119 protein-coding genes and 2 tRNA genes (1 of these 121 running past the window's edge) are annotated in these 111,715 nt (G+C 55.6%); 82 read left to right on the forward strand and 39 right to left on the reverse strand.

Translation table 11 applies throughout. The features are described 5' to 3' along the window. Together RCCS2_RS12340 and RCCS2_RS12345 are read right to left on the reverse strand one after the other, a co-directional pair. On the reverse strand, positions 1-511 hold the 5' portion of the coding sequence (locus tag RCCS2_RS12340) for a PhzF family phenazine biosynthesis protein (RefSeq protein WP_037294089.1). It extends 341 nt beyond the left edge of the window; 511 of the gene's 852 nt are visible here — the first part of the coding sequence; it begins with the start codon at positions 509-511; its stop codon lies beyond the left edge, outside the window. Between the two features lie 75 nt (positions 512-586). Then, positions 587-1,408: a GNAT family N-acetyltransferase gene (locus RCCS2_RS12345; protein WP_008234688.1), complete on the reverse strand. Its 822-nt coding sequence runs from the start codon at positions 1,406-1,408 to the stop codon at positions 587-589. A 45-nt stretch (positions 1,409-1,453) separates the two neighbouring features. Here RCCS2_RS12345 and RCCS2_RS18580 point away from each other — a divergent pair, with 45 nt between their 5' ends. Further along, on the forward strand, positions 1,454-1,594 hold the full coding sequence (locus tag RCCS2_RS18580; RefSeq protein ID WP_008234690.1) for a hypothetical protein: 141 nt from the start codon (positions 1,454-1,456) through the stop codon (positions 1,592-1,594). Here RCCS2_RS18580 and tyrS read toward each other — a convergent pair. Beyond that, positions 1,591-2,841, reverse strand: a complete 1,251-nt coding sequence (tyrS, locus tag RCCS2_RS12350; RefSeq protein WP_008234692.1) for a tyrosine--tRNA ligase — start codon at positions 2,839-2,841, stop codon at positions 1,591-1,593. The two genes, RCCS2_RS18580 and tyrS, sit on opposite strands and share 4 nt — an antisense overlap. A 63-nt stretch (positions 2,842-2,904) precedes the next feature. On the opposite strand from tyrS, the gene RCCS2_RS12355 reads away from it, so the two are divergent. Continuing rightward, the gene (locus RCCS2_RS12355; protein ID WP_008234695.1) at positions 2,905-4,011 is read left to right on the forward strand and encodes an anhydro-N-acetylmuramic acid kinase; all 1,107 of its coding nucleotides are present in this window, start codon (positions 2,905-2,907) and stop codon (positions 4,009-4,011) included. A 214-nt stretch (positions 4,012-4,225) separates the two neighbouring features. Beyond that, positions 4,226-4,843: an outer membrane protein gene (locus tag RCCS2_RS12360; RefSeq protein ID WP_008234696.1), complete on the forward strand. Its 618-nt coding sequence runs from the start codon at positions 4,226-4,228 to the stop codon at positions 4,841-4,843. 102 nt (positions 4,844-4,945) lie between these two features. Here RCCS2_RS12360 and RCCS2_RS12365 read toward each other — a convergent pair whose 3' ends face one another. From RCCS2_RS12365 to soxR, 3 genes are read right to left on the reverse strand one after another with little or no spacing between them, the layout of a single operon-like run. Continuing rightward, the gene (locus RCCS2_RS12365; protein ID WP_008234699.1) at positions 4,946-5,755 is read right to left on the reverse strand and encodes an isocitrate lyase/PEP mutase family protein; all 810 of its coding nucleotides are present in this window, start codon (positions 5,753-5,755) and stop codon (positions 4,946-4,948) included. A gap of 18 nt (positions 5,756-5,773) precedes the next feature. After that, entirely contained in the window at positions 5,774-6,958 is a 1,185-nt protein-coding gene (locus tag RCCS2_RS12370) for a pyridoxal phosphate-dependent aminotransferase (RefSeq protein WP_008234701.1), read from the reverse strand. Positions 6,959-6,991: 33 nt separating this feature from the next. Beyond that, positions 6,992-7,435, reverse strand: coding sequence for a redox-sensitive transcriptional activator SoxR (gene soxR / locus RCCS2_RS12375; protein WP_008234704.1), 444 nt, complete (start codon positions 7,433-7,435; stop codon positions 6,992-6,994). Positions 7,436-7,512: 77 nt separating this feature from the next. On the opposite strand from soxR, the gene RCCS2_RS18410 reads away from it, so the two are divergent. Further along, positions 7,513-7,689: a hypothetical protein gene (locus RCCS2_RS18410; protein WP_008234711.1), complete on the forward strand. Its 177-nt coding sequence runs from the start codon at positions 7,513-7,515 to the stop codon at positions 7,687-7,689. Between the two features lie 3 nt (positions 7,690-7,692). Further along, positions 7,693-8,088: a VOC family protein gene (locus tag RCCS2_RS12380; protein ID WP_008234712.1), complete on the forward strand. Its 396-nt coding sequence runs from the start codon at positions 7,693-7,695 to the stop codon at positions 8,086-8,088. Here the strand turns inward: RCCS2_RS12380 and RCCS2_RS12385 are convergent. Next, complete coding sequence (locus tag RCCS2_RS12385; RefSeq protein WP_037294090.1) at positions 8,070-8,408, reverse strand: MmcQ/YjbR family DNA-binding protein; 339 nt, start codon at positions 8,406-8,408, stop codon at positions 8,070-8,072. The genes RCCS2_RS12380 and RCCS2_RS12385 overlap by 19 nt on opposite strands. A gap of 419 nt (positions 8,409-8,827) precedes the next feature. Between RCCS2_RS12385 and RCCS2_RS12390 the strand changes: the two genes are divergently transcribed. Further along, positions 8,828-9,916 (forward strand): Hint domain-containing protein, encoded by a 1,089-nt coding sequence (locus tag RCCS2_RS12390; RefSeq protein WP_008234718.1) that lies wholly within the window; start codon positions 8,828-8,830, stop codon positions 9,914-9,916. Positions 9,917-9,974: 58 nt separating this feature from the next. On the opposite strand, the gene RCCS2_RS12395 is transcribed toward RCCS2_RS12390, so the two are convergent. Further along, positions 9,975-10,298 carry a hypothetical protein gene (locus tag RCCS2_RS12395; protein ID WP_008234733.1) on the reverse strand — a complete coding sequence of 108 codons (324 nt, stop codon included), beginning with the start codon at positions 10,296-10,298 and terminating at the stop codon, positions 9,975-9,977. A gap of 345 nt (positions 10,299-10,643) precedes the next feature. Between RCCS2_RS12395 and cysS the strand changes: the two genes are divergently transcribed. From cysS to RCCS2_RS12410, 3 genes are read left to right on the forward strand one after another with little or no spacing between them, the layout of a single operon-like run. Continuing rightward, positions 10,644-12,077, forward strand: a complete 1,434-nt coding sequence (gene cysS, locus RCCS2_RS12400) for a cysteine--tRNA ligase (protein WP_008234735.1) — start codon at positions 10,644-10,646, stop codon at positions 12,075-12,077. A 1-nt stretch (position 12,078) separates the two neighbouring features. Then, complete coding sequence (cimA, locus tag RCCS2_RS12405) at positions 12,079-13,704, forward strand: citramalate synthase (protein ID WP_008234736.1); 1,626 nt, start codon at positions 12,079-12,081, stop codon at positions 13,702-13,704. Then, complete coding sequence (locus tag RCCS2_RS12410) at positions 13,701-14,468, forward strand: squalene/phytoene synthase family protein (RefSeq protein ID WP_008234737.1); 768 nt, start codon at positions 13,701-13,703, stop codon at positions 14,466-14,468. Before cimA ends, RCCS2_RS12410 begins: the two co-directional genes overlap by 4 nt. On the opposite strand, the gene RCCS2_RS12415 is transcribed toward RCCS2_RS12410, so the two are convergent. The 3 genes from RCCS2_RS12415 to cobA form a co-directional block, all read right to left on the reverse strand. Further along, positions 14,465-15,682 carry an MFS transporter gene (locus RCCS2_RS12415; protein ID WP_008234738.1) on the reverse strand — a complete coding sequence of 406 codons (1,218 nt, stop codon included), beginning with the start codon at positions 15,680-15,682 and terminating at the stop codon, positions 14,465-14,467. The two genes, RCCS2_RS12410 and RCCS2_RS12415, sit on opposite strands and share 4 nt — an antisense overlap. A gap of 43 nt (positions 15,683-15,725) precedes the next feature. Continuing rightward, a complete protein-coding gene (locus RCCS2_RS12420; protein ID WP_008234739.1) occupies positions 15,726-16,976 on the reverse strand; it encodes a cobyrinate a,c-diamide synthase in 1,251 nt (416 codons plus the stop codon). A gap of 74 nt (positions 16,977-17,050) precedes the next feature. Continuing rightward, the gene (cobA, locus tag RCCS2_RS12425) at positions 17,051-17,902 is read right to left on the reverse strand and encodes a uroporphyrinogen-III C-methyltransferase (protein ID WP_008234740.1); all 852 of its coding nucleotides are present in this window, start codon (positions 17,900-17,902) and stop codon (positions 17,051-17,053) included. Positions 17,903-18,000: 98 nt separating this feature from the next. Here cobA and RCCS2_RS12430 point away from each other — a divergent pair, with 98 nt between their 5' ends. The 10 genes from RCCS2_RS12430 (at position 18,001) to RCCS2_RS12475 (ending at position 26,970) form a co-directional block, all read left to right on the forward strand. Continuing rightward, a complete protein-coding gene (locus tag RCCS2_RS12430; RefSeq protein ID WP_008234744.1) occupies positions 18,001-19,050 on the forward strand; it encodes a cobalt-precorrin-5B (C(1))-methyltransferase in 1,050 nt (349 codons plus the stop codon). After that, on the forward strand, positions 19,047-19,769 hold the full coding sequence (locus tag RCCS2_RS12435; RefSeq protein ID WP_008234748.1) for a cobalt-precorrin-6A reductase: 723 nt from the start codon (positions 19,047-19,049) through the stop codon (positions 19,767-19,769). Before RCCS2_RS12430 ends, RCCS2_RS12435 begins: the two co-directional genes overlap by 4 nt. Beyond that, positions 19,763-20,395 carry a DNA-3-methyladenine glycosylase family protein gene (locus tag RCCS2_RS12440; RefSeq protein ID WP_050770824.1) on the forward strand — a complete coding sequence of 211 codons (633 nt, stop codon included), beginning with the start codon at positions 19,763-19,765 and terminating at the stop codon, positions 20,393-20,395. Before RCCS2_RS12435 ends, RCCS2_RS12440 begins: the two co-directional genes overlap by 7 nt. After that, positions 20,392-21,060 (forward strand): alpha/beta hydrolase, encoded by a 669-nt coding sequence (locus RCCS2_RS12445; RefSeq protein WP_008234750.1) that lies wholly within the window; start codon positions 20,392-20,394, stop codon positions 21,058-21,060. The genes RCCS2_RS12440 and RCCS2_RS12445 overlap by 4 nt, the downstream gene beginning before the upstream one ends. Positions 21,061-21,161: 101 nt before the next feature. Further along, positions 21,162-21,884 carry a GGDEF domain-containing protein gene (locus RCCS2_RS12450; protein ID WP_008234751.1) on the forward strand — a complete coding sequence of 241 codons (723 nt, stop codon included), beginning with the start codon at positions 21,162-21,164 and terminating at the stop codon, positions 21,882-21,884. Positions 21,885-22,019: 135 nt separating this feature from the next. Further along, positions 22,020-22,607 carry an HNH endonuclease gene (locus RCCS2_RS12455; RefSeq protein ID WP_008234752.1) on the forward strand — a complete coding sequence of 196 codons (588 nt, stop codon included), beginning with the start codon at positions 22,020-22,022 and terminating at the stop codon, positions 22,605-22,607. Between the two features lie 83 nt (positions 22,608-22,690). Continuing rightward, on the forward strand, positions 22,691-24,145 hold the full coding sequence (gene zwf / locus RCCS2_RS12460) for a glucose-6-phosphate dehydrogenase (RefSeq protein WP_008234754.1): 1,455 nt from the start codon (positions 22,691-22,693) through the stop codon (positions 24,143-24,145). Positions 24,146-24,186: 41 nt separating this feature from the next. After that, positions 24,187-24,858, forward strand: a complete 672-nt coding sequence (gene pgl / locus RCCS2_RS12465) for a 6-phosphogluconolactonase (protein WP_008234755.1) — start codon at positions 24,187-24,189, stop codon at positions 24,856-24,858. A gap of 3 nt (positions 24,859-24,861) precedes the next feature. Beyond that, a complete protein-coding gene (gene pgi, locus RCCS2_RS12470) occupies positions 24,862-26,463 on the forward strand; it encodes a glucose-6-phosphate isomerase (protein WP_008234756.1) in 1,602 nt (533 codons plus the stop codon). Between the two features lie 48 nt (positions 26,464-26,511). Then, positions 26,512-26,970, forward strand: a complete 459-nt coding sequence (locus RCCS2_RS12475) for a prepilin peptidase (RefSeq protein WP_008234757.1) — start codon at positions 26,512-26,514, stop codon at positions 26,968-26,970. A gap of 146 nt (positions 26,971-27,116) precedes the next feature. On the opposite strand, the gene RCCS2_RS12480 is transcribed toward RCCS2_RS12475, so the two are convergent. From RCCS2_RS12480 to RCCS2_RS12495, 4 genes are all read right to left on the reverse strand, one after another. After that, positions 27,117-28,169 (reverse strand): tyrosine-type recombinase/integrase, encoded by a 1,053-nt coding sequence (locus RCCS2_RS12480; RefSeq protein WP_037294093.1) that lies wholly within the window; start codon positions 28,167-28,169, stop codon positions 27,117-27,119. Beyond that, positions 28,058-28,333: a helix-turn-helix domain-containing protein gene (locus RCCS2_RS18845; RefSeq protein ID WP_198007045.1), complete on the reverse strand. Its 276-nt coding sequence runs from the start codon at positions 28,331-28,333 to the stop codon at positions 28,058-28,060. The genes RCCS2_RS12480 and RCCS2_RS18845 overlap by 112 nt, the downstream gene beginning before the upstream one ends. 323 nt (positions 28,334-28,656) lie before the next feature. Next, entirely contained in the window at positions 28,657-29,034 is a 378-nt protein-coding gene (locus RCCS2_RS12485) for a hypothetical protein (protein ID WP_008234759.1), read from the reverse strand. 657 nt (positions 29,035-29,691) lie between these two features. Beyond that, the gene (locus RCCS2_RS12495; RefSeq protein WP_008234770.1) at positions 29,692-30,021 is read right to left on the reverse strand and encodes a hypothetical protein; all 330 of its coding nucleotides are present in this window, start codon (positions 30,019-30,021) and stop codon (positions 29,692-29,694) included. Positions 30,022-30,363: 342 nt separating this feature from the next. Between RCCS2_RS12495 and RCCS2_RS12500 the strand changes: the two genes are divergently transcribed. The 9 genes from RCCS2_RS12500 (at position 30,364) to RCCS2_RS12545 (ending at position 35,698) form a co-directional block, all read left to right on the forward strand. Further along, positions 30,364-30,750: a hypothetical protein gene (locus RCCS2_RS12500; RefSeq protein ID WP_008234771.1), complete on the forward strand. Its 387-nt coding sequence runs from the start codon at positions 30,364-30,366 to the stop codon at positions 30,748-30,750. Positions 30,751-30,945: 195 nt separating this feature from the next. Continuing rightward, positions 30,946-31,647, forward strand: a complete 702-nt coding sequence (locus RCCS2_RS12510) for a hypothetical protein (protein WP_008234772.1) — start codon at positions 30,946-30,948, stop codon at positions 31,645-31,647. Beyond that, positions 31,644-32,108 (forward strand): hypothetical protein, encoded by a 465-nt coding sequence (locus tag RCCS2_RS12515; RefSeq protein ID WP_008234773.1) that lies wholly within the window; start codon positions 31,644-31,646, stop codon positions 32,106-32,108. Before RCCS2_RS12510 ends, RCCS2_RS12515 begins: the two co-directional genes overlap by 4 nt. A 205-nt stretch (positions 32,109-32,313) precedes the next feature. Beyond that, on the forward strand, positions 32,314-32,721 hold the full coding sequence (locus RCCS2_RS12520; protein WP_008234774.1) for a hypothetical protein: 408 nt from the start codon (positions 32,314-32,316) through the stop codon (positions 32,719-32,721). Positions 32,722-32,779: 58 nt separating this feature from the next. After that, the gene (locus RCCS2_RS12525; RefSeq protein ID WP_156788536.1) at positions 32,780-33,265 is read left to right on the forward strand and encodes a hypothetical protein; all 486 of its coding nucleotides are present in this window, start codon (positions 32,780-32,782) and stop codon (positions 33,263-33,265) included. A gap of 53 nt (positions 33,266-33,318) precedes the next feature. Further along, the gene (locus RCCS2_RS12530; protein WP_156788537.1) at positions 33,319-33,537 is read left to right on the forward strand and encodes a hypothetical protein; all 219 of its coding nucleotides are present in this window, start codon (positions 33,319-33,321) and stop codon (positions 33,535-33,537) included. Further along, positions 33,534-34,154, forward strand: a complete 621-nt coding sequence (locus RCCS2_RS12535; RefSeq protein WP_008234777.1) for a hypothetical protein — start codon at positions 33,534-33,536, stop codon at positions 34,152-34,154. The genes RCCS2_RS12530 and RCCS2_RS12535 overlap by 4 nt, the downstream gene beginning before the upstream one ends. A gap of 198 nt (positions 34,155-34,352) precedes the next feature. Continuing rightward, positions 34,353-34,928: a hypothetical protein gene (locus tag RCCS2_RS12540; RefSeq protein WP_008234779.1), complete on the forward strand. Its 576-nt coding sequence runs from the start codon at positions 34,353-34,355 to the stop codon at positions 34,926-34,928. Further along, complete coding sequence (locus RCCS2_RS12545) at positions 34,925-35,698, forward strand: hypothetical protein (protein ID WP_008234781.1); 774 nt, start codon at positions 34,925-34,927, stop codon at positions 35,696-35,698. The genes RCCS2_RS12540 and RCCS2_RS12545 overlap by 4 nt, the downstream gene beginning before the upstream one ends. Positions 35,699-35,947: 249 nt before the next feature. Here RCCS2_RS12545 and RCCS2_RS18175 read toward each other — a convergent pair whose 3' ends face one another. Beyond that, complete coding sequence (locus RCCS2_RS18175; protein ID WP_156788538.1) at positions 35,948-36,277, reverse strand: excalibur calcium-binding domain-containing protein; 330 nt, start codon at positions 36,275-36,277, stop codon at positions 35,948-35,950. A gap of 113 nt (positions 36,278-36,390) precedes the next feature. Here RCCS2_RS18175 and RCCS2_RS12550 point away from each other — a divergent pair, with 113 nt between their 5' ends. From RCCS2_RS12550 to RCCS2_RS12560, 3 genes are all read left to right on the forward strand, one after another. After that, complete coding sequence (locus RCCS2_RS12550) at positions 36,391-36,789, forward strand: HNH endonuclease (protein WP_008234786.1); 399 nt, start codon at positions 36,391-36,393, stop codon at positions 36,787-36,789. 101 nt (positions 36,790-36,890) lie between these two features. Further along, positions 36,891-37,331, forward strand: coding sequence for a P27 family phage terminase small subunit (locus RCCS2_RS12555; protein ID WP_008234788.1), 441 nt, complete (start codon positions 36,891-36,893; stop codon positions 37,329-37,331). Continuing rightward, positions 37,318-38,985, forward strand: coding sequence for a terminase large subunit (locus RCCS2_RS12560; protein WP_008234790.1), 1,668 nt, complete (start codon positions 37,318-37,320; stop codon positions 38,983-38,985). The genes RCCS2_RS12555 and RCCS2_RS12560 overlap by 14 nt, the downstream gene beginning before the upstream one ends. A gap of 128 nt (positions 38,986-39,113) precedes the next feature. On the opposite strand, the gene RCCS2_RS12565 is transcribed toward RCCS2_RS12560, so the two are convergent. Further along, positions 39,114-39,635 (reverse strand): hypothetical protein, encoded by a 522-nt coding sequence (locus RCCS2_RS12565; RefSeq protein ID WP_008234793.1) that lies wholly within the window; start codon positions 39,633-39,635, stop codon positions 39,114-39,116. A gap of 251 nt (positions 39,636-39,886) precedes the next feature. On the opposite strand from RCCS2_RS12565, the gene RCCS2_RS12570 reads away from it, so the two are divergent. The 18 genes from RCCS2_RS12570 to RCCS2_RS12655 all read left to right on the forward strand — a co-directional run bounded on the left by RCCS2_RS12570 (position 39,887) and on the right by RCCS2_RS12655 (position 53,097). Beyond that, positions 39,887-41,155: a phage portal protein gene (locus RCCS2_RS12570; RefSeq protein ID WP_008234794.1), complete on the forward strand. Its 1,269-nt coding sequence runs from the start codon at positions 39,887-39,889 to the stop codon at positions 41,153-41,155. Next, positions 41,152-42,057: a S49 family peptidase gene (locus tag RCCS2_RS12575; protein ID WP_008234795.1), complete on the forward strand. Its 906-nt coding sequence runs from the start codon at positions 41,152-41,154 to the stop codon at positions 42,055-42,057. The genes RCCS2_RS12570 and RCCS2_RS12575 overlap by 4 nt, the downstream gene beginning before the upstream one ends. A gap of 110 nt (positions 42,058-42,167) precedes the next feature. Continuing rightward, a complete protein-coding gene (locus RCCS2_RS12580) occupies positions 42,168-43,478 on the forward strand; it encodes a phage major capsid protein (RefSeq protein WP_037294183.1) in 1,311 nt (436 codons plus the stop codon). Positions 43,479-43,567: 89 nt separating this feature from the next. Then, positions 43,568-43,888 carry a hypothetical protein gene (locus tag RCCS2_RS12585; protein ID WP_156788539.1) on the forward strand — a complete coding sequence of 107 codons (321 nt, stop codon included), beginning with the start codon at positions 43,568-43,570 and terminating at the stop codon, positions 43,886-43,888. A 27-nt stretch (positions 43,889-43,915) separates the two neighbouring features. Then, positions 43,916-44,491, forward strand: a complete 576-nt coding sequence (locus RCCS2_RS12590) for a hypothetical protein (RefSeq protein ID WP_008234798.1) — start codon at positions 43,916-43,918, stop codon at positions 44,489-44,491. Positions 44,492-44,493: 2 nt separating this feature from the next. Beyond that, positions 44,494-44,853 carry a phage head completion protein gene (locus RCCS2_RS12595; RefSeq protein WP_008234801.1) on the forward strand — a complete coding sequence of 120 codons (360 nt, stop codon included), beginning with the start codon at positions 44,494-44,496 and terminating at the stop codon, positions 44,851-44,853. Next, positions 44,853-45,260: a tail completion protein gp17 gene (gp17, locus tag RCCS2_RS12600; RefSeq protein WP_008234802.1), complete on the forward strand. Its 408-nt coding sequence runs from the start codon at positions 44,853-44,855 to the stop codon at positions 45,258-45,260. Before RCCS2_RS12595 ends, gp17 begins: the two co-directional genes overlap by 1 nt. Next, positions 45,226-45,702, forward strand: a complete 477-nt coding sequence (locus RCCS2_RS12605; protein ID WP_083791189.1) for an HK97-gp10 family putative phage morphogenesis protein — start codon at positions 45,226-45,228, stop codon at positions 45,700-45,702. Before gp17 ends, RCCS2_RS12605 begins: the two co-directional genes overlap by 35 nt. Before the next feature lie 62 nt (positions 45,703-45,764). Further along, the gene (locus tag RCCS2_RS12610) at positions 45,765-46,187 is read left to right on the forward strand and encodes a phage tail tube protein (protein WP_008234804.1); all 423 of its coding nucleotides are present in this window, start codon (positions 45,765-45,767) and stop codon (positions 46,185-46,187) included. Positions 46,188-46,189: 2 nt separating this feature from the next. Next, complete coding sequence (locus tag RCCS2_RS12615) at positions 46,190-46,570, forward strand: hypothetical protein (protein WP_008234805.1); 381 nt, start codon at positions 46,190-46,192, stop codon at positions 46,568-46,570. Positions 46,571-46,620: 50 nt separating this feature from the next. After that, a complete protein-coding gene (locus RCCS2_RS12620) occupies positions 46,621-46,899 on the forward strand; it encodes a hypothetical protein (RefSeq protein WP_156788540.1) in 279 nt (92 codons plus the stop codon). Then, entirely contained in the window at positions 46,896-49,985 is a 3,090-nt protein-coding gene (locus RCCS2_RS12625) for a hypothetical protein (protein ID WP_008234813.1), read from the forward strand. Before RCCS2_RS12620 ends, RCCS2_RS12625 begins: the two co-directional genes overlap by 4 nt. Then, on the forward strand, positions 49,985-50,266 hold the full coding sequence (locus tag RCCS2_RS12630; RefSeq protein ID WP_008234815.1) for a hypothetical protein: 282 nt from the start codon (positions 49,985-49,987) through the stop codon (positions 50,264-50,266). The genes RCCS2_RS12625 and RCCS2_RS12630 overlap by 1 nt, the downstream gene beginning before the upstream one ends. 48 nt (positions 50,267-50,314) lie before the next feature. Further along, a complete protein-coding gene (locus RCCS2_RS12635) occupies positions 50,315-50,878 on the forward strand; it encodes a hypothetical protein (protein WP_008234816.1) in 564 nt (187 codons plus the stop codon). Beyond that, positions 50,878-51,579, forward strand: a complete 702-nt coding sequence (locus RCCS2_RS12640; RefSeq protein ID WP_008234818.1) for a hypothetical protein — start codon at positions 50,878-50,880, stop codon at positions 51,577-51,579. Before RCCS2_RS12635 ends, RCCS2_RS12640 begins: the two co-directional genes overlap by 1 nt. 167 nt (positions 51,580-51,746) lie before the next feature. Continuing rightward, positions 51,747-51,977 (forward strand): hypothetical protein, encoded by a 231-nt coding sequence (locus tag RCCS2_RS12645; RefSeq protein WP_008234820.1) that lies wholly within the window; start codon positions 51,747-51,749, stop codon positions 51,975-51,977. A 113-nt stretch (positions 51,978-52,090) separates the two neighbouring features. Further along, a complete protein-coding gene (locus RCCS2_RS12650; protein ID WP_232204269.1) occupies positions 52,091-52,654 on the forward strand; it encodes a peptidoglycan-binding protein in 564 nt (187 codons plus the stop codon). A 77-nt stretch (positions 52,655-52,731) separates the two neighbouring features. Next, positions 52,732-53,097, forward strand: coding sequence for a hypothetical protein (locus RCCS2_RS12655; RefSeq protein ID WP_156788542.1), 366 nt, complete (start codon positions 52,732-52,734; stop codon positions 53,095-53,097). A gap of 172 nt (positions 53,098-53,269) precedes the next feature. On the opposite strand, the gene RCCS2_RS17955 is transcribed toward RCCS2_RS12655, so the two are convergent. Then, entirely contained in the window at positions 53,270-54,613 is a 1,344-nt protein-coding gene (locus RCCS2_RS17955) for an ATP-binding protein (protein ID WP_008234823.1), read from the reverse strand. Between the two features lie 1,144 nt (positions 54,614-55,757). Between RCCS2_RS17955 and RCCS2_RS12670 the strand changes: the two genes are divergently transcribed. The 4 genes from RCCS2_RS12670 to RCCS2_RS12685 all read left to right on the forward strand — a co-directional run bounded on the left by RCCS2_RS12670 (position 55,758) and on the right by RCCS2_RS12685 (position 59,675). Further along, a complete protein-coding gene (locus RCCS2_RS12670) occupies positions 55,758-56,294 on the forward strand; it encodes a hypothetical protein (protein ID WP_037294103.1) in 537 nt (178 codons plus the stop codon). 6 nt (positions 56,295-56,300) lie between these two features. Continuing rightward, positions 56,301-56,891 carry a hypothetical protein gene (locus tag RCCS2_RS12675; RefSeq protein ID WP_008234826.1) on the forward strand — a complete coding sequence of 197 codons (591 nt, stop codon included), beginning with the start codon at positions 56,301-56,303 and terminating at the stop codon, positions 56,889-56,891. A 140-nt stretch (positions 56,892-57,031) separates the two neighbouring features. Then, positions 57,032-59,227 (forward strand): calcium-binding protein, encoded by a 2,196-nt coding sequence (locus RCCS2_RS17960; RefSeq protein WP_008234827.1) that lies wholly within the window; start codon positions 57,032-57,034, stop codon positions 59,225-59,227. Positions 59,228-59,432: 205 nt separating this feature from the next. Further along, the gene (locus tag RCCS2_RS12685; RefSeq protein ID WP_037294104.1) at positions 59,433-59,675 is read left to right on the forward strand and encodes a hypothetical protein; all 243 of its coding nucleotides are present in this window, start codon (positions 59,433-59,435) and stop codon (positions 59,673-59,675) included. Here RCCS2_RS12685 and RCCS2_RS12690 read toward each other — a convergent pair. The 4 genes from RCCS2_RS12690 to RCCS2_RS18695 form a co-directional block, all read right to left on the reverse strand. Further along, positions 59,667-60,317: a transferrin-binding protein-like solute binding protein gene (locus RCCS2_RS12690; protein ID WP_037294105.1), complete on the reverse strand. Its 651-nt coding sequence runs from the start codon at positions 60,315-60,317 to the stop codon at positions 59,667-59,669. The genes RCCS2_RS12685 and RCCS2_RS12690 overlap by 9 nt on opposite strands. 789 nt (positions 60,318-61,106) lie before the next feature. Further along, positions 61,107-61,180 (reverse strand) — tRNA-Gly (locus tag RCCS2_RS12695). Positions 61,181-61,271: 91 nt separating this feature from the next. Then, positions 61,272-63,308: an ASKHA domain-containing protein gene (locus RCCS2_RS12700; RefSeq protein ID WP_008234831.1), complete on the reverse strand. Its 2,037-nt coding sequence runs from the start codon at positions 63,306-63,308 to the stop codon at positions 61,272-61,274. A 95-nt stretch (positions 63,309-63,403) separates the two neighbouring features. After that, positions 63,404-63,706 (reverse strand): DUF6525 family protein, encoded by a 303-nt coding sequence (locus RCCS2_RS18695; RefSeq protein ID WP_037294107.1) that lies wholly within the window; start codon positions 63,704-63,706, stop codon positions 63,404-63,406. A 184-nt stretch (positions 63,707-63,890) separates the two neighbouring features. On the opposite strand from RCCS2_RS18695, the gene guaB reads away from it, so the two are divergent. The 4 genes from guaB to RCCS2_RS12720 all read left to right on the forward strand — a co-directional run bounded on the left by guaB (position 63,891) and on the right by RCCS2_RS12720 (position 68,941). Further along, a complete protein-coding gene (gene guaB, locus RCCS2_RS12710) occupies positions 63,891-65,339 on the forward strand; it encodes an IMP dehydrogenase (RefSeq protein WP_008234833.1) in 1,449 nt (482 codons plus the stop codon). A 3-nt stretch (positions 65,340-65,342) separates the two neighbouring features. Beyond that, positions 65,343-66,152: a hypothetical protein gene (locus RCCS2_RS12715; RefSeq protein WP_008234835.1), complete on the forward strand. Its 810-nt coding sequence runs from the start codon at positions 65,343-65,345 to the stop codon at positions 66,150-66,152. Continuing rightward, complete coding sequence (locus RCCS2_RS18815; protein ID WP_332249353.1) at positions 66,107-66,502, forward strand: hypothetical protein; 396 nt, start codon at positions 66,107-66,109, stop codon at positions 66,500-66,502. The genes RCCS2_RS12715 and RCCS2_RS18815 overlap by 46 nt, the downstream gene beginning before the upstream one ends. Before the next feature lie 339 nt (positions 66,503-66,841). Further along, the gene (locus RCCS2_RS12720; RefSeq protein ID WP_232204271.1) at positions 66,842-68,941 is read left to right on the forward strand and encodes an ATP-binding protein; all 2,100 of its coding nucleotides are present in this window, start codon (positions 66,842-66,844) and stop codon (positions 68,939-68,941) included. Here RCCS2_RS12720 and RCCS2_RS12725 read toward each other — a convergent pair. The 3 genes from RCCS2_RS12725 to RCCS2_RS12735 are packed head-to-tail and all read right to left on the reverse strand — an operon-like array spanning position 68,938 to position 72,270. Beyond that, on the reverse strand, positions 68,938-69,906 hold the full coding sequence (locus RCCS2_RS12725) for a glucokinase (RefSeq protein WP_008234841.1): 969 nt from the start codon (positions 69,904-69,906) through the stop codon (positions 68,938-68,940). The two genes, RCCS2_RS12720 and RCCS2_RS12725, sit on opposite strands and share 4 nt — an antisense overlap. 8 nt (positions 69,907-69,914) lie before the next feature. Then, the gene (locus tag RCCS2_RS12730) at positions 69,915-71,237 is read right to left on the reverse strand and encodes a GH1 family beta-glucosidase (protein WP_008234843.1); all 1,323 of its coding nucleotides are present in this window, start codon (positions 71,235-71,237) and stop codon (positions 69,915-69,917) included. 1 nt (position 71,238) lies between these two features. After that, a complete protein-coding gene (locus tag RCCS2_RS12735; protein ID WP_008234844.1) occupies positions 71,239-72,270 on the reverse strand; it encodes a substrate-binding domain-containing protein in 1,032 nt (343 codons plus the stop codon). A 276-nt stretch (positions 72,271-72,546) separates the two neighbouring features. Between RCCS2_RS12735 and RCCS2_RS12740 the strand changes: the two genes are divergently transcribed. The 6 genes from RCCS2_RS12740 (at position 72,547) to RCCS2_RS12765 (ending at position 79,837) form a co-directional block, all read left to right on the forward strand. Then, positions 72,547-73,905, forward strand: coding sequence for an ABC transporter substrate-binding protein (locus tag RCCS2_RS12740; RefSeq protein ID WP_008234847.1), 1,359 nt, complete (start codon positions 72,547-72,549; stop codon positions 73,903-73,905). A gap of 102 nt (positions 73,906-74,007) precedes the next feature. Then, entirely contained in the window at positions 74,008-75,015 is a 1,008-nt protein-coding gene (locus RCCS2_RS12745; protein ID WP_008234849.1) for a carbohydrate ABC transporter permease, read from the forward strand. Beyond that, complete coding sequence (locus RCCS2_RS12750; RefSeq protein WP_008234850.1) at positions 75,015-76,172, forward strand: carbohydrate ABC transporter permease; 1,158 nt, start codon at positions 75,015-75,017, stop codon at positions 76,170-76,172. The genes RCCS2_RS12745 and RCCS2_RS12750 overlap by 1 nt, the downstream gene beginning before the upstream one ends. Positions 76,173-76,259: 87 nt before the next feature. Further along, complete coding sequence (locus RCCS2_RS12755) at positions 76,260-77,876, forward strand: alpha-amylase family glycosyl hydrolase (protein WP_037294189.1); 1,617 nt, start codon at positions 76,260-76,262, stop codon at positions 77,874-77,876. A gap of 18 nt (positions 77,877-77,894) precedes the next feature. Further along, positions 77,895-78,986, forward strand: coding sequence for an ABC transporter ATP-binding protein (locus RCCS2_RS12760; RefSeq protein WP_008234854.1), 1,092 nt, complete (start codon positions 77,895-77,897; stop codon positions 78,984-78,986). Between the two features lie 83 nt (positions 78,987-79,069). Then, positions 79,070-79,837: an HpcH/HpaI aldolase family protein gene (locus tag RCCS2_RS12765; RefSeq protein ID WP_037294191.1), complete on the forward strand. Its 768-nt coding sequence runs from the start codon at positions 79,070-79,072 to the stop codon at positions 79,835-79,837. Here the strand turns inward: RCCS2_RS12765 and RCCS2_RS12770 are convergent. From RCCS2_RS12770 to RCCS2_RS12780, 3 genes are read right to left on the reverse strand one after another with little or no spacing between them, the layout of a single operon-like run. Then, positions 79,834-80,901, reverse strand: a complete 1,068-nt coding sequence (locus tag RCCS2_RS12770; RefSeq protein ID WP_008234857.1) for a methyltetrahydrofolate cobalamin methyltransferase — start codon at positions 80,899-80,901, stop codon at positions 79,834-79,836. The two genes, RCCS2_RS12765 and RCCS2_RS12770, sit on opposite strands and share 4 nt — an antisense overlap. Positions 80,902-80,913: 12 nt before the next feature. Further along, positions 80,914-81,843: a methylenetetrahydrofolate reductase gene (locus RCCS2_RS12775; RefSeq protein WP_008234858.1), complete on the reverse strand. Its 930-nt coding sequence runs from the start codon at positions 81,841-81,843 to the stop codon at positions 80,914-80,916. Between the two features lie 41 nt (positions 81,844-81,884). Further along, positions 81,885-82,181, reverse strand: a complete 297-nt coding sequence (locus RCCS2_RS12780; protein ID WP_008234859.1) for a virulence factor — start codon at positions 82,179-82,181, stop codon at positions 81,885-81,887. Positions 82,182-82,424: 243 nt separating this feature from the next. Here RCCS2_RS12780 and RCCS2_RS12785 point away from each other — a divergent pair, with 243 nt between their 5' ends. The 3 genes from RCCS2_RS12785 (at position 82,425) to RCCS2_RS18180 (ending at position 84,895) form a co-directional block, all read left to right on the forward strand. Next, positions 82,425-83,537, forward strand: a complete 1,113-nt coding sequence (locus tag RCCS2_RS12785; RefSeq protein ID WP_008234860.1) for a Ppx/GppA phosphatase family protein — start codon at positions 82,425-82,427, stop codon at positions 83,535-83,537. Between the two features lie 15 nt (positions 83,538-83,552). Then, the gene (locus RCCS2_RS12790) at positions 83,553-84,278 is read left to right on the forward strand and encodes an RlmE family RNA methyltransferase (RefSeq protein WP_008234861.1); all 726 of its coding nucleotides are present in this window, start codon (positions 83,553-83,555) and stop codon (positions 84,276-84,278) included. A 92-nt stretch (positions 84,279-84,370) separates the two neighbouring features. Next, positions 84,371-84,895, forward strand: a complete 525-nt coding sequence (locus RCCS2_RS18180; protein ID WP_008234862.1) for a DNA topology modulation protein FlaR — start codon at positions 84,371-84,373, stop codon at positions 84,893-84,895. A gap of 38 nt (positions 84,896-84,933) precedes the next feature. On the opposite strand, the gene RCCS2_RS12800 is transcribed toward RCCS2_RS18180, so the two are convergent. Beyond that, complete coding sequence (locus tag RCCS2_RS12800; protein ID WP_008234869.1) at positions 84,934-85,692, reverse strand: DeoR/GlpR family DNA-binding transcription regulator; 759 nt, start codon at positions 85,690-85,692, stop codon at positions 84,934-84,936. Positions 85,693-85,861: 169 nt separating this feature from the next. On the opposite strand from RCCS2_RS12800, the gene glpD reads away from it, so the two are divergent. Beyond that, positions 85,862-87,403, forward strand: a complete 1,542-nt coding sequence (gene glpD, locus RCCS2_RS12805) for a glycerol-3-phosphate dehydrogenase (protein WP_008234870.1) — start codon at positions 85,862-85,864, stop codon at positions 87,401-87,403. 28 nt (positions 87,404-87,431) lie between these two features. After that, positions 87,432-88,922 (forward strand): glycerol kinase GlpK, encoded by a 1,491-nt coding sequence (gene glpK, locus RCCS2_RS12810; RefSeq protein WP_008234871.1) that lies wholly within the window; start codon positions 87,432-87,434, stop codon positions 88,920-88,922. Here the strand turns inward: glpK and RCCS2_RS12815 are convergent. Further along, positions 88,919-89,521: a gamma-glutamyl kinase gene (locus RCCS2_RS12815; protein ID WP_008234872.1), complete on the reverse strand. Its 603-nt coding sequence runs from the start codon at positions 89,519-89,521 to the stop codon at positions 88,919-88,921. The two genes, glpK and RCCS2_RS12815, sit on opposite strands and share 4 nt — an antisense overlap. Positions 89,522-89,715: 194 nt before the next feature. Between RCCS2_RS12815 and recA the strand changes: the two genes are divergently transcribed. The 4 genes from recA (at position 89,716) to RCCS2_RS12835 (ending at position 94,450) form a co-directional block, all read left to right on the forward strand. Next, the gene (gene recA / locus RCCS2_RS12820; protein WP_008234873.1) at positions 89,716-90,798 is read left to right on the forward strand and encodes a recombinase RecA; all 1,083 of its coding nucleotides are present in this window, start codon (positions 89,716-89,718) and stop codon (positions 90,796-90,798) included. 243 nt (positions 90,799-91,041) lie between these two features. After that, a complete protein-coding gene (alaS, locus tag RCCS2_RS12825; protein WP_008234874.1) occupies positions 91,042-93,699 on the forward strand; it encodes an alanine--tRNA ligase in 2,658 nt (885 codons plus the stop codon). Further along, on the forward strand, positions 93,696-93,983 hold the full coding sequence (locus RCCS2_RS12830) for a DUF1330 domain-containing protein (protein WP_008234875.1): 288 nt from the start codon (positions 93,696-93,698) through the stop codon (positions 93,981-93,983). The genes alaS and RCCS2_RS12830 overlap by 4 nt, the downstream gene beginning before the upstream one ends. Further along, positions 93,980-94,450, forward strand: coding sequence for an MOSC domain-containing protein (locus RCCS2_RS12835; protein WP_008234876.1), 471 nt, complete (start codon positions 93,980-93,982; stop codon positions 94,448-94,450). The genes RCCS2_RS12830 and RCCS2_RS12835 overlap by 4 nt, the downstream gene beginning before the upstream one ends. Here the strand turns inward: RCCS2_RS12835 and typA are convergent. From typA to RCCS2_RS12855, 4 genes are all read right to left on the reverse strand, one after another. Then, positions 94,447-96,264 carry a translational GTPase TypA gene (gene typA, locus RCCS2_RS12840; RefSeq protein WP_008234877.1) on the reverse strand — a complete coding sequence of 606 codons (1,818 nt, stop codon included), beginning with the start codon at positions 96,262-96,264 and terminating at the stop codon, positions 94,447-94,449. The two genes, RCCS2_RS12835 and typA, sit on opposite strands and share 4 nt — an antisense overlap. A 108-nt stretch (positions 96,265-96,372) precedes the next feature. After that, complete coding sequence (locus RCCS2_RS17965) at positions 96,373-97,005, reverse strand: DUF4328 domain-containing protein (protein ID WP_156788544.1); 633 nt, start codon at positions 97,003-97,005, stop codon at positions 96,373-96,375. 101 nt (positions 97,006-97,106) lie between these two features. Beyond that, entirely contained in the window at positions 97,107-98,315 is a 1,209-nt protein-coding gene (locus RCCS2_RS12850; RefSeq protein ID WP_008234879.1) for an NADP-dependent isocitrate dehydrogenase, read from the reverse strand. A gap of 139 nt (positions 98,316-98,454) precedes the next feature. Then, positions 98,455-98,531: transfer RNA gene (locus RCCS2_RS12855), tRNA-Ile, on the reverse strand. A 125-nt stretch (positions 98,532-98,656) separates the two neighbouring features. Here RCCS2_RS12855 and purM point away from each other — a divergent pair. The 4 genes from purM to RCCS2_RS12875 all read left to right on the forward strand — a co-directional run bounded on the left by purM (position 98,657) and on the right by RCCS2_RS12875 (position 101,990). Next, complete coding sequence (gene purM, locus RCCS2_RS12860; protein WP_008234886.1) at positions 98,657-99,700, forward strand: phosphoribosylformylglycinamidine cyclo-ligase; 1,044 nt, start codon at positions 98,657-98,659, stop codon at positions 99,698-99,700. Further along, positions 99,697-100,293 carry a phosphoribosylglycinamide formyltransferase gene (gene purN / locus RCCS2_RS12865; RefSeq protein ID WP_008234888.1) on the forward strand — a complete coding sequence of 199 codons (597 nt, stop codon included), beginning with the start codon at positions 99,697-99,699 and terminating at the stop codon, positions 100,291-100,293. The genes purM and purN overlap by 4 nt, the downstream gene beginning before the upstream one ends. 67 nt (positions 100,294-100,360) lie before the next feature. After that, the gene (gene rnd / locus RCCS2_RS12870; protein ID WP_008234890.1) at positions 100,361-101,518 is read left to right on the forward strand and encodes a ribonuclease D; all 1,158 of its coding nucleotides are present in this window, start codon (positions 100,361-100,363) and stop codon (positions 101,516-101,518) included. A gap of 61 nt (positions 101,519-101,579) precedes the next feature. After that, positions 101,580-101,990, forward strand: coding sequence for a SufE family protein (locus RCCS2_RS12875; RefSeq protein ID WP_008234892.1), 411 nt, complete (start codon positions 101,580-101,582; stop codon positions 101,988-101,990). Here RCCS2_RS12875 and RCCS2_RS12880 read toward each other — a convergent pair. The 3 genes from RCCS2_RS12880 to RCCS2_RS12890 are packed head-to-tail and all read right to left on the reverse strand — an operon-like array spanning position 101,987 to position 103,571. Next, positions 101,987-102,613, reverse strand: a complete 627-nt coding sequence (locus tag RCCS2_RS12880; protein ID WP_008234896.1) for a DUF1638 domain-containing protein — start codon at positions 102,611-102,613, stop codon at positions 101,987-101,989. The two genes, RCCS2_RS12875 and RCCS2_RS12880, sit on opposite strands and share 4 nt — an antisense overlap. Next, on the reverse strand, positions 102,610-102,813 hold the full coding sequence (locus tag RCCS2_RS12885) for a hypothetical protein (protein ID WP_008234897.1): 204 nt from the start codon (positions 102,811-102,813) through the stop codon (positions 102,610-102,612). The genes RCCS2_RS12880 and RCCS2_RS12885 overlap by 4 nt, the downstream gene beginning before the upstream one ends. A gap of 50 nt (positions 102,814-102,863) precedes the next feature. Beyond that, on the reverse strand, positions 102,864-103,571 hold the full coding sequence (locus tag RCCS2_RS12890; protein ID WP_008234899.1) for a corrinoid protein: 708 nt from the start codon (positions 103,569-103,571) through the stop codon (positions 102,864-102,866). A 135-nt stretch (positions 103,572-103,706) separates the two neighbouring features. Between RCCS2_RS12890 and RCCS2_RS12895 the strand changes: the two genes are divergently transcribed. Next, entirely contained in the window at positions 103,707-104,789 is a 1,083-nt protein-coding gene (locus RCCS2_RS12895; RefSeq protein WP_037294114.1) for a PA0069 family radical SAM protein, read from the forward strand. 256 nt (positions 104,790-105,045) lie between these two features. On the opposite strand, the gene bmt is transcribed toward RCCS2_RS12895, so the two are convergent. Together bmt and RCCS2_RS12905 are read right to left on the reverse strand one after the other, a co-directional pair. Then, a complete protein-coding gene (gene bmt / locus RCCS2_RS12900) occupies positions 105,046-106,062 on the reverse strand; it encodes a betaine--homocysteine S-methyltransferase (protein WP_037294194.1) in 1,017 nt (338 codons plus the stop codon). A gap of 151 nt (positions 106,063-106,213) precedes the next feature. Beyond that, complete coding sequence (locus RCCS2_RS12905; RefSeq protein ID WP_037294116.1) at positions 106,214-106,528, reverse strand: DUF1476 domain-containing protein; 315 nt, start codon at positions 106,526-106,528, stop codon at positions 106,214-106,216. A gap of 136 nt (positions 106,529-106,664) precedes the next feature. Here RCCS2_RS12905 and purC point away from each other — a divergent pair, with 136 nt between their 5' ends. From purC to RCCS2_RS12930, 5 genes are read left to right on the forward strand one after another with little or no spacing between them, the layout of a single operon-like run. Continuing rightward, the gene (gene purC, locus RCCS2_RS12910) at positions 106,665-107,429 is read left to right on the forward strand and encodes a phosphoribosylaminoimidazolesuccinocarboxamide synthase (RefSeq protein ID WP_008234905.1); all 765 of its coding nucleotides are present in this window, start codon (positions 106,665-106,667) and stop codon (positions 107,427-107,429) included. Between the two features lie 15 nt (positions 107,430-107,444). After that, a complete protein-coding gene (gene purS / locus RCCS2_RS12915; RefSeq protein ID WP_008234906.1) occupies positions 107,445-107,675 on the forward strand; it encodes a phosphoribosylformylglycinamidine synthase subunit PurS in 231 nt (76 codons plus the stop codon). Beyond that, positions 107,675-108,343 carry a phosphoribosylformylglycinamidine synthase subunit PurQ gene (gene purQ / locus RCCS2_RS12920; RefSeq protein ID WP_008234907.1) on the forward strand — a complete coding sequence of 223 codons (669 nt, stop codon included), beginning with the start codon at positions 107,675-107,677 and terminating at the stop codon, positions 108,341-108,343. The genes purS and purQ overlap by 1 nt, the downstream gene beginning before the upstream one ends. A gap of 45 nt (positions 108,344-108,388) precedes the next feature. After that, positions 108,389-110,143, forward strand: coding sequence for a sensor histidine kinase (locus RCCS2_RS12925; protein ID WP_050770818.1), 1,755 nt, complete (start codon positions 108,389-108,391; stop codon positions 110,141-110,143). Between the two features lie 10 nt (positions 110,144-110,153). Beyond that, positions 110,154-111,485 carry a sigma-54-dependent transcriptional regulator gene (locus tag RCCS2_RS12930; RefSeq protein WP_037294117.1) on the forward strand — a complete coding sequence of 444 codons (1,332 nt, stop codon included), beginning with the start codon at positions 110,154-110,156 and terminating at the stop codon, positions 111,483-111,485. Positions 111,486-111,715: the final 230 nt, after the last annotated feature.

Consider the following 111,715-nt stretch of genomic DNA (forward strand, 5'->3'; position numbering starts at 1 on the left):
AGGCGGTCAGATCATCTTTGTGCCGCAGTTCGACCAATACGAAGGGAAGCCCGACACTGGCCTGCACAGGTGCATGCGTCGTTGTGACAATCGCGTCATCAGGCACACCCAATGCCGCCGCGATCAACTGTGTGTCTGGTTGCGCCAGTCGTTCAAGCGGTGCAGCGATGGTAAATGCCGCTTTGCCGTCTTCAAAAACGCATGGCACAGACCCGACGCCAAGTTCAAGGATCATCGCGCCGTTATGGCCTTCATCGCGCAGGGCGGTGGCTGTGCCGATGGTGGGGTGCCCTGCAAAAGGGATTTCCATGGTCGGTGTAAAAATACGAACCTTGGCGGTATGGTCCGGGTTATGTGGCGGATAGACAAAGGTCACTTCCGACAAGTTGAATTCGCGCGCAATGCTTTGCAGTTTGTCTTCTGCGATGCTTGTTGCATCAGGAAAGACCGCCAGTGGATTGCCGCCAAAGGCCGTTTCGGTAAAGACGTCATAGACAAAATAGGTCGACATTGCTGGGCCTGTGTTCTTGGGCGCTTTCCTTGCAACTTCAGGCATGGGCGCGGTTAGCGCAACCGTATTTGTGCGTCACCTCGCACACCCGGGAAGACGCAACCATGTCCCACCCAACGGGCGGACCCGTGCGCCTGTGCCGATCTTGAACCGGGCAAGGCCTGGGGCGGTGTCCGTGTCCACCAGACCAAGGTCCAACCTTTCAAAACCACGATCTGCAAAGTGATCTGCGGCATGGGTGATCATCCTGTGATGCGCCGAAAGCGCCCGCCCACGCGCGTTGGTCCATCCAATGTGATAGGTCGCAACGGGTGCATGCAACAAAAACAACATGCCCGCGATTGGCGTATCGGCCTCATAGGCGATCAGCACGCGGACATCCTTTAGTGCAACCGTTGCATAGGCATTGATCAGGTCATGGGGCAGCCCGCGAAACCGCTTGATGCGTTGTTGCGCAAGGTCCGCAAGCAAAAGCCACGCATGTGTATTGAGGTTGTAGCGCTGTTCCGCCAGAAAAAGCGGCGCTAACTGCGCCTTTCGCAAAGCATGACGCCACTTGGGTTTCATCGCAGCGATGCGATCATCAGCGCTTGTTGTCAGGTCAAGTTCGGCAACATAGGCATTGGTCATCAGCCGGCGAAACCCGGCCGCGCGCAAGGCCGCGTCTTGTGGCGCATCCGCGTTGATCATCCGCAGATTTGCGCCTTTCAACGCGTCCCAATGCTGGTCGCCGTGCCAGACCGGCCCGCGCGACGCCATACGCTGCCCGAATTGCCGCACAGTCAAAACTGGCGCAGCACCCGCCACATCGACAAACGCCACCGACCGGCCCAACCGCCGCAGCGCTGCGGCAAAATAAGGGTGTTGTTGCAAGGGCAGGGACACTTCAGATTTCATTGCCCCGTTAAGCCATTTGAAACCTAAACGCGGGTTAATGAAGCTATGAAAAAGCGAAACAACTCTGTCTCTGGCGTTCAGGCGCCAGCCCCCCGACCAACACCCCTTGGGGCCGCGCTTGTTGCGGTGATCATGACATTTCCGGTCGCTGTGACGATCCTGTTTGTAGACTTGCTGTTGCTTTAGCCCAATTGCACCAGCGCATGTCGTTTTTTGCCCGCGCTAAGTTTAATCGGCGTGGACAAAGCGTCAGCGTCGATCATCATCCCGGCTTCGTGCAGCGGCGCGTCGTTCAGTTTGGCCCCATTTTCGGCAATCAGGCGTTTGGCCTCTTTGCCGCTTTTGGCAAGGCCAGATTTGACGATCAATTGAACAATGGAAATACCGTCGCCCAGATCATCGGCGCTAAGGGTCAGGGTTGGCAGGTCATCGCCAACGCCGCCTTTCTCAAAGACTTCGCGCGCCGTCGCCTCAGCCGCTTGCGCAGCCGCCGCACCATGCAGCAGGGTTGTGACCTCATTGGCCAGAATGATCTTGGCTGCGTTGATGTCAGACCCTTCCAGCGCGCCAAGGCGCTCGCATTCTTCGATCGGCAGCTCTGTATAAAGCTTAAGGAAACGGCCCGTGTCGGCATCGGTTGTGTTCCGCCAGAACTGCCAGAATTCATAAGGCGCGCACATATCAGCGTTCAGCCAGACAGCACCTGACTGTGACTTGCCCATCTTCTTGCCGTCGCTTGTGGTCAGCAAAGGTGAGGTCAATCCATAAATCTCTTGATCCAGCACACGACGGGTCAGGTCGATCCCGTTGACGATGTTACCCCACTGATCAGACCCGCCCATTTGCAGCAAACAGCCATAGCGGCGGTTCAGCTCTAAAAAGTCATAAGCCTGCAAAATCATGTAGTTGAATTCAAGAAATGACAGCGACTGTTCGCGGTCCAGCCGGGACTTCACGCTTTCAAACGACAGCATCCTGTTGATCGAAAAATGCCGCCCGATGTCGCGCAGGAAATCAAGATAGTTCAGACCATCCAGCCATTCTGCATTGTTGATCATCAGCGCGTCGGTTGGCGCGTCGCCATAGGTCAGATATGCCGAAAACACCTGTTTGATGCCGGCGATATTGTCATCAATCTGATCTGGCCCCAGCAAAGGGCGTTCGTCCGCGCGGAAAGACGGATCGCCAACTTTGGTCGTCCCGCCACCCATCAGCGTGATCGGCTTGTGGCCTGTCTTTTGCAGCCAGCGCATCATCATAATCTGGATCAGCGATCCGACGTGCAGTGATTTGGCTGTTGCATCGAACCCGATGTAAGCGGGCACAACGCCTTTGCTCAACGCCTCGTCCAGCCCTTGGTAATCCGTACAGTCGGCCAAAAAGCCGCGTGTCATCATGACATTCATGAAATCGGATTTGGGGTGGTAGGTCATTGGCTTGTTCCCGGCGTTATCTTGCTGCACTCTATAGTCAGGACAAAGCCTTAGGGAAAGCGGATGTTGCAGACAGGTGTAGTGACAGCTTTGGGAACGATGTCCGGCACGTCGCTTGATGGCGTGGATGCGGCAGTTTTGCAGACGGATGGTGTAATCATTCACGGTTTTGGTCCGTCAGATTACCGCGCCTATACGCAAGAAGAGCAGCAAGCGTTGAAAGCGCATTTGGGCCGTTGGCAGGATGAGGATATCGCGAAAGCCGCACATATCGTCGAAGCCGCGCATATTGCGGTGATGCAGCGGTTCGAAGGCATCGACGTCGCTGGATTTCATGGGCAGACACTCGCACATGATCCCGGCGGGCGCGGAACGCATCAATGCGGCGATGGTCATCGGGTGGCCGAAATGCTGGGTTATCCGGTCGCTTGGGATTTTCGCACTGCTGATGTGGCCGCTGGCGGGCAGGGCGCGCCGTTGGCGCCGTTTTATCATTTTGCCCTTGCGAAATGGATCAAGGCCGATGCGCCTATTGCATTTCTTAATCTTGGCGGGGTTGGCAACATCACCTGGGTTGACCCGGCTTGCGATGATCCGGCTGATCCTGCTGCATTGTTGGCTTTTGATACCGGGCCCGCAAATGCGCCTATGAACGACCTGATGCTCGCAAGGCGGGGGGCGAGCCATGACGCAGGGGGCGTGCTGGCGGCGCAGGGGCGCGCTGATGCCGATATTCTGGCTGCTTTCATGGACCACCCTTATTTCGCCCGACCAGTGCCAAAGTCGCTTGATCGTGATGCTTTTAAGGGCCTGTCACACGCCGTAAAGGATTTAACCGATGCAGATGCGCTGGCGACGCTGGCACAAGCGGTTGTACAAAGTGTGGCGGCTGCCTGTCAGCGCTGCCCGACGATGCCGCAAAGGCTGCTGGTTACAGGCGGCGGGCGTCACAATACAACGCTGATGTCGGCTTTGGCTGACGCGCTATCATGCGATGTCGCCCCTGTTGAAGCCGTCGGTTTGGACGGTGACATGATTGAGGCGCAGGCCTTTGCATTTCTGGCTGTCAGAGTGGCGCGCGGCCTAGCTGTTTCAAGCCCACAAACCACCGGCGTTCCCCGGCCTATGACCGGTGGGCACGTTGCGCCCGGTTTCAAGACCGCCAGCTAAATTCCCCAAATTGGGCGCTAAAACCTGCCTATTCGTGCACAATCACGCCGATTTGATGTAATTGTATCAATTGTAAGCGATGATTAGCCTACGTTTCACGATGCGCTCCGCTCGTTCCCGCCGATGAAATTCACACCAGCGTGATACCTATGGAACCTTTCAAAAGAGTTGTCAGTTATGCCTTACACGACAACCCGAATTAACGGAGATAAAAATGAATACGACATTAAAATTCGCCCGCACGAGCATGTTGGCCGCACCCGTAGCTTTGGCTGCAGGTATGGTATCAGCTGGCGGTATGTCAGAACCTGTCGCAGCACCTGCGCCAGTTGTAGTTGCGCCAGCACCAGTTGCCGTCGGCAGTGATTGGACCGGCTTTTATGCTGGTGCGCAGTTGGGATATGGCGTTGTCGAAGCTGATGCTTTGAGTGATGACGGCGAAGACCTGACTTATGGCGCACACGCCGGTTACCTTTATGACTTCGGTTCTTGGGTTCTGGGCGGTGAGCTTGACCTTGATGGCACCGAGATTTCACAAGACGGTATCGACGTTGACACGGTAACACGTGCCAAGCTGCGCTTGGGCTATGACGCAGGTGATTTCCTGCCTTACATCACTGGTGGTGTGGCGCAACTGCGTACCTCTTCCGATGACGACACCTTTGACGGCGACGATACAGGTGGTTTCGCCGGTCTTGGTCTTGAGTACCGTGTCAGCCCGACCATTCGTGTCGGCGGCGAAGTGCTACAGCACCAGTTTGAGGACTATAACGGTTCCGGTGAAGACATCGACGCACGTACAATCGCTGCGCGCGTTTCGTTCCAGTTCTAAACCGACGAATATATAAGCATCCCGCCGCACTGTCCCTTCCCCAAAAAATCAATGCAAGGGATGCTTATTTGGGGCCTGTCACCGCACTGACAGGCCCCTCTTTTATGTCAGCAGGTCATCTATAATATCGCCACTGATGCCATTCTTAAGTGTGGAAAAATCGCCGGATTCTATCATCGCCTGTGCCGCATCATGAATTGCGCGATGCGTGATCCGCGCCAAAGCACCCCCGACCGAAAGCCGGGCCACACCGGCAGCCGCAAAAGCGGCCTGCGTTTGTGTGGTGTAAGGTCCTGCGACCAAAGCGTTTACCGGTGCCGTTGTACTTGCACAGATCCGCGCCAAGGCGTCCATATCGGGTGGTAGCGGGGCATAAAGACAATCGGCCCCAGCGGCCTCGAACGCCTGCAAGCGGCGGATCGCTTCTTCGGTATCGTAGGCTTTGGTCATGATGCCATCGGCGCGGGCCGTTAGCATAAAATCATGTGGCAAGGCGCGTGCTGTCGCAGCGGCTGCACGGATGCGTTCGACAGAGAGATCAAAGTCATAGGCCTGCGGCGATGGCAAGGCGATGTCTTCGATGCAAATGCCCGCAAGCCCGACCTCAGCCGCCAAACGCACTGTTTCTGCGCAGGTGTCGGGATCATCCCCAAACCCATTTTCAAAATCACCTTGTACGGGGACCGACACAACCGACACAATTTCAGCGGCATGTGTCAGCGCCTCATCCCGGGTTACGGTGCCACCATCGGGCCGTCCCATTGTAAAGGCATGTGCCGCAGATGATGTTGCCAGCGCTTTGGCCCCCATCGCGGCCATCATCTTGGCCGATCCGCGGTCCCAGACATTTACCATCAAAAAGGGGTCGCCTTTGACGTGAAGGGCACGAAACTGTGCTGCGATATCTGTCATATGTGTTTCCTTTACGTCTTAGTCCGATGTCTGACTGGCCTTGGCGCTGGCAAAGGCTATCAGCCGTGAAAGGGCATCGACATATTTGTCGTCCGCAATAGTCATCGCGACCCGCACATGTCCGGCGGCAGCTTGTCCGAAACTTTCGCCCGGCATCACGGCGATCTGCTCTGCGTCCAATAGCGCGTTGGCAAAACCTTCGCCGCTCATCCCTGTCGCGCGCATATCCAGCATGACGTACATCGCCCCTTGCGCGGGCACGGCACGCACCAGATTTTGCCCTTCAAGGGCCTGCATTGTCAGCATGCGTCTGCGACGGAACGGTGCCGCGACGGCCTCTTCCACGGCATCCCCTTGGTTCAACGCAAAATCCGCGGCATCCTGAATAAATCCAGGCACGCCATAAGTCGTATGGGTGGCAAGGTTGATGAGCTGGTCAATCGCACCCTCTGGTCCGCAAATCCAGCCTACCCGGCTGCCGGTCATTGCGTGGCTTTTCGACATAGATCCGACAACGAGTGTGCGTTCGGCCATGCCGGGCAGGCTGCGCGGGCTGATATGGGTGCCGTCCCAGACTTGCGTGTCGTAAACTTCGTCCGAGATTAGCCAAAGGTCATTTGTGATGCACGCATCACAGATCGCTTGCAAGGTTTGCGCGGAATAGACGACGCCGGTCGGGTTATTTGGCGTATTGACGAGCAGTGATGTGGCCCCTGCTGTCGTTTCAATCAGCGCCTTGCACGTTGGTTGAAACGCGGTGTCTGGTGTTGTGATCAACGCTTTTGGCACGGCACTTGAGCCACGGATTGTGCCGGGGTAGGTTGCGTAATAGGGATCAATATAAACCGCCGTATCACCGGGATCGCAAACAGCGGTATGGGCTGCGAAAAGGGCGGCCTGTCCGCCGGGTGTGATCAGGATGTTATCGGCCGTTGTTGGCACACCGGTACGCGATGCAATCCGTGCCGCAACGGTTTTGCGCAAATCATGGGTGCCCGGCACCATGGCATAGCCTGTGTGCCCACCCACAGCCGCAGCATGCATCGCGCCCAGAATATCGGGGCTGGTGCGGATATCATGCTCTCCGATAGTCAGTTCCGTGACGGGAACACCGTCAGCGATCATGCGCCGCGCTTTGTAAAAAACGTCCCAGCCGTCAGAGCCGCCGCCGGTGATATGTGTGATGCGATGCGAAAGTTTCATAAAGAGCAGGGGAACGGCGGATGAAGGACGAAGTCAAGTGGTTGTCGCCTTGAGGTTTCGCGGGCCGGGGCCTTCGACACTTTTTACATCCGCTGGATTATACAGCGCGCATGATTTCAGGCTCAGGCACCCACAGCCGATGCAGCCATCCAGCTTATCACGCAGGTCTTCGAGTGCCGCGATCCGCGCATCAATATCTTGGCGAAACGCTTTGCTAATCCGGGTCCAATCGGCCTTGGATGGGGCCTTGTGATCGGGCAGGCGGCGCAGGTGCGGCGCGATTTCTGACAGGCTGAACCCCAGCTTTTGCGCTGCCATCACAAAGGACAACCGCCGAATGTCCGGACGCCCGTAACGCCGATGACCACCCTTGTTACGCAGGGGTTTCACGATGTCATGGGTTTCATAAAACCGAATGGCCGAAACGGCTAGTCCGGTCCTGTCTGCCAACTCTCCGATGGTTAATCCTTGTGACATGTAAATTAGCCCTTGATCTCAAGTTAACTTGAGGAATGAAAACAGATTCGAGATGAATTTGATAGAGGAGAAAATCCATGTCCAAACACAGCACAACCCGCTACTGCGCCGACCCGCAGGCGCTTTCCGCGATGAAACGCGACGGGATGGCGTGGGGGCATGATCTGGACTGCGGTTGCTTTCACGATGTGGCCCGCAGCACCAAACCTGGCCCTATTGCCCGCATTTTTGCATCCCTGAAAAGAAGGACATGACCCGTGGCACATCTTGAACACGTCAACATCACAGTATCGAACCCCAAAAAGACCGCAGATATGCTGGTTGATCTTTTCGGCTGGCATATCCGGTGGGAAGGGGCCGCCAAGAATGCGGGCCATACCGTGCATGTCGGCAGTGACGATAGCTATGTCGCTGTCTATTCCGGGCCTGATCCTGCGCAAACCATGCCAAAACAAGATGCCAGCTATCATACGCGGGGCGGGTTGAACCACTTGGGCGTTGTTGTGGATGACCTTGATGCCGTAGAGGCCAAGGTGAAAAAGCACGGTTTCACACCCCACAGCCATGCTGATTATGAACCGGGTCGGCGGTTTTACTTTCATGACGCGGACGGGATCGAGGTTGAGGTGGTAAGCTACGCCGCGCCGATCTGATCGCGCATCTTCTTCGGCAGCGCCCGATAGATGATGTCATAGGATACCCCGATCCTGTGGCGCAGTTCATCTTTGGCGCTGTCAAAGGGGACCAACACCCAGCTTTTGTGAAAATAGGGGGCTTTGGTCGCCGCACCTGCATCAATCAGCATTGCCGCGGTTTCAACACTATCGGTTTTCAGGCAAACACCATCAATGCGGTCGCCAAAGCAGGCAAACATCTTGCCGCCGACCTTCCAGCTGTCCAATTCCGTTGTCGGATCAGCCGCTACGGCGCCGGGACGTTCAGCGCAGATTTGATTGACGAGGTTACGTGACACAGGACGAGAATGGCGGACAAAGCCTGTGCTGGCAAGGCGTCCAGGGCCTTGAACCACTGGATAAACAGGAGGGCACTCAAGGGCGTTCTAACCAAACGGCGTTAGGCCAATGCTGACGGGTCGTTACCCTAAACGTTCAGGTGACCGATACTGTTGGCATTCATGAAACAGCGGCCCAATTCCCGTTGGATTGCGCCAATGCCTCTTTGCAATGGTGTTGGTGCTTTACGCCAAATGCACCATTTTGACCTAAAAAGGGCTATAATACGGGCCAGACTTGCCACGATATATAGCAACAAAGCTTGAAACGATATGCGGTTACACGGTATCGCATGATAGAAATCGGCGTCTGAAAACAGACGACGTGTAGTAGGAGTATTGGTGTGCCGACGTCATTTACAGTTTTTTCCCTCGGATCCTTGTCCATCTGGGACACCCAAGAAGGGAACACGACACTTGCGACCGGCAATGTAGATGACGCCTTGGGCACCTACGGCTCTGCGGGTGATCCGCTCTTTGGTGACCGGGTGGAATTTGCGCCAGCAGGCAATGGTTTTGCCGGTGGATCGGCGACCACTTACGACATTGATAACAACGTATCGAACGATCAATTCAGTATTGATGGTGGGCCTACGCAAACTTTTGACGCGTCGATGATCTTTTCTGCCACCATCACTTATCTTGATGGCACAACGGAAAATATCACGGCAGTTGTTTTCCAAGATACGGTAGGCAACACCTACTGGGCCCCAGAATTTTCTGATAATGCAGATCAGGACGCAATTGAAGCGAAGGGTATTCAGTCGCTTGAGCTTCTGACGCCGATCTATTCAGATGGGGCCAGCCAAGGGTATAATCTGACCGCAGATCGCGAAGACAGTATGCCCCTATGCCTTACTGCTGGGGCCCGTATCACCTGCCCCGAAGGCGCGCGCGCGGTTGAGGATTTGGCGGTCGGCGATCTGGTCGTGACGCGCGATCATGGGCCGCAACCCATCCGCTGGATCGGTCAACGGGTGATCGCATTGGATGAATTGCGCGCAGATCCTAAACTACGGCCTGTGCAGATTATTGCTGGCGCTTTGGGTGCCGCGATACCGGATCGCGATCTAAGCGTTTCTCGACAGCACCGTGTGTTGGTGTGTTCCAAAATTGCGGACCGTATGTTTGGCAAGAGGGAAGTCCTTGTTCCCGCGATCAAGATGGCGGATATGCCCGGCGTTTTCCTCGATAAGAATTGCACGTCGGTGACTTATTTCCACCTGCTGTTCGACCAGCACCAGATCATTTACGCCGAAGGTGCACCGGTTGAAAGTTTGTTTACCGGCCCTGAAGCCTTAAAGTCGGTCAGCCCCGCAGCCCGTGCAGAAATCATGGCGCTTTTTCCCGAAGTCGCGCATTTGGACTACACGCCAGAACCCGCGCGCTTTATGCCATCAGGTAAGTTGCAAAAGCACCTGATTGCCAGACACGTCAAAAACAACCGGGCTATCGTGCATGACGCCTGACAGGTATTGTCTTTGACACGGAACGAACGTCGTGAAGCGCTTTTGGGATGCATCCGTTTTAGCGCCGCTTTTGATAGGCATGGATGAACTTGCCATCCAGGGTTACGGCCAGTTGTATCTTGGGTTTCATGATACGGTAGTGAATGATTGCCCAGATCATGGCGAGTGTGAAACTCATAGCGACCCAGATGGCTGTTGGGCTGATCAGCAACAGTTCTGCTACAGGCAGAAACGTGTACTCGCCGACCATGAAGATGATGATCATCAACACCGCAAATCCACCGCCAAGGATCAGGCGGACTTCGGAAAAGATATCGCGCCTTGCCCGTCTTGCAATCTTGCGCCGTTCCTCTCGCGTGTAGGAGGACAAGTCTTGGTTCAATGTATGCTCCGGTCTAGATGGCCGTGTCTGCCATCAACATTAGCGAAAATCACCGTCATCTGCCAGCCGAACCCCATGAGGTAAAGCCGCATTGTGACCTGATGCGCTATATGACACCGCCTGTTTTCAAGCAGAACTAATACGCCTAGGGGCATTGCAGACTGATACTAGCGCCTGTGCCCTAGACGTATCGCCGACCACCTGCTACGCATAGCGCATGAAGAGCATCTGCATCATTACCTGCTGCATTATTATCTGCTGACATCAGTCGCGGGTTGCTCTTTCACGTTTCAAATCAAAACTGAACTTGGTAAGCCCGCGGCGTAACGCACGTGCGAGGCACCTATGACCACCATCCGCCTGAACAACACAAAGACCCGCAAGCGCGAGGACTTTATCCCGATTGATCCGAAAAACGTGCGTTTGTACCTTTGCGGACCAACGGTCTATGACCGCGCGCATATCGGCAACTTGCGCCCGTCGCTTGTGTTTGACGTGCTGTTTCGTTTGCTGAAAGAAGTGTACGGCCCAGATCACGTCACCTACGTGCGCAACTTCACGGATGTGGATGACAAGATCAATGCGCGGGCCGCTGAAACGGGCCGGGCGATTGGCGATATTACGGCGGAAACGATTCAATGGTATCATGATGATCTGGATGCGGTTGGCTTGCAGCGCCCAACGCACGAACCGCGCGCAACCGATCACATCGCGCAGATGATCGCGATGATTGAGGTGCTGATTGAGAAAGGCCATGCTTATGCCGCTGAAGGCCATGTGCTTTTTGCGGTGGAAAGCTATGACGCTTATGGCGCGCTGTCTGGCCGGTCCATCGACGATATGATCGCCGGTGCGCGGGTGGAAGTGGCCCCCTACAAGCGTAATCCGATGGATTTTGTCCTTTGGAAGCCGTCTGGCGATGGTGTGCCGGGGTGGAACAGCCCTTGGGGCTATGGTCGTCCGGGTTGGCATATTGAATGTTCGGCCATGTCGTTGGAATTGCTTGGCGAAAGCTTTGATATTCATGGCGGCGGCAATGATTTGCAATTCCCGCACCACGAAAACGAGATTGCGCAGTCAGCCTGCGCCCACCCCACAGGCGAATTTGCGCGCTACTGGGTGCACAATGAGATGTTGCAGGTCGAAGGTAAGAAGATGTCCAAGTCATTGGGCAATTTCTTTACGATCCGCGATCTGCTGGATCAGGGTGTTCCCGGCGAAGTCATCCGTCTGGTGATGTTGGGCACCCACTATGGCAAGACGATGGACTGGACCGAGACGCGGCGCGCCGAGGCTGAAGGCACGTTGCGCAAGTGGTATGGCATTTTGCAAGGGCACGGCTTTGGGCCTGAGTTGATCGCAGCACTAGAGGCCGAGGGCAAATGGCAGCCGGATGCAGAGTTTATCGGCGTGCTGGCCAATGATCTGAACACGTCGGGCGCTCTGGCGCGCTTGCATGTGTTGGCCAAGGGCAAAACGCCCGTGGCCTTGGCGGGCTTTGCCTATGGCATGCAGATGCTGGGGTTGGTCAATGACTGGTCCGCGATCCCGCAGTTTGATGGCGGTGAGGCCGGATCAGGTGTTGCACCGGCAATTGCGACGCGCGTTGATGCATTGCTGGCGGATCGTGCGGCGGCCCGCGCGGCCAAGGATTGGGCGCGCGCTGATGAAGTGCGCGATATCCTGAACGCTGCCGGTGTGCAGGTCACCGATGTGGGCGGGCAGGCGACCTGGGCGCCCGGGCCAGATTTTAACGCGGCCAAGCTGGAGGGGCTCTGACATGGGCAAAGAACGCCTCTACCTCTTTGACACGACACTGCGTGATGGGGCGCAAACCCAAGGGGTCCAGTTTTCGGCGGGGGAAAAGCACCAGATTGCCGCCGTTCTGGATAAGCTTGGTTTGGATTACATCGAAGGTGGTTGGCCCGGCGCAAACCCAACAGATACTGAATTCTTTGCAGACCCACCCAAGACAAAGGCGACCTTTACCGCCTTTGGCATGACCAAGCGCAATGGCCGGTCGGCCGAAAATGACGATGTATTGGCGGCGGTGATGAACGCGGGTACGCCTGCGGTCTGTCTGGTGGGCAAGGCGCATGATTTCCACGTGACCACCGCCTTGGGGATCAGCCTAGAGGATAACATTGAAAATTTGTCCGCCAGCTTTGCCCATATCAAGGCGCAGGGCCGTGAGGGGCTATTTGATGCGGAACATTTCTTTGATGGCTATAAGGCAAACCCTGACTATGCATTGCAGGCGATCCATGCGGCCTATGATGCGGGCGCGCGGTGGATTGTACTGTGTGATACCAACGGTGGTGTGCTGCCCCACGAGGTGTCCGAGATTGTGACAGCGGTGATTGCCAGCGGTATCCCCGGCGATCATCTGGCGATCCATACGCATAACGATACTGAAAATGCGGTGGCCAATACCTTGGCGGCGGTTCTGGCCGGGGCGCGGCAGGTGCAAGGCACGCTGAATGGCTTGGGTGAACGGTGCGGCAATGCCAACCTGACAACGCTGATCCCCACACTGCTGTTGAAAGAACCTTACGCGAGTATGTTTGAAACGGGCGTATCACCCAAGGCCCTGAAAGGCCTGCGAAAGGCGTCGCGGATGCTGGACGATATCCTGAACCGGGTGCCCGCCAAGCAAGCCCCCTACGTGGGGGCATCAGCCTTTGCGCATAAATCTGGGCTGCATGCCAGCGCTATTGCCAAAGATCCCACGACATATGAACACATTGATCCGGCCGCGGTGGGCAACAGCCGGATCGTGCCCATGTCCAATCAAGCCGGGCAGTCGAACCTGCGCGCGCGTCTATTGGATGCAGGGCTTGACGTTGCAGCCGATGATCCGGCGTTGCCGCGCATTATCGAACGGATCAAAGAACGCGAGGCGCAGGGATTTTCCTACGATACCGCTCAGGCGAGTTTCGAGTTGCTGGCACGCGAGGAGTTGGGCACGCTGCCGCGGTTTTTCGAGGTGAAACGCTACCGGGTGACGGTGGAGCGGCGTAAAGATAAGCGCAACCGGATGGTGTCGATTTCAGAAGCGGTTGTGGTGACGAAGGTCCACGGCAAGAAGATGCTGAACGTCAGCGAAAGCCAGGGCCCGGATGGGTCCGACCAGGGTCCGGTCAACGCGTTGTCACGTGCGCTGTCAAAGGACCTCGGGCCCTATCAAGAGATTATTGATGACATGCAATTGGTCGATTTCAAGGTGCGTATCACCAATGGCGGCACCGAGGCTGTGACGCGCGTGATCATCGACAGCGAAGACGGCAAAGGCCGCCTCTGGTCCACCGTGGGGGTCAGCGCCAACATAGTCGATGCATCCTTTGATGCGCTGATTGATGCGATCAATTGGAAACTGATCCGCGATGGGGCAAAGGCCGAAGCATGAGCGTACTTGCTTGTGCGGAACTGGTGGAAAAGGCCGACCCGTTGCGGTTTCGGGTGGCGATGGCAGCACCCGTGCCTGCGCGACAGCTGTTGTTCCCGCTTTATGCTTTCAACGTTGAGGTGGCCCGCGCCCCTTGGGTGACCCAAGAGGCGATGATTGCCGAAATGCGGCTGCAATGGTGGCGTGATGCCCTGGAGGAGATCGCCGAAGGCAAACAGCCGCGCAAGCATGAGGTCGTGGATGCATTGGCCGGATGTTTGGACGCAGAAGGCGCGCGTTGCCTTGATGGCCTTGTGGCTGCGCGACGATGGGACGTCTACAAAGACGCGTTCGAGGATCGTGGTCATTTCGATGATTATATCAATGCGACTTCAGGGTCTTTGATGTGGACAGCCGCGCGCCTGCTGGGGCCGGCAGATGAAGGCGTGGTGCGCGATTTTGCCTATGCGACAGGTATTGCCAATTTCTTTCAGGCGATCCCCGCGTTGGAGGCGCAGTCGCGCAAGCCATTGCTGGATGGAACCGAGGCGGCGGTAAAGGCGCTTGCAGAACATGCGTTGACACGTTGGTATCGCGCGCGGGCGGCCAGTGCGCAGGTGTCAAAAGCGGCTTCGGCAGCTTTGATTGCAGGGTATCATGCCCGTCCGATTTTACGCGCGGTTATCGCCGCCCCGGCACGTGTGGCGCAGGATGCTTTGCTGGTTAACCCTGCGCGTGACAGTCTGCGCTTCATGAATGTCAATCTGCGCGGCTGGTGGCGCTAGACCGCCATTTTGGGCTGACGCACCAACCAGATCAGTGATCCGCCTGCCAGCACCAGAAAAGGTATCATGGCGATGTTGACGGCGTTCCAGCCTTCGACTGCCGTGCCACCAGAACAGTTCATCAGCCCGCCAGAGGCCAGCGATGCAACAGTAACCATACCAAAGACGATCATATCATTCATGCCCTGCACAGCACCACGTTCTTCGGGGTGGTGAGCCCCTGCCAGCATTGTGGTCGCACCTATAAAGCCAAAGTTCCAGCCAAGGCCCAACAGGATCAGAGCAATATAAAAGTTCGTAAGTTCCACACCAGACAGCGCGACACCCCCCGCCAGCGCAAGGATAACAAGGCCGAGCGACACGATCCGTTCAACCCCAAAGCGGGCGATCAGGTGACCTGTGAAAAAGGATGGCGCGAACATTGCCAAAACGTGGGCCGAGACAATGTCATTGGCATTATCGGTCGTAAACCCGCACCCCACGACAGCCAGGGGCGTTGATGTCATGACAAGGTTCATCAGTGAATATGACACCATCGCGCAAATGATCGCGACAAGGATGCGGGGATCACGCAGCAGTTCCATCCGGGTGCGGCCTGCAGGGGCGGCCACGGCAGGGGGTTCTTTCTTTGATCCTTTGGGCAGGTCCAGCCAGAGGAATAGGAACATGCCCACCAAATTAAGAACGATGATCGCAAGATAAGTCCCCAAAAATGGGATAACAAAGGCGTCTGACACCAGTTTGTTCAGTTGCGGACCCACGATTGCTGACAGCAATCCCCCGGCCATGACGTATGAGATCGCCTTGGGGCGAAAGCCCTCGGATGCCGTATCCGTTGCCGCAAACCGGTAAAAACCCTGCGCTGACATATAGATACCGGTCAGATATGACCCTGCCAAAAGGATCGGAAAGGAACTGATGTAAAGCCCGTAGGCGGATACAGCGGCACCCACAGCCCCGGCGAATGCGCCAAGGAAGAACCCAAAGCGCCGTCCGTTGCGCTGCATCAGGGGGCTGATCCATGGGGCTGTTGTCATCGACCCGAAAACGATGAACGAAATGGGAAGCGTTGCAAGACACGGATTGGATGCCAATTGCCCACCAGCCAAGCCGCCAATGACAAAGATCATGGGCAGTTGTGCGCCAAGGATCGCCTGCGCCAGCACCAGAACGGCCACATTGCGTTTCGCCCGTGTGTCATCAACGTAAGTCATAGTGGTATCGGTACGCCCGGTCTGGAAAAGGTGCAAGGACTGGTTAACCCTGATCAATAATATGGGCAAAACTGCCGCTGACATTGTTCTGGATCAAACCCATCGGGGGCAGGGTGGTGCCTTCGGCATCCTTGGCTGCAAAGAGTGGCGTACCGCTGGCACGCAAAGTTGTGGCATAATGGAATTCATGCCCTTTCCATGCACCACGCAAAAGGCCGGTGCTGGCCGTAAGATCACGGTATCCAAGATGCAACCTGCGCGTGGCAAAGGATGTATCCAGCGGCAGAAGGTCCGCCATTTTATGTGCGTTACCGTCTTGATCAATCAGCGTTTCGCCCAAGGTCATGTAACCGCCGCACTCGCCATAGATGTGCGCCTTGCTATCCCGCAAACTGTTCAGGAAGACACTGTTGGCCGCAAGTGTCCCGGCATGAAGTTCTGGGTAGCCACCTGGCAGGTAAATGAGGTCAGCATCCGGCGCAGGCTCATTCGCAAGCGGCGAAAAGAAATGCAAGGACGCCCCGGCGTCTTGCCAGTCTTGCAGCAGATGTGGGTAGTTAAAGGCAAAGGCCGCATCCTGGGCGATCGCGATGTTTTGTGCGGGTGGATGGCGCTTTGGTGGCGTCGTGCCGGATTGCAGCGGCGTCAGCATCCTCTCTAATCGCTGTAGATCGCACTGGTCGGCAATCAGATCTGCAGCGGCATTGAGATAGGTTTCAAGGTCGGGGCGTTCTTGCGCCTGCACCAACCCCAGATGCCGTGACGGTTGCACCAATGACCGCGTGCGGGGCATCATCCCGAAGATCGGTGTGTCGCCCAGCGCGCGCCGCAACATGCCTTCATGGCGCGGGGAACCCACGTTGTTCAGGATGACCCCCGCAATCTGCACCGTGAGGTCATGTTGCATAAACCCCTGCACCAGCGGCGCGACAGAGCCCGCCATTTTACCGGCGTCAATGACCAAAATTACCGGCAGGTTCAGGATACGCGCAAGATCTGCCGTCGCCCCTTTGCCGTCCGGTGGCGCGCCATCGAAAAGACCCATCGCGCCTTCAATGATTAAGGGCAGGGTGCCAGCGCCAAGCGCCCTGATCCGCTCTGGCGTCATCGCCCAAGCGTCCAGGTTCATGCAGGTCTGCCCGCAAGCCGCTTCGTGAAAGCGAGGATCAATGTAATCCGGGCCAGACTTGGCGGCCCTTACGGGTACGCCGCGTCTTTTGAGTGCGCGCAAAAGGCCAAGTGTCAAAGTGGTTTTGCCACTGCCCGAGGCAGGGGCGGCGATAATGAAGCTCATCGCCGGTGGAGGCGTGTGCAGGCCTCTGACAGAAGTTTGGTTGGACGCAGAAAGAGGGGGCTTTGCATCGGGCGCTAGGCGGATTCGGCGGGGCGACCACGGCCAAGCGGATCAAGGTTGCGGGGCGGGTCGCCAGCGGCCATGCCTTGCCAATCCAGCACTTGTCGCATCAGGACAGATTGCCCAATGCAGATGATCGCGGGCGGGGCAAAGTTTGCAGCGTCAATATCCGCGACGATAGTGCCAAGAGTGGTTTCAAGCACCTGTTGCGCGTCTGTTGTGGCGGTTGTGACAACCGCCGCAGGTTCATGAGGACTGCGCCCTGCCTTCAGAAGTTGGCTTGCAATCTGGGCGATATGTTTCATGCCCATGTAAATCACAATGACTTGGCTACCCTTTGAGATACTGACCCAATCCAAAGAACTGGGTGTGTGCCCCGACTGGTCATGGCCTGTCACGAAAGTGACCGACTGGTTCACATCGCGGTGGGTCACGGGTATGCCCGCATAGGCAAGCCCGCCAATACCAGCAGAGATACCGGGGATGATGCGGATGGGAATGTTGTGCTGCACCAGTGTTTGTGCCTCTTCACCGCCGCGTCCGAAAACAAAAGGATCGCCGCCTTTCAGCCGAAGCACACGTTTGCCGTCCCGTGCCAGATCGACCAGCCGGAGCGAGATGTCGCGCTGTTTTGCAGAAGGTTTGCCACCGCGTTTGCCTGCGTAAATGTGTTCCGCCTGCGGGGCCCAACTGAGGATCTGCTCCTGCACCAACGCGTCATAAATCACGACATCTGCTTGCCGCAAGGCATTCACGGCGTGCAATGTCAAAAGCCCCGGATCACCCGGACCGGCACCACACAGCCAAACCCATCCGGGTTCCAGCGTGGGCCATGCGTGGGCGGGAAGAGGGATATCAGTAGTCATACGTTTCTTATGCCGCTGATCGCGCGCGTTGAAAAGGTGACAAACGACCTCGTATTGGTGATTGCCGTCATTGGCTTGCCTGCCTATCGTCGGGCGGAATGATAGATGAGACCACGACAGAATTGCGCCGCGGATGGACGACGGGGGCCTGCGCGACAGCCGCCACAAAAGCGGCGCTGATGCGGCTATGGGGCGGGGCCTTTCCGCGTGAGGTAGGAATTACGCTGCCCAAGGGGGAAACACCGGTGTTTCCTGTGGTCTTCGCCGAAGCAGGCGACGATTGGGCGCGTGTCGGGATTACCAAAGATGCCGGTGACGATCCGGATGTCACGCATGGCGCACTGATTGTCGTGACTGTGTCAGCCTCTGCCGGTGGTATCGTCTTTCGCGCGGGTGAGGGTGTGGGTATGGTCACAAAGGCGGGTTTGCCCATTGGTGTTGGTGAACCTGCCATCAACCCGGTGCCGCGCGAGATGATGATCGGCGTTGTGCACGCCATGGCAGATCAGTTTACCCAGTCACCTGATATCAAGATCGAAGTGTCCGTGCCCGGCGGGCGCGACCTTGCGCTCAAGACATGGAATCCCCGGTTGGGGATCGAAGGGGGTATTTCCATTCTGGGTACAACCGGCGTGGTTCGCCCGTTCAGTTGTGCTGCCTGGATCGCCTCAATCCACCGCGGTATTGATGTTGCCCGCGCCGAAGGCTTGCTGCATGTTGCAGGCTGTACGGGGGCCACATCCGAGAAAACGGTGCAGGCGCTTTATGACCTGCCGGATCATGCCATGCTGGATATGGGCGACTTTGCGGGGGGTATGCTGAAGTATCTGCTGAAGCATCCGATTGGGCGGGTGACGGTTGGTGGGGGTATTGGCAAAATGACCAAGCTGGCGCAGGGCGCGGTGGATTTGCATTCCGGGCGCAGTCAGGTGGATTTTTCCCAATTGGCTGATATGGCGGGCGACCGGCGTGTGGCAGATGCCAATACCGCGCTAGAGGCTTATGAAATTTGCGGGGCTGCATTGGCCGATAAGGTTGCCATGGGCGCGTTGGCACGGTTAGAAGATCGGTTCGGATCGCCGGACATTTCGTTTGATATTGTCGTGATTGATCGTAAGGGCACCATTATCGCGAGGGCTGGCGCATGACATTACTGCTGTTGGGGGGCACGAACGAGGCACGTCAAATCGCCACGCATTTGCAAGGTCATGATGCTGTGATCTCGCTTGCGGGCGCGACAAGACATCCGCAAGAGCAGCCCTTGCCGACCCGTGTTGGCGGGTTTGGTGGTGAGGCAGGGTTTATCAGCTATCTGCAAGAGGCCGGGATCACCGCTGTGCTGGATGCAACACACCCTTATGCCCAGCAGATCACGGTGCGCACAGCGCAGGTGTGCCGCGCACACGGATTGCCCTATGTTCAGTTTTTACGTCCGCCTTGGACCCCGGAACCCGGTGACCAATGGGTCGAAATCAGCGCAGAGTCTGACGCGGTTGACTATATCCCGCGCGGGTCCGTCGTGTTTCTTGGGACAGGTCGGCAGACCTTACATCGGTTTGCCAACTTGGAAGGCTGCGAAGTGGTCTGCCGCCAGATTGACCCGCCGACCGAACCTTTCCCCTTTGTCGGGGGGCAGTATCTTTTCGGTCGGCCGCCATTTTCGGTTGAAGATGAAATCGCGCTGTTTCAGGATCTTGGTGTTGATTTTCTCGTCGTCAAAAATGCAGGTGGCGCGCCAAGCCGGACCAAGCTGACAGCGGCACGGCAGTTGGGTCTGCCTGTTTTGATGATCGCGAGACCTGCGCCAGGAGATTGGCCTGTGGTCGAAAGCATCAACGATGCTTTGGCGTGGGTGCGCGCATTGTGAAAGAACGCATTATTCGGTCGGACGCCTGTGTTGCAGAGGGGGCGGCATGGTTATGCGCGCGCGATCCTCGGTTTGCGCAAGCGATAAATGATTTGCCACCCTTGCCTTTACGGTTGAAGCCAGATGGGTTTGCCGAACTGCTCAGTGCGATTGTCAGTCAGCAGGTCAGCGTGGCGTCGGCAAGTGCGATTTGGGGGCGCTTGCAAGAGGCCGGGATGACGACACCCGCAGCTGTGGCACGCTCCAGCGAAGAAGATTTGCGCGCGCTTGGCCTAAGCCGACAGAAAGCCAAATACGCGCGCGCGCTTGCCACCGCACAGATCGACTATGATGCGTTGCGCCGCATGCCTGCGCATGAGGTAATCAAGACACTTACCGCAGTGCCCGGTATTGGCGCGTGGACTGCTGAGATTTACGCGATGTTTTCGCTGGGCCGCGCGGATGTGTTTGCGCCAGGTGATCTGGCCTTGCAGGAGGCCGCGAAGCTTATTTTTGATTTGCCCGCACGCCCCAAGGAAAAGAACTTTCGCGTGATGGCCGATGCATGGTCCCCGTGGCGGTCGGTTGCAGCCCGGATCATGTGGGCCTACTACAAGCAACACAAACAAAGGGAAGGCATCAGATGACACGAGCTTTGGACGCCCAGCGGCGCGAACCGGTATCAGGTGAAACACGGTCTTGCGTGGTGTTTTTGCATGGCTATGGGGCCAATGCAGCCGATCTGATTGGTCTGGCTGATCCTTTGGGTGAACATATGCCAGATACGCTGTTTATCTCGCCAGATGCACCGGAGGAATGCGCTGGTGCGCCGATGGGCCGTCAATGGTTCCCGATCCCGTGGATTGACGGGTCAAGCGAGGAAGAAAGCAAGCTTGGGCTGGACCGTGCCGCGGCGGATCTGGATGCCTTTCTGGATGGTGTGATGGTTGATGAAGATCTGTTGCCTGAACAGGTGATGGTGCTTGGCTTTTCGCAAGGGACGATGATGGCGCTGCATGTTGTGCCCCGCCGCGAGGATCCGATTGCAGGGATCGTTGCGTTTTCGGGGCGTTTGCTTGAGCCAGAGCTGCTGGCCGATGAAACACAAAGCCGCCCGCCAGTGTTGCTGATCCATGGGGATGCAGATGATGTGGTGCCGCCACAATCACTGCCGCAAGCAGCCGAAGCTTTGCAAGAAGCAGGCTGGAAAGAAGTCTATGCACATATCATGAAGGACACAGGACACGGCATTGCGCCAGACGGCCTGTCAGTTGCATTGGCGTTCATGCGTGATAGGTTAGGTCTGAGTTGATAGGAGGATGTTTTGTTGTCTTCTGTTAAGTGTTCCTTACCGATTGAATGCAATTTTGCGGCACGGGGTGATTGGGCCCTGTTGGCAGGACGGGTCTAGAAATGCACAGCCCCATCGTTTCACTTTTGGGCCCAAAAGACCGGTTGGGCTGGTTTCTTCGGTATGCAATCTTGGCGCTGGGGGTCATCGGTACTGTTTTTGCGCATGATGTGATCATGGATAACGCATTTCACGGTGACACGGCCCAGTATCTTGGTGCGATGATCATGATAGGTTTGCCGCTTTATGCTGTGGCGACCGGTATCATGGCTGATATGGGCCGTTTGCGCGTGCAGTTGATCCAGGCTAGCGAAACCGATCAAATGACCGGCCTTTTGCAACGCCAGCATTTTATTCGCCGCACCGAACGGAAGCTGCAGCAAACCGGTACTTTGTTGATGCTTGATATTGATGGGTTGGGACAGATCAACGCCAAACATGACCATCACGCAGGCGATCTGTGCCTGATGGCGCTAGCGATCCGTTTGCGTGAAGTGACGCGCGACACTGATATTGTCGGGCGCATTGATGGGGCAACAATTGCTGTCTATCTGCCGGGCACACCCTTGGACGCAGGCCGCGCTGTGGCCGAACGTCTTGCACAGGGTATTCAGGTCACAACAGGCAAGACGCGTTTTGAAGTCACCGTTTCCGTCGGTGTGGCTTTGGCAGACGGCGACACCCCACTGGCGCGCCTGATGCAACAGGCCGAGGCTGCATTGTTGCGCGCCAAAGCGCGGGGTCGGGCGCAGGTGATGATGTCAGACGGTCAGCTTGCAGCGTAAGCCGCATCCGGCGCGCAGTTTTTGTCGCATATTCTGGGGGTTGTCACATTTCTGACGCGATATATAGTCCACCATAAGAAGAATGCGGGACTGCCGCTTTGACTGTTCCCGCACAGCCTATTTGGGGTGTGACCTATGACGCAGACGGAATTCAGAACTGACTTTGTGCGAGAGCCGGGTGCGCTCAAGCATTATCCTGCGTTGGTGCTGAACGCGGACTATCGTCCGCTGTCTTATTACCCGCTGTCGCTATGGCCATGGCAAGAGGCGGTAAAGGCCGCTTGGTTGGACCGTGTCGATATCGTCAGCGAATATGATGAGGTCGTGCGCAGCCCCTCGACCGTGATCAAAATCCCATCCGTCGTGGTGTTGAAAGACTATGTAAGACCGCAAAAACAAGTGGCGTTCACCCGCTTCAATCTTTTCCTGCGGGATGAGTTCTGCTGCCAGTACTGTGGTGCACGCGGTGATTTGACGTTTGATCATGTCGTCCCGCGGGCCAGTGGCGGTATCACCAGCTGGGAAAATGTGGTGGCGGCCTGTTCGCCCTGTAACCTGCGCAAAGGGTCACGGTCGCTCAAACAAAGCGGGATGAGCCTGCAAAAACCACCACGTCGCCCGGTACCGGGACAGCTGCACAACGTGGGGCGCAAGTTTCCACCCAATCACCTGCATGACAGCTGGGTTGATTTCCTCTATTGGGATGCCGAACTCGAGGCGTAGGCCAAGTGGCGCTAGACTTGTGGTCGTGACCGGGGTAGGAAAGCGGCGTTAGCGCTAACGCACCATCCATAGGGGAGTTTACTATGGTCTCTCGCGTCATTCCGGTTGATGAATTTGACCTTGTTATTTTCGGCGGCACCGGCGATCTGGCTCGGCGTAAGATTTTGCCCGGTCTATTCCGGCGGTTCCTTTCAGGACAAATGCCTGCCGGTTCACGTATCATCGGTGCAGCAAGGTCCGAGCTGGATAATGCGGCATATCGCGACATGATTGCAGATGCGGTTGCTGAATTTGGTGGCGAAGAAGCGCAAGATAAGAAAGGCTTGCAAGCCTTTCTTCAACAACTTGAATATGTCGCCATTGATGCGCGCGGTGAGGGTGGTTGGGCCGATCTGGCCAAGATGGTTCGCCAAGACGTTGTACAGGCTTTCTATTTCTCGGTCGCTCCGTCGCTGTTTGGCGATCTGGCCGAACGGCTGCATACCAACAAGATTGCCAATAAGAAAAGCCGCATCGTTGTTGAAAAACCCTTCGGTCGTGATTTGGAAAGTGCCAGAGCGCTGAATGAAACGCTGGCTGCGCATTTCCACGAACGCCAGATTTACCGTATTGACCATTATCTGGGTAAAGAGACGGTCCAAAACCTGATGGCCGTCCGCTTTGGCAATGTCCTGTTTGAACCGCTTTGGAACAATCACTACGTTGATCATATCCAGATTACCGTGGCCGAAACCGTCGGTGTTGGCGGGCGTGGCGCCTATTACGATAAATCCGGTGCGATGCGCGACATGGTGCAAAACCATCTGATGCAGCTGTTGTGCCTGATCGCGATGGAGCCGCCCAGCCAGTTTGAATCTGATGCCGTCCGTGATGAAAAGCTTAAAGTGATCAGGGCGTTACAGCCCATTGATCATCATCACATCGTCCGCGGTCAATACGATGCAGGTCCAGATGGTCCCAGCTATCGTGAGGATGCCGAAAACCCACGCAGCTTTACCGAAAGCTTTATCGCGATGCGCTGCCATATCGCCAACTGGCGGTGGGCCGGGGTGCCGTTTTATTTGCGCACAGGCAAGCGTATGAAGGCCCGGTCGTCCGAGATTGCGGTTGTCTTCAAAGACCTTGGGCACACGATTTTCGAGGGCGATGAAGCGCGGCATCGCAATATTCTGTCCATTCGGCTTCAACCCAACGAAGGCATGGATTTGCAGGTCACGATCAAAGAGCCCGGACCGGGTGGCATGCGGTTGATTGATGTACCACTGGATATGACATTCGCCGATGCTTTGGGTGATGATGCCGAAGATGTCACAGATGCTTACGAGCGTCTGATCATGGATGTGATCCGCGGCAACCAGACGCTGTTTATGCGCGGTGACGAGGTTGAGGCCGCCTGGGCCTGGACCGACCCGCTGATCGAAGGCTGGGAAGCGCGCAATGACGTGCCCAAACATTATGATGCTGGATCAGCCGGGCCGGAAGATGCGATGATGTTGCTGCACCGCGATGGCCGCAAATGGCGCGAGATCAAGGGCTAACGCCGCCCCACGCCTTGACCCTATGAAAAAGGACTGCGCGAATGAAACTTGTTGAGTATCCGGACTCTGAAATGATGATGATGGATCTGGCGGATACGCTCGCCAGTGAACTGAAGAACTGTTTGTTGGTGCATGACCATGCGTCCCTTGCCGTTCCCGGCGGGACCACACCTGGCCCGATCTTTGACAGCCTGTGTGCCGCCGATCTTGATTGGTCGCGCGTTCATGTCATGCTGACCGATGAACGCTGGGTGCCGGACACGTCTGATCGGTCGAATACGCGTCTGCTGCGCGAACGATTGCTAACCAGCCGGGCTGCGGCGGCCACTTACGTGCCGCTTTATGCCGATGCTGAAACCCCCGAAGAAAAGCTGGCAGAGCTGGCACAGGGTTTGACACCGGAACTGCCGATTTCAGTCATGCTTTTGGGGATGGGCACCGATATGCACACCGCCTCGATTTTTCCGGGTGCGGATCAACTGGATCACGCGCTGCATGGTGATGATCTGTTGGTCGCGATGCGTGCACCCGGCGCGCCAGAACCGCGGATCACCCTGTCTGCGCAGGTCTTAAAGTCCGCGATGAGCCGCCACATGGTGATTGTCGGCGGCGAAAAGCGCGACGCACTGGAGCGCGCACGCCATTTGCCGCCTGAAGAGGCACCTGTTGCCGCTATTCTAAGTGGCACGACCGTGCATTGGGCGGAGCGCTAGAGAATGTGGGACAAACTACGCGCGCATCATGCGCAGGTCGCTGATCGCCGCTTTGAAACGCTTGTTGATGCGGATCGTGCGGCTGAGTTTACGGCCCAGACGGGTGATATGCGCTTGGACTATGCCAAGACGAATATTGACGTCGATGGCCGCGCGCTGCTGATCAATCTGCTGGAGCAGGCGGGTGTCGCTGAAAAACGCGAAGCGATGTTTGCCGGTGCGCCGATCAATGAAACGGAAGGACGCGCCGTGCTGCATACCGCGCTGCGCAATCTGGATGGTGATCCGGTGATGGTGGACGGGCATGATGTCATGCCCGGTGTGCTGGACACATTGGCGCGGATGGAACATTTTGCGGGTGATGTGCGCGCAGGTCGCTTTACAGGGCAGGGTGGGCAGATCACGGATGTGATCAGCATCGGGATTGGTGGGTCCGATCTGGGTCCTGCCATGGCGGTGCAGTCCCTTGCACCTTACCATGATGGGCCGCGGTGCCATTTCGTGAGCAATGTGGACCCGGCCGATATTGCGGGGGTCCTGCGCAGTTGTGATCCCACGACAACGCTGGTGATTGTGGCGTCAAAGACTTTTACCACGATTGAGACGATGACGAATGCGCGCACGGCGCAGGCGTGGATGAGCCAGTCTGTGACGGACACCGGCGCACAGTTTGCAGCCCTTTCCACTGCACAGGATAAGACTGCCGCGTTTGGCATTGATCCGTCCCGCGTTTTTGGTTTCGAAGACTGGGTCGGTGGCCGCTATTCCATGTGGGGCCCGATTGGCCTGTCTTTGATGATCGCGATTGGACCAGACGCTTTTCGCGCATTCCTGCGCGGTGCACAGGCGATGGACCGGCATTTTCAGGCGGCAGAGTGGCAGGATAATTTGCCTGCGGTGCTGGCCTTGGTTGGCATTTGGCACAATCAGATTTGCGGGTATGCCACCCGTGCAGTCTTGCCTTACGATAATCTTCTCAACCGCTTACCAGCCTATCTTCAACAGCTTGAGATGGAAAGTAATGGCAAAGGCGTCAGCATGGACGGTGCCGATCTGGAGGTGCACAGCGGTCCCGTTGTCTGGGGCGAGCCGGGCACAAATGGCCAGCACGCGTTCTATCAGTTGATTCATCAAGGCACGCGGGTGATCCCATGCGAATTTCTGGTCGCAGCGCGGGGGCACGAGGACGAATTGCATCATCAGCACCAGTTGCTGGTCGCCAACTGTCTGGCCCAGTCCGAGGCATTGATGCGGGGGCGCACATTGGATGAGGCGCGCACCAAGGTTGCTGATAAATTTGAGGGGGCAGAGCTGGAACGGCAGGCCCGCCACCGTGTTTTTCAAGGTAATCGCCCGTCCGTTACAATCGCCTATCCGCGACTGACACCAGAGGTGTTGGGCCAAATCATAGCGCTGTATGAGCATCGTGTGTTTGTCGAAGGTGTCGTTCTGGGCATCAATTCCTATGACCAATGGGGCGTTGAATTGGGCAAGGAGCTGGCGACCGCGTTGCAGCCCATTGTTGAGGGTCAGGAGAGTGCATCTGGCAAGGATGGCTCAACTGCCGCACTTGTTGATTTTCTGCAAACGCATGGGGTGTCTTGAACGCATGGCTTTGTCATAAGCAAAGCCAACGATGCAAAGGACGATACAATGAACCTCGAAATGATACCGTTGGCGATGGGTGCCGTTTTGGTTGTGGCTATGGTGCTGGAAATCAAAACCGGCCGCATTCCCAACTGGCTGACGCTGGTGCCATTTGCGCTTTTTGCGGTTTTGCTAGTGATGGTCGAGGACCGCACACCGCTTTACTGGCAAATGGGCCTTGCGGTCGGAACGTTCATTTTCGGGCTGGTTCTTTTTGCAATTGGCGGCTCGGGTGCTGGTGCCGTCAAGCTTTTGGCTGGCACGGCGCTGTTCGTCCCGTTTGAGAACGCCTTTTTTACGTTCCTGCTGTTTCTGGCGATTTTCTTTGGTAGCTCGATCATCATCGTCGCGTTGCGCAAGGTTTTTGGGTCTGAAGACAGTTCTTGGCACGTAATGGCAAATGCTGTTCTGCCGCTCAGCTTTTCTATTGGTATGGCTGGCCTGCTAGGGATGTTCGCGTTTTAGGTGCTGCTGGAGCGGGTAACGGGAATCGAACCCGTAACTGAAGCTTGGGAAGCTCAGGAGCTTTCTATGAAAACAAAAGCTTTGCAGCAAAGGTCTGGGGCTTTTTCTGGGGTTGTGAGCTGCAAAATGCTCACATTGTGACCTTATCATCCGATCTTTCCTTTTAGTTTTGGTCCTGCGCCGATCACGCTGTAGCCATCCAGCGCCGCCCGCATATCATCGACCAGCACATGGGCATAACGACTTGTGGTGGCGATATCTTTGTGACCGGCCAGCTGACTGACCAATTTCATGTTGCCCGTTGCCCGGAGCATTCGGGTGCAAAATGTATGCCGGCAATCGTGGAACCGAAAGTTGGAAATTTCAGCGGATTTAAGTGCAGCTCTCCATGCGACGCCAAAGGTGCCTCCATTCGGCTCGATAGCGACGCGCTCATTGTAGACTTTGTCGATGCGTGTGAACACATGGTTGCGGTATCTCATCAGATTAGAGCTGGGCAGGGCCGACAAAAGCGCCGCCAGTTCGCTGTTGATGGGGAACAGCATCATGTCATCGCCCTTCATGTGAAACGTAATCTCGCGGTTTTTCAGATCTACATCATTCCACATAAGACCTGAAATAGTTGCGATTCTCGCTCCAGTCATCAACGCAAAGCTGACAAAAGGGTGAAACTCTGTCGGCAAATGTTCAAATAGGCGCTCTTGCTCGTCCATTGACAGCTCACGTACACGTTCGCGCGGTTCTTTCGTTTCAGCTTTGCGCAAGTCCAGCTGGGGAACCTTTGCCTCATAAAAATCAGACATGTGCTTGAGCGCGCGTCCCAGCATCTGCAAACGTCTATTAACAGTGGCATTGGAGCAAGTCGATCTGTCACGGGCGACATACGCGATCACATCTGCATTGGTCAGGGTGTGCAGTTGCGCCCGCTCATTCATGTGCTTCAACAACGCCTTCGACATACTCTTGTTTGTAGCCTCTGAGGGCGTCCCTATCGCCTTGTCTCGATGATAGGTGCCAAGTGCCTCTGATAGGGTGTAAGCGCCGCCTCTGAAGGTTTCAGTCCTTGCCTGCGCCCGGATATCGGCCTCTACCGCCTTAGCTTCTTCGTAGTCTTCGGTGCCACAGCTTCCGCGAAATCGACTACCTTTGACGACGATGTCATATTGGTAGACGCGGGTCTTTTTTGTTCTGAATGGCATTCTGTCCGCTCCTCTATGAACGCCTGCACATCATCCGGGCGGTATTTGATGGCATTGCGTGTCACACGGACGCACCTTAACCCCAGAGCGCGGCAATTCTGAAGGGTCTTTGTGCAGACCCCCAAAATCTCGGCGGTCTCTTGTGGACTTAGGAGCGGTGTCACTTCATCGATCCCCTAATTGCCATCTGAGAGTGGTTCGAGCTCTTCTATGCTACGATGCATATCTACGGTCCACGGCATCATTTGAATATGGGCTGCGCTATCGTTGCCGCCAGACAACATTGCCACAATGTGAGTTGGCGCAAACCATTCAATCGCAGTCTTCGCATAAAATGCTAACTGTGAAACAGTCTGCGATGGATCTATAGGGATCATAGACAAAGTGACCCTACCGGAACATAGAGGTGAGTGGTCCAGTAGGGTCGGGGGCCCGTGAGTGGGTTTGAGCGGCTTTGATAACAGATCATCAGTCATGCCAAATCGCCTTAACGTCGCGGAAGACGATTGACGGCTGTGCGTTGCCAGCAGCGCAGCAGGGTCAGATCGCCCTCGGCATTGGTTGTGGTTCGGATACCTGCGAGTGTCAGCTGTCGGCTTTGATTTGCGCTGTCGTTCTCTGCACAGTGTCCCGCAAATGACACGTCGGCCACGCCATGCTCGATCAATTCTTTAAGCAAATGGCGCCCGACCATACCATTTATTGGGGCTTCTCTGCCAGACAAACGGGCATCGATGAGTGCGATGTAAGCCTCGACTTCTACAGCCCTGCGGCCATCAAGTGGCGGGTGTGGCGATTGTCTGTCCATCATGCAGACACTCGCTGCTGGGCTGCGGTCCAGCAGGCCACCTTGAACCAGTTGCATGCGAGTTGTTCCTCGGTGTCACCGGCAGCCGAAATACCAAATAGGGTCAGCTCGTGTTGATGTGTGTCGGGGTGCCGCTGATTTCCGCGCGGCTCGGGTCGCATCCAAACACCATGACCAATCATGTTTGCCAAACGGATGGCGAAAATCTGATCAGACAAATCTTGGTCGCGATGTCGGCACAGAAAAGCCTCAAACAGGGGCTGGAGTGTTAGCACGTCCAGGCCCTCACAGGGAGACTGAAGCCAGCGCTTCGACGGCGCGCTGTTTGTCGATAAGTCGCCGCAGGCTCAGCTGCGAAACTGGCTGGCCGCGTGCGGACTTAAGGATTGCCCAAGCCATCAATCGTCTACCTGGGCGTCGATGTGCCTCTGAAGGGTCAGTCACAAACAGGCGGGCATCGTGCACTGCCTGCGCTGTGCGGTTGGTGAGTACATGTGGTTGCATCGACATCTCCATCCAGTTGATGGAGACTTGAATAATCCTATAAAATCGGATTGTCTATATTTTTAATCCGAAATTATTGGATTGTGTTTGCCCATCCTGTGGTTGTGCGCCCATTAACCATAGAGATCCTGAGGGGAACAAATGGGTGGGAGCCAGAGACTGCCATGATGATTCGATTGTTGATATTATTGAGGAAGTTCGGGGTTAACCTTAACTGGATTGGTGATCCGAAGACTGCACGTTCTCGTTCAGAGCGGAAAATAATTGATCCTGAACGTCACCAGCCAGTTGAGCGAAATCACCGTGAATGATGAAATTAAAGTCCACCCGGTGCTGTTGGTACAAGTAACGCATAACTGGGATCGACGGTCGGCCCTTTTTTTCCTGCGTGTTATATGTGGTCGCGCCAATCGGAATGGCTGCTGCAAATTCTTTCTGTTGCATACCGGTAATGCGCCTCGCTGCCCTTAGGCGGAAGGCGATAGCTTCATCGCTCGTGTCACCGATGCGCGAAAGGTGTTGTTTTTCGTCAATGTTCATTTGATTTTTTCTTGAGCTTCCAAGTTATTGTTATCCGATGATCCAATTAAATTGAATACTGAGGTCAATCTGATATTTACAATCCGAAATTATCGGATTATTTAGTCGCCTCATGTATAGCGATGCTCGTTCATTCATAGATCGCCTTGGAGGCTACAGAGTCGTTGCTCAGCGCCTCAAGGTCTCGCCGACGACGGTGCACACACATCTGACGAATGGCCTGCTTCCTTCAAGGTGGTATGCGGCTATGATCGAGCTTGCAAATGAGCTCGGCGTAGAGCCGCCATCACGCATACTTTTCAGTTTCATCAAACTACCCCCGTTGTTGGATCGGTCTGCCGCATGACGCTCGCTGGTCCATCCACTGTTCCTTCTGTTGTGTTGGCCTCTTGTGAGAAGGCTAACGGCCTGCCAAAGGATTGTCGCGAAAAGGATTTCCCAAAACCAACGGCTGTTGTAAACGTAGCTGTTGTGGCGAAAGCCTGGGAGGGTGATCCGGTCCCACCGTCGGAATATCGGGCGTCATTTCCGCGGCTTTGGGCGCGCTTTCTGCGGTCGTCGTTTCGCAACTGGCAAGACGTTGCAGGGTTCTTTGAGGTGGACGACCGCACCGCGCGCAATCAGTGGCAGGGGCTGCACAAGCCGACCGGCGACAAGGTCGCCATGGCTGCTCTGGCACACCCGGAGGCCTTTCGGCTGCATTGCGGAAAAGGTTTGGTCGATGAATGAGATCCTTTTTTTTGCGCGGTTTGGAAAAGTTTTTCCGGTGCTGACTGGCATACCGATGAAAACATGCAGCCAGGGTTGGAGAACCCATCAAGCCAGAAAAGCAGGTGCGTGGTCGGCTGCAATGTGCCTCTTCGCCTCCCTGTCAACTCTCGGGGGCAGGGCTGACCTGTCCCCGTCTTTTTTGGGGATGGCGTGATGGCCGCATCAGCAAAACCCCTGTTTCGCGCGACAAAGCGCAAGCGCGCACCACAGCCCGAACTTGCGGCGTTTCCGGAGCAGGGTTCCCCCGCGCCAACGCGCGATGGTCTTGATTATGACCCGACGCCCCCCGACGCGACCGCTGCGTTTCTGGCCGTCCAGGCGGACCGGTTGCACGCAATTGGGGGACCGGTTTGGGAACCTGCTGTTGGCGGTGGCCACATGGCCGATGAATTATCCCGACATGGATTTGATGTGATCGGATCAGACGTGGTTGATCGGGGCTGGGACGGGACAGTGGTGCGCAGCCTGTACGATTTCGAGATCGCACCAGCCGATATCATCATCACCAATCCGCCTTATGGCGAAATCAATGCGCGCGATGGCCATGGCCGCTGGTTGCGCCACATCCGTGATCTGAATGTCCGCTATGTCGCAATGCTGCTCAATGCGGATTGGATGGCGGCGCGCATCAACGGCATGGACGCGTTGCACGACACTTATCCGGTCTCGATCGAATACATTTGCTGCTGGAAAATTGACTTTCGGGGGGGTGGATCGCCACCGCAGCGGAATGCCTGGTTGGTCTGGGATCGTGACTGGTCCGATGAAACCGTCAAGCGGCGTCTGTTTCGTAACCCGCCCGATAGCAGACAGAGCGCGTTGAATTTGGATTATTCTGCGGAGGCCGCCCCATGACAAAGAGCGCCACCAGAGACCGTCTGACCTGCACAGGCACCCTGCGGTCGGCAGCATGTACAGATCAAAATGGGGTCAGCCCTCATTTGGTGCCGGAACTCAATCTGGATGTGGAACCGTTTTTGACCTTTGCAGAGGCCGAGTTGCGGGCGGCACCGCCCTGGCAAAGTGGCGTTTGCTTCAATCCTGGATGTGGCCGCGCGTTCGCGCCAACACGCAAGTGGCAAAACTACTGCTGCCGGGCTTGCAAGCAACAGTCGCGCCGCGAGTTAGCGCAAGTGGGGCACAGGCTTGCGCTGGCGATGCTGGTCTGGCGGATCCACAAATACGCGGCTGCGGGCACGCCAGAAGCGGCACTTGTGCGTGCCGCCCGCCGGTATGTCACGCATGTCCAGTCGGCCTGGATGCAGGATCGTGCGCGGCGGGCGGCGGACGCGAAAGGGTCGGGCGATGACATTTGAGCCGATACGCAGCGGACGCGGTCAACCGGCCATACGCTGCACTTGTGACAAATGCGGACGGTGCGAAGTTGTCCCGGGATGTCACGGAAAGCATGGCAATGAGGGGCAGGGGCAGGCGGTGCGTAACGTCGGAAAACTGGGCTGGACATATATCGGAAAGCGCCTGCGGTGCCTGTCCTGCTCGGCAAAAAAGAGGGTGGATCAGATGAAAGACAACACAGTGCCGGTCGATGCGACGGCGCCATTGCGCGAACCGACACGTGCCCAGAAGCGCGAGATCATGGATTTGCTGGATGACGTCTATGACACGGACAACGAATGCTATCAGCGGGGCGATACCGACGAAACTATTGCCGAGCTCCTGAACGTGATGCCGGGATGGGTGGCAGCGTTGCGAGAGGATTTCTTCGGCCCATCCGGGGGCAATGAGGACATGACAGCATTCAAAGATGAACTGCGGGCCTTCATCACCTCTGCGCAAGCGGTGAAGCAACAATCTGAACAAAAGTTGGATGTGCTGGGCCGTGAGATCGAGAAGGCAAAAGGCTTTGTCGGTCGTCTTGAGAGCATTCAGCGCGCCGTTGGGCCCCGCATTTTGCAGAAGGTGAAATGATGTTCAGGACAAGGGAACCGGGCGATGGTTGATCTTGCAAGAGTCCAAGGTGGCGCTCATGGGTAAGCGCAAATACACGGATATTGTCATCAACGGCGTCACCTACGCTGACGTAGATGTGGCAGCAGCAGCGCTGTCTGTTCACCCGGTTTCCATCAGGCAGCATATTCGCAACGGAACCTTACATCGCGCATGCCGTGGTTTGTCGGGTAGTGATCCAATGCCGGTGCGTGTGCGGGGGAATTTATTCGACAGGCCCGCGCAGGCTGCAGCACACTACGACGTTTGTATTGATCATGTGTATCGCCATATTGCAGCGGGTGCGCCCGACCGGATCGGACTGGACAACGAACGGGGGCAATACCGCGCGAAAGCCGTCACCATTGGTCCTGTGAGTTTCCGATCTCGTGCCGAGGCCAGTCGCAAGCTGGGGCTTGGCAAGGATTATGTCAGTCGTGCAATGACCCGCAATTCAAAGCGCATGCTTGAGACAGTCATCGCTGCCGCCATGCGGTACGCCGAGACAGAGGGGACCGTATCGTAATGCCGTCCTGCTTAATACTGGAATTCTCGAGACCCACGCGGAGCGTCATGCGGATGTTCATCACAGATCCGGATATCGGCGTGCTGGATATCGTGGAGGCTGACCCGCGCCGCGATGGCGCATATGCCCCGTTTTTGGGTTCCGTCGATTGCTACGGACCCAAGCGGTCCATCAGGGTGACCACGACGTTTCCATTTGACATTGGACGGCTGCGGCAGCGCAAGGCGATCATCAGGGCCGTGATCGCCGCTGCATTGGAGGCCGCGGCATGAGTGGTACAGCCGCATCCCTGCTGCGACCGATCGAGGTGGGTGATTTGCCGGTTTACCCGATTGCGCGCGGCGAGCGCCTGGAGAGCCATTCGTTCTTCCTGTTTCACTTTGATCGTTGGCTGAACTCTGACCTCTATTTGCTGGGTGACTGGGATGTGAAGGGCGTGGCGACGGCGCTGTGGTGCCTCGCGCAGAACCAGGACCCGGTTGGCACTTTGCCGGATAGTCCGCGCCTGATTGCCGCTTTGCTGCGGATGTCCACGGATCAGTGGGAGGGCTACACGCGCCGCGAGCCGTCGCCGCTGCATGGTTGGTATCACTGCACCGTGGGCGACGAAGTGCGCTTGATGCACAAGGTAGTTACGGAAGTCGCCGTTGCCGCGCTCAGCCAGCGCCTCAAAGGGCAGGATCGGCGCGACGCCGACCGGGAACGCAATGCAATCAAGCGATTGCGCATGCGCGTGGAGGCGCTTGGCCATAGCCGATTGGCCGCCCAGGACATGTTCATTGTCCAGCTCTACCGCCTTTTGCAAGAGCGGTATCCGGGCGGCAACAGCACCGATAATCGCGTGATCGAATGCATGGAAGAAATGGGCGTCCGCGACCTCAAACATTAAAACATCCGTTTCTGTCCAATTCTGTCCGATGGACAGAATTGGACAGAAACGGACACTTTCGGACAAAGACTGTCGGCTGCTTAAAGGAAAAGAAAAGAAAAATATAATGAAAAGAAAAAGAGAAGAGACGGCGGCGCACAAACAGGCAGGCGACATGCGCAGTTGAAAACCCGGAGTGCTGAGAAAAGGGAAAGAACAATGGATAGAGCAGGGCAGACACAAGGCGAACAGCAGGTCATTCGGCTGTTGGTACAACCGCTACAGCGACTGGGGCTGGCCAAGCCCAGTACGCTGACGATCAAACAGTTTGATGAGATGGTGGCGGAGTTGTCGCAAAAACTGGCCTATATGTCCGCAATCAATCTTGAAGCACTCGCGGAAATATCTGCGGCCAATGCAGGCGGCAAAGATCGGGACCGCTTTCCCATTGCGCGCAATATCCTCAAATGGGCGGCGGACATCCAACCACCGCGCGATGATGCGTCACCGTTGATCCGCGCTGTCTTTGCCAAGCAACTTGGTCGTGATGCGATCGCACAAGGCTGGGCACCGGAGCTTCTGGCTGAATTGCGACAGTCCCGCCGGTGGCCGACCGATTATGTTGTCAAAGTAACCAGGGAGAAAGGTGATGATGCTGTGCGCCAGTTGCAACGCATGGAGGACAGGCTGGCACGCGGTGATGGCTTGCCGACTGAACAATTGGCGTGGCGGGAGCGCCGATTGGCGGTCATCGCCCGCTGTACCGAGATCGCAAACTTGGGAGTAAACGGATGAGTGCAAATGATCCGATGATCACCTATCGGGCAAAGTCTGCCGCGCGCGCAGCCGAGGAGGCAGAGCGGGTCGCCCGTGTGAGGGCCTCCGGCACTGTGCCTTCCGAATGCGGTGATGCAATTCCTGCCGCCCCTGCGCGTGGCGGGGTTGCCACCTTCACCCCAAAGACATCTATGCCTGATGGCGAAAAGGGCTGGAAGTTCGAGAACGCGGGATATCGCGGTCGGACGGGTCTGCGCTGTGCGGATGTGTTTGACCGGATGATGGCGAGAAGCACGCCGCAGCGGCCTTGTATCCTGACGCCCAGTCAGATCGCCATGGGCCGCACATATGCCGTGCTGACAGAAAGATATGCCGCTGCCGGGTGCAAGTCACCCTCATTGGAAAGCACTTCGGGCGGTGGCGACCCGTCCGCGTTCATTGATGCGGTGCTGGAACAGGGCCAAAGGCTGGCCCTGATCCATAATCGCATCGGAATGGGTGTTGCAAAGTCCATCCGCCGTCGCCGCCCGTCAGGGGAAACGCGCGTGCCCATCACAGACCGACAGTTGGTCGATGCCGTCTGCCTGCATGACCGCAGTGTCAGTCAGGTGCTGATCGCGGGTGGTTGGGCCAAGGGCAACGGTAACGCCAGCAGTGCAATGGTGGCTGATTTGATGCAGGCGCTGAGTGCCACACTGACGCGCATGATGGGGCCTGTGCGGTCCGGTCGCATCATGCATACGACCTTGGGCTCTGGCCCCGCTCCCCGTTGGCCTGACGGGCAATAGAAAATTAGCGCTTGACACTTAAGGGTGTTGAGGTCTACTAAATGTGCATCATCAGGAAGTGCGCCGCCCAACATATGGTCCGGCGCACTTTCTGTTTGTACTCCAGATATTCTGACCGGGCAGAGCCGTTGGGCGCTGTGATGCAGATCTGAGATGGTAGCAAGGCCTGCAGGTGGTCACGGCCCGTAGCGGACCGTGGTCGAGGATCACACGCCGCAGCGCAGATTCATCAACGCAGTCGTCAATACATCACTCACAGGCAATTCCGTCGCCGTCTCGGTCGAGGCCGTAGATATCCGATCCAATGACCCGGACTGGTCCTCTGACATAAGCCGGACCATTTCCACCACCACCAGCGCAATCAACATCGCTAGCATTGGGTACACACCCCGAATAGTGGCTGCTGCATCCCGATCCAGTGGAGTTTGTGCTGCGTTGTGGTGTCTGTGAGCGATGGCAATGATATGGCCGCGACCCAGCGTGACATCCTTGCGCGTTCAATCCGCCGGAATGAGTAAAGCCAAAAGTTGGCCAGAATGCTGTGATTGCGATTGAAATAGAACACAAGAGATTTCGCATCTAACTATCCTCATAATAATACAACTAACCTCACCACAACTTTGGGGCGATTTGTTGGAGAAATTTGGGCGGTTCAGAAAAACGAAAAGAACTTCCAAAAGTGAGGTCACACCATGCCACGCAAGGTCTGTGTTTCTGCCGGTTGCGATGATCTCGCGATCGCGGGAAAGTCGCATTGCCCGGATCACGCGCAGCAGAACAAGGATCGGTTGGCGGAGCGCCGAGCGACGGCCCAGCTCACAGAGCATGCCGCGAGCTGGCGCGTCCTGTATCAGTCGCGCGACTGGCGGAAGGCCGCGCGACGGTTCTTGTCCCGCAATCCGCTCTGTGCTGACTGTGCCGAACTGGGCGCTGTGGTGGCCGCAACGCAGGTCGATCACATCGTGCCGCACAAGGGCGATTTCAAACTGTTCTGGGACCGGAAGAACTGGCAGTCGCTTTGCCATCCCTGCCACAGCCGCAAAACCGCATTGGAGGTTTTTCACCAAAAGGGGGGGCTACCTGAGAACTAGGCCGGGGTGGCGTTGACCGGCGGGGGTACCTTTCTTTTCGCGGCCAGTTAATTGGAAAAAAAAGCCACATTGATGATGACAGATCAGGGAGGACTGAAACCATGAAGGGCCGCAAGCCAGATCTTGAAAATGTCATCCCGATGATGGGCGATGTGCAGCGCCGGGTGCCAGATGCGCCTGAGTTCATGAGCGAGGCCGCGCGTCGGGTCTGGGATGAGCTGGCTGCGGATCTGACGGCGAAGGTTCATCTTGAGCCGCAGTTTGAATATCAGTTTGCGGCGTATTGCGAGAGTGTGTCCAACTTCCTGGCGGCCACATCGGTGCTGGCCATCGAGGGTTATTACTTTGAAACCAAAACCCGCAACGGTGTGCAGCAAAAGAAGACGGCGATGTGGGGCGTGCAACAACAAGCGATGAATGCCATGCGCCGCGACAGCGCGCTGTTCGGCTTGTCGCCGGTTGACCAGTCGCGGCTGAAGGCGGGCGGCCAGGGCGATCTCTTTGATGATCTGATGAACCAGCTCAAAAATGGAACCGATTGATCACCCGGTTTCGGGCTACGCGCTTGGTGTTGTAGGGGGTGACATCATTGCCGGTGACCTGGTGCGGATGGCCTGCGAGCGTCACCTGCTGGATTTAGAAACGGCTGGTGAGCGCGGGCTGTACTTCGATTGCGAAGCGGCGACGATGGTCACGAACTTTGCCAAGATGCTGCAGCACACGGCGGGTCCGTTGGCTGGCAAACCGCTTGAGCTGATGCCGTGGCAGGTGTTCCGGCATGGATCCGTGTTCGGGTGGAAGTATGAAGACACCGGGTTACGCCGGTTCAATTCGACTTACCACCAAGTCGGCAAGAAGAACGGCAAGACAACGGACACATCGGTGCCGATGCTTTACACGCAGCTCTTTGACGGGGAGGCGTCGCCTGAAGGGTATTGTGCCGCGACCACTCGCAACCAGGCGGGTATTCTGTTCAAAGGCATCAAGCGGATCATCAAACGCTCGCCGCTGCTGGGTGAGTTTGCGAAAGTCTGGACTAGCTCGGTCACAGTACCAAAGTTCGACGGCGTGATTTCTTGTCTAAGTCGCGACGGCAACAGCTCGGATGGGATCAACCCATCGTTTCTGGCCCGCGATGAGATGCACCGTTGGACGGATCGCGAGCTGGCCGAGACGATTGTCGAAAGCATGATCGCGCGGTCGCAGCCGATTGATTGGGTGATCACAACGGCAGGCCATGATCGCGGATCGCTGTGTGGTGAACTGCGCGGCTATGCGGAAAGCGTGCTGCGTGGTGATGTCACGGACGACAAGCTGTTTGCCTATGTGGCCGAGCCGCCGATTGACTGTGATCCGACCGATCCAGTGGCTTGGGCAATGGGAAACCCGAATCTGGGAGTGAGTAAATCAAAAGCGGCCATGGGCGCGGCGGTTAAAAAGGCCCTCGCAATCTCGGGTCAGATGCCAAATTTTCGGCGCTTCCACCTCGATCTGTGGACCGAGGGGGCGGAGAGTTGGATCTCGCGCGACGTGTGGGACAACGGCTTGATGGCCGCCCCGTTCGATGAGCGCATGCTTTACGGGAAAAAGGCCTGGGTAGGTTTGGACCTGTCCAACAAGATCGACACGACGGCGATTGTGATTGCGGTGCCGCATGACGGGCTGATCTATTTGATCGTGTACACATTCCTGCCGGAAGGGCCGAAAGGGTTTATCGCGCGGGCGCAATCGGAGAAGCGCGAGTTTGTGGCATGGCGCGATGATGGCTGGCTTGAGGTGCATACCGGTGGCAGCATCGACGAAGCGGAAATTGCCAAACGTCTGGAATGGATCCGTGCTCACTTCGATCTGCAAGAGGTGGCATATGATCCTTGGGGCATGAAGTATCTGGCGGACGAGCTTGACAAGAAACGCTTTCCGATGGTCGAACATCGACAGGGTTTTGCGAGTATGTCCAATCCGATGAAACGGTTTGAGGAGAAAGTTGCCCAGGGGCGGCTTCGCCACAACGGCAACCCGGTTTTTGCCTGGCAGGTTGGCAATGTGCACCGAGATGAAGATGCGGCTGAGAACATCAAGCCAAACAAGAAAAAATCGAGCGGGCGCATTGATGTCTCAGTCGCGGCGATCATGGCCGTGGGCCGCGCCGAAGCCAATGAGACAAAACGCAAAGCAATGGAGGCGGCGGTCGTGTGATTGGCAGACGTGCTCTGTCGATTTGGATGATACGTGATGTCTGCTTCGAGCCCGCTTTGACCGATGCTGCAGTATGTACGAACGTCGGCTCTGTATTTTCCGGGCCTTATCCGGTTAAGTTGCCGCTTTCATTCGGGCGAGATGCCATACTTGCGAAGAATGCCATCTATCTCATCCTGCGAAATGTTTGACGACCGCTCTTTGTACTCCTGTGTACCAAGGCCAATCTGCGTCCAAATCTCCTCCGCGGCGACGTTCTTTCTTTCCGCGTGCCAAAGCGTCACGATGAGTCTAGGCAAAAGAACGTCGTCGCGTGAGAAAGGTACGTCTTCAGTGCCATCGGCGAGCGACAGCTTTTGAAAACTCTTCCTAGCTGGAATGTCAAAAAGACTGTCGTCTCCAAACGTTAGTTTGACCATCGGATGATCATACAAACCAATGAACCAAACTCGGTCCATGCTGTTGAATTCGATTTCTATGGTGTTTTCCAATGCATGGAGCTGACCGCTTGCGTTTTCATGCGTGTCTTTGATCCGCAAACCGTGCAAAGCCGCAGAAACCTCGGCCCTTGTTGCGTCAAGTAACAGCGAGCCAATCCCCTTGTGTGGCATCAGTTCAAAACTAATGAACCTGCGCTTAAGTGAGAACATTGTTAGCCTGTGTGCTTCAATAATTTATTTTGCATACTGTTGGCATCGCAAAGCAATGGCAAGCTTCACGCGATGCGGCCTTTCAATGCTTCTGAAGAGAAGTCGGCTTCGTCCGCGAAGCTGACCTAACAGCTGCAATCTGATTTCTGCGGCCCTGACGCTTTGCGCGTCACTCACGAATCAATCGTATTTGCATCGCCCCGATTTGGCTGCGCGATGCTTCTTCATGCCATCTAAGGAGGCTATCGCGAATGTTTGGATTCCGACGCGCTGCGAAACCTCCTGCAGTTACCACCCGGATTGAGCCACCTGTGACGGCGGCAGAGACTAGCGGTGTGACAGCCCCTGCGCCTTGGTTGACGGAAATCGGTTGGGGTGGATCGGGGGCGCAATCGCGGGTAAAGTCTTTGCCGCATGTCTCACCCGTCACCGCCGAGCGGCATGCGACGGTGTTTGCCTGCTGCAACAACATCGCCGGGGATTTGGCCAAGGTGCCGCTGCAGCTTTGGCAGCGCGCAGCCGATGGAACGGAAACCCGCGTCTTTGGCCATCGGGCGGAATACTTGATGAACACCGAGACGTCACCGGGCGTGCCGTCGGCCATTGCGCGCTATGCGATGGTCTATTGCTTCACCCTGCGCGGCGTCAGCTATGCCTATGCACCCCGTGATGGGGGCGGTGAGCTGACATTGATCGATACGATCCTGCCAACGGCCTGCAGCGTGACGCGCCTGGCGCGCGCGCGGTTCTACCATTTTCAGGATGGTGGCGAGGTCCAGCGATCTGCGCCGCAACGCTCAATGGTGCATATGCGCTATATGGCACTGGATGGCTGGACGCATCGGTCGCCGTTGCAGGTGGCAGCGGAGAGTGTCGGCCTGGCACTTGCGGGGCAAGAGGCGGCAGCGCGTAGCGCGTCAGGCGGTACAACCAAAGCTGCGATTATCTTGCGCGATGATTATACAGATGACGAGGTGCGGAAGCGGTCGGCAGAACGGATCAAAGCTAATCTCACGGATCCGATTAGTGGTGACTTTCCTGTCCTCAACGAAGGCGAAGACATCAAGAGCCTCGATCTATCGGCGGCTGATCAGGAGCTGTTGGCATCGCGGAAGTTTGATCGCGAGATGATTGCCGCAGTTTATCGGATGCCGCCAAGCAAATTGCAGATGCTGGAGAACGGCGTGAAAGCGAACGGGCAACAGCAGGCGCTGGATTATCGGTCCGACTGCCTCATGCATTGGGACAAGCCGGTGACCCAGCAATATGATCAGGGCTTGCTGACGCAGGCCGAGCGTGAAAGCGGCCTGTTTTTCAGGCATGACTTCTCGGTGCTGCTGGAGCCAACCACAAAAGAACTGTTCGACGCCATGAAGGTGGCGGTTGGTGGGCCGTGGGTCACGCCAAACGGGGCGCAACGGATCACCAAACAACCGATTACCGAGGGCGGCGACAAGCTTTATCCGCCGTCGAACATGACACGCGATGAGCAACCAACGGACGAGGGAGACGAGGAATGACCACCCAAACAATCGCCAGCCTGATGGGAGGGGCTGCCCTTGCGCTTTGTTCCGAGTTCGCGACCGGCCTAATGGCCATGGAAGTGACCGCTGAGCAGCTGACGGGTGAGGGAGCTATCACCATTGAGAGCGGTGAACGCTTCGCGATCCAGCGTGGCGTTGCGGTGGTACCAGTGCGTGGATTGCTGACGCCCAATTCTTACGGTTTGGAACGCTGGCTCGGATGGACCACCTATCACGGATTGGCCGACACGATGGGGCAACTCGCCGCCTCAGAAGAAGTGGCAGCCATCGTGCTTGAGATTGATACGCCGGGCGGCATGGTGTTGGCAATCGAGGCCGCAGGCGAAGCCATCGCCGCTACGGCTGCGGTCAAGCCAGTCCATGCCGTGGTCTGCCCGATGGCAACATCAGCAGGCTATTGGTTGGCCAGCCAGTGCACAGATATCAGCATGACGCCGGGCGCATGGATCGGCAGTATTGGTGTGCAGATGTCTACCTATAGCCCTGTGCAACCCGGCATGCATGGCGACCAGTGGTTCAACTTTCGCTCACAATACGCACGGGCCAAAAACCCCGATGCGGCAACGGAGCCGGGCACTGCCCTGATTGACCAGCGTCTGAACGCGCTAGAGGCTGACTTTCACGCGGCGATCGCGGCGGGCCGGGGCATTGCTCCGGCTGATTTGCCAGCGCGGCTGAGTGTGACGGATGATGTGGCTGACGGTGGCGCGGTGTTCGGTTTTCAAGAGGCCCGCGCACGTGGGCTGGCTGATGCACAAATGACGCGCGATGTATTCTTCGCTGATATCTTTGATAAATACGCACCAAAACCAAACAGGACCGCAAGCCGCGCCTACCATGCAAAGGCTGCCGCTGCTCGCGCCCGCGTGCGTACCTAAGAAAATTCCGACCCATGCAGCCCCGTCACGGGGCGCTGTTCCCCTGCCACGTGCCGAAGGGGGGCGTCATGCTGCGTTCCGGCGGCACTCAAACCAAGGAGAAAACCAAAATGGACCTAGATGATCTGCGCCGCCTGCGGGCGGAGGCGTTGGCGACTATGGAAACTGCCGCCACCGCAATTGAAGAATTGGAAACGGCGGAAACCGCCGCTGATGACGAGGCGATGGTCGCGGCGCTTGCGGCTTTTGAAGAAGCGGAAACAGCTTTTGCTGCATCTGACCGGCGTGTGCGTCGCGTTGAATCTGTCGAGCAGGCTGCTGCCGCGTCTGCAAGTGGCGGCGACAATTCATCTGCCGCACCGGGTACGGTCCCGGCCGCCGCAAGCAATCCTGCCGAAAACGGTCTTGAGATTGGCTTTATGATGCATGCGCTGACCAATGCGCGTGGCGATCGCGACCGTGCTTGTGCGGCGCTGGAAGAAAACGGCCACTCCGGGATTTCGGCGGCCTTGTCGGGTGCCACGGATGCCGCTGGCGGCGTCACCATTCCGCGGGCGCAGTCTGAACAGATCATCGAGCTGCTGCGCCCGATGGTTGCTGTGCGGGCGCTTGGCGCGCGTGTCATGCCGATGCCAGCCGGTCAGGTCCGTCATGCCCAGCTTACCGGGTCCGCAACGGCTAGCTATGGGCCTGAAAACGGCGCCGCGATTGAAAGCGAGCAGACCTTCGCCCCGATCGATCAGGCCTTCAAAACGCTCAAGGCCCTCGTGCCTGTCGGCAACGCGTTGCTGCGGCACTCGACGGCGGCTGTCGCCGCATTGATCCGTGATGACATGCTGCAGGTGATGCGCCTGCGCGAAGATTTAGGGTTCATGCGTGACGCCGGTGCGGCCAATACACCCTTTGGCTTGCGGTTCTGGACACCGGTTGCGAACTTGTTGACTGGTGTGGCCAATGACGCGGCGGCGGTCGAAACCGCTATTCGCTTTCTGGTGTCGCGGGTTGAGGATGCCAATGTCATGATGGTGTCCCCCGGATGGATCATGCGGGCCGGGACGAAGAACTTTTTGGCCAGCCTGCGTGAGCCAGTGCATGGGTCCTACCTCTTTCCGTCCATTCAGGAAGACGGTGAACTGATGGGCTATCCGATCAAGACCACATCGCAGATCCCCGCAAACCTTGGCGTCGGTGCCAATGAAACCGAAGTCTATTTTGCAGATTTCAACGAAGTGATGATCGGTGATGCGATGACCGTGACCATTGCCACGTCTTCCGAGGCGGCGTTCGTCGACCAGGGCGGCAACACAGTCAGCGCGTTTCAGAATGATCTGACTCTGATGCGGGCCATCAGCGAGCATGACCTGGCTCCGCGCCATGTCGAGGCGCTGTCGGGTCTCAACGGCGTCAACTGGACCCTCTAATCGCAAAATAAGCGCTGCGCCGGGTGGTCCGGCGCAGCACCTCTCAACAGACGGCCCCTGACCGGGATGCCACAAATGGAGGGCAGGATATGTCCAAGAAAGTACCGATGTTTTTTACAAAAGCTCACGGGATCTATGTGCCCGGCGATATTGCAGGGTTTGACCCGGATATGGCCGAGAAGCTCAAAGCAGTTGCGGAAAAATATGATCCGAAGAAGCACAGCAGGAAAAAGCCGAACGCCGAGGTCGCGACAGCCGAGATCAATGCACGGACATCCGAACTGGATGCGCGCGAGGCGGCGCTCGCTGAACGTGAAGCAGCTCTGGAAGCGACCGCTCCAACGGATGAAAAAACATCTGCACAAAAGGCAGACAAAGCCAGCGCGCCGCCAAAGCGCTCCAACACGTAACTTCAGACAGGCGGGCGAGGCGGGCACATGAGATATATTGGCGCGGCAGTGATTGCATCGGTTGTGACCGTGCTGGATTTCAAACGCGCCATTCATCTCACGCCGGATGACGCGGATGATGATGTCCTGATCGCGGCCTATCTTCTGGCCGCCCAGGAACTCGTTGAAACCGCCATTGCCTGTCCGCTGGCACCGCGCCCATATGAGTTCACCGCACCGGCCTGTGCCTGGTCGGCGTGGTGGTTTCCGGTCCGTCCGGTCGTCAGTCTTGATGAGATGGCCGTGCGCGACGAGGCGGGTATCTGGGCGGAACTTGATACCGCAGAGGCCTTTGTCGTGCAGATGTATGACGAACCGCGACTTGTCGTGCCAGACGCCATCATTGCTGAATTACGGTGTGCAACCGAAGTGCGTGTACGCGCGACCGCCGGCATTGACGCTCGTGTGCAGCGGGCGGAGCAGGCCATCATCTTGACGGTGAAAGAATGGCTGGATGCTGGCATCAGTATCGATGGGGCGGAGCCACCCAAGATGACATTCGGTGCGCACAACCTGATCCGTCAAGTCCGCTATCGCCGTCCGTATGAGATCATGGGAGCCTGACCATGAAAGTATTGCGGCATATCGTGGTCCGGTTTGAACGCATGGATCGCAACAATCGCGATGTGCTGAATGCCATTGTGCCGGCATGGGTGCCGCTGGGAACGTCATGGGCTGGACGCTCGGACATCTCTGACGCGGAGAAGACGGCGGCAGGCAACCGTCATTCGGTTTTAATGGCCCGCTTTGTGGTCCACAGCAACCCGATCACCCGCGCATTGACCGGTGCGGATCGCATGGTTGAAGTGTTGGCAAGCGGGGAACGGATCTGGGAGATTGCGGGAATAAAGAACGCAACTGAGGGGCGCCGGCCACCGATCGAGATCACGGCCACGCGCACACCGCCGCCGGAGCCAGTGATCTGATGGAGGAAGCCTTCACGGACCTTCTGCAGGCAGACGCTGGCCTCGCGGCACTTTGTGATGACCGCATCCACTGGGGCATTCAGCCTGACGGCATTCAGCAGTTCCCATATCTGAATCTGACGTTGGTCAGTGATCCCGTTGCATACTACCTTGATGGCGAAGCGGGTGTGCAGCGGGTTCGGGTGCAGTTGGATGCCTGGGCCGAGAGTTATCTGGGTGCAGTCGCGGTGCAACGCGCCGCCAGCATGCTGCTGTCCGGCTATATCGGGACCGTTGGGGTCATTGCCTTCAAAGGCATGCTCGTGGAAACCGGGCGCGATCTGGATGGTCTGTCGCCTGGTGATGCGCAGCAGCTCTATGGCCGCTCGGTCGATGTGTTGGTCCACTGGGGTGCTGCAAGTGTTTGAGGTCAAATTCGAAGGTGGCCGCGAACTGGAGGCCGCACTTGCCGAGATTGAGCGCGCCGCCACACGTAAGTCGTTGGCCCGCCGTGTTCTCAAGCGGACGGCACAGCCAGTGGCCGACAAGGCCAATGCAACCGCACCCAAGGATGAAGACAGCACCGACAAGCAACTGAACGAAAGTTATGTGGTCACGTCGAAACTCACGAAGCGACAGGCGGCGATCGAGCGGCGCGGTAATCGCGATGATGTGGTGATGTATGTCGGCACATCGCACCCTGCGGGCGTGCAGCAGGAATTCGGCAACCGCAGGCATGGGCCGCAGCCGCATTTCCGCCCGGCTTGGGATGTGGGTCGGGATCAGATGCTGGAGCGGATGCGTCAGGATCTGGCTATGGAAATTCAAAAGACACTCGCGCGGGCCCGCGCGAAGACGGCGCGTGGCTAACTGCTGCACACCCGGTGATCGGGTGACATCGAAATACAATCCAAAATCGAAAGGAAAGAACGATGAGTGACGAATTCATTGGCTGGGGCGGCACGCTTGAACGCTCCACCGACGGGATAGCGTACACCGCTGTGCCGCGCGTGCGCGGCCTTGTGCTGCCCAAGGTCACGACCGAGTACCAGGACGTGACCAGTCTCGACAGCCCGGAGCGGTTCCGCGAGTACATCAAAGGCCTCAAGGATATTGGTGAGGTCAGTGTTGTTTGTGGCTACACGCGCGCTGGCTTTCAGGCTTGGGCTCTCGATGAGGCCAGAGACGCTGCAACCTTCTATCGGGGGACGTTGGCCAACGGCGATATCTTCGAATACCGTGCCTTCCCCAGCATCACGCCCAACGCCGATGACGCAGCGAGCCCGGTGACAATCGAGGCGACAATGCGTGGCACCGGGCCGATCGATTTCACCCCAGCGCCGGTGGTGCCATAATCATGGCCAAGAAAACACAACTGAACAAAGGAACCGTAACGCTCAACGTTGGTGATCAAGAACACCGGCTGCGCTTTACGACAAATGCCATCGTCTTGTTTGAAGAGACCTATGGCCAGAATTTCACCGCGGTTGAGAATTTTGCACGCGGTGTGGATGTCGGCAGTGTCTCGTTTCGCTGCCTGCGGGCGCTGATCTACGCGGGTCTGTCTGACAGCACGGACACGACGTTGCGTGGTGCGGGTCAGGTGATCGATGATGTTGGTTTCCCGCAGGCGATGAGTGCTGCCCTTGAGGCTGTGCGCTTTGCCTTCCCCGAACCGGACAAAACGGATGGCAAAGACCCGGTGGGAAACGACCAAACGGAGAGCGTCCCGGAATAGACTGGGACGATCTCACACGCGAATGGGTGGCGGCAGGACAGGCCTATGATTTGTTCTGGTCGCTGACCCTGCGCGACATCATGATTGTGTTGGACGGCGTAATGGAGCGCGAAAGGCGCCAGGCCATGCAGCAACGCGCGGTCATGTATGCGACCTCCAAACTCACGGCCATTGCCCATCATGATCCCAAAAGCCTGCCGGATGCGGACAGGTTTATCAAAGGCAGTGATGCACCGCAGCGCTTCGCTACGGACGATGAGATCAGCACCTACTTCATGGTGCGGGCGGCCAAATCCAAAAACCAAAAACAACTAAGGAACACGCAATGACGGGGGCAGTGATCGGCGCGTTACGTGCCAACCTGAGCATGAACTCCGCGCAGTTCCGGCGCGGATCCAGCGAAGCCCAGCAAAGCCTCAACCGTCTGCGCAATCAGTTTCGACTAGTGTCAGCGGGTGCGGTGGCGCTGGGGGTTACGCTAACCGCATCGGTCGTGGCAGGTTTGCGGGACGTTGATCGGCAGGCAAAGGCCGCGCGCAGCATTGATGGGACCACATCAGCACTGCGCGCGATGGAGCTGGCGGCAGGTGATGCGGGCGTTGAGGTTGGTCTGGTCACATCGGGTCTGCAAAAGATGTCGCGTGAGCTGGCCCGTGCCGCCAGTGAAGCGGGGCCGGCACGCGATGCATTAGATGGCATTGGGCTGTCGGCCAACGATCTCCTGGCGCTTGATGCCGATGAGCGTCTGTCTGCCATCGCAGATCGGACTCGCGAGCTGGGGTTCTCTGTGGCACAGACAACAAATCTGCTGCGCGATCTTGGCGTTGGCAATACGAACTTTGCCAAGATCATTGTGGCCGGCGGCGACGCGATCCGGGCGGCGCGCAATGAAGTCCGGGAATTTGGCCTCGAACTGGACGCGGCCGGCGTCGCAAAGGTGGAAGCGGCCAATGACAGCATGTCGCGTCTGGGGATGGGCTTTGAAGCCTTCCGCAACCAGTTGGCTATCTCGGTCGCCCCGGCCTTGCTGGATCTGTCGAACGGCTTTGTGGCGTCGTTGCGCAAGGGCGGGATGCTGAACACGATGATCTCCGGGCTTGGTGCCAATATCGGGACGTTGGTGTCCATCGCCGGTACCGGCGTGGCGGTATTTGGTGTCCGCTATGTCGCTGCCTTTGCTGGCATGCGCATTGCAGCGAACGGTGTCACCCTCAGCTTGGTCCAGATGCGCGCTGCACTGGCGAGCACCGGGGTTGGGTTGCTGGTGATTGGGGCAGGACTCCTGATCGCCAAGCTAATGGGCCTCGATGGGGCCTCACGCCGCGTCCAAATGGCGATTGATAGTGCAACGCTGGCGATGGCTGATGAGATCCGACAGGTGCAGCTTCTCACTGCAGCGATGGGACCAGGCACCCGCATGACCGTTGAGGCGGCGCAAGCAAAGTTGCGGCAGGCAGAGGCCACGCTGGCAAATGTAGATGCGACACGACAAGACCTGATCCTGGCTGAAAAGCAATCAAGTGCGTACGTGTCACTGCAGCGGGAAGCCGAGCAACTTATAGAGGTTGTTGGCAATGCACGTGCCGAATTACGGGACAACCCGCTGACTGCGTTTTTGACGTCAGAGGACATTGCGGTATTCGAAGCCCGGATCGCTGAAATCCAAGCACAACAGCGTGAAATGGTGGAGCTCGCCGGTGGAATCACGCCGGAGTATCAGGCTGCGGCGGCTGAGATCGCGCGCGTCAAGGCGGCGATTGCCAGCGCAAAGGATGGCATCGTCAGCTTCAACGGCGCGATCATTGTCGCGACCGAGCTCGGAGGCCGACTGCATGACACGATGGGCGGCATCGACTTTTCGCAATCTGTGCGTGGCGCACAGCAGCTCGCGCAAGAGCTGGAAATCTCCCTGAGCCGTGCCATGCAGATCATGGGGTTGGTTGGTGCGGCTGCCCAGGCAAAGGCTGATCCGGTCATTTTTGATCCGCGCGACCCGCGCTTTGATGCTGAGGCTGCGGCGACTGCGGCGCGACTGGAGCGGATCCGTGCGCAGATGGAGGCGATCCAAAACGAGACGGCCGCCGCGACCGTGATTACGCCGCGCCTTGATGCGGCTGCCGAGGCTGCCGGCAGGGCAGGGGGTGCGGTTGGTGGCATCGGTGCTCAGGCAGAGGACACCGGGCAGGCACTAAGCGGCCCGTTGCTGAGCGGCGTTGATAGCGTCAGTCAGGCCTTTGGTGACTTTGCTGCGCGCGGATTTAAGGACTTCAAGAGTTTTGCTGATCAGGTGAAGGCAACGTTTACGCAGTTGATCGCCAACCTGGTTGCGACAGCGGCGAAAAACCAAATCCTGATCTCACTTGGACTGAGTGGCGGTGCTGGGGGTGGCGGCCTTCTCGGGACCGGCCTGTCACTGCTGGGCAGCGGTGCGACTGGTGGCGGTGGGTTGGGTGGTTTGTTGTCCGGTGGCGGGATCGCGACGTTGGGATCGGGCGTGCTGGGCGGCCTCTCAGGTGTGGGTGCCGGCATCGCTGGTGGGTTTACCTCCGGCGGGGTCGGTGCGGCAATCAGTGGCGGCTTTGGGGCATCAATTTCGGGTATCTCAGGTGGTCTTGGCGGGATCGGTGCTGCGATTGGGGCCGCCCTGCCTGTCGTTGGGGTTGGGCTTGCTATCGCTGGCCTATTTGGGTTCGGTAAGAAAAAGAGAAAGCCGATTATCAGCAGCGAAGACTTTCGGGCTGTTCAGACCGGCCTCGCTTTAACGAAGCAGTCTCTCAAACGAACCGCAGATGAGGCCACCAACCTTGGCGGTCTATTCGGCGGACTGGCGCAGCAGCTCAGCACCAAAGGCATTCAACGCGCAGCGCGCGATTTAAAGAACCTGGCAGGCGGTGCCGAGGAGTTCACAGAACTCACGCAAGGGTATTTGGAGAACTTTTTTAGCGATGCAGAGAAGCGATCGCGGGTCATCGAGGGGATCACTGCGACCTTCGACAAGTTCAACCTTGAGGTGCCTACGACGGCCGCCGGATTCCGCGAACTGGTGGAGGGGTTCGACCTGACCACAAAAGAGGGTCGCAAGGCCTATGTCGAGTTGCTGAAGGTGTCCGATGCCTTTGCTGCTGTGTATGGCACCGCACAGGACGCAACCGCTGCCCTGTCAGGGTTCTATGGCGGCAACATCTTTGGCTCTTTGGTTGAACAACGGCTTGCGATGGCAGCCCTCAATCGTGGGGCGAATGTTTCGCTGTTGCAATCGGGTGGAGGTGTCATCAGCCCCAATGAGCTGGTGCGCTTGACAGAAACCGGCAACGGCATCGATCCAGTGATGGACAGCTCACGCTCGCTGCGGGATCTGGTGCGTTACTTCCAGCGTTGGGAAATCGATGGGCTGCCACCAGAAAGGACAACCTGATGCAAGTGATTAGACCGATCCCGATCACAGATCAGACGTTGGTTGCCTCCTCGATCCCTGAGCAGGACGCGCCGGAATATAGTTCAGGAACCACCTATGCCGTTGATGATGTGGTGCAGGTCACCTCTGTGCAGTCTCTCTACCAGAGCGTCTCGGCAGCCAACAATGACAACAACCCAGTGGCTGACGATGGCACAAATTGGGTGCGGATCAGTTCCACCAATCGCTGGCGCGCCTTGACAAGCAAATCCGCAGCCCGGCGACGGCACCAGGAAGCGTGACTATGTTCTGTCGCAACATCGCTTGTGACGGCGGTTGCCGTGCTGGGAATGATTGGTGACACGGTCGCGTTAGAAATCGCAGGGGGAGGAGAGACACAAGTCTTCACCAGAAACCTGCGGGTGCGTCGGCAACTGCGCGGCTGGTACACCTACTTTTTTGGCGGGTTCGACAAGGAGCCAAACGCAGTCTTCCTCGATGTTCCGTTCTTTGGGATCGGCACGACCTACACCATCACAGTCACGGCTGGGCAAGGTGACGCCGGTATCGGTCAGCTCTTGTTCGGACGGTTGTTGCGGCTTGGACGCACCAGGTGGGGATCTGATGTGACCATCTTGTCGGGCTCACGCAAAGAGCGTGACATTTTTCTTAACCTGATTTTGGTCAAACGTGCAACAGCACTGCGGGCCAACTTCGACGTGATCGTGCAGGGCAATCTGCTGGCTGCGACGACGCGCCTGATGGAAGAGCTTGATGCTGAACCCTCGGTCTACATTGGCGACCAAGACACGGCCAGAGGGCTGATCATCTACGGCGTGTTCTTCGACTACACGCATCGGCTTGATCTGCCGGATAAATCCGAATTCACCATTACAGTTGAGGGCTTGAAGTGATGCAACTACCCATCCTGACCGATCTTCCTGAAGCGCCATCGCCTTCCGACACCGAGGAAGATTTTGACGTGAAGGCTTACACTTTCACTCTTGCTCTGCAGCCGATGGTCGTTGAGATGCGCGAGTTTGGCACGGCTCTCGAGGTGTTGCAGTCGAATGTCGCGGCCAATGCAGCTGCGGCCAATCTCGCGGACGTTGATTTTGCCACTATCCCCGACCGCTTGCTGAAGGTAAATGCGGCCGGCACCGCCGTTGAAGGGGTTGCTGTAAACCCCGACATCAATCTCAGCAATGGTCCGGACGAGATCGCACCGCGCTCAACAATCGAGGGCGCCATTGATTTCAAACTGGCCAGTGCATTTGCACAAAGGCAAACCTCCAGTACGCTTCAGTCTTTTAACGGTGGATTTTCTTACTCCACTTTACATGGTCTTGGTGCTCGGCCAAGGTTTTGGTCATTCGAGGTAAGGTGTTTCGTTGCTGAGTTTGGGTTCGCGGTGGGAGATATCGTGCCAGTCGTACCAAATGCTACAACAGGATCTTCGTCGGCCTTTGGATTTGTAGCCACCGTGTCCGAAACACGCGTTGACATAAAATTTGCCAACGTGGCCAGCCCTATTAGAGTCCTCCGTCCAGATACTGGCGCGGCCGTCTCTCTCACTAATGCAAATTGGGGCTTCCGTTGGCATGCGGCGTTATGAGCAAGCGTCATAGATTGCGCTCGCGCATGTCGCCGAGGACAAAAGAAGATATCTACAATGTCGCAACGCCCGTCGTCGTTGCCTTGATAATCGCCAGCATATCGCTCAGCGGATCAGCAGTGTTCCTGGCGTGCTGGACACTTATTCGTGTGGCGCAAGGCCACTGAATGTTCTGGATCAGAGCAATCTCTCTGCTGGCCGTGGTCGGCTTGTTCATCGCTGATTTTGGCTTCGACGCAATGGCTAAGAACCCACCCGTCTGGGCCTACGCCATCCCTGGGTTGCTTGCCCTCGGGATTGAAGTGAAGGCGCTACAGCGGCTGGCCGTACAGGCCTTGCAGGCCTTCGCACGCATTCCTTCTGAGGATGATAAAAATGAGAGAGGAGAAGGGCAATGATCCGATCTTACACCGTTATTGATTTGCAGGCGCGTTGTGCAGCGTTGGGCCACAACCCCGGCCCAATCGACGGTGATCGTGGCCGCCGCACCAATCTGGCAGCTAGGGCTGCAATGACTGAACGCCAGGTCAGTTCTGAGGCGTTGCTGTTCCATACGTCTGGCCTGCATCGCATCTACCTTCATTGGACTGCCGGCGCGCGCGGTGTGATCCATCTCGAAAAGAAGGCGTACAATGGGCTGGTTGACCATGACTGTAAGCGCCACCTTGGGAAATGGTCCTTTGAAGATCAAGCATCGTACCGGGCGGGCGTCCGAGGTGCATCAGGTACGCTCAACTCGAATACGGGATGTATCCAGCTTGCGGCTGATGCAATGGCGGGAGCAGTTGAAGTTCCATTCAATCCTGGCAGTGCACCAATGACATGGGAGCAAGTTGACGAATTGTGCCTATGGTCTGCGGAATTGTCGTTGGCTTTTGATATCCCTGTAAGTCGCCATTCCATTCTCTCGCATGCGGAAATCCAGTCCACTCTTGGTATTCGGCAGCGCTTTAAGTGGGATATCTGCTGGCTCCCAGACATGTCTCGCCCTGGTGATCCAATCGAATGCGGCGACCGCCTGCGCGACATCATCGCAGATAAGGTGGAGGTGTTAGCCTTCAAGCAAGCTGCATGAGCCGCCTAACGCCCATACTCGCTGCTGTGGTGGCCATAGGGGTCGCTGCTGCCGTTGGCTACGCCAGGGGTCAGCATGTGACCGAATTGGCCCAGAAAGACGCGCTGCTGTTCGCTGAACTGGAAAACCGAGCCGAGGAACGGAGGTTGATTAATGAAATTGACAAATTGGCAGATGCTAACATTGAAGCTCAGGCGAGGATCAAAGCTGATCTTGGTGTTGCTAATGATGCTGTTGCCGGCCTGTACGCCGAGGTCAGTCGTGCCAACGCCCGTGGAGATACCAGCGCCACCGCCGTCGCTGATGCAGCCCGTGCCAGAGCCCTCCTTGCCCAGTGCGCAGCACGATATCGAGACGTGGCAAGACGCGCTGACGAGCTCCGCGCCACGGTCTTAGGGTTGCAGAGCTTTGCCCGGTCAGTGTCATCTAGAACCGATCAATGATGGTGTACCGCGCTCCGGCCCCCGAAGCGATCGTCAAAATGTACCAAAGGCCGACCATGCACTAACAATCAAATCGGACCGCTCAGGTGGGGCTGATCAACGGCGAAGATACTACGATGCATCCGAGGTCTGTAAGGAGGCTAAATTGTCTTTTGCAAATGAACGACGGATTTCACTGGTGAGGCGTAACTGGCAATTCAACGACCGCCCGGACCCCTCCTTCTTCCCGATTGGAAAGGGTCAGGCTGCCGCCGGATTGCGCGACGAACCCATTTACCATCGATAGTCCCAGCCCAGATCCTTGTCCGACCGGTCTGGTCGTAAAAAACGGCTCTGCAGCGCGGGCGAGAACATCTGGCGTCATACCCGGTCCGGTATCAGTAACACAGATTCGTATTCTCCCGGACAAGTCGAGTTCTACGAATAGGCGGATAGTGCCAGGCGAATCGCCAATCGCTTTTTGTGCGTTGATGATCAAATTCATCAACGCGCTTTCGAGCAACGCGCGGTCAATATTGAGATCGGCTTGCAGCGAAACTTCTTGAACTTCGAGATTAATATGCGTGGGAAGAACCCTGTGCAAAAGTGCTCTAACATCTTCAAACACTCTGCCCAGCTCGACTTTCGTAATCCGCAATTCGGACTTTCTTCCATATGCAAGAAGCTGGCGGACCAACCCAGCGCTTTTGTCGGAAGCCGCTTTCGCTTCGGACAGAAAAACTTCTTTTTCGGGACTTCTTGGATCCAGCATAACCAGCTCAATATTGCCACTTATTACAGTTAACAGGTTGTTAAAGTCATGAGCAACTCCGCTAGCCAACTGTCCCAGCGCAAGCATCTTTTGGTTCTGGATTTCTTCACGTGTCTTTTCCGCCAATGCGCGGTTTACGGAGATAATCTGCCGAAAGCTCAGCCAAAAATACCCGCAGGAACAGAGCCCGCCGATCACGCTGGCCACAGCGATACCGAGCGTTGAAGCATTCATTGCTGCTATTAGCGTCACCCCAAGACCCGTCCCGATTACCGCGACAAAATCGATATGGGCGGAATAGCTGAATTCTACGTTGCGCGACAGGCAATGCAGGGCTATCCCCAGAACTCCGCAGGTGGCTAGAAGCAAGAAATCACCATCGCCAAGAGTGGCGACATAGACAACCATAGCGCAGTACCATGCGGCAATCACTGAGCTAGCGGAGACGCATAGAGCGATATCATTGCTGCTCGCATCCCCTGATTTATGCCGAAGATACCAGAAGACATAAGGTATAATCATCAGCCAATAGCCGATGGACCACAGCAACATGATCACCTGAGCAGTCGCAAACCAAAGAGCGACACCGCTGACCAGTACGACGCTCAACCGCGCCAAAACATCTGTAGTGTCAACCACATCACCAGAGCGAAAGGCTTCGAACTGAGCATTTCGCTTCTGCTGTGTTAAGTCAGATGGTTGCATCACCGACCCCATGAACACGCAATCTTTCCGTATAGCTTTTGCATGAGTAAGAAGTGGCATTTAAAGATAGCAAGAGCAAGACGGCCATACTTTCAAACGACAAATTGCACTGTGTCGGCAACTATTGCATTCATCCCGTTGGCGCGGGAAGTAATCCTGAAAGCAAGCCAGATTAAGGACGGTTCAAGCGGCAAACAGCTCCAAAGAATCTTTACGACAGGCGCAATCATACAAAAGTTTTCTGATCGTTCTTTGAGATTGTGTCATTCTGATAGCTGCTAATCCGGTCTAGCGTTTTTCGCATCTCGAGCTCTTCCACACTAAGTGAATTGTATGCGCAGTAACTCGCGAGATCCTCCAGAACATCAATCATCCAAGAATGATCTGTAAGCTGAGCTGCAGGGAATGATCGTTCCCATTTTTTCATAGTGTAATCCTTTTTATATTGAGTTTGGGTTGGTCCATCTGCCGACCCTTTATTGAACTTCTCAGAGTCGGAACTCGTCTCGAAATGTCGCAGACGTTGTAAGCGGACCCAACACAATCGACTTACAAAAACTCGATATGACGTATTTTCACAGTCAAAGCCGGGTGTAATCTGTCACTCCTCCTCGTCAGAAGAAAATTCTCATTTGGTACATTGAATAGGTCAAAATTAAGCACCTTAAGCGCGAGCTAACGATTTTAGCTCACGCTTAAGCTGATCGATCCGAATTCTGTTCGATTTGAGGCAGTTTTATGAAGAAATTGTAATTCGGAAGTCTAGTCCACATATGAAAACCTGCGTTATCTGGCGACGACTGCGCGAGGCTGGCCTAGAGCAGGATTGCATTCAAGCCGTTTGGGTCCAAGGGTATCAGGTGCCAGACAGCCTATTCCTTGCGCTATGCAACTACTGCTTGGACATACCAAGATGGACAGCACGTTCTGGTAACTTGGTGTTGAGTTGGAAGAGTCGCTAGCGATTTCTGAGGCCATGAAATTTAGAAGGCTTGGGTCGCTGGCAAAGGCGGCCTTTACTTACCGAAGCCTGAAGAAAGTTATGCCATTGTTAGTTAAATAGGAACAATGCCGGACCGAGCGGCCTCAACCGGGCTTTCGTTACTGGATCGGGAGACGTGCTCCTGACCCAGACCGGTAGTTTAACACTCCGTTAACCAAGCCCATCTAGAACGACCTAAAAGCAAGAGTTAACGGAGTAATTATGCGACTTACGGAGATGCCGTTGTCAGCACTTGAAGTCCAAGCAATCTTAGGTCTTTCGAGTGATAACTATGACGCCGTGGTTTCGGCAGGGCTGCTGAGAAAGGGCGTGCATTTCGTCGAGCGGCAATCCACGCGGACTTCCTTGCATAACTTCCACGATTTACTGCACTTGGTTCTGTGGTCGCATCTGGAAAGATGGGCAGGAATTCTTGACCAAGAAGACCTGTGCCTAATCCTTGATCAGGTTGAAACCGCAAGAGTGCGGGGCGTGAACGTAGATCCAGACGTTACTGTCAGTTACGAACCATTTCGTCGGAAAGCTGTAGGACTCGACGCGGAAATCCAAGATGAACTTGAGCGAGTAACTCTCGAAATCGACGACATTTGGTGCAGCCTAGTCAAGAGTATTCGCTATGAGTTGGCGAAAGAGGTGCAACCCCCTCATACGTTGTTGTCGGCGAAACAATCGTATTCAATTCAAGCTGTCTTGCGCAGCAACACAACTCTAACACAATGCACAATCGTTCATCTCTGAAGTTCAGTGTTCGAGATTGATGCAACTAAAGGGACCAACCAAGTGATTAAATTCATATCTCAGGAGAAGCTCTTTCAGCAACCAGAGATTGTAGATGCGCTTTTGTCATATGATGAAAAGCCAGAAGCTACCGGTATGAGCGATCTGGCGGGAGTTCACGCTAATCTTTGGCAGATGAAAGGGTTGATTGTTCCATCTTTGCACATATTGATGGTAGATGATTACGGTCTCCTTTTGGGCCGAGCTAGTTTGGCTCCAATCGTTGATGAAGAAGAACCATCAGCTCCGACAAAAACTTGGCAGCAGGTAGAATTCTGCGTCTTTCAAGGTGCCGAACCGAAGACATCGTACGGTCTGTATGCTGCCAGCATAGCAATGATTAAGGAATTTGGATTTGCGAGACTATTGAACCGGTACGGTCATGATGTGTTGCCGGAGAATGTAAAAAAAGAGAAGTATTACCGACGATTATTAGAACTGGCAGACATGACAGACATTGAGATGGAGCTTTACATCTGCAACTCAGATGTACTTCAACAAAACCGGTGCGCTGATGAGGAGATGAGTCCCCACTGTTGCGGCTGTCACAGCACGTAAATATTGACTCAATAACAAATTAGGCCTCGTTAGAAATTTTGACAAATCCATATCTCACTTTTAGCAGTTCGATATTCGCGATTCAGACAATAATAACCTACTGAGATCACTTCTTGCTGCAATCAGTAGGAGTGGATTTCATGACGAATGCGACGACAGGCCCAATTGTTACCAACACCAACATGGAAGAAATAGCAAACTTGAGTTCCGACTTTTTCGGTGCAATCGGGGTAAACAGCTACGGATGGCATCACTTCGAGGATCAAGTTGAGAGTCTTGGACTGACCGACGTCAGGTGGCCTGGCGGCACAGTTTCTGAAGGTGGATATATCATAGATGGTCGAATTCGTCTGGATGCAGGCGATATCTCATTAGAAACACTTGCCGGTGATAGGTCAAATTTCGCCTTTGATCTGACCCACCCCGAGCTCATAAGTGAACTTGCTCTAGAATATGACGAACTTAATCATCTCAAACGTGACGACGTTGGTACCTTCAGCCAAGCTTTGAATCTCGCAGTTGAAAATGATGCTGCTTTCAGTTTGATCATACCTGTTCAGCGATACTTTGAAGGTATTGATTTTTCTGATCCTGCTGTCCTAGAGCAAGGTGTCGCAGCCGCTAAAGCCGATATGCAGGTGTTCCTCGAAAGGCTGAAGAACGGGGATTTCAATGATGGCATTTATCCGAAAAACCTTACCTTTGATATTGGGAACGAAGCATACTCCAACCCAATTGAGTACGCGGTCATTGCAAAGGCGATGCTGGATGAAATTGATGCAGCGCTTTCCGACTCGAACATCAACTATGACATAGCGATCCAAATGGGCCGAGGGAGCTACGAATTCGAAAACCTTCGAGAAGATGGGTACTTTGATCCTTTCTTCGATGATCCTGAGAATATGATCGAGGGTTTGGACGACATCGGTTTCGTACCTACACCCGGCATGCCATATATTGATCGGCAGGTTGCACTCGATGAAATTATGATTGGCATCTTGGGGGACTCGATTGAACACCTTGATGGAGGTGGCATACGGCACCATTATCTGAAGATTGATGCGAACGAACTTGCCCAAACACAATTGCCGGTCATGCAGCGTGATTTGATCGTGGACCGTTGGATGCAAGAGTTCGAAAAGCGTGGAATGGATACTGAGGCAATTGATTATAATGTATCAGCTTGGAGTACGGACAATAACAACGGGTCTTCGTTGCCCTACGACCCAGCAGCGGCTTTCAACACTCTTGAATTACTATCACACTTCCTCACGATTGGAGTGGATCGTGCGGCGTTGTGGGGGGTCGTAGGTTCGTTCCGATACTATGATCATATGCCCGGGTCGGTCGTTTCAGACCGTTTGTCAGATTATCTGTCGCCAAAGGCCGCCCTGCTTAAGCTTTTGACAGAAAATGCTATGGGCGGCGACTTTTTAGGTGAGGGTGGTGGCCGGGACGAAGGTTACCTTAGCTACACTTTTGAAACGGATTCTGCTTTTACCGTTTTCTTTTCGGTGGAGAAGCTGAACGGATCAGAATTCAACCTTGACGTTGATCTTGGGCTGCTCGGCGACCTATCGAATGTGTCTGTAGCGAACCTTGACATGTTAAATGGTGCGCAAAACGGTGCGTCACAACTCACCTATTCAAACGTGGCTGTCGAGAACGGACATATCGGGCTTAATTTCGATCAAGATTTCGAGATTGTCATGGTCACGCTGGACAAGGCAGAGAGCAGCGATTTTGCTACGGCCAAGTTGATAGAGGACTTTCTTGGCAAAGACGCCTCACTGGATGATGACATTTCGATGTTCATTGGGGGCTCTACTGCTGAAACGATGGTCGGTGGTGCGGGTTCTGATGTGATCGTGGGCCAGGAAGGTGATGACATGATCGACGGTGGTTCCGGCAGATCTACCATAACTAGCAGCGATAGGCTTGAAGACTTTGATCAGGTTGGCGGACAAAATGGTGACTTCTTGTTTGGAGGTGAAGGCAATGACCAAATTCATGGAAATTCCGGCAATGATCTGTTGTTTGGCGGTGAAGGCAACGACCAGCTTTGGGGTGGTGGGGGCTTCGATACTTTTGTATTTAAAGAAGGCAATGATCAAATCCATGATTTCACGCACGGTGTAGATACACTTATGCTTGATGAAGCTCTGTTGGATGGCCGCGAGCTTTCTGATGTTGTTCGGCAGGACACAATGAACGAAGTTGATTCTACTGTTTTTGACTTCGGCAATGGAAACACTCTCACACTTCATGGAGAATTTGATCTCGGCGCAATTCTTCAATCCGTCGAGATGAACCAAGTTGGGGACGTTTTGTTCTAGGCGTGTCCATGTACCACTTTCATGGTGCGCCACTGAAGCAAGAATTAGCGCATATTCTTTCTTCAGTAACGATCCGTTTACTAAATTTGATCAGGGTTAGATAGCCATAAGAAGGGATTCTTACAAAGTAAAAATTAGTTAAAATTAGTGCCACGAAAGGTCAGCCAAGGATCGTGTCCGCTAAGTATTATAGATAGGAACAGTAATGCAAGACAGCCTTCCCCATAGCTGGATGCTCGATGTGCTGAAAGACCTCGAAGCATACTCATCAAAGAAGGGTCTCCACAATAGCGAAGATGCAATTAAAGAAGCTTACAAGCAAATCTCAACCGAGTTGGTGGTCGAAAGATATAGCAAGCAAGTATATGACGATGCAGTAGTTGATGCGAGTGATGAAATGCGAAGAGTCCTGATGTTCACGAGAAACTTTCGAGGGCAGCTATTCTGAATCTGGAACCTCGGCTATGAATACCCCTCCGACAGCTTGACTCGTCCCATTAGATTCAGCGCGGCCTAAGATGTTACCTGCGACACCAGCCACGTCGGCCCCAAAGAAATCACCCTCGAACACCAAATCGAGGTTGATATTGTTTGAGTTGATGTCAGTCAGCATGCCGTTACCCTCAAAGGAAAGAGTGGCGTCAACATTAGGATCGCCGTCGCGGTCCAGTATGCCCCCTGTTAGGTCAATTTGCCCCGATATCGCATCTCCGTTGTCGTCAAGGATCCCGAAAACTGTCCCGGAAACCATCTCAGTATCTGCGAAATCTACTCGTATGTCCATTTCTCCTGTAAGGGAGTCCGAAAGGTTATCATTAGTGTTCGCCATTTGACCTAAAAAGTAGCCGGCGTAGCTGGCTGTTCCACTGATGGGTGCCATGCTAGGGTCTGTAAAAGCTACCGGCTGAAGACGCTCGATCATTGCATCGGCTGATACATACAATGCATTGAGTTCGGCTAACTGGGGATCAGTGCTGCTGCTGCCTGACCCACCGCAAGCTGAGGTGAAGATGCTCATAGCCAAAAGTGTTGCCCGAGGAACAAGTAACTTACTGGAAGTGGATTTGTAATTCTTGCGTGGTGCGATCATTGGCTTAAACCTTGTTGAGAAAAATCTACGTCAAACCTTAGGTTAAAGCGTTGAATGAAAAGTTTACGCGTCTTGGTTAGTGCTTCTTTCTGCGTTTAGGTGCGGTGAGCGTCGCGCTAAATAGTGTTTTTTTGTGGAGCTTTGTGTTCGACTGCTGGATGAAATCGCTATTTTTTCAAGCGCTTCAGCGGCGTCAAATTCACCGTTATGTTGTGCCTTACTGGCCGCTAAGACGGTGTTCTGGTGAAACTCTTCCCTTGTCATGAACAATACCTCATAGTTATGCAGATTGTTAACCTTTGCTCAGTAGGTATTAATGATCCGTTAACGCAGCCGACTCCTTCTCCGGCAGTCTGGCAACCTTGGCCGATTTTAGCTTACAGCGCAGCGAACTTCCGCTTTCCGCCCACCCTGCTGAAATCATGGGTCTTTGGATGTGGTAGGATCATGTCCGCTTCGGGCGGTGCCCTTAACTTGTGAGCGCGATTATCCGATGCATTGGCAGTGGTTCCCAAAAGAACGAGGGCTGTCATGACATATCTTGTATTGGTCACCCGTGAGCTGAATGACCAGCGATCGTGTACGCAGTTCATTGCAAACTGGAAAAGTGCGCGTTTGACGCGTTTTTTGAATGCACTGAGTAGTCTGGGGATTAGTCTGGGGTTCGCGGTCTCAAGTTGCCCCAGACGTTCCCCTTTTTTCCTGGGTCGTTCAGACTAGAGTAGCTGAAGACTATCTGAAATTATGATATATAGCTTTGATTTAAAGGCAAAAAATTTTGGTATCATCTGGAGCGGGTAACGGGAATCGAACCCGTAACTGAAGCTTGGGAAGCTTTCGTGATACCTTTTCACCATACCCGCGCACTGGATTTGGATACGCCCCGTAAGGGCCATCGTCAACGTATGTTTTGCGTACACATCCTGTACACATCCTGTACATACACCGCGTCAGTCAGCGCGCGCGTCGCCGTCTGCGCCCGCCTTCACCACCCCCGCCTGTGTTGTGGTTGATCTTGGGGATCGTGACGATGCTTTCCAAGATCGGGAATGGTTCAACCGCGTTGGGGATGTTTGACGCGTTGACAAAGTGTTCCTGAAAACGCGGCTCGATCGCGGTTTCGATCTTGTGGATGTTGTGGACCGTTTCTTCGATCTCGGCGCGTGCATCGGTATTCAGCAGGGCGATCCGCGCGCCTGTGCCTGCGGCGTTGCCTGCGCTGGTGACTTTGTCCAGCGGGGCGTCCGGGATCATGCCCAGCACCATCGCGTGTTTGGGGCTGATGTGTGCGCCAAAGGCACCGGCCAGCACGACCCGATCCACCTTGTCGACGCCAAACTTGTCCATCAGCAGGCGTGCACCAGAATAAAGCGCGGCCTTGGCCATCTGGATTTGCCGGATGTCCGTATTGGTGACGGTGATCTTGGGCCCACCGTTTTCGGTGCCGTCATACAGTAGATAGGAATTCGTCCGCCCGTCCTGAAAACAGTTGGGTGATCCTGTTTGTTCTGCCGATCCGATCAGACCGGGCCCGTCAACGATACCGGCCATGCGCATTTCGGCAATCACCTCGATAATGCCGGATCCGCAAATACCGGTGATGCCGGTTTGTGCGATGGCAGCGTCAAAACCGTCTTCGTCAGACCAAAGCTCTGATCCGATCACCTGGAAGCGGGGCAGTTTGGTGACCGGGTCAATTTCCACGTGCTCAATTGCGCCGGGGGCGGCGCGCTGGCCGCTGGTGATCTGCGCGCCCTCAAAGGCAGGGCCCGTGGGGGAGGAACAGGCAAGCACCTTGTCCTTGTTCCCAAGTAGGATTTCTGCGTTTGTGCCAACGTCCACGACCAGAACAAGGTCTTCGGATTTATCCGGTGCTTCAGATAACGCCACCGCCGCAGCGTCCGCACCCACGTGACCGGCGATGCAAGGCAGCAGGTAGACGCGGGAGGCAGGGTGCAGGTTGAGGTCCAATTCGGTGGCACGCAGTGAGATAGCCTCTGACGTGGCAAGCGCAAAGGGTGCTTGCCCCAACTCGTAAGCGTCGATGCCAAGGAACAGGTGATGCATGACCGGATTGCACACGAACACCGCGTCTACGATCAGATTGCGGTCAATCCCGGCTTCAGAGGCGATTTGTACGAACAGCGCGTTCATGCCTTCGCGCACGGCTTTGGTCATTTCGTCTGACCCGGTCGGGTTCATCATGCCGTAGCTGACACGCGACATCAGGTCTTCGCCAAAGCGGATTTGCGGGTTCATTATGCCGGAAGAGGCGACGACTTCGCCTGATTGCAAATCGCAGAGGTGCGCCGCGATGGTGGTGGACCCAAGGTCAACGGCAAGGCCGTAGAGCGTGCCTTCATAGAACCCCGGCCAGATGTGGATAATCCGTGGGCTAAAGACGGCATCGCCCAAATGCACTGCCACGGTGACTTTCCACGCGCCCTTGCGCAGCGCCGATTGCAGGGTTTTCAGAACGCCAAGGTCAGCCTCGAGTTCAGGCAGGTCCCAGTCGCGGCGCAATGCAGTGATCAGCCGTTCCAAATCGCCAGAGGGGTCGTGCATGTCAGGTTCAGCGACCTCAACATAGTATAGCTTGGTCGAGGGGTTCATGACGATATCGCGCGCCTCGGCCCGTTTGCGCACGACCTGTTTATGTACCTGGCTTTCGGCGGGAACGTCGATGACGATATCGCTTTGGATCGTGGCCTGACAGCCCAGACGGCGCCCCTTTTTCAAACCGCGTTTGTCGTCATAGCGTTGTTCAACGCTGTTCCATTCGGACAGGGCTGTGTCGGCGACGGTGACGCCGTGTTTGGAAAATTCACCGTAAGAAGGCGTGATTTGGCATTTTGAGCAAATCCCGCGCCCACCGCACACCGAATCCAGATCAACGCCCAGCTGCCGCGCCGCAGTCAGCACGGGCGTACCAACCGCAAAGTTGCCGCGTTTGCCGGATGGTGTGAATATGACGAGGGGATCGTTTGACATTGTGCGCGCCTGTTTGGTCTTGGCCCAAATGTATCTTTTGCGCGCGTAATAGAAAGGCCCGTATCCGTCATAATAACTATGAGCAGCGGCATGGATTAGCCCGGTTCATTGATCGCCGCATCACAGTTGGATGCGGGATGTGTGTTGCCCCATATTTTTCGCGCGTCTTTTGCGATAAGACTGGTCTGTATTCGGTCAAGTTCCTTGATCGCATCGATATGGCAGCCGGATTTGCGAAGCGCCTTTGCGTAGGCGGTTTCGACTGACCTTGCACGCCATGGCAAAGATGCCTGCGATACCCACTGTCTTAAAGCGGGCGGTAATCTGTCGAAATCCTGCATTGGATTATTGTTGCGTCGTTTCCGCTTTAAGGTCGTTGCGCCACAGTTGTTGTGCATGTCTCGTGTCCGTATGAGGAGGAAACATTATGTTATAACATAGGCAACCTTGTTCAATACCGAATTGCGCATGCTGTGACAGAACATTGATCTTATGGCGGCGTTCCAGACTTCGCCCTTTCCGTCCTGTCACATCCATGCGATAGGGACGTGCCAACGACACCACGACAAAGGAGACTGTTTGATGGAGATTCGCGAGGCACTCACCTTTGATGATGTTTTACTTGTGCCGGGGGCATCCAGCGTGCTGCCGTCAACCGCCGATACAGCAACACGGGTCACGCAATCAATTGCGATGAACATTCCGTTGCTATCCAGCGCGATGGATACTGTCACCGAGGGCCGCATGGCGATTGCCATGGCGCAGGCTGGCGGCATTGGTGTGGTCCACAAGAACCTGAGCGTTGCCGAGCAGGCGAAAGAAATTCGCCGGGTAAAGCGTTTTGTTTCAGGCACGGTTTATAATCCTGTCACCCTGCGCCCTGATCAGACATTGGCGGATGCAAAAGCGTTGATGGAACGCTATCGCATCACCGGTTTTCCGGTTGTGGGCCTTGAAGGCAAGGTCGTGGGCATCGTAACCAACCGCGACATGCGTTTTGCCCAAGACGACAAAACCCCTGTCAGCGTGATGATGACAACTGATAACCTTGCCATGCTGCAAGAGCCTGCGGACCTTGATGAAGCCAGGTCACTGATGCAGGCACGCCGCATTGAAAAGCTGCTGATCACTGACGAGCAAGGCAAACTGACGGGCCTTCTGACCCTCAAAGACAGCGAGCAGGCGGTTTTGAACCCGATGGCTTGCAAGGACAAATTGGGGCGCTTGCGTGTTGCAGCGGCCTCTGGTGTTGGTGACAGTGGGTTTGAACGGGCCGAGGCGTTGGTCGATGCAGGCGTTGATATGATCGTGATTGATACCGCGCATGGCCATTCCGAAGGTGTGGCGCAAGCGGTTGAGCGGGCCAAAACGCTGTCAAATGAAGTGCAGATTGTTGCGGGTAACATTGCAACCGGTGAAGCCGCCAAAGCGCTGATTGGCGCAGGTGCAGATGCGGTGAAGGTTGGTATCGGCCCGGGGTCGATCTGTACGACCCGCATGGTGGCCGGTGTTGGTGTGCCACAGTTGACGGCGATTATGGATTGCGCGGCTGGTGCAGGCGACATCCCGGTCATTGCCGATGGCGGTATCAAATTTTCGGGCGATTTTGCCAAGGCGATTGCGGCGGGTGCATCCTGCGCGATGGTGGGATCAATGATTGCGGGAACCGACGAAAGCCCCGGCGAAGTGATCTTGTATCAGGGACGGTCGTTCAAATCTTATCGTGGGATGGGCAGCCTTGGCGCGATGGCCAGCGGATCTGCTGATCGCTATTTCCAGAAAGAAGCAGCCAGCGACAAACTGGTGCCGGAAGGCATTGAAGGGCAGGTGCCCTATAAAGGTTCGGCGCACGCGGTTGTTCACCAGTTGGTTGGCGGCCTGCGCGCGGCGATGGGCTATACCGGCTGTGCCACGATCGACGAGATGCGCAAGAATTGTAATTTCGTCAAGATCACTGGTGCAGGCCTGAAGGAAAGCCACGTGCACGATGTGCAGATCACACGCGAGAGCCCGAATTACAGGGTTGGCTAGGCCATGACCCCCGGCGCACGCGTGGCGGCCGCGATTGCGGTGCTGGATCATGTTCAAAACGGTGCTGTTGCCGAGCAGGCGTTGACCGCTTGGGCGCGCAATAGCCGTTTTGCCGGGTCCAAGGACCGTGCCGCGGTGCGTGATCATGTGTTTGATGTGCTGCGCGCGAAACGGTCGCTTGCTGACGGGGCGGGGCGTGATTTGATGCAACGGTTAGCGATGCGCGAAGGCTGGGACATTGAAACGCTGTTTTCAGGTGAGGGCCACGCGCCAGCGCCGTTAAATGGTGATGAAAATGCGGCGCTTGACGCGCCTCTGTCTCTGTCCGATGCGGCGCGGTGTGATGTGCCAGAATGGCTTTGGCCGAGGTGGCGGCAGGCGTTGGGGGATCAGGCAGAGGCGACAGCCATGGCCCAGCAACAGCGCGCCGATGTGTTCTTGCGCGTCAACAGGCGTAAAGCAACGGTCAATCAAGCGGTAAAACTTTTAGCTGATGACGATATATCCACGGCTGTCCATCCGACAGTTGAAGGCTGTTTGCGGGTGACAAAAAACCCGCGCCGGATCAAGACCAGTGCGGCCTATCTGACGGGGTTTGTGGAATTGCAGGACGCAGCCTCGCAAGAGGCGGTCGGTGATACGCCCGTCAATGCTGGCGCGCGTATCCTTGATTATTGCGCTGGCGGTGGGGGCAAGGCGCTGGCCTTTGCTGATCAATATGATGCGACTGTTTTGCCCATGATATTGCGCCACAACGCTTGCGAGATTTGCCAACGCGCGCATCGCGTGCTGGTGTCGACATCGCAGTATTGACGACCGATCAGCTGCAACAACAGCCGAAATTTGATGCGGTGTTCTGTGATGCCCCCTGCAGCGGGAGCGGGACCTGGCGCCGCACACCTGATGCAAAATGGCGTCTGACAGAGGACAGATTGGATCAATTGATCCGGTCACAAGCGACGGTTCTGGATGCTGCTGCACCGCTTGTCGCGGCGGGTGGTGTTTTGATTTATGCGACATGTTCGGTTTTGACGCATGAAAATCAGGACGCTGTTGACCGGTTCTGCACCAGGTCCCCAGAGTGGGGTATCCGGCGCAACACCCAACGCCTTCCTGACGCGGATGGAGATGGTTTTTTTACCTGCGTCCTTTTGAAACGATAATACAACCTAGAATTGATATTGTGGATTTGCTACGCATGTTTAGGGGGCGTTAACCATTCGCCGATAAGTGTACCGGCGCGTAGTGAGGTTTCTTGAGTGCCTTTTGATCAATCGTTCGAAATAAGACCGGTTTTGGTGGCTGCCAAAACACCACCGGTGATACGGCTTTTTGCTGTAGGATTATTATGTATTGCAGCCGCGGTTGTTTTACCGCTTGTGCTATTGCAATACGGTTTTGCGATTTGTGGCGGCATTTTACTGTGTCTGGCGGGTTTCGTGAAATGGGCTGAAAGGGGTATGCATAGCGCAAATGCGCGATTGTGTTACACCGCGCGACGCATGATTGCACATGATGTCGGTGTTGGTTTCGTTACCGATGGTGCCGGGATCGTAGAATTTGCCAATGCCGGTGCGACGGACCGCTTTGGCGAAACGGAAGGCCGCAGTTTGGCTGCAGTTTTTGAATTGATGCTTGCAAACCCCGGCAGTGTTCTGTCGCAGATTATCGCGCAAGCCGACGAAAATGGCGCGCAGACCGAGGATATCGTGACGCGGGCCGGCCATTTCCGCTTGCGGCTGCTGATTATGGGCGCGCAGTGCCAGATGTGGTGGCTTGATGATCTTAGCCAGAATAGCAGTGCGGCAGGTAAACAAGGTAAGCAACAAGCCTTGGCGATGATGACGGTGGCATCGGACGGCCATGTTCTGGGCATGAATGATGCGTGCAGTACATTGGTTGGTGCCGCGCGCGGTCGTTTGAATGAAGTCTTTGAAGATTTGCCGCTGCGCAGCGGGCAAGTGCATAATTTGCGCGGTATGGATGGCCCGCTTTCTGTCGTTGTCGCGATTGTTGAGGGCAAGGAAGGCACCAGTGACATCTATGTGTTGCCAGGTGCCAGTGCTGTTCAAATGCCGCCACAACTGGAGGCTGGCTGGAACGCGATCGAGGATTTACCGGTCCCGCTTTTGAAGGTTGCGCAGAACGGTGCGATCCTTGGTTCAAACAAGGAGGCGCGCCAGCTTTTGGGTTTCGAAAGCACGACAGGATATCATTTGGCTGATGTGCTGAATGATCCGGGACGCCCCCTTAATGATTGGTTATCAGAGGCGTTAACAGGACGTGCCGGAAACGTGTCACAATTCTTGCACGGGCGCGGCAAGAAGCAAGATACTTTCGTTCAGGTTACACTGAACACGGCTGGCGCACCGGACGATTTGCACCTGATTGCAGTTTTGAATGACGTGACCGAGTTGCGGTCGCTTGAGTTGCAGTTTGTGCAAAGTCAAAAAATGCAGGCGATCGGACAATTGGCTGGTGGCGTGGCGCATGACTTTAACAATCTGCTGACAGCGATTTCCGGCCACTGTGAGCTTTTGCTGTGCAATCATGACGAACATGATCAGGACTATGGTGATTTGATCCAGATCCATCAAAACACAAATCGGGCCGCCAGCCTTGTTGGGCAACTTTTGGCCTTTTCGCGCAAGCAGAACCTGCAACTCGAAACCATCGATCTGCGCGATACACTCTCTGATCTGACACATTTGTTGAACCGTTTGGTGGGGGAAAAGGTGACCTTGACCCTCGATCATGATCCGCAACTGGATCATATCAAAGCGGATAAACGGCAATTGGAACAGGTGTTGATGAACCTTGTGGTGAATGCCCGCGATGCGATGCAGGGGGCGGGCGAAATTCGCGTGATCACCAAGAATACCACACTGCCAAAAGCCATGCACCGCGATCGGGCGACTGTCCCGGCCGGTGATTATGTTTTGGTGAAGGTCATTGATGAAGGGCAGGGGATTCTGGCGGAAAAGCTGGGAAAGATATTTGAGCCGTTCTTTACCACCAAGCGCCCCGGCGAAGGCACCGGTCTGGGCTTATCAACGGCCTATGGCATCGTCAAGCAAACCGGCGGCTACATCTTTGTGGATACGGTTGTGGGCGAAGGGACGACATTTTCGCTATTCTTCCCATGCCATGTCGAAACCGAGAAATCGTCGTCCGTTGCGCGGCTGTCCCCGCAACCGCGCATAAAAACAAGCGCCGAAGGTGTCGTCCTGCTGGTCGAAGATGAAGCGCCGGTCAGGGCTTTTGCCACCCGTGCGCTGCGCTTGCGTGGGTACACGGTTCTGGAGGCGGATCATGCAGAGGCAGCACTAGAGATGCTGGAGAACGATGATTTGCATGTCGATATCTTTGTCACAGACGTGATTATGCCGGGCCTGGATGGGCCCACCTGGGTGCGGCAGGCGCTAAAATCACGCCCCGATACCAAAGTAGTTTTTGTATCAGGTTATCCTGAAGATGCATTTGATGATGGTCAGCCGGAAGTATTGGGCGCGACATTCCTGCCAAAGCCGTTTTCGCTTAAGGATTTGACGGATGCCGTACAGAACCAGTTGCTTGCACCTGCGGAACTGATGGAAGGCTAATTCAAGGCGACCAGATGTGCGGCTGATCCGGTTAGTGCGGCATAGTCATCTTCGATCACGTGCACGGCAAAGTTGCTCATGAACCCGGCAAAGCGCCCTTTATCGCGAAACGCCTCGCCAAAACCGAAGTGGTTGAGGTGGGGTGCAAAAGCGCGTGCCACGCCACCTGCCAAGTAGACGCCACCAAAGGGCAGTTGGATGAGCGACAGGTTTCCACATACGGTGCCGAGGATACGAGTAAAAAGCTGCGCTGCCTCTACGGCGCGCGGGTCCGATCCGTCCTCGCAGGCCGCCATGATATCTTTTGCGGCAGCTTCGCGCGGGTCATTCGCCTCTTGCCCCAAAAACGCATAAGCGCGTTCGAGCCCGCGACCTGACAATACGTCTTCGACAGCCGGAAAGCCGTGTGCTGTGGACACGAATTGGCAAAGCCGCAGTTCCATCTCGTTGCGGATTGGCAGGTTGGCATGCCCGCTTTCGGATGGGGTCACGATGCGACCATGTTCAAGATCATAGACCGGTGCAGCGTTAAAGCCGGTGCCGACACCGACCACCAATTTGGCGGCGTTCGGGCCAGCATCAGGTCCGGGTAAGACGGTGCGAATATTGGCGGTATCGATATGACCCAAAGCATGTCCCTGCGCCTGCAAATCATTCAGGATCGCAACTTTTTCCGCCTTTGTGGCGCGCGCGAGCGTATCTTTGTCGATGGTCCAATCAAGGTTCGTCATGGTTGCGCGGCCATCGCGCACCGGGCCTGCAACCGCAACGCAAGCCGCAATCGGGTCAACACCAGATTCGTCGGCGATATACCGGGTTAAAACGGACTCCAAACCGGGAAATTCGCTATTGCGATACCGCCGGATCGTGTCATCCAGAATGCGCCGCCCGTCGGCCAGGGCCACGCGTGTATTGGTGCCGCCAATATCTGCGACCAAGGAATACGTATTGTCTGGATGTCCCATGGCGGTCCTTATTGTGCGATCGCGGATTTGAGCGCGTGATAGGATGCTTTGGGCGTCCGCTTCAAGGTTTCAAAGTCAACGTGGATCATACCAAAGCGTTTTTCATAGCCAAAGGCCCATTCGTAATTGTCCAACAGGGACCAATAGAAAAACCCTTTCACATTCGCACCATCGGCAATCGCCTGTTTGGTGGCGATGATATGGTCAGAGATGAATTTAGTGCGCTCTGGGTCATTGACGGCATCGTTTTCGACATGATCATCCCAGGCCATCCCGTTTTCGGTCACATAGATTGGCATATCACCGATGTAGTCGCGCGACAGGCGGGTCAGGAACGACTGCAAGCCATCTGGGTAAATCTCCCAACCCATCTGGGTTTTGTCACCGGGGCCTTCTTCGGTCGCAACATGCGGCCAAACGCTGGTGTCATCCGCCGTAACTTTATGTCTTGTATAGTAATTCACCCCAAGAAAATCGATGGGCTGGCTGATCTCAGGCATATCATCTTCCCAACCGCGGGGCATGTGCGGATCCAAACCTGTCAAAGCCTCTAAGGGGTAGGTGCCTCTTGTGGTTGCTTCAATAAACCAGCGGTTCATGATCGCATCCCACGTTCTTGTGGCTGCCACCGACTCTGGGGCGTTATCCTTGGGCGCGGTGTGGTCAAAGTTGATCACGATGCCACAATTTGTCATTCCCTTGGCACGCAAACGGGACATCCCGATACCATGTGCAAGGTTGATATGATGCATCGCGCGCGCCGTCGCCCGAATATCCCTCAGGCCGGGTGCATGGTGACCCAGAAAATGCGACAGATACGAGATGCACCAAGGTTCATTGATCGTTGCAATTGCATTTACGCGATCGCCGATCCGGTCAGTGATGACATCCGCGAAATCGCCAAAGTAATTACAGGTATCGCGGTTCATCCATCCGCCCTTGTCTGCCAAGGCGGCAGGTAATTCCCAATGATAAAGTGTCTGAAAAGGTTTCAGCCCCCGTTCCAGCATCGCATCGACAAGACGGTCATAGAAATCCAGACCTTCGGGGTTGGGCGTGCGCCCATCGGGCATGACCCGCGCCCAGGATGTGGAAAAACGATAGGCGTCCATGCCCGCATCTTTGAGCAAATCCAGGTCATCAGCAAAGCGGTGATAGTGATCACAGGCCACTGCACCATCTTCGCCGCGCACGACATTACCTGGGCCTGCTGCAAATGTATCCCAATGGGTGGGCCCGGCACCGCCAAACTGATGCCCTTCGATCTGATAAGCAGCTGTCGCGGCCCCGAAAAGAAAGTCTTTGGGGAAATCGGATCGTTTGAAATCCATGTTAATCCTTTCGGGGGGCAGGGCCGGTTGATGATCCGACCATAAGTTCTGCTTCAAGTAACTGTGTTTGCGGCGTCATATGCGGATCTGCAATAGCATTGAGCAGCATTTCCGCCAGCTGACGTCCTGCGTCGCGCACCGATGATCGGGTCGCGGTGAAAATTGGAACATCGCCGCCATTTTGCAGATAGGACAGGGCATCATCGTGGGTGATGACAGATACGTCCTTGCCCATGGTCAGCCCCTTTTCTTCAATCGCGCGCCGGACACCCAGAGCAGAGATCAGCGACGAACATAGAATGGCTGTGGGCGCGTTATCGGGTTTGAGCATGTCGCGGGTGGATTGATACCCAAAGACTTCGGTCATTTCACCGGACCGCATCAGCGCGGGGTCAGGATCAATACCATGGGATTGCAGCGATGCAGTGTATCCATCACGTCGGCGGTGGGCGAAATCCATGACCTCCAGCCCGTTGATCAGCGCGATCCGCCGATGCCCCAGATCAAATAGAAAGTCTGCCGCGCGTTTGAAGGCGCTGCGATTGTTCACGTCCAGCCATGCATAGGGTTTGCCGTATCCAGAAGCGCGCCCATGCACCGCGAAGGGCAGTTCCAGCGCCTGCAACAGCCCGATGCGCGGGTCGTCCATGCGCGGTCCATGCACAACAACGCCGTCCACAGCGCGCCGTGATTTCAGCCCTTCGTAGATACGCCGTTCGCTGGCGTCATCAACGATAGAGAGGATCATTTCATAGCCATGACGCGCGTAAGTTTCGCCCGCGCCGGCGATGAAATCACCAAAAATCGGGTTCACCATTTCATGTTTGCTGGACAGCGGAATCACATGCCCGATCGCAAGCGCCTGACCGGTCGCCAGCCCTTTGGCCCGGGTTGAGGGGCTATAATTGAATGTGCGTGCTGCCTCTTCAACGCGTCGGCGCGTGGTTGGGCTGACCTCAGGATAGCCATTAAGCGCGCGGCTGACGGTGGTTTGGCTGAGGCCCAAATTCTGCGAAAGCTCTTTTAAATTCATGGGGTCAGTCGTGTTTCCAAAGCGCTATAATATAGGTATCTCGCACCACTGCGGGGCGGGATCTGCACCAACAGCCATAGTTGAGTAGCATGATTTACGAGGATTCCAAGAAAATTTTAGCGCTAACATCGGCGTATTGACAGACGCGCGAACTTGGCTGACTGTAGGGAAATCCAAAGCGCTTTGGGAATTGCGATTCCTATGCGCGTGGGGAATGATAGCACGTAAGTGCAAACGAAAGTGACGCGCTGCTTGGCGCGATTGGGAGGAAAATCAATGAAAACGAAACTGTATGCCAGTGTGGCAGCGGTTGCTTTGACCGCAGGTGCGGCAAGCGCCGATGGCCATCTGCCGTTCACACCGGGCGAAGGCGACTTTAGCTGGGACAGCTATAACGCATGGGCGGAAAACGCGCCTGACCTAAGCGGACAGGACGTCACAATCTTTGGTCCTTGGCTGGCGCCAGAGGACGATATTTTCCGTTCGATGATTACTTATTTCACCGATGCCACTGGTGCGAACGTCACTTACACCGGTTCTGACGGTTTTGAACAGCAGATCGTGATCGATTCCGAAGCAGGTTCTGCGCCCAATATCGCTGTGTTCCCACAGCCGGGTCTTGCCTCGACGATGGCATCACAGGGTTTGTTGACACCGCTTGGTGATGACATGGGATCATGGGTTGCTGACAACTATGCAGCGGGCCAGTCCTGGGTTGATCTGGGCACATATGCAGACGCAAGCGGCGATGACCAGTTTTATGGTTTCTTTTACAACGTGAACGTCAAATCGCTCGTGTGGTATTCGCCCGAGAACTTTGAAGATGCCGGTTACGAGGTGCCAGAGACAATGGAAGATCTGATCGCATTGTCAGAGCAGATGATCGCGGATGGTGAAACACCGTGGTGTATCGGTCTGGGGTCTGGTGCGGCGACAGGTTGGCCAGCCACGGACTGGGTTGAGGACATCATGCTGCGGACACAAACGCCAGACGTCTATGACGGCTGGGTGTCCAACGAGATTGCGTTCAATGATCCACGCGTGATCGAAGCGGTCGAAACATTCGGCATGTTTGCCAAGAATGACGACATGGTTGCAGGTGGGTCCGCCGCAGTTGGATCTACTGACTTCCGTGACAGCCCAACCGGGCTCTTCTCTTCGCCGCCACAGTGCTACATGCATCGTCAGGCATCTTTTGCGACAGCATTCTTCCCGGATGATGTTGTGCCAGGTGAAGATGCGGACTTCTTCTACTTCCCATCCTTTGCTGAAAAAGACCTTGGCAACCCGGTTCTGGGCGGTGGTACATTGATGGCTGTCACCGAAGCGTCTGATGCGACAATGGCGTTCATGGAGTTTCTGCAACAGCCGATTGCCCACGAAGTGATGATGGCGCAAACTGGCTTTTTGACACCACACTCTGGTGTGAACCTGGACGCATATAGTGACGAAATCCTGCGCGGTCAGGGTGAAATCCTGCTGAACGCCACAACATTCCGCTTTGACGCATCAGACCTGATGCCGGGTGCTGTTGGTGCCGGTACATTCTGGACAGGCATGGTTGACTATGTCGGCGGTGCATCCGCTGAAGAAGTCACCGGCGCTATTCAGGATAGCTGGGACGCGCTGAAGTAAGCGATAACGCTATGCTAAAAACGGTTCGGACGGGCAATCGTCCGAACCTATCCACGGCGCATCATGCGACGTTGAGAGATACATTGCGAAGGGGAGGGCGCTATGAATCCGGCATTACAAGGATTAATCACAATCATTATCGGGGTAGGCGGCTGCGTCGGCTATTTTTACGGGGCGAACCTGTTTCTTGATAAAGTATTGTTCAAGGCCGAGGGGCCGAATGCGGGGCGCAACATCAACCGCGCCAATCAAATCCGGCCTTGGTTGTTCCTGATGCCCGCTTTGCTGGCGCTTGGTCTTTATCTTGCATACCCGGTCTTCGCCACATTGCGCCTGAGCTTTCTTGAACGTTTGCCCGGCAATGAATACGCCTTTGTCGGTTTCGACAATTACACCCAGATGTTCGCAGAACCCAAGTTCATGGAAGCGCTGCGTAACAACGTCCTTTGGTTGGTTGTTGTGCCAGCTGCCGCGACGGGTTTTGGTTTGTTGGCCGCACAGCTGACCGACCGCCTGAGCTGGGGGAATATCGCCAAATCCATCGTCTTTATGCCGATGGCGATTTCTTTTGTCGGTGCTGCCGTGATCTTTAAACTGATCTATGAGGCCCGCCCCGAAGATGTGGCGCAGATTGGTATTCTGAACCATCTTTACCTGACCTTTGGCGGCGACGCGCCGGTGCAATGGTTGCAGGTGCCATTCTGGAATAACTTCTTCCTGATGGCAGTGCTGATCTGGATTCAGACCGGTTTTGCCATGGTCATTCTATCTGCCGCCTTGCGCGGTATTCCAGAGGAAACGGTTGAGGCCGCGATCATTGATGGCGCCAATCCATTCCAGATTTTCTTCAAGATCAAAATTCCGCAGATCATGTCCACTATCGTGGTGGTCTGGACGACCATTACCATTGCCACCCTCAAAGTCTTTGACATCGTGTTTGCGATGACCAACGGTCAATGGGAAACGCAAGTTTTGGCCAACTACATGTACGACAAACTGTTCCGGGCGAACGACTGGGGGATGGGATCAGCCAGTGCGATGATCATCATGCTGATGGTGACGCCGATCCTGGTCTGGAATGTCCACAATGCCCGTAAGGAGATGAAGTGATGGATGCGATGGCAGGAAGAAAGCCCGCGGTCGTTTGGGCACTGAACATTTCTGTGGTTGCACTGGTTGCACTGTGGCTGTTTCCGACGCTTGGTTTGTTTATCTCGTCTTTCCGAACTGGTGATCAGATTACCGCATCCGGCTGGTGGTCGGCGATGTTCCCGGCTGAACAGACGTTACAAATTCGCGCAGCGGACCCGGATGATAACCGCGTTGATCTGGGTAACGGGCGCTTCATGGTCGAAGGCAATATCTTTGACGGCGAAGCCTTTGAAGGTGAGTTGAACGCATGGGGCACATCCAGCCGCCGCTTGGGCGAGTTTGAACCCGGTGCAACGGCTGATCTGGGCGATGGTGAAACTTTAACGCTGCAGGTGGATGGGTCTTATGTCTGGGAAGGCGATGATGATCAGATCAGCGGGCGTGCCCAACGGGTGTTCCTTGATGTGGTGTCACCGCCTGACTTTACGCTGCAAAACTATAACTTTGTGCTGTTTGACGAGGCCAATTCCCAAGGTATGGCGAAAGCGTTCTTCAATACGCTGACAGTGGTAATACCGGCCACGATCATTCCGATCCTGATTGCGGCTTTCGCTGCCTATGCGCTGGCATGGATGGACTTTCCGGGGCGGGCGATCCTGATTGCCATCATTGTTGGTTTGTTGGTGGTGCCATTGCAATTGGCGCTGATCCCGCTGCTATCGCTGCATAATGCGATTGGGATTGGAAAGGGCTATTTAGGGGTCTGGCTGGCGCATACCGGATTTGGTCTGCCCTTGGCGATCTATCTTTTGCGCAACTACATGGTCGGCTTGCCGCGCGATATCATCGAGAACGCGAAAGTGGACGGGGCGACAGATTTCCAGATCTTTACCAAGATCATTCTGCCGCTCAGCTTTCCTGCGCTGGCCTCTTTCGCGATCTTCCAGTTCTTGTGGACATGGAATGATCTTCTGGTGGCACTGGTGTTCCTGATTGATGCATCAGGCGAAACCACTGTGATGACCAAACAGATTGTTGAACTGCTGGGCACACGCGGCGGCGACTGGGAAATCCTTGCGACATCGGCTTTCGTGTCGATTGCGGTGCCGCTGGCAGTGTTCTTTGCGATGCAAAAATATCTGGTGCGTGGCCTGTTGGCCGGTTCGGTGAAGTAACTCATCGCGGCTCCGGGGGTGATCCTTGGGGCTGCAACCAATCTAGGATGAACAACGATGACGACGGCGCTTGCCACACATACTGAGATGGCCATTGATAAGGATTGGTGGCGTGGTGCGGTGATCTATCAGATCTATCCGCGTAGTTTTCAGGACAGCAATGGCGATGGCATTGGCGACCTTTTGGGGATCGTGCAGCGCCTGCCTTATATTGCCTCGCTTGGGGTTGATGCGATCTGGATTTCGCCCTTCTTCATGTCACCGATGAAGGATTTTGGCTACGACGTTAGCGACTATTGCGACGTTGATCCGATGTTCGGGTCACTGGCTGATTTCGACGCTGTGGTGGAAACCGCACATCGTTTAGGCATCCGCGTGATGATTGACCTGGTGCTGAGCCACACTAGCGACCAACACGCTTGGTTCGGTGAAAGCCGGGCCAACCGCACCAATGACAAGGCGAATTGGTATGTCTGGGCTGACCCTAAACCTGATGGCACGCCGCCCAACAACTGGCTGTCGATTTTCGGTGGGTCCGCATGGCAGTGGGATGCGCGGCGTGAACAGTATTATATGCACAACTTCCTTGTGTCCCAGCCTGACCTGAATTTTCACGAACCACAGGTGCAAGAGGCACTGCTGGATGTGGCGCGGTTCTGGTTGAACCGTGGTTGTGATGGCTTTCGTTTGGATACGATCAATTTCTACATGCATGATGCGCAACTGCGGGACAATCCGCCGCTGCCCCCCGAAAAGCGGAACGCCAATATTGCGCCTTCGGTGAACCCATATAACCATCAGGAACATATCTATTCCAAGAACCAGCCCGAAAATCTGGAATTCTTGCGCAAGCTGCGCGCGGTGATGGAACCTTACGACGCTGCCGCCGTGGGCGAGGTGGGCGATGCCCAACTGGGGCTAGAGATTATGGGCCAGTATACCGCTGGCGATGATCTGATGCAGATGTGCTATGCCTTTGAATTTCTGGCAAAAGATCAGCCAACGGCGCAACGTATCGTTGATGTGATGCACCGCGTTGATGATGTGGCCGCTGACGGCTGGGCCTGCTGGGCGTTTTCAAACCACGATGTGATGCGCCATGCGTCACGTTGGGATTTGCCGCCAGCGGCACAACGCATGTTTGCGACATTGATTATGTGCCTGCGCGGATCCGTGTGCCTGTATCAAGGCGAAGAATTGGGGCTGCCAGAGGCCGATGTTGCGTTTGAAGACTTGCAAGATCCATATGGCATTGAATTCTGGCCAGAATTCAAAGGCCGTGACGGATGCCGCACACCCATGGTTTGGGAAGCAAGCAATCAAAACGGTGGGTTCTCTGCCGCGCAGCCTTGGCTGCCTGTCGCGACGGAACATTTGCACATGTCGGCGGCCGCGCAAGAGGATGAACCGGGCGCGTTACTGCATCACTATCGCAAGGCCATTTCGTTCCGTCACACGCATCCCGCACTTAGCGTTGGCAAGCATGACAGCGTAAAGGCCAAAGGTGACGTGGTGTATTTCACCCGAACAGAGGGCAAGCAGTCAATCTTTTGCGCTTTTAACGTCAGCGAAACACCATCCGATTTCGATCTGCCCGAGGGGAGCTGGACACCAATCGGTGCCGAGTTGGGCAGCGCACATACATCTGCAGACGGAAGACTGCACCTTGGGCCGTGGCAGGTTTGCCTCGCGCTTAAGTCATAATTCTAAGGGGAGTGAGACATGGCTGATCTGCTATTAACGGACGTTGCCAAGACCTATGGCGGCACGGTTGATGTGTTGAAGAACATCAACCTTGATATCAAACAGGGCGAGTTGATCGTTTTTGTGGGCCCATCTGGCTGCGGTAAGTCGACGCTTTTGCGCATGATTGCCGGTCTGGAAAAGATCACCGGTGGTGAGTTGCAGATCGACGGGCAGGTTGTAAACGATGTCCCACCTGCACAGCGGGGCATCGCCATGGTGTTCCAATCATATGCGCTTTATCCGCATATGACCGTCCGCGATAACATGTCTTTTGCGCTGAAGCTGGCCAAGAAAACCCCTGCCGAGATTGATGAGGCTGTGGGGCGTGCGGCCAAGATTTTGCAACTGGACGAATACCTTGACCGCCTGCCCAAGGCCTTGTCCGGTGGGCAACGCCAGCGTGTGGCCATTGGGCGTTCGATTGTGCGTGATCCCAAAGTCTATCTTTTTGACGAACCGCTTTCCAACCTTGATGCCGCATTGCGCGTCGCAACCCGGATTGAGATTGCGCAACTCAAGGAATCGATGCCCGAAAGCACGATGATTTATGTGACCCACGATCAGGTCGAAGCGATGACGCTTGCGACGCGGATTGTGGTCTTGGCAAACAAGGGGATCGCACAGGTTGGATCGCCGTTAGAGCTTTATGAGCGTCCTGAGAATGAATTTGTGGCCCAGTTCATCGGATCACCGTCGATGAACCTGCTGTCTGGTGAAATTGTTGAAACTGGCGAACAGACAACCGTAAAGCTTGATGCAGGTGGTCTGGCAAAATCTGCCGTTCCGACGAATGCGTCTGATATGGGTTTGAAAGTGAACATCGGTATCCGTCCAGAGGATATGCTGGAAACCAGTGGCGATGATTATGCCTTTGAAGGCAAAGTGAACATCACCGAAGCGCTGGGTGAGGTCACGTTGCTATATTTCGATAAGGTCGGTGATAACGAAGCTGTCATTGGCAAACTCCCCGGCATTCACGCCGACCTACGTGGCAAGTCTGTGCGCATGGCGGCGGCACCCGATAAGGTCCAGATTTTCCATAATGGACAATCGCTTTATTACCGTTAAGGGGTTCCTCCCGAGCTTAACGAGTTGCTTGTATCGCGCCGATGTGTTCGCATCGGCGCGATTTATTTTTTGAAGGGGCCGCGATGCAAACACCGGAAAACACACTGAAAAAAGCGCTTCAGGCAGGGCGGGTGCAGCATGGGATTTGGCTGACATCAGGGACCGGTGTTCTGGCAGAGCTTGCGGGGAATGCGGGCTTTGACTGGTGTCTGATTGATGGGGAACACGGGCCTAACACCGTGTCTGAGATGCTGCCGCAATTGCAAGCGCTTGCTATCAGTGGCACCCCACCTGTGATCCGGATCGCCAACGCAGAGGCTTGGATGGTCAAGCAGGCGCTTGATCTGGGTTGTCAGACGGTGCTGATCCCGATGGTGGATGATGCCCAGACAGCGCAGGCGATGGCCCGCGCGATGCGCTATCCCCCTGATGGCAATCGCGGCATGGGCGCCGTTCTGGCGCGTGCCACGGGGTGGGGGGCTGTTACCGACTATCCACAGAGCGCTAACGCAGAAGTCTGTTTGCTTGTGCAGGCCGAAAGCGCGCAAGCCATTGATAATATTGATGCGATTGCGGCGGTGGACGGTGTTGATGGCGTCTTTGTTGGCCCGGCGGATTTGTCAGCTGATATGGGCTATCCCGGTCAGCCGGATCATCCAGAGGTCGAAAAGGCGATTGATCATCTGATCGCCCGCACGGTGGCTGCGGGCAAAATCGCGGGGATTATCACTTTTGATGAAAGCCGGTTTAACGAATACGCCCAGAAAGGTGTGACCTTTCTGGGCGTGGGTGGTGATATGGCTGTGCTGAACGGTGCTTTGCGCAGTTTGGCAAAGCGCGCAAAGGCTTAACCGCGACGGCGGCGACCCGTACGGGCGCGACCTTCGCCTTCTTTGGGGGCGATGCGGTTGAACCTGATCCATTCGCCGCCAGAGGCGTCGTTGTCAGTCAGAAAATTCGCGGCCCGGATTGCTTCCATTTCCTTGCCTGCGCGGGGTTTAGTTGAACCCATACCGAAAAGCTGAACGAAGGCTTCATCATCCATGCCTTCAGGTAGGATAATGCCAGCGGCTGCGATTTCGGCCTTCTTTTCCGCGATCTTTTTGGGCCCAACAGGCAGCGCGACCGGGTTCATGATTGCAGACGTCATGCCAGCCGTCATGGCCATCGGTAAAAAGGCGTTGTTAATCCCGTGCCGGTTGGGCAGGCCAAAGCTGATGTTGGATGCGCCGCAAGTGGTGTTCACCCCCAGTTCTTCGCGCAGACGACGAACAAGGGTAAACACTTGCAGGCCAGCCGTACCCATCGCGCCAATAGGCATGACCAGCGGATCAACCACGATATCATGCGCAGGAATGCCAAAGTCAGCGGCGCGTTCAACAATCTTTTTTGCGACCGCAAAGCGCACGTCGGGGTCTTCGCTAATTCCGGTGTCGTCGTTGGAAATTGCCACGACGGGTACGTTGTATTTTTTGACCAAAGGCAGCACCAGTTCGAGACGCTCTTCCTCGCCTGTGACCGAATTCAGCAGCGGGCGACCTTCGGCTGCGGCAAGCCCGTTTTCCAAAGCACCCGGCACAGAACTGTCGATGCAAAGCGGGATATCCGTGATCGCCTGCACACGCTCAACCATTTCTTTCATCAACGGTGGTTCGACAAAGTTGTTGTCGGCATAGCGCGGATCTTCGGCCATTTTGTTCGAAAACACAGCGCCAGAGTTGATGTCGAGGATGTTCGCACCCGCCGCGACCTGCGCTAGCGCGTCCGCCTCAACCCGGGAGAAATCACCGCGTTCCAGTTCCTCAGCCAGGATTTTGCGCCCTGTTGGGTTGATCCGCTCACCGATCACGCAAAAGGGTTGGTCGAACCCGATAATGGCCGTTTTGGTTTTGGATTCGACAATCGTGCGTGTCATGCAATGTGGTCCTTAAGATTGAGAAGCAGGGACGGCAGAGGCACCGCCATGTGCGATGGCCCAGTTGGCGTTGGTCTTGATGCCACCCAGAGGAAAGAAATGAACGTTCGTGATGTTGAAATCCGGGTTGGCCGCTGTGTGGGCGGCCAGTTTAGTCAGTACCTCGGTCGGCTCAAACGGCAGCAACAGTTTGCTGACATCCTTTGCGCGCTTTTGCAGCACTTTCAGCGACGGGCCAACGCCACAAGCGATGGCGAATTTAATCATGGTTTGCAGCTTGGCCGGACCCGCAATGCCGATGTGGATGGGCAGGGTAACGCCAGCATCTTTGATCGCGTCCGCCCAAGCGATGATCGGCTTGGCCTCGAACGCGAATTGTGTGGCCAGCGCCATGTCTGCGTCGGTGGTGTCGTTAAAACGCTGCTTCCAGCGCAGGGCGTCCATCACGTGACTGTCGGTGCCGTCCTTGTCGATATCGCGGTTGCCTTCGGGGTGGCCAGCAACATGCAGGCGTTTGAAACCCGCTTTGTCGAATAGACCGCTTTCCAAAAGCTGCATGGAGGAATGGTAGTCGCCATGCGGCTGGGACACGCCACCCGCCAGAAGAAGGGCCTGATCGACGCCAGCCTCGCCCTGATAGCGGGCGATCCAATCGCCAAGCGTGGCCTCATCCTTGATAATCCGCGCGGGGAAGTGCGGCATGACTTTGTAACCATCAGTGGAAAGGCGTTTGGCCGTCGCCACCATATCGTCAATCGGTGTGCCTTCGATATGCGCGATATAGACCCGTGTGCCTGCGGGCAGCAGTGCGCGAAAGTCATCGACTTTCTCAGCCGTGCGCGGCATGACTTCGATCGAGTAGTCTTGCAGAAACGCCTCTAGCTGGGGGTTCACTGTCGTTTCAGCGGGTTCTTTGGTTTTGCGGAATGAAAGCAAGGACATGACGACCTCCGATAGGCGCTTTGTAAAGGGGGGCGGGGTGTTCAAGCCCAGCCATCGTTGGCAATAAGCGTTTTGACACGCTCAGGATCATAGTCGGTGTCGATCTTGGCGACTGTGGCCGCTGCCGCCTCTTGATCGGTGCCATCAACCGGAATGGGGTCTGCCTTGCGAAACCCTGACATATAGTCATCGGACTGGGCAGCACCGGATTTCATCGCCGCACGATCAATGGCTTGTTCAAACCGTTCAGGCAGGGGCAGTTTCACACCACGACGCCCACGACCCACAATGACCTGGGCTGGCATATCGCGCCAATAGACGATTGTGACGTCGGCCATGAATGATTCCCCTTATTCCTCTTGTCTTCGTTCTATCACCGCCGATTGCACCTCAATGTCGGTTTTCGACATGGCAGATGCCCACAGCGACCGCACTGATTGCTAACCTATTGCATCGTGCCGGAATACCGGGGCGAACCCCCATTATTTGCATAAAGGTTTTGAAGGTGGCCATCACAAGGCTTGTGCAAACACATTTCCGCGCCTAGCTTGAACATAACACGAAAATGGAGGGCGTAAGTTATGGCGCCCAAGCGTCCCAAAGGTGCGGGCGCGTTCCCCAAAGCGGTCGAGACCCCCGCGCCAAAACAGCCCGATCCTGCGGACCTCTATGCCGCGCTGGATCTGGGCACGAACAGTTGCCGCATGTTGATTGCCCAACCAAAGGGCAGCCAATTTCATGTGGTTGATAGCTTTTCAAAATCCGTACAATTGGGTGCGGGTTTGGAAAACACAGGTCGGTTATCGCGCGCGTCGATGAACCGGACGATTTCTGCCATGCGCATTTGTCGTGAAAAGCTGAAACGCCATGGTGTTGAAAATATGCGCCTTGTGGCAACAGAGGCGTGTCGCCGTGCGTTGAATGGCGGGAATTTCGTCGCACAGGTGCGGCGCGAGACCGGGCTGAAGCTGGAAATCATCAAACCCGAGGAAGAGGCGCGTCTAGCAGTGATCTCCTGTGCGCCTTTGGTCAGTGTGAACACTGAACAGTTACTGGTCGTGGACATCGGCGGTGGATCGACCGAGTTGGTGTGGATTGACCTGACCCATGTGCCAAAACGCGAACGTCCGCGGGCAATCATGCGGTTGCATGCCGGGTTCAAGTCTGATCCCGGCCCATTTGCTGCGGCCAAGGTGGTTGATTGGATTTCAGTGCCTTTGGGTGTGGCGACACTGCGTGATCAGTTTTCCGATGTTGAGGATGACGCGGCGCGCTTTGCGCTAATGAGCTGGTTTTTTGAGGAAAACCTAGAAGAGTTTTCACCCTATGCCGCTGCCCAAGCGCGTGAAGGTTTCCAGATTATCGGCACCAGCGGAACAGTGACAACGGTGGCGGCCAGTCATCTGGGCCTCAAGCGCTATGACCGGACCAAGGTTGACGGGCTGCGCATGACCTCTGATCAGATTGATACGGTGATCCGTGATTATCTGACACTAGGCCCCGCAGGTCGCCGCGCCGATCCGCGCATCGGCAAGGACCGGCAGGCGCTGATCATGTCAGGCTCTGCCATTCTGCAAGCGCTGATGCGGCTTTGGCCGACCGACCGTTTGTCAGTCGCGGACCGTGGCCTGCGAGAAGGCCTGCTTTATGCGCAAATGTCGGCGCATGGGGTCTTGGAAGACACGCCGTTTTAGGCGATAGGCGGGGCTATGGCCAAGAAACCCACAAAAAAGAACACCTCCGGACGCGGACAGCGTGATTTGACCGTGAAGGTGAAAACCGCGCGCGGACGCAAGCTCAGCTCGACCCAATGGTTGCAGCGGCAGTTGAATGATCCTTACGTCAAACGCGCCCAGACCGAAGGGTATCGGGGCAGGGCGGCCTATAAGATATTGGAACTGGATGATAAATACCGCTTTCTGGTGCCTGGCGCGCGGATTGTCGATCTGGGTTGTGCGCCTGGCGGCTGGCTGCAAGTCGCCGTCAAACGCGCCAATACGCTGGGCGAACGCACGAGCAAGGCGCAAGGCTATGTACTGGGCGTCGACCTGCAAGAGGTGGAGCCGGTTGCAGGTGCGGAAATCTATCAATTGGATTTCATGGAAGATGACGCCGATCTGAAAGTGAAAGAGTGGCTGGGTGGCAAAGCCGATGTGGTGATGTCGGATATGGCGGCCTCGGCCTCGGGCCATAAACAGACGGATCACCTGCGGATCATCGCGCTGTGCGAAGCGGCGGCCTATTTTGCTTTCGACGTGCTGGAAGAAGGCGGGACTTTCGTGGCAAAGGTGCTGGCAGGCGGGGCCGAGGGTGATTTGCAAAAACTGCTAAAGGCGCGGTTCAAAAAGGTTGCGAACGTGAAACCGCCAGCATCACGGTCGGATAGTTCAGAGAAGTTCGTGGTGGCGACGGGGTTTAAGGGCGTTACAGGCTAGATGCGCAATGTTCGCTATGCGGACGAAGCTGCCGTTGGATGTATCGGCAAAAATCGCTATTCTTCACAGTTGGGCAATTTAGCGAGGTTTAGTTGAAAAAGTTGATAATCACCGGAGCGAATGGCGTCGGTAAAAGCCATTTCGCTGACAAGTTGGTGTTGGCCCGACCAGAGATTCCTGTGATCTCTTTTGATGCAATAAAACTTCAAAAGCACTGGCAACAACGGCCTCGTGATGAGATCGACGCCGCGCTGGTTGAAGCGCTTGATACAGAAGAATGGATACTTGAGGGTGGACCAAGCCTCTTGGCTAAAGCTATTGAAACGGCCGACGCGCTTGTTTGGCTGGACCCCCCCGAACATGTCAGGGCATGGCAGCTTGCGACACGCCCGTGGAAACACTTTGGTCGCACCAGACCAGAACTTCCGCCCGGCAACATCGATTGGCCTTGGCAGCAATACAAGTTCGCTCTTCGCAGCCTAAAGAATAGGTCAAGGTTCCGCGCATACATATCGGACGTATTCAATAGTGAAGATCGGCTTCAAAAGTGGCGATGCCGCAATGAAAGTGATCGTATTGCAGTTGTTACCCAATGGGCAAGTGCTCAAGGTCGGTAGACAGTTTGGGCTCAAACCAGACCTTCTCGTGTCCAACATCAAACCAAGGACGTTTTTGTTCCCCAATCCGCACACTGATTAATCAACGCCTCTGATGGCACCCTGTCTGTCACGAAGTGATCCACCTGTGCCAGTGACGCGATTTTCACCGGTGCTTTGCGCGTAAACTTTGTGCTGTCAGCCACCAGTATCGTGGCGCGTGCCGCCTGAATTACCTGTTGGCTGACCCGCACTTCTTCGGGATCGAAATCCAGCAGATCACCGCTGAGGTCGATGGCGGATGCGCCGATCACGGCGAAATCTACCTTGAACCGGTCGATAGCAAGGGTGGCGAGGTCGCCGACCAACCCGCCGTCTGAACGGCGCAGGCTGCCGCCGGCGACCACCACATTACAACTGGGGTTGCTGGCAAGGATGTTGGCAACGTTGAGGTTATTGGTGACGACCATCAGATTGTGATGCGTGTGCAGGGCATGCGCCACCGCTTCTGTCGTGGTGCCGATGTTCAGGAACAGTGAGGCGTTGTCAGGGATCAGCTGTGCTGTGCGCCGGGCGATCCTGATCTTGATGTCGCGGTTCAAGGCGCGTCTGTCGCCATAGCCGATATTGCTGACGCCAGAGGGCAGAACGGCACCGCCGTGAATACGCTCCAACAGCCCCGCAGCGCAAAGTTGGCGCAGGTCGCGGCGGATGGTTTGCACCGCGACGCCAAGATCTGTGGCCAAGTCCGTTGCGATGACTTTGCCATCTGTCTGGGCAAGGGTGCGGATGCGGGCGAGGCGGGTTTCGGTATCCATATGTTCGTTTATGAAGTTAAGCGAATACGGTGCAAGTCAAATGTCATAGAAACATAAGGTTCGCGTATTTCGTATTGTTTTCGTATAGGAATTGGCGAACATCTTGCCCGCGGTGGCTTGCACCTGTCTGGCAGATGTCTAAACCGCCGTTAAACGAATGAGGCACGACATGAACGCGGACTTTGATATCTTTGTGATCGGTGGTGGGATCAACGGCTGCGGCATCGCGCGCGATGCGGCGGGGCGCGGGTTGAAGGTGGGTCTGGCCGAGATGAATGATCTGGCCGGCGCCACGTCTTCAGCGTCGACCAAACTGTTCCATGGTGGCCTGCGCTATCTTGAGTTTTTTGAGTTTGGTCTGGTGAAAAAGGCGCTGGTGGAACGTGAAGTGCTGCTTAAGAATATGCCCCACATCTCTTGGCCGATGCGCTTTGTGCTGCCCTATCATGCCGATATGCGGTTCGAAAATGACACGCCAACGTCGAAACTGCTGTCGACCGTGATGCCGTGGATGAAGGGCAGGCGGCCAGCGTGGCTGATCCGGCTTGGTCTGTTCATGTACGACAATCTGGGCGGGCGAAAGATTTTGCCGGGCACGCATGTTGTGGACCTGACGAAGCGGGAAACCGGCGCGCCGCTGAAAAGCAAGTTCAATAAAGCCTATGAATACTCTGATTGCTGGATCGAGGATTCGCGCCTGGTGGTGCTGAATGCGCGGGATGCAGAGGAACGCGGTGCGCAGATCATGACGCGCACCAAAGTGGTCAGTGCGGCCCGTGTCGATGGCACATGGGAGATTGTGACAGAACATAACGGTGTCCAGCAAACGCATACGGCGCGCGCGCTGGTCAATGCCGGTGGCCCTTGGGTGGAAAACATCGTGCGCGATGTGGCGCGGTTGAATACATCCGAAGGTGTGCGGCTGGTCCGTGGCAGCCATATCGTGACCAAAAAACTGTTTGATCATGACAAAAGCTATTTCTTTCAGGGCGAGGATGGGCGGATTATCTTTGCTATTCCTTACGAGACGGATTTCACACTGATCGGCACAACCGATGCCGAGCATGAAAACCTGTCGGAAAAACCGTATGCGACCGATGAAGAGCAGGATTACCTGTGTGCCTTTGCGTCGCAGTATTTTGAAAAACCAGTGACGCGTGATGATGTGGTTTGGACATATTCGGGTGTGCGCCCGCTTTATGATGATGGCGCAAAGTCCGCGACCGCAGCGACGCGCGATTATGTGTTGTCGCTGGATGACAATGGCGCGCCTTTGCTCAATATCTTTGGCGGCAAGATCACCACCTATCGCAAACTGGCTGAGAATGCGTTGAAAAAGTTGACACCGCTGGTGGGTGGCGGTGATCCTTGGACAGCAGATGCGCCTTTGCCCGGCGGTGATTTCAAAGTGAGCGCGCGTGATCAATTGGTTGCGGATTTGCAGACGGATTATTCCTTTCTTGATGCGCGGTGGGCGCTGCGCCTGATCAAAGGGTACGGCACGGACGCAAAGAATATCTTAGGTGATGCTAAGGCGGCCACTGACTTGGGTCAGAATTTTGGCGCGACATTAACCGAGGCCGAGGTGAAGTGGCTGATGGCAAAGGAATATGCGGTCAGCGCCGAAGATGTGGTTTGGCGCCGTTCCAAACTGGGCCTGCGTTTGACCAAAGATCAGATTGCGGCCCTTGACGCTTTCATGACGGCTTGAAACAAAAAGACGAAACGGGGGGACTTTCATGAGCTATATTCTGGCCATTGACCAAGGCACGACGTCAAGCCGCGCAATCATCTTTGATGCCGATATGCGGATCAAAGCGACGGCACAGGAAGAATTCACCCAGCATTTCCCGCAATCGGGCTGGGTGGAACATGATCCATCCGATATCTGGTCTTCTGTTGCCTCTACCTGTCGTGGCGCGATTGAAAAGGCGGGGATCACGGCAGATGATGTCGCGGCGATTGGTATTACGAACCAGCGCGAAACAACCCTGATCTGGGACAAGACGACGGGCGAGCCGATCCACAATGCGATTGTCTGGCAGGACCGGCGGACCGCGCCGTTCTGTGAGGAGTTACGCAAAGAGGGGTTCGAGGCGACGATCACGCAGAAAACTGGCCTGCTGGCGGACCCGTATTTTTCGGGCACAAAAGTGAACTACATCCTTGATAAGGTTGATGGCGCCCGCGCGCGGGCCGAAGCGGGCGAGTTGCTTTTTGGTACTGTTGATTGCTTTCTGATCTGGAAGCTGACAGGCGGCAAGCGCCACGTCACGGATGCCACAAATGCTGCCCGCACAATGCTTTATGATATCCGTAAGGGCCAGTGGAGCACAACGATCTGCGCGCGTTTCGGGATACCAACGCAGATGCTGCCAGAGGTGTTGGATTGTGCCGCAGACTTTGGCATGACCCGTGCGGACCTTTTTGGCAAGGAACTGCCGATTCTGGGCGTTGCGGGTGACCAGCAGGCGGCGACGATCGGGCAGGCCTGTTTTGAACCGGGGATGCTGAAATCCACCTATGGCACGGGGTGTTTCGCGCTGCTGAATACTGGTGATACGCTGGTGGAAAGCAAGAAGCGCCTTTTAGGCACGATTGCCTATCAATTTGATGGCAAACCCACCTACGCGCTGGAAGGGTCGATCTTTATTGCGGGGGCGGTTGTGCAGTGGCTGCGCGATGGTTTGAAAATCATCCGCGATGCCAAGGAAACGCAGCCGTTGGCAGAAACGGCAGACGAGGGCCAAGAGCTTTATATGGTGCCTGCTTTCACGGGCCTTGGCGCACCTTATTGGGACGCAGACGCGCGGGGTGCGATTTATGGCATAACACGCAATTCCGGCCCGGCAGAATTTGCGCGGGCAGCGCTGGAAAGTGTTGGGTTCCAGACCCGTGATCTGTTAGAGGCGATGAAGAGCGATTGGCAAGCCTCTGACCAGAAAGGTGTTTTACGCGTTGATGGTGGCATGAGCGCCTCGGATTGGTCGATGCAATTTCTGTCTAACATCATTGGTGCACCGGTGGACCGGCCAACGGTTTTGGAAACGACAGCGTTGGGTGTAGCGTGGCTGGCGGGCATGCGTGCCGGGGTTTACCCTGATCAGGCCGGGTTCGCGGCCAATTGGGCGCTTGATCAGCGGTTTGAGCCACAGATGGATGAGGCGATGCGGGACAGGCGGTATGCGGGTTGGCAGGATGCTGTACGGCGGACATTGACCGCAAATTAAGAGGCGCGGTGGCCCATTTCCCAAACCTCAAACTCTGCCGCGCGTTTTTCCCGCAGCTTCGCCTCCACCTCTGCTGACAGTGTGAGGCCCACCTTGGGCGAAACATTTTTTTGTTTCAGCGTAATGGTCATATCCAATCGCTGTTCAAGATACCCGATTACCTTGTCCCACTGCTCATATTGAAACAGATGCTGCGCGCCGACCTCGCCGTCGTTGATCCGCAGAAATTTGTTTTGTGACCCGACGTTGGCAAAGGGGGCAGGCGTGCCTTTGCAGTATTCCAGCACAAAGTTATCAAAGCTGACGTCGCGTGTGCTGTTTTCATGCCCGATCAGGTCTTCGCGCGTGCGATACCGATACCAGCTGCCTAGCCAGTCAATGGGGTTGCGCACGATCGCCATCAGTTCGGGGTTTTGCCCGCCTGCTTGTTTGAAAAGTGGTTTGAAGAATCGTTTGTAGCGGTAGCAAGGGGCATGCTTCAGCTCGGGCGGATCACGCACAACTATGGATGCACGTGGCGCCAGTGCGCCCTGCAATGCGGTTGATCCTGTCTTGGGTACTGCCAGCAGCACCAGATTTTCTTTCCAGAAAACAAGCATTTGTTTGCTGTCTTTCGTCCTATTTCTCACCAATGCTAGGCCATAAACCATTCCTTAACCACCTTTGGATGAGGGTGGTACATGAAAATTTATGTTGCAATGTTCTGCTTTTGATCTCATTAACGATGAGAACACAATGAGAACAAAAGCAGTGATTGCCGCCATTTGGGTGGCGTGAAATAAGGACAGGACACATGGCAACGGCAGAACTCCTCAAGATGACTGATAAGAAGACCGCGGATAAAGAAAAGGCGCTGGAAAGCGCGCTGGCGCAGATCGAACGACAGTTCGGCAAGGGCTCTATTATGAAGCTCGGCGGCGAAAACAAGATGCCCGAGATTGAGGCGACATCGACCGGTTCGCTGGGTCTGGATATCGCGCTTGGGATAGGTGGCCTGCCCAAAGGCCGCGTGATCGAGATTTATGGCCCGGAATCGTCCGGTAAAACGACGCTGACCTTGCATGCGATTGCGGAAGAGCAGAAAAAAGGCGGCGTTTGTGCCTTTGTTGATGCGGAACATGCGCTTGATCCGCAGTACGCCAAAAAACTGGGCGTGAACCTGGATGAGTTGCTGATTTCGCAGCCTGACACTGGTGAACAAGCGTTGGAGATTGTCGATACGCTGGTCCGGTCCGGTGCGGTGAATATGGTGATCGTAGATTCGGTTGCAGCACTAACGCCGAAATCTGAGCTAGAAGGCGATATGGGCGACAGCTCTGTCGGGGTGCATGCGCGTTTGATGTCTCAGGCGATGCGCAAACTGACCGGGTCGATCAACCGGTCTGGCTGTATGGTGATTTTCATCAACCAAATCCGGATGAAGATCGGTGTGATGTTCGGGTCACCCGAAACGACAACTGGTGGTAATGCGCTGAAATTCTATGCCTCTGTCCGTCTGGATATCCGCCGTATTGGTGCGATCAAGGATCGTGATGAGGTTGTGGGCAACGCGACACGCGTGAAAGTGGTTAAGAACAAGGTGGCCCCGCCATTCAAACAGGTGGAATTCGACATCATGTATGGCGAGGGCATCTCGAAGATGGGTGAACTGCTTGATCTGGGCGTAAAGGCCGGTGTGGTCGAAAAATCAGGCGCTTGGTTCAGCTATGGTGATGAACGGATCGGGCAGGGGCGTGAAAACTCCAAGATATTCTTGCGCGAAAATCAAAGCATTGCGCTGGAAATCGAAGATAAGATTCGCGCGGCCCATGGTCTGGATTTCGATCTGCCAGAGGGCAACCATGATGACGGTGATGACGACCTCGTAGAGGTTTAAGGTTGCAGACGGCGACTGCATAAACGCCCACACCATGAAATCATGGTGGAGAATATCCGGGAAAGGGTGTCGTAGAATGCGGCGCCCTTTTTCGTTTAGTTCAGAAAATTTTGTGAATTTATCTGCGGCCTCTCTTGGTTGGTTCGATCAACGAAGAAAGCCATAAGGTCATTGTCTGTGGACAGTGTGCAGGTGCGGGGCTATTTCTGCGTTTCAACTGAGTTTCTTGCTTGAAAGCGCGCCATGACAAGTCTTGCTGACATCCGTTCGACCTTTCTGAACTACTTTGGAAAGCAGGGCCACGCGATTGTGGCCTCTAGCCCATTGGTGCCGCGCAATGACCCGACGCTGATGTTTGCCAATTCCGGGATGGTGCAGTTCAAGAACCTGTTCACCGGGGTTGAGACGCGTGACTATACGCGTGCGACGACAAGCCAGAAATGTGTGCGTGCCGGCGGCAAGCACAATGATCTTGATAATGTCGGCTATACAGCCCGCCACCATACGTTTTTCGAGATGTTGGGAAATTTCAGCTTTGGCGATTATTTCAAGGCAGAAGCCATTGCTTTCGCTTGGGAATTACTGACCAAGGATTTTGGGATCGACAAGGATCGCTTGCTTGTCACCGTCTATCATACGGATGACGAGGCGGCTGATATCTGGAAGAAAGTCGCGGGTCTGCCCGATGACCGCATTATTCGCATTCCAACCGATGACAACTTCTGGCGTATGGGGCCGACCGGCCCTTGTGGGCCGTGTACCGAGATTTTCTATGATCATGGTGATCATATCTGGGGCGGCCCACCCGGATCACCCGAGGAAGACGGCGACCGGTTTATAGAAATCTGGAACATCGTGTTCATGCAGAATGAACAGTTCGATGATGGGTCCCTGAAACCGCTTGAGATGCAGTCAATTGATACCGGCATGGGGCTGGAACGGATTGGCGCGCTGCTGCAAGGCAAACACGACAATTACGACACTGACCTGATGCGCGCGCTGATCGAAGCATCGGCCGATGCCACATCGAGCGACCCTGACGGGCCGGGCAACACGCACCACCGTGTGATTGCGGACCACCTGCGTTCGACCTCTTTTCTGATCGCTGAAGGCGTTCTGCCATCCAACGAAGGCCGTGGTTACGTCCTGCGCCGCATCATGCGCCGTGCGATGCGTCATGCCCATCAGCTGGGCGGCAAAGACCCTGTCATGCACCGTTTAGTGCCTGCGCTGGTGCAACAGATGGGTGCCGCTTACCCAGAGCTTGGTCAGGGCCAGCGGCTGATTGAAGAGACGCTCTTGAACGAAGAAGTGCGGTTCAAGCAAACGCTGGATCGTGGTTTGAAACTGCTTGATGAAGAACTGCAAAACTTGCCTGATGATGCGGCCCTGCCGGGCACGGCGGCATTCAAGCTCTATGATACGTATGGCTTCCCCCTCGATCTGACGCAGGACGCGTTGCGCGAAAAAGGTCGCGAAGTTGATACCGATGGCTTTGATGCCGCTATGGCAGAACAAAAGGCCAAAGCACGTGCGGCGTGGTCTGGCACGGGTGAAGCGGCCGACAGTGCGATTTGGTTCAATATCACAGATGAAAGCGGGGCGACCGATTTTCTGGGTTATGACACACTGACGGCAGAAGGTCAGATCATGGCGCTTGTGGTTGATGGTGATAGAGCGGACCATGCCGATGGTGCGGTGCAAATTGTGCTGAACCAGACCCCATTTTACGCCGAGGCCGGTGGTCAGGTTGGTGACGCTGGCACGCTGCGGACCGAGACAGGCAAGGCCGAGATTACGGATACCAAGAAGTTTGGCGAAATCCATGTTCACTTCGCCAAAGTGACTGAGGGCCATTTGCACAAAGGGCAGGGTGCCGAATTGGCGGTTGATCCTGTGCGGCGTGCAAATATCCAGGCCAACCACTCGGCCACGCACCTGTTGAACGAGGCGCTGCGCGCGGTATTGGGTGATCATATTGCGCAACGCGGGTCACTGAACGGGCCAGATCGTTTACGTTTTGACTTTAGTCACACAAAGGCACTGAACGATGCTGAACTGGCGCAGATTGATCGGGACGTAAATGCGATCATTCGCCAGAACAGCCCGGTTGAAACACGTATCATGACACCTGACGATGCCCGCGGCTTGGGTGCGCAGGCGCTTTTTGGTGAAAAATATGGTGACGAGGTGCGCGTTGTTTCAATGGGCCGTCAGGAAGGTTCTGGCAAGGGGATGGGCGGCAATACCTATTCACTGGAACTGTGTGGCGGCACCCATGTCAAACAATTGGGCGAAATTGGTGCATTCGTGACGCTGGGTGACAGCGCATCAAGTGCCGGTGTGCGCCGGATCGAGGCGCTGACAGGGCAGGCGGCGTTGGATCATTTGCGTGATCGAGAGAAAATTTTGTTCGCTGCCGCGGCTGAATTGAAAACTCCTATTGATCGGCTTGTTTCGCGTATCAAGGGTGAGTCATTCAAGTTGAAAGAAGCTCTCAATGAAAATGCGCAATTGCGCCGCGAATTGGCGATGGGGGGCGGTGCGAAAGACGCGGCACCGTCTGAGGTGATCAACGGTGTGGCGTTTCAGGCGCAGGTCCTGAGCGGTGTAACGGGCAAGGATTTGCCAGCATTGATTGATGAAATGAAGGCGGCGATGGAAAGTGGCGCGGTCCTTTTGATTGCAGATGCAGGCGGTAAGGCTGCGGTCGCTGTCGGTGTCACGGCCGATTTGATTGATCGTGTATCAGCCGTTGATATTCTGCGCGCCGCAACGCCGGAACTTGGCGGCAAGGGCGGCGGTGGTCGTGCGGATATGGCGCAAGGGGGCGGCGCATCCGCTGAAAATGCGGATGCCGCGATTGCGGCGGCAAAGGCTGTACTGGAGGGATTGAAATGAGCGCACTTTGGATTGCCCATGTAAGCGTGACGGATGAGGCGGCTTATGGCGAATATGCCAAGCGCGCGACAGGTGCGATTGCCGATCATGGTGGCGTATTTCTGGCGCGCGGTGGGGCGTATGAACAGCTCGAAGGGCCGGATCGTCCGCGCAATGTTGTGGCGCGTTTCCCCAGCCTGCAAGCGGCACACGACTGCTATTATTCGGACGCTTATCAAGAGGCGTTGCGCTTTGCCAAAGGCGCCAGTCAGCGTGAACTGAGCATCGTTGAAGAGATAGCTTGAAAGGCCAGCTTGGCGAAATGATGGCCCGTCATGCACGCGCCGGTCGGTTGGATTGGATCGGGCTGCGCGGCGAACGTTACGCGCCTTTGGATGTGGTCGAGACTGCTGATATTGTAGAAACCGGTCTTGTCGGTGATCATGGGCGCGCGGGAAAGCGGGCTGTCACATTGATACAGGCCGAGCATTTGCCGGTGATTGCGACACTTTCAAATAATGAGGTTGTCACGCCAGGGGCGTTGCGGCGCAATCTTGTCGTATCTGACCTAAACCTGCTGGCATTGCGCAAGGGCCTGCTGCGGATCGGCGATGCTGTCTTGGAAATCCACGGTCCATGCCCACCATGCAGCCGCATGGAAAAGGCACTTGGACCGGGTGGATATAATGCGATGCGCGGGCATGGCGGCTGGTATGCCAGCGTGGCCACGCCCGGGCCTGTTTATGTGGGTGACGTGGTCGCACCCGCCTAGCTGGCGCGCGCTTGCCGCTTCCGCTCGTGCGGGTCCAGATAGCGTTTGCGCAGGCGGATCGCGTTTGGCGTCACTTCGACCAGTTCATCATCGTCGATATAGGCAATCGCCTGTTCCAGCGACATGGTGACCGGCGTTGTCAAACGCACCGCCTCATCCGTGCCGGAGGCACGCACGTTGGTCAGTTTTTTGCCTTTCAGCGGGTTCACTTCCAAATCATTTTCGCGGCTGTGTTCGCCGATGATCATGCCGGTATAGATCGCCTCTTGCGCGCCGATGAACATCTTGCCGCGATCTTCGAGGTTCCACAGTGCAAAAGCCACGGAGGAGCCGTTTTCCATGGAAATCAAAACACCTTGGCGGCGGCCGTCGATCTTTCCTTTGTAAGGCGTTTGACCGTGGAACAGACGGTTCAGTACGCCAGACCCGCGTGTATCGGTCAGGAATTCACCGTGATACCCGATCAAACCGCGTGACGGCACATGCGCAATGATGCGGGTTTTCCCGGCACCGGCTGGTTTCATCTCGACCAACTCGCCTTTGCGCGGGCCGGTCAGTTTTTCGACCACGACGCCGGTGTATTCATCATCAACATCAATGGTGACTTCTTCAACGGGTTCCATGCGCTGCCCGTCTTCTTCGGTGAAGATCACCTGCGGACGCGAGATTGAAAGCTCAAAACCTTCACGGCGCATATTTTCGATCAGAACACCCATCTGCAGTTCGCCACGGCCTGATACTTCAAACGCGTCACCGCCGGGGGTGTCGGCGATTTTGATGGCGACGTTAACTTCGCTTTCTTTCATCAGGCGTTCGCGGATGACGCGGGACTGCACCTTTTTACCATCACGACCGGCCAGTGGGCTGTCATTGATGCCAAAGGTGACTGTGATGGTCGGCGGATCAATCGGCTGGGCCGGGATCGGCACATCAATGCTGGGATCGCAGAGCGTGTCGGCAACCGTTGCCTTGGTCATGCCTGCAATGGTGACGATGTCGCCAGCTTCGGCCAGATCAATGGGCTGTTGGGCCAGACCACGGAACGCCAAAATCTTGGACACGCGGAATTGTTCGATCTTCTCACCTTCGCGCGAAAGCGCTTTGATTGTGTCGCCCGCTTTCAACGTACCGGCTTCAACGCGGCCTGTCAGGATGCGGCCAATAAAGGGGTCTGCGGACAAGGTGGTCGCCAGCATCTGGAACGGTTCATCCTTGCGGGTGATCTGCGCGGGTGTGGGCACGTGATCAACGATCAGGTCAAACAGCGCGTCCAGATTTTCGCGCGGGCCATCCAATTCCGTATCACACCAGCCAGCGCGGCCGGAGGCATACATGGTCGGGAAATCAAGCTGTTCATCGCTGGCTTCAAGCGCTGCGAACAGGTCAAACACGTCGTCCACGGCGCGGTCAGGTTCGCCATCGGGTTTGTCGACCTTATTGACCACAACGATGGGGCGCAGACCCAATGCCAGCGCTTTGGAGGTCACGAATTTCGTCTGCGGCATCGGGCCTTCGGCGGCATCCACTAGCAGGACAACGCCATCCACCATGGACAAGATGCGTTCAACCTCACCGCCGAAATCGGCGTGGCCGGGGGTGTCAACGATGTTGATGCGCGTGCCTTTCCATTCCACGGACGTACATTTCGCCAGAATGGTGATGCCGCGTTCGCGTTCAATGTCGTTGCTGTCCATTGCGCGTTCTGACACGGCCTCATTATCGCGGAACACGCCGGATTGCTTGAGAAGTTCGTCAACAAGTGTCGTCTTGCCGTGGTCAACGTGCGCGATGATCGCGATATTGCGGATATCCATCAGATCAGCCTTTAAGGGTAAGTTGGCGCGCGGATAACGCGGACGCGCCGTAATGGCTAGCCCTAATCTGCTAAGAAGGAATGGATTGCCGTGCGATACGCCGCAGCGTTACGCAAAAACCTCTGCCGGGTTATGTTCGGCCATGGCAAGCCGCCGGATAATCCACACGAAAAGGACGCATGGGATCATCCAAAGAAATCCGGACGCGATGAAACCCTGATTATATGAAATGTAGTCAGGCAGGTTATCTGGCGCGGTTTGTCCCCCCAGAAACCCGTCATAGAAGTTCATACCAATCCAGCTAAGCCACCAGATTGTCAGCACTGTCGGAACGCCGTCATCAGAAGGGATCAGCCGGCTCCAGGTCTGTTTCATCGCGGTGAACGGCACCCAAAGGTTGGCGAAGGGCACAAAATACCAACCAACGGCCCAACCGGGCCGGATCATTTTTGGGTCATGGTGGATTGCGTCGGCGTTGCGGCTTGCCAGATATAAAAACCGCCCGTTGATCGCGAAGGCGACAACAAGAACGATAAGAAACCCGATCGCAGATAACCCGATGATCGTGTCGCTTTGCTGCAAGGTTTCAATATCGGCATTTCCATCGTTAAACCGATTAATGACCATATTCTGGTAGATATGAACCAAGGAAGAGCAGACTTGCATGCCCGCAAAAGCCCAAGTTGCCCACACGGCGCGTCGGCCCGGTTTCGTCAGATCGGTAAATGTGAAATCGGTCAAGGCTTGGTCCAATCGCCGTTTGGTTTGTCTTTGATGGTTAACAAACAGCGAATTGCGGCAACCTTGAGGCGTACCGCCGCTGACCGTTGGGCAAACGCGCCCTACATTGCTTTATTCAGGTTCTCGTCGATTTTCTCAAGAAAGCCCATGGTTGTCAGCCAGCCTTGATCAGGCCCGACCAGCAAGGCAAGGTCCTTGGTCATAAAGCCGCTTTCCACGGTGTCGATGATAACTTTTTCCAACGTTTCGGCGAATTTCATCAGTTGCGCATTATCATCCAGTTTGGCCCGGTGTTTCAGCCCGCCAGTCCACGCAAAAATCGACGCGATAGAGTTGGTCGATGTCGCTTGACCTTCCTGATGCTGGCGATAGTGGCGCGTGACTGTGCCGTGTGCGGCCTCTGCCTCAACAATCTTGCCGTCTGGCGTCATCAGCTGGCTGGTCATCAGGCCTAGTGACCCGAACCCTTGCGCCACGGTATCGGACTGCACATCACCATCATAATTCTTGCAGGCCCAGACGAATTTCCCCGACCATTTCATGGCCGACGCGACCATATCGTCAATCAGCCGGTGCTGGTATTCGATCCCGGCTTCGTCGAATTTGTCTTTAAATTCTTCCTCGAAAACCTTCTCAAACAGGTCTTTGAAACGTCCGTCATAGGCTTTTAAGATTGTGTTTTTTGTCGAAAGATAGACCGGCCAGCCCAGGTTAAGACCATAATTAAACGACGCCCGTGCAAAGTCGATAATCGACGCATCAAGGTTATACATGCCCATTGCCACACCGGCAGAGGGGCTATCAAAGACCTTTTTTTCGATCACCGCGCCATCTTCGCCCACGAATTTCATGGTCAGCTTGCCGGGGCCGGGCATTAGGAAATCGGTTGCTTTGTACTGATCACCGAATGCATGACGCCCAATCACAATCGGGTCGGTCCACCCCGGCACAAGGCGGGGGACGTTTTTGCAGATAATCGGCGCACGGAACACAACACCCCCGAGGATATTGCGGATGGTTCCATTAGGTGATCGCCACATTTCTTTCAGGCCAAATTCCTCGACCCGCTGCTCGTCGGGGGTAATCGTCGCACATTTCACGCCGACGCCGATTTCCTTGATCTTTTCGGCGGCATCAATGGTGATCTGATCGTTGGTTTCGTCACGCACCTCCATCGCGAGGTCATAGTAAAGCAGGTCGATATCCAGATAGGGCAGGATCAGCTTATCTTTAATGAACTGCCACATGATGCGGGTCATTTCATCACCGTCGAGTTCAACGATGGGATTTTCTACCTTGATCTTTGACATCTGAGTGCCTCCGCTGACATCTGGTTGGGTGTTGCCATAGCGCATCTTGCTGGACGCGGGAAGGGGTGTATGCGTCAGTATACAACGAACGCTTTAACGCTGCCGGGTGTCATCAAGCGTTCATCCAAAAGAAGGGAAATGGTAGGCCCGGCAGGACTTGAACCCGCAACCAAAGCGTTATGAGCGCTCTGCTCTAACCAATTGAGCTACAGGCCCCCTTGTGGTTTTGGACTACCAGAACCGGTGCGTGGGTCAAGGTGGGAATGTTCTGTCATACCAATTCTTGTTTTCTTTGATCAAACGATGCGGTAACGAACGCCAAACACGACAGGAGCTGCCCGATGACCAACAAAAATGGCCTGACTTATGCTGATGCAGGGGTCGATATTGACGCGGGCAATACACTTGTTGAGCGGATCAAACCGGCAGCCAAGCGTACCGCCCGTCCGGGTGTTATGGCCGGGCTGGGTGGCTTTGGTGCGCTGTTCGATCTGAAAGGGGCAGGGTACACAGACCCGGTTTTGGTCGCGGCCACCGATGGCGTTGGCACCAAATTGCGGATCGCGATTGATACAGGCAATGTCGACACGATTGGCATTGATCTGGTCGCCATGTGTGTGAACGATCTGGTGTGTCAGGGTGCCGAGCCGCTGTTTTTTCTTGATTATTTCGCGACAGGTAAGCTGGAATTGGATGAGGCGACGCGCATCATTGAAGGGATCGCTGTTGGTTGCGCGGCCTCTGGCTGCGCGTTAATCGGTGGTGAGACGGCCGAAATGCCCGGCATGTATCACGAGGGTGACTTTGACCTTGCCGGTTTCGCCGTTGGCGCGATGGAGCGTGACACTGAACTGCCCAGCGGTGTGCAAGAGAGCGACGTGCTGTTGGGACTTGCGTCGGATGGCGTGCACTCAAACGGGTATTCACTGGTGCGTCGTATCGTTAATGTGTCTGGTTTGGCTTGGGGCGATGATGCGCCGTTCACAGATGGAACCATTGGCGCTGCTTTGTTGGCACCGACGCGTCTTTACGTAAAGCAGGCGCTTGCTGCTGTGCGTGCCGGTGGCGTGCATGCTTTGGCGCATATCACAGGTGGCGGCCTGACCGAAAACCTGCCGCGTGTTTTACCAGACGGTCTGGGTGCGCACATTGATTTGGGCGCGTGGGATTTACCGCCTGTGTTTCGTTGGCTGGCCGAAACCGGCGGCATGGCAGAGGCTGAGTTGCTCAAGACATTTAACGCGGGCATCGGGATGGTTCTTGCGGTGGATGCGGGTGAGGCTGATGCCCTGACCACGTTGCTGACACGCGAAGGCGAGACGGTGCATCGCTTGGGGACAGTCACATCAGGCGAAGGTGTCAGCTATACAGGCGCGCTTTTGTGACCAAACGCGTTGCGATCCTGATTTCTGGGGGTGGCTCGAACATGGTCGCGCTGGCGCAATCCATGCGCGAAGATCACCCCGCCAAGCCGGTTCTGGTGCTGTCGAATAATCCGAATGCAGGGGGGCTGTCCAAGGCGCGGGCACTGCATATTCCGACGATGGCGATTGATCACAAACCATATGGTCAAGATCGCGCCGGGTTTGAGGATGCGTTGCAGCAGGTATTGGAAACAGCGCAACCTGATATCATTTGCCTTGCAGGGTTCATGCGTATCCTGACCCCTGATTTCATGGTAAAATGGGAGGGGCGTATCCTGAATATTCACCCTTCGTTGCTGCCAAAATACAAAGGGCTGCACACACACGCCCGTGCGCTAGAGGCTGGTGATGCCGAACACGGATGCACGGTGCATGAGGTCACTGCCGCCTTGGATGACGGACCGATCCTGGGGCAGGCGCATATGCCCGTCTTGGCTGACGACACACCTGACACGTTGGCGACCCGGCTTTTGCCACTTGAACATGCGCTTTACCCAGCTGTACTGCGCCGCTTTGCAGCGGGTGATCGCACCCCGGTCACCTTGCAAGGATAAGCCTGCGCTTTCCATCCTTGTGGCAATCGCCTATCAGTTTGAAAAGCTTTTGCACTGACGGACTGACATGAAGACAATCACAACGACCGAAGATTTAGCGGCATTCTGCCAAGAGGCTGCGAAACGCGCCTATGTCACCGTCGATACTGAATTTTTGCGTGAACGGACGTATTATTCCAAGCTTTGTCTTGTGCAACTGGCTTATCAAGACGACAGCGGCGCAGATGCCGTCTTGTTGGACCCGTTGGTTGATGGTCTGTCGCTAGAGCCGCTTTATGATCTGTTCAAAGACCACGGTGTCGTGAAAGTGTTTCACGCCGCGCGTCAGGACCTTGAAATTTTCTATGTCGATGCGGGTGTGATCCCCGAGCCGCTTTTTGACACGCAGGTCGCGGCGATGGTCTGTGGTTTTGGTGAACAGGTCGGATACGAGACGCTTGTGCGCAAGATCACGAAGTCTGATCTGGATAAATCATCCCGCTTTACCGATTGGTCACGCCGTCCGTTGACCGACGCGCAGGCCAAATATGCGCTCGCGGATGTCACCCACCTGCGCGATATTTATGAACACCTTTCGGCGCGACTGGCGAAATCGGGCCGCAGCAAATGGGTGGCAGAGGAAATGGCGGTGTTGGAAGACCCCGCAACCTATCAGGCCGACCCGGACAATGCGTGGAAGCGTGTGAAAACCCGTACCCAGTCTGGCAAATTCCTAGCCATTGTGCGTGAATTGGCCCGTTTCCGTGAAACCTATGCGCAGGAACGTAATGTCCCGCGCAACCGTGTTTTTAAGGATGACGCGCTGGTCGAACTCGCGTCGACCAAGCCGCAATCAGAAAAAGACTTGGGGCGATCGCGCCTGTTGCTGCGCGAAGCACGCAAGGGTGATATCGCCGCTGGGATTTTGTCTGCGATCAAAACGGGTATCGCGGTCAAGCCAGAGGATATGCCAAAAGTTGACAATGCCCGTGCCAAACTACAGGTGAACCCAGCCTTGGCCGACATGTTGCGTGTCTTGCTTAAGGCCAAGACCGACGATGCAGAAGTGGCCCCCAAACTGATCGCCAGTTCTGCTGATCTTGACGCACTTGCAGGTGGTCAACGTGATGTTGTGGCGCTGAAAGGGTGGCGGCGTGAAGTCTTTGGAAACGATGCTTTGCAGCTTTGCGAGGGGCAGGTTGGGCTTGCAGTGAAAGGCCAGAAGGTCGTTACCGTCACGCTTTGATCTGGACGTCGCAGGGCGGGCGACCTACATCAACTGCAAGTTTGATACGCAAGGACCCCCAATGGCGAACCCAGAGTTTGAAGACCTCGTAGACACCTTTGAATTCCTTGATGATTGGGAAGATCGCTATCGTCATGTGATCGACATGGGCAAGGCGATGGACCCGCTGGAGCACGCGTTGCGCGTGCCGGCGACCAAGGTTGATGGTTGCGCCAGTCAGGTTTGGTTGGTGCCTAAAATTGACGGTGACACATTTACTTTTCGTGGGGAAAGCGATGCGATGATCGTGCGCGGTCTGATCGCTGTGCTGATCGCGCTTTATGACAAGCAGCCTGTTGATAAGATCAGCAAGATTGATGCCGCAGCAGAGCTGGGGCGCTTGGGGTTGAACGATCACCTGTCGGCACAGCGGTCCAATGGATTGCGCGCGATGGTGGAACGTATTCGCGAAACGGCGGCGGCGGCGACTTAGGGAATGGCCGTCAGCGCTGGCGTGAGGTCACCGTAACCGGTGAAACGACGCTCGAATGACAAACCTAGCTGCTTTGCGCAGGCTTGGGCCTTTTGGGTCAACGCCGGATCATCGGTTTGCGCCTGATAAACCAGCTTTTCATAATTGCCAAAATACATGTCCCGCAGATCAGGATGGCGGTCCAACCCCAAGGGTTTCCATACAAAAGCATCAAACTGGCGGACCAGAAAATCAGTCAGATAAAAGGCTGTCATCTCATCGCGGGCCGCGAAAACCTCATTGCCTTCAAAGAAGGAATAGCAATGCGGGCCAGCCACCATTTCAACCCCCATTGCGGCGCAGGCCGTTTGAAGCTGCCCACCGGTGCCGCAATCAGCGTAAACCACAAAAAGCTGATCATAGGCGTCGCGGTATGTTTCAACCGCGTCGCGCACGGCAGGCACGATGCGTTCTGGGTGGTTGTGCAGAATGGCGGGCAGGCATTTCAGATCAAGATGATCAAGGCCGTTGGCCGCCTTGATCGCCAATATCTCGCGGGCAAGCGCACCACAGGCAATCAGCAAAACGCGTCCCTCACCTGCTGGGGTCATCCCAGTATCAGTTAGGGTCGCGTCAGTGGTCATTTGTCGCCAGCGTTCTGCGCCTTACGATCGCTGAACCGGCGCCACGCGAAAGACGCGCAAAGGGCGATCAGACTTAAGATGGCAAGGCCTGGCATAGGTGATGTTTGCGTGCTGTGCAAAATGGCCAACGCTACGGCAATGGTCGCGGCTGCCGCTGCGATCACAAGTACGATAAGAAAAATCAGTCTTTCAATTGGCATGTCACCCTCCTGCACCCTTCAGATAAGACCGCCATGCCAATTTTGTAAGATCAAACGGCTGCGGCACCTTGGTTGTGCTTGCGGGCCATAAAGGTTTTTGCGGTTTCAACCGCAACAGCGGCGTCCCGGCAGTATGCATCGGCCCCAATTGCCTTGCCGAACTCTTCGTTCAGCGGCGCGCCACCGACAAGCACGACGTAATCATCGCGCAGGCCTTTTTCGATCATCGTGTCGATGACGACCTTCATGTATGGCATCGTTGTCGTCAGCAGGGCGGACATGCCAAGAATATCGGGCTTCTCTGTTTCCAGCGCTTCAAGATACGCCTCAACCGCGTTGTTGATGCCCAGATCGACAACTTCGAAACCCGCACCTTCCATCATCATGGACACAAGGTTTTTGCCAATGTCGTGAATGTCGCCTTTGACCGTGCCGATCACCATCTTGCCCACACGCGGGGCACCTGTTTCGGCCAGCAGTGGCTTGAGAATAAACATCCCGCCTTTCATGGCATTGGCCGCCAACAGAACCTCTGGTACGAACAAAATACCATCGCGGAAATCATGGCCAACGATTGTCATGCCTCCGACAAGGGCTTCGGTCAGGATGCGGTAAGGCTCCCAGCCGCGGCTAAGAAGGATATTCACCCCTTCTTCAATTTCTTCCTTCATGCCGTCATAAAGGTCATCGAACATCTGCGCGACGAGATCTTCGTCATTCAGTTCGGACAGGATGATGTCATCTTCTTCGTCGGACATGGGCCAAGCCTTTGCGATAGTGTTGTAAACCAGTAGTGCGCTTAATTGTGCAAACCTACCTGCTGTTTTCCGACACGTCCATGAACGTGACCGACCTGTCATTGCGCATGTTCCTGAATTGTTCTAATAATGATTATGGATGATTTGCCGGTTCAGAAATCACATCGCATGCCGGGGCGGGCCGCAAGCTCTAACCCGGATGTGCGGTTCGACAGATTGCATGCCGAGGCGGTGGATGATGGCTGGGCGTCTGATGACGATCTGCCTATTTTGCGGACCGAGGTGACGGATGAAATTGCCCGTTCTGTGATATCGCGCAACACGTCGCCTGATTTATCGTTTGACCGCTCAATCAACCCTTATCGGGGGTGCGAACACGGGTGCATCTATTGCTTTGCTCGGCCCAGTCATGCGTTCCTGGGGCTGTCGCCGGGATTGGATTTTGAGACCAAACTGATCGCCCGCCCCAACGCGGCTGATCAGTTACGCAAAGAGTTGTCGCATCCGCGCTACGAACCCAAAATGCTCGCCATTGGCACCAATACTGATCCCTATCAGCCCATTGAAAAGACGCGTGAAATCATGCGCGGGGTGTTGGACGTCTTGCGCGATTTCAATCATCCCGTGGGGATTGTCACAAAGGGTACGTTGATCGAAAGAGATATTGATATCCTGGGCCCGATGGCGGCCAAGGGATTGGTCCGGGTGGGGGTTTCGATCACGACGCTTGATCCTCAGATATCACGCAAGATGGAACCACGGGTGCCAATGCCCGCCGCACGATTGCGCATAATTCGGCGGCTCACAGATGCCGGTATTCCGGTGCGGGTAATGGTTTCACCCGTCGTTCCGGCCCTGACGGATCATGAACTGGAGGCCATTTTAGCGGCGGCAAAAGACGCAGGTGCTGTTGCTGCGGCATCAATTGTGCTGCGGCTGCCGCGCGAGGTGGCCGGCCTTTTTCAAGACTGGCTGGCCGAACATTATCCAGACCGCGCCGCGCGCGTGATGGGCCGCGTGCGAGAATTGCATGGCGGCAAAGACTACGATCCGCATTTCGGCACGCGGATGGCCGGGCAGGGCGCTTGGGCTGCGATGATGAAACAGCGGTTTAGGTTGGCAACACGTAAACTGGATTTGGATCGATCTTTACCACCATTGCGCACTGACCTTTTTGCGCCGCCGCCGCAAACGGGCGATCAGCTCTCTCTTTTCTGACGTTTGTCTGGGTTGAATGTGTCGGAGCCTCCGGCGGAGGTATTTTGGAACATGAGAAGATATGTTCAGCATTTTTTAACCATGCTTTGGCAAGTTGGTGGCACGGTACAGGCTGAGGAGCCGATGGCCGTAACGTGAGAAGCCCCGCTTGGTCTGAGGACTGATGCGGGGTTTCCTTTAGGCCCTGTTTCACCTTCTCATGTTCTGAAATACCTCGGGGACGCCGCAGGCGGGGGCAGAGCCCCTTTGGACGTGACTATGCGCGCCGCCGTCTGCCCCGACGCGGCGATGCGGCAGGCCCTGCGCCATCTGTACCGTCAGACGCAGAGGAAAACCCACCAAGCGCCTGTGCGATTGCTTCCAATGACGGCGACGCCCCCTTTGGGCGTGTTTCCAGCGCTTCGCGCATGGCGCGCAGGTGTTCGGGTGTTGTGCCGCAACAGCCACCAATGATTGTTGCACCGCAATCACGGGCCAGCACTGCGTAGTCCGCCATCAGCGCAGGTGTCCCGTCATAGTGGATATGTCCGTCGTGATATTTGGGGATACCTGCGTTGCCTTTCGCGATGATCGGCAAAGTCGGATCAGCCGCCGCAAAGCCCAGCACCGTGCGCAACAAATCAGAAGCACCCACACCGCAGTTTGCCCCAAAGCCAAACGGCTGATGGGCAAGCTTGCCAACCTTCTTGACCATATCGGCCGAGGTGAGCCCCATCATGGTGCGGCCGGCCGTGTCAAAACTCATGGTCCCGCACCATGGCATGTCAGCCAGTGCAAACGCCTCAGAAGCTGCGGCAAATTCTTCCGGCGCGCTGATCGTCTCGACCCAAAGAACATCGGCGCCGCCAGCCTTTAAACCTTCGGCCTGTTCGTGGAACATCTCAACCGCGATTTCATGGGTCAGGCTGCCCATTGGGGCCATGATTTCACCCGTCGGGCCAACAGAGCCTGCGACGACGATAACCCGTTCAGAGGCGTCAGCAACCTCGCGTCCCAGTTCAGCAGCGGCTTTGTTCAGTTCTTTTACGCGCCCTTCGGCGCCATGCAGTTTTAACCGTGATGCATTTGCGCCGAAACTGTTGGTCAGAAAAATGTCGCTGCCCGCATCAGCCGCACCTTTGTAAAGCGCGATGATTTTTGCAGTTTCGTCGACGTTCCACATCTCGGGCGCGTCGCCTGACATCAGCCCCATGTTAAACAGGTTCGTTCCTGTCGCCCCATCCGCCATAAGCCAGTCACGGGTTTTCAGCAGATTTGAAAGAGCATTGGTCATCATGGCATCCTAACGCTAAGAGCATAAACATGCGTTCGCATGTCTACTGCGCCTGTGCAAATGCAAAGGTCGCATGTTGATTATGCACGAAATGATTAAGACCGCGCCGGGGTGGGCGCGGTTCTGATGTGTTTGCTTTAGAAAAGGTTTGTTAAATCTCGTCCATCAGCTGTGCTTTGGCTTTTGTCATCAGTTCGGCCATTTTGGCGCGGATTGTCGCCTCGTCTGCCTTGTCGCCCAGATCGCCTGATACCTTGCGATAGACGTCTTCATGTCCGGCTTCTTCAAAGTCTGATTTCACGACTTCTTTGGCATAATCGTCGGCGTCTGTACCCGTTTTACCCATCAAATCGGCCGCCCACAGCCCCAGCATTTTGTTGCGTCGCGCGTCAGCTTTGAACTGCATCTCAGCATCGTGGGCGAATTTGTTTTCAAACGCGTGTTCGCGATCGTCAAAGGTGCTCATGGGTTTGGCCTCTTGATTGGAATAACTGTTGCCTATGATATGCCCATCCCGGTGCTTGCCCGCAAGGGGGGCTTGCACTATGACGCGCATATGACACGGCCTGCTGCGGGCCGGACGCATGGGGCAAGGGATCAGTATGGCGCGCCGTAAGAAAATTTATGAAGGCAAGGCAAAGGTTCTTTATGAGGGCCCAGAGCCGGGCACATTTGTCCAATATTTCAAGGATGATGCGACGGCTTTTAATGCTGAGAAGAAAGAAGTGATCGAAGGCAAGGGCGTATTGAACAACCGTTTGTCCGAATTCTTTATGACCGGCCTTGGCCAACTTGGCATTCCCACACATTTTATCAAACGTCTGAACATGCGCGAACAGTTGATCCGCCAAGCCGAAATTATTCCGCTTGAGGTGATCGTGCGCAACTTTGCCGCCGGCACAATGGCCAAGCGCATGGGCATGGAAGAGGGCACCGCACTGCCGCGTCCGGTTGTCGAGTTTTCCTACAAGGACGACAGCCTTGGTGACCCGCTGGTTCCAGAGGAATATATCATCGCTTTTGGCTGGGCTTCGCAGCAGGAAATGGATGATATTGTCAGCCTTGCCTTGCGTGTGAATGACTGGATGTCCGGTGTCATGTATGGCGTCGGGATCAAACTGGTTGATTTCAAAATTGAGATTGGCCGCGTTTGGGATAATGATTTCCAGCGCCTGATTTTGGCGGATGAGATTAGCCCCGATAGCTGCCGGTTGTGGGACATCGAAACAGGTCAAAAGCTGGATAAGGATGTCTTCCGCCGCGATCTGGGCAATTTGACCGATGCCTATACCGAAGTGGCCAAGCGTTTAGGCGTCATGCCGTCCAATGTGACCCACACGAACACCAAGCCTACCTTGATCAACTAAAAGGACCGCAATCCGATGAAAGCCCGCGTACATGTGATGTTGAAAAACGGCGTTCTTGATCCCCAGGGCGAGGCCGTGCGCCACGCGCTGGGTAGTCTGGGTTTTGACGGGGTTGAGGGCGTGCGCCAAGGCAAGATCATTGAACTTGATCTGGCGGATGGCACATCCGAGGACATGATTAGTGAGATGTGTGAAAAGCTACTCGCCAATACGGTCATCGAAAGCTACCGCGTCGAGGTGCTGTGATGCGCGCGGCTGTTATCGTTTTTCCGGGATCAAACTGTGACCGTGACATGGCTGTGGCGCTGAAGGCGGCGGGTGCCGAGGTCAGCATGGTCTGGCACAAGGATGCCAGCCTCCCTGACGATGTTGATCTGGTTGCCGTGCCAGGTGGGTTTTCCTTTGGTGATTATCTGCGCTGCGGCGCGATTGCCGCGCAGTCGCCGATTTGTAAGGCGGTCGTGAACCACGCAGACCGCGGTGGTTATGTATTGGGTGTTTGCAATGGCTTTCAGGTTCTGACCGAAACAGGCCTTTTGCCGGGGGTGTTGATGCGCAATGCCAACCTCAAGTTTGTTTGCAAAACCGTTGATTTAAAGGTGGAAACATCAGCATCGGCCTATACAGAAGGCTATAATGCTGGTGATATCGTGGGGTATCCCGTGGCCCATCATGATGGCAATTACACGGTGGATGACAGCACGTTGTCAGGGCTCAAATCGGACGACCGGATTGCCTTTACCTATGGCGATAACCCCAACGGCTCTGTCGCTGATATCGCGGGGGTCTTGTCAGAAAATCGCCGTGTTCTTGGTATGATGCCACACCCGGAACGTGCCGTTGACGCAGGGCACGGCGGCACTGACGGACAGGCGCTTTTCCGCGGGTTGGTTGGGCAACTCGCGCAGGCCTGATCTGATCTGCTTGCTGCAAATAGGGTGTACCCCTAGACTACGCGTATGATGCGGTTTGGAAAACTCTCTAGCAATAAAAGCCGGGGCAGGTGGTACTTGCGCCTTGCGGTGCTTGTGATCAGCCTTTTGGCGGTCATTGTGATCTACGTGTCCAATCAACTGCTGACCCAACGGTTTACTGAAACGATCAGTAACCGTTCAGAGGTACGGTTGGCGCTGTATGTAACCAACCTGATGAATGAGCTGCAGCGCAATTCGGTTGTGCCGCAATTGCTGTCGCGCGACCCGCAACTGATTAACGCGCTGGAAGATCGCAACTATTCGCAATCTACCGCGCGTCTGCTGTCATTTGTTGATGAAATCGGTGCGGCTTCTTTAACCTTGCTTGATCGGGATGGGCGGGCTGTTGCAGCGACTGATCGCAACGAAATTGGTGCAGACCATCGCAATACCCCATATTTTGTTGATGCTTTGCGCAACAATCAGACTGTTTATACCACCTATCAGAACGACGAAGGGGCTTACGCCTATATCTATTCGCGCCAGATTGAGGTGGCAGGTGATCTGCTTGGTGTGATCATGGTCGAAGTCGACGGCCAAAGGCTTGAGACCGGCTGGGCGGGTGTGTCTGATGCGGTTCTTGTGATGGACAGCGAAGGCACGATCATCATGGCAACAGAACCGCGCTGGCGTGGTCTGGTTGAAGAAGATGCCTTGGCCCGGCAATCGGCGCCCTCGGCGATTGAGCGAGCCATTCGCGCCACCCAAGGCTGGGCGGCCCTGCCAGCTGATGCCTATTTGCGGGGCGAGGCTGTGTTGCGCCGCGAAATGCGCGTGCCACACCAAGGTTGGCGCATGGTCAGCTATACCACCTACACATCCGTAAGAGAGCGGGTGAATGGGATCCTTGCGCTTGAGGTGATGGGATTCGCGATTTTGCTGGCGTTGCTGTTTTGGTCGGCATCACGGCGCACGGCGTCGCGGTTGGTTTTCTTTCAACGCGAGTCAGCAGAGCTTCGCGCATTGAACCGCAGGCTACAGCGGGAAATTGCCGAACGCGAAAAGGTCGAAAAGACCCTTGAGGTGGCTGAACAGACGATTGCGCAGTCATCAAAACTGGCCGCTTTGGGTGAAATGTCAGCTGCCGTCAGCCACGAGTTGAACCAGCCATTGGCGGCGATGAAAACCTATCTGGCCGGTGCACGCCTGCTGCTGCAACGTGAACGGCCAGAAGAGGCGCTATCGTCGTTCCAGCGCATTGACGATTTGCTGGAACGGATGGGCGCGATCACACGTCAGTTAAAGTCCTATGCCCGCAAAGGCTCAGAAGCGTTTGAGCCTGTAGATACAAGGGCTGCGGTGTCCACAGCACTGGCCTTGATGGAACCACAACTGAAAACTCGGGCTGTCAATATTATCCGCACTTTGCCCAATGAACCGGTCATGATCATGGGTGACAGGCTGCGGCTGGAACAGGTAATTATTAACCTATTGCGCAATGCATTGGACGCCACGAAATCTGCGGCCAACCCGACGATTGAAATCCTGTTGGCGGCGGGTGATACGGTCAGCATTCAGATCCGTGATAATGGCGAAGGCATCGAAAACCTCGATGATCTGTTTGAGCCGTTTTACACAACGAAACAACCTGGTGATGGCGTGGGTCTTGGGCTTGCTATCTCCTCTGGCATCGTAAACGATTTAGGTGGGCGCCTGACCGCGCGAAACGCGGTTGATGGCGGGGCTATATTCGAGGTGCAACTGCCAACCATAAGGCAGGATGTCGCCGCGGCAGAGTAAGGAAAAGATCATGAATAAAGTCATGAAGATCGCAATTGTCGATGACGAAAAAGACATGCGTCAGTCGATTTCACAGTGGTTGGCACTGTCCGGTTTTGACACCGAGACATTTGCGTCGGCTGAGGATGCACTCAAGGGGCTGGGCAATGATTACCCCGGTATCGTCGTCAGCGATATCAAGATGCCTGGCATGGATGGCATGCAGTTTCTTAAAAAGCTCAAAGGCGTGGACAGTTCATTGCCTGTGATCATGATCACAGGTCACGGTGATGTGCCGATGGCGGTTGAGGCGATGCGCGTTGGTGCGTTCGATTTCCTGGAAAAACCGTTTAACCCGGACCGCATGACAGAGCTGGCCAAAAAGGCCACGTCTGCGCGCCGTCTGACATTGGATAATCGCGCATTGCGCAAAGAATTGTCTGATGGATCTGCTTTGATCAAAAAACTGATCGGGCAATCTCCCCCGATGGAGCGTCTGAAAGAGGATATCCTTGATCTGGGGCAGGCTGACGGCCATGTGCTGGTCGAAGGTGAGACGGGGACTGGCAAAACGCTGGTTGCCCACGCGCTGCATGCGGTGGGGGCGCGCGCGAACAAGAAATTCGTGTTGCTCAGCTGTTCTGCTTATGACGAAGAAACCCTTGGCCGCATTATTTTTGGTCCGGCGAATGATGACGAACCGATCCCGGCAATGGAAGAGGCGCGCGGCGGCACACTGGTGCTAGAAGACATTGAGGCGCTGAGCCATTCGTTGCAGGCCCGCCTTCTGACGGCCATCAATGACCAAGGCACACCTGCCGAGACGCGGATCGTTGCGATCTGTAATCTGCAAGAGCAGGACCAAACCTGCGAAAGCGTCTTACGTCCGGACCTGTTTTACCGCCTTGCAGCTTTGCGCATTACCGTGCCGCCATTGCGTCAGCGTGGTGAGGACATCCTGACGCTGTTCACCCGTCTGGGTGAGCAGTTCGCCGAAGAATATGGTTGTGATGCGCCAGAGGTAAGCGCGCAGGAAGCAGCCCAATTGTTGCAGGCCCCATGGCCCGGCAACGTGCGCCAGCTGATCAATGTGGCCGAGCGTGCGGTGCTGCAAAACCGCCGCGGCACGGGGTCTATCGCGTCGCTGCTGATGGCGGATACCGAAGAAATGAAGCCTGCGATGACGACCGAGGGTAAACCGCTCAAGGAATTCGTCGAGGCGTTTGAACGGATGCTGATAGACAATACGATGCGCCGCCACAAAGGCTCTATCGTATCGGTGATGGAAGAACTCTGTCTGCCACGCCGGACACTGAACGAGAAAATGGCCAAGTATGGCCTGCAGCGGTCCGATTATCTGTAGCAAAAACCATCAAATTCGGTTTCTGATCAGGCACTTTGCACGCAACCACTTGTGCAAGGTGCCTTTCGTCCCTTATGTATTGAATACGGATGCTCGCGCAGCAGTTGCGCGGTGACAGCCGATAGAGATTCTCTGTTTCGCTTTTGGTCACGACCTTATGCAGAACAGCTGATTTGATCCTACGGGATCAGAAGAACGCCACGGATCGTGCGATACCGCCGACCGGGCCA

Origin of the sequence: Roseobacter sp. CCS2 (assembly GCF_000169435.1) — a bacterium.
Classification (GTDB): domain Bacteria; phylum Pseudomonadota; class Alphaproteobacteria; order Rhodobacterales; family Rhodobacteraceae; genus Yoonia.

Coding starts and splice junctions, on each gene's coding strand:
- RCCS2_RS12345 (WP_008234688.1), bottom strand. CDS start 1,408: ATGAAATCTGAAGTGTCCCTGCCCTTGCAACAACACCCTTATTTTGCC.
- RCCS2_RS18580 (WP_008234690.1), top strand. CDS start 1,454: ATGAAAAAGCGAAACAACTCTGTCTCTGGCGTTCAGGCGCCAGCCCCC.
- tyrS (WP_008234692.1), bottom strand. CDS start 2,841: ATGACCTACCACCCCAAATCCGATTTCATGAATGTCATGATGACACGC.
- RCCS2_RS12355 (WP_008234695.1), top strand. CDS start 2,905: ATGTTGCAGACAGGTGTAGTGACAGCTTTGGGAACGATGTCCGGCACG.
- RCCS2_RS12360 (WP_008234696.1), top strand. CDS start 4,226: ATGAATACGACATTAAAATTCGCCCGCACGAGCATGTTGGCCGCACCC.
- RCCS2_RS12365 (WP_008234699.1), bottom strand. CDS start 5,755: ATGACAGATATCGCAGCACAGTTTCGTGCCCTTCACGTCAAAGGCGAC.
- RCCS2_RS12370 (WP_008234701.1), bottom strand. CDS start 6,958: ATGAAACTTTCGCATCGCATCACACATATCACCGGCGGCGGCTCTGAC.
- soxR (WP_008234704.1), bottom strand. CDS start 7,435: ATGTCACAAGGATTAACCATCGGAGAGTTGGCAGACAGGACCGGACTA.
- RCCS2_RS18410 (WP_008234711.1), top strand. CDS start 7,513: ATGTCCAAACACAGCACAACCCGCTACTGCGCCGACCCGCAGGCGCTT.
- cysS (WP_008234735.1), top strand. CDS start 10,644: ATGACCACCATCCGCCTGAACAACACAAAGACCCGCAAGCGCGAGGAC.
- cimA (WP_008234736.1), top strand. CDS start 12,079: ATGGGCAAAGAACGCCTCTACCTCTTTGACACGACACTGCGTGATGGG.
- RCCS2_RS12410 (WP_008234737.1), top strand. CDS start 13,701: ATGAGCGTACTTGCTTGTGCGGAACTGGTGGAAAAGGCCGACCCGTTG.
- RCCS2_RS12415 (WP_008234738.1), bottom strand. CDS start 15,682: ATGACTTACGTTGATGACACACGGGCGAAACGCAATGTGGCCGTTCTG.
- RCCS2_RS12420 (WP_008234739.1), bottom strand. CDS start 16,976: ATGAGCTTCATTATCGCCGCCCCTGCCTCGGGCAGTGGCAAAACCACT.
- cobA (WP_008234740.1), bottom strand. CDS start 17,902: ATGACTACTGATATCCCTCTTCCCGCCCACGCATGGCCCACGCTGGAA.
- RCCS2_RS12430 (WP_008234744.1), top strand. CDS start 18,001: ATGATAGATGAGACCACGACAGAATTGCGCCGCGGATGGACGACGGGG.
- RCCS2_RS12435 (WP_008234748.1), top strand. CDS start 19,047: ATGACATTACTGCTGTTGGGGGGCACGAACGAGGCACGTCAAATCGCC.
- RCCS2_RS12445 (WP_008234750.1), top strand. CDS start 20,392: ATGACACGAGCTTTGGACGCCCAGCGGCGCGAACCGGTATCAGGTGAA.
- RCCS2_RS12450 (WP_008234751.1), top strand. CDS start 21,162: ATGCACAGCCCCATCGTTTCACTTTTGGGCCCAAAAGACCGGTTGGGC.
- RCCS2_RS12455 (WP_008234752.1), top strand. CDS start 22,020: ATGACGCAGACGGAATTCAGAACTGACTTTGTGCGAGAGCCGGGTGCG.
- zwf (WP_008234754.1), top strand. CDS start 22,691: ATGGTCTCTCGCGTCATTCCGGTTGATGAATTTGACCTTGTTATTTTC.
- pgl (WP_008234755.1), top strand. CDS start 24,187: ATGAAACTTGTTGAGTATCCGGACTCTGAAATGATGATGATGGATCTG.
- pgi (WP_008234756.1), top strand. CDS start 24,862: ATGTGGGACAAACTACGCGCGCATCATGCGCAGGTCGCTGATCGCCGC.
- RCCS2_RS12475 (WP_008234757.1), top strand. CDS start 26,512: ATGAACCTCGAAATGATACCGTTGGCGATGGGTGCCGTTTTGGTTGTG.
- RCCS2_RS12480 (WP_037294093.1), bottom strand. CDS start 28,169: ATGCCATTCAGAACAAAAAAGACCCGCGTCTACCAATATGACATCGTC.
- RCCS2_RS12485 (WP_008234759.1), bottom strand. CDS start 29,034: ATGCAACTGGTTCAAGGTGGCCTGCTGGACCGCAGCCCAGCAGCGAGT.
- RCCS2_RS12495 (WP_008234770.1), bottom strand. CDS start 30,021: ATGAACATTGACGAAAAACAACACCTTTCGCGCATCGGTGACACGAGC.
- RCCS2_RS12500 (WP_008234771.1), top strand. CDS start 30,364: ATGACGCTCGCTGGTCCATCCACTGTTCCTTCTGTTGTGTTGGCCTCT.
- RCCS2_RS12510 (WP_008234772.1), top strand. CDS start 30,946: ATGGCCGCATCAGCAAAACCCCTGTTTCGCGCGACAAAGCGCAAGCGC.
- RCCS2_RS12515 (WP_008234773.1), top strand. CDS start 31,644: ATGACAAAGAGCGCCACCAGAGACCGTCTGACCTGCACAGGCACCCTG.
- RCCS2_RS12520 (WP_008234774.1), top strand. CDS start 32,314: ATGAAAGACAACACAGTGCCGGTCGATGCGACGGCGCCATTGCGCGAA.
- RCCS2_RS12525 (WP_156788536.1), top strand. CDS start 32,780: ATGGGTAAGCGCAAATACACGGATATTGTCATCAACGGCGTCACCTAC.
- RCCS2_RS12530 (WP_156788537.1), top strand. CDS start 33,319: ATGTTCATCACAGATCCGGATATCGGCGTGCTGGATATCGTGGAGGCT.
- RCCS2_RS12535 (WP_008234777.1), top strand. CDS start 33,534: ATGAGTGGTACAGCCGCATCCCTGCTGCGACCGATCGAGGTGGGTGAT.
- RCCS2_RS12540 (WP_008234779.1), top strand. CDS start 34,353: ATGGATAGAGCAGGGCAGACACAAGGCGAACAGCAGGTCATTCGGCTG.
- RCCS2_RS12545 (WP_008234781.1), top strand. CDS start 34,925: ATGAGTGCAAATGATCCGATGATCACCTATCGGGCAAAGTCTGCCGCG.
- RCCS2_RS18175 (WP_156788538.1), bottom strand. CDS start 36,277: ATGCGAAATCTCTTGTGTTCTATTTCAATCGCAATCACAGCATTCTGG.
- RCCS2_RS12550 (WP_008234786.1), top strand. CDS start 36,391: ATGCCACGCAAGGTCTGTGTTTCTGCCGGTTGCGATGATCTCGCGATC.
- RCCS2_RS12555 (WP_008234788.1), top strand. CDS start 36,891: ATGAAGGGCCGCAAGCCAGATCTTGAAAATGTCATCCCGATGATGGGC.
- RCCS2_RS12560 (WP_008234790.1), top strand. CDS start 37,318: ATGGAACCGATTGATCACCCGGTTTCGGGCTACGCGCTTGGTGTTGTA.
- RCCS2_RS12565 (WP_008234793.1), bottom strand. CDS start 39,635: ATGTTCTCACTTAAGCGCAGGTTCATTAGTTTTGAACTGATGCCACAC.
- RCCS2_RS12570 (WP_008234794.1), top strand. CDS start 39,887: ATGTTTGGATTCCGACGCGCTGCGAAACCTCCTGCAGTTACCACCCGG.
- RCCS2_RS12575 (WP_008234795.1), top strand. CDS start 41,152: ATGACCACCCAAACAATCGCCAGCCTGATGGGAGGGGCTGCCCTTGCG.
- RCCS2_RS12580 (WP_037294183.1), top strand. CDS start 42,168: ATGGACCTAGATGATCTGCGCCGCCTGCGGGCGGAGGCGTTGGCGACT.
- RCCS2_RS12585 (WP_156788539.1), top strand. CDS start 43,568: ATGTCCAAGAAAGTACCGATGTTTTTTACAAAAGCTCACGGGATCTAT.
- RCCS2_RS12590 (WP_008234798.1), top strand. CDS start 43,916: ATGAGATATATTGGCGCGGCAGTGATTGCATCGGTTGTGACCGTGCTG.
- RCCS2_RS12595 (WP_008234801.1), top strand. CDS start 44,494: ATGAAAGTATTGCGGCATATCGTGGTCCGGTTTGAACGCATGGATCGC.
- gp17 (WP_008234802.1), top strand. CDS start 44,853: ATGGAGGAAGCCTTCACGGACCTTCTGCAGGCAGACGCTGGCCTCGCG.
- RCCS2_RS12605 (WP_083791189.1), top strand. CDS start 45,226: ATGTGTTGGTCCACTGGGGTGCTGCAAGTGTTTGAGGTCAAATTCGAA.
- RCCS2_RS12610 (WP_008234804.1), top strand. CDS start 45,765: ATGAGTGACGAATTCATTGGCTGGGGCGGCACGCTTGAACGCTCCACC.
- RCCS2_RS12615 (WP_008234805.1), top strand. CDS start 46,190: ATGGCCAAGAAAACACAACTGAACAAAGGAACCGTAACGCTCAACGTT.
- RCCS2_RS12625 (WP_008234813.1), top strand. CDS start 46,896: ATGACGGGGGCAGTGATCGGCGCGTTACGTGCCAACCTGAGCATGAAC.
- RCCS2_RS12630 (WP_008234815.1), top strand. CDS start 49,985: ATGCAAGTGATTAGACCGATCCCGATCACAGATCAGACGTTGGTTGCC.
- RCCS2_RS12635 (WP_008234816.1), top strand. CDS start 50,315: ATGATTGGTGACACGGTCGCGTTAGAAATCGCAGGGGGAGGAGAGACA.
- RCCS2_RS12640 (WP_008234818.1), top strand. CDS start 50,878: ATGCAACTACCCATCCTGACCGATCTTCCTGAAGCGCCATCGCCTTCC.
- RCCS2_RS12645 (WP_008234820.1), top strand. CDS start 51,747: ATGTTCTGGATCAGAGCAATCTCTCTGCTGGCCGTGGTCGGCTTGTTC.
- RCCS2_RS12650 (WP_232204269.1), top strand. CDS start 52,091: ATGACTGAACGCCAGGTCAGTTCTGAGGCGTTGCTGTTCCATACGTCT.
- RCCS2_RS17955 (WP_008234823.1), bottom strand. CDS start 54,613: ATGCCACTTCTTACTCATGCAAAAGCTATACGGAAAGATTGCGTGTTC.
- RCCS2_RS12670 (WP_037294103.1), top strand. CDS start 55,758: ATGCGACTTACGGAGATGCCGTTGTCAGCACTTGAAGTCCAAGCAATC.
- RCCS2_RS17960 (WP_008234827.1), top strand. CDS start 57,032: ATGACGAATGCGACGACAGGCCCAATTGTTACCAACACCAACATGGAA.
- RCCS2_RS12685 (WP_037294104.1), top strand. CDS start 59,433: ATGCAAGACAGCCTTCCCCATAGCTGGATGCTCGATGTGCTGAAAGAC.
- RCCS2_RS12690 (WP_037294105.1), bottom strand. CDS start 60,317: ATGATCGCACCACGCAAGAATTACAAATCCACTTCCAGTAAGTTACTT.
- RCCS2_RS12700 (WP_008234831.1), bottom strand. CDS start 63,308: ATGTCAAACGATCCCCTCGTCATATTCACACCATCCGGCAAACGCGGC.
- RCCS2_RS18695 (WP_037294107.1), bottom strand. CDS start 63,706: ATGCACAACAACTGTGGCGCAACGACCTTAAAGCGGAAACGACGCAAC.
- guaB (WP_008234833.1), top strand. CDS start 63,891: ATGGAGATTCGCGAGGCACTCACCTTTGATGATGTTTTACTTGTGCCG.
- RCCS2_RS12715 (WP_008234835.1), top strand. CDS start 65,343: ATGACCCCCGGCGCACGCGTGGCGGCCGCGATTGCGGTGCTGGATCAT.
- RCCS2_RS12720 (WP_232204271.1), top strand. CDS start 66,842: ATGATTGCACATGATGTCGGTGTTGGTTTCGTTACCGATGGTGCCGGG.
- RCCS2_RS12725 (WP_008234841.1), bottom strand. CDS start 69,906: ATGGGACATCCAGACAATACGTATTCCTTGGTCGCAGATATTGGCGGC.
- RCCS2_RS12730 (WP_008234843.1), bottom strand. CDS start 71,237: ATGGATTTCAAACGATCCGATTTCCCCAAAGACTTTCTTTTCGGGGCC.
- RCCS2_RS12735 (WP_008234844.1), bottom strand. CDS start 72,270: ATGAATTTAAAAGAGCTTTCGCAGAATTTGGGCCTCAGCCAAACCACC.
- RCCS2_RS12740 (WP_008234847.1), top strand. CDS start 72,547: ATGAAAACGAAACTGTATGCCAGTGTGGCAGCGGTTGCTTTGACCGCA.
- RCCS2_RS12745 (WP_008234849.1), top strand. CDS start 74,008: ATGAATCCGGCATTACAAGGATTAATCACAATCATTATCGGGGTAGGC.
- RCCS2_RS12750 (WP_008234850.1), top strand. CDS start 75,015: ATGGATGCGATGGCAGGAAGAAAGCCCGCGGTCGTTTGGGCACTGAAC.
- RCCS2_RS12755 (WP_037294189.1), top strand. CDS start 76,260: ATGGCCATTGATAAGGATTGGTGGCGTGGTGCGGTGATCTATCAGATC.
- RCCS2_RS12760 (WP_008234854.1), top strand. CDS start 77,895: ATGGCTGATCTGCTATTAACGGACGTTGCCAAGACCTATGGCGGCACG.
- RCCS2_RS12765 (WP_037294191.1), top strand. CDS start 79,070: ATGCAAACACCGGAAAACACACTGAAAAAAGCGCTTCAGGCAGGGCGG.
- RCCS2_RS12770 (WP_008234857.1), bottom strand. CDS start 80,901: ATGACACGCACGATTGTCGAATCCAAAACCAAAACGGCCATTATCGGG.
- RCCS2_RS12775 (WP_008234858.1), bottom strand. CDS start 81,843: ATGTCCTTGCTTTCATTCCGCAAAACCAAAGAACCCGCTGAAACGACA.
- RCCS2_RS12780 (WP_008234859.1), bottom strand. CDS start 82,181: ATGGCCGACGTCACAATCGTCTATTGGCGCGATATGCCAGCCCAGGTC.
- RCCS2_RS12785 (WP_008234860.1), top strand. CDS start 82,425: ATGGCGCCCAAGCGTCCCAAAGGTGCGGGCGCGTTCCCCAAAGCGGTC.
- RCCS2_RS12790 (WP_008234861.1), top strand. CDS start 83,553: ATGGCCAAGAAACCCACAAAAAAGAACACCTCCGGACGCGGACAGCGT.
- RCCS2_RS12800 (WP_008234869.1), bottom strand. CDS start 85,692: ATGGATACCGAAACCCGCCTCGCCCGCATCCGCACCCTTGCCCAGACA.
- glpD (WP_008234870.1), top strand. CDS start 85,862: ATGAACGCGGACTTTGATATCTTTGTGATCGGTGGTGGGATCAACGGC.
- glpK (WP_008234871.1), top strand. CDS start 87,432: ATGAGCTATATTCTGGCCATTGACCAAGGCACGACGTCAAGCCGCGCA.
- RCCS2_RS12815 (WP_008234872.1), bottom strand. CDS start 89,521: ATGCTTGTTTTCTGGAAAGAAAATCTGGTGCTGCTGGCAGTACCCAAG.
- recA (WP_008234873.1), top strand. CDS start 89,716: ATGGCAACGGCAGAACTCCTCAAGATGACTGATAAGAAGACCGCGGAT.
- alaS (WP_008234874.1), top strand. CDS start 91,042: ATGACAAGTCTTGCTGACATCCGTTCGACCTTTCTGAACTACTTTGGA.
- RCCS2_RS12830 (WP_008234875.1), top strand. CDS start 93,696: ATGAGCGCACTTTGGATTGCCCATGTAAGCGTGACGGATGAGGCGGCT.
- typA (WP_008234877.1), bottom strand. CDS start 96,264: ATGGATATCCGCAATATCGCGATCATCGCGCACGTTGACCACGGCAAG.
- RCCS2_RS12850 (WP_008234879.1), bottom strand. CDS start 98,315: ATGTCAAAGATCAAGGTAGAAAATCCCATCGTTGAACTCGACGGTGAT.
- purM (WP_008234886.1), top strand. CDS start 98,657: ATGACCAACAAAAATGGCCTGACTTATGCTGATGCAGGGGTCGATATT.
- rnd (WP_008234890.1), top strand. CDS start 100,361: ATGAAGACAATCACAACGACCGAAGATTTAGCGGCATTCTGCCAAGAG.
- RCCS2_RS12875 (WP_008234892.1), top strand. CDS start 101,580: ATGGCGAACCCAGAGTTTGAAGACCTCGTAGACACCTTTGAATTCCTT.
- RCCS2_RS12880 (WP_008234896.1), bottom strand. CDS start 102,613: ATGACCACTGACGCGACCCTAACTGATACTGGGATGACCCCAGCAGGT.
- RCCS2_RS12885 (WP_008234897.1), bottom strand. CDS start 102,813: ATGCCAATTGAAAGACTGATTTTTCTTATCGTACTTGTGATCGCAGCG.
- RCCS2_RS12890 (WP_008234899.1), bottom strand. CDS start 103,571: ATGTCCGACGAAGAAGATGACATCATCCTGTCCGAACTGAATGACGAA.
- RCCS2_RS12895 (WP_037294114.1), top strand. CDS start 103,707: ATGGATGATTTGCCGGTTCAGAAATCACATCGCATGCCGGGGCGGGCC.
- bmt (WP_037294194.1), bottom strand. CDS start 106,062: ATGACCAATGCTCTTTCAAATCTGCTGAAAACCCGTGACTGGCTTATG.
- RCCS2_RS12905 (WP_037294116.1), bottom strand. CDS start 106,528: ATGAGCACCTTTGACGATCGCGAACACGCGTTTGAAAACAAATTCGCC.
- purC (WP_008234905.1), top strand. CDS start 106,665: ATGGCGCGCCGTAAGAAAATTTATGAAGGCAAGGCAAAGGTTCTTTAT.
- purS (WP_008234906.1), top strand. CDS start 107,445: ATGAAAGCCCGCGTACATGTGATGTTGAAAAACGGCGTTCTTGATCCC.
- purQ (WP_008234907.1), top strand. CDS start 107,675: ATGCGCGCGGCTGTTATCGTTTTTCCGGGATCAAACTGTGACCGTGAC.
- RCCS2_RS12925 (WP_050770818.1), top strand. CDS start 108,389: ATGATGCGGTTTGGAAAACTCTCTAGCAATAAAAGCCGGGGCAGGTGG.
- RCCS2_RS12930 (WP_037294117.1), top strand. CDS start 110,154: ATGAATAAAGTCATGAAGATCGCAATTGTCGATGACGAAAAAGACATG.